Raw genomic sequence first — 115343 nt, forward strand, 5'->3', positions numbered from 1 at the left:
GAGCTGCACCAAGAACAAAGCAGGCAGATTGATAGAGCGAACTGAACATGCAGAGGTCATTGAAGCCAATAAACAACGAATCGAGCTTAACAAAGAAATTTACCGGAAGCGGCAGGCAATAGTAGAGCATCCCTTCGGGATCATCAAAAGGCAGTGGGATTTCTATTATATCATGACAAAGAAAACCATTAACCACGCATCAGCTGATGTAGGGCTTATCTTTACCGCCTTTAACCTGCGAAGGATATTCAATATTATTGATAAAAACCTACTGAAAGAGTACCTCAAAGTACTTGCCTTGATTTTGCTGCTACAGAAGGCTTATTTTAAGCACTTATCAGCAACAATTATTTCTTATAGCATGAAAGCAAAAGTGAAAACTACAGATTTTTTAATGCGCTATAATCGCTTATATTTAACTCCTGATAAGCTCGACTTTAACCTATTTTAGGTTTTTAGACGGACTGACGTTACCACTAATGCTAAAAACAACATTCCTCTTCAAATAACACAATAAAGTAAGAATGAATCTAATAGAATTAATACCCGTCGGGAAAATCATCCTGAATGATAAAACACCTGACAGAAATCCAAGATTTGAACATTATCTAATTCCTTATTATCAAAGGGGCTACAGATGGGATGTAGAACACGTTTCTGCTTTGCTGGAAGACATTCATAATTTTATGCTTACTGACGAAAAAAAGTATTGTTTGCAACCCATTGTATTAGTGCCAACTACCGATGAAAATGGAATAAATATTTGGGAAGTCATTGATGGACAGCAGCGATTGATTACAATGAATATCATTTTTAACTATCTCAAGCGTCCTAGATATTCTATTAAATTCGAGAAAAGGTGTAAAAGCACTACTTTTTTAGAATCACTTTCCCCAGAATCCTATAATGATGAAAGTCCGGATTTTCATTTTATGAGTCAGGCATATAAAATTGTGAAAGAATGGTTTGAAGAAAAAACTAAAAATGATGTTGGTTACATAGATGACTTTAATTCAACCCTGACCAAAAAAGTTGAAATTATTTGGTATCAGATAGAGGAGCTAAAAGGAATTAAAGATAAAGATGAAGTTGAAAGTAAGAAGATTGACATTTTTAATCGTTTAAATATTGGCAAAATTCCATTAACCGATGCAGAACTAATCAGAGCATTACTGCTCTCAAAAATTAAACACGGCTTAAGCGACAGAGAAGCTATACTAAGGCAAGCTGAAATTTCAAACGAGTGGCACAGAATAGAAATGGAATTGAGAAATGATGAGTTTTGGTATTTTCTCAACAGCAAGCAGTTGGAAGAAACATCATCTACAATTGAATTTATTTTTAAACTAATTGCTGTCAATAACGATAAGAAATACTCAACCTACTTATGGTTTGAAAAGGAAATCAAATCAGAAAATCCTGTTGAAGAAAAAAATAATGCTATCAGGTTATGGAATCAAACCAAAGAATATTTTGGAAAACTAAAATACTGGTTTGAAAATGATTATTTGTATCATCATATAGGGTTTGTTCTGGCTTTAGATGACAATCCTATAAAGGCAATACGCACTATCATTGAAAACTCAAATTGCACTAAGACAGCGTTTAAAGAATGGACAATAGGCGAAGTAAAAAAGAAAGTATCCGATATTGATTTAAACAATCTTTCTTATGAAAGAGGCACAGGGGAATTGAAAAAGGTTTTTCTGTTACATAATATCGCCACATCTGTATTGACGCAAAAAGCACAAAAAAACAGATTTCCTTTCAACTTGTATAAAAAAATGGAAAGCGATGGAGGGTGGAGCATAGAGCATATTCACGCCCAAGAATCAAAAGAAATGAAAGAACAGAAAGCAATTAGAAAATGGTTGGAAGATACTTTTGAAGCAATTAAAGACATCAAAAAAATTGATATAGAATCTGACGATGAGCAAAAAACCATATCAGTAAATGAAGATTTTAAAACGAGAATTTTAGATTTACTAAGCCAAGATAAAATTAATGAGGAACTGTTCAATCAAATAAAAAATGACCTGATTCAAATTTTTGATTCTGAATCGGTTCACGTATTAGACAATCTTGCACTGTTGTCAGGTAAGCACAACTCTTCTTTAAACAATGCGATTTTCCCTGTAAAAAGGAGTAAAATCCTTCAATTAGAAAAAGAAGGAAAATACATCCCACTTACAACAAAAAATGTTTTTTTAAAATATTATACCGATTCTGATTTACAACCATACTATTGGAGTAAGGCGGATAAGAAAAAGTATTATGAAGACATTGAGAAATTGTTAAAACCATATTTAAGTCAAATAAGCAAGTAACTATGAGTAATAAATTTACTTTCTGGGAATTATGTAATACGTACAATAAAATTGAAGTGCCAATTATTCAAAGAGACTATGCACAAGGTAGAAATACTGCTGATGTGGAGAAATTGAGAAATAAGTTTGTAAATGATTATTTAATCAAGTCTATAGTGTCTGATGAAAAAATTGAATTGGATTTTGTCTATGGTTCAATTTTAACCGAGTTAAAGGAAGATGAAAAACAAAAAATTTTCATTCCATTAGACGGTCAACAAAGACTTACAACGCTGTTTCTTCTTCATTTTTTTATAGCAATTAAAGAGAATCGTCTTGCTAAAATAAAAGATGTACTATTAAGGTTTACCTATGAAACACGACCTTCTGCTCACGATTTTTGCAAATTACTATTAGGTGTGGAAACAATTGATAATTTATCTGAAATCAAAAATGAAATAGAAGATTCGGTTTGGTTTAATGAAGAATGGAAACACGACCCAACTGTTTCGGGTATGCTGAATATGTTAGATACATTTGCTAACAACGAAGTTCTATTAAAAGCTCCAATAGGGCTTTTAGACCAATTAATTGGGGATAATAGTGATTTAGTAACTTTTTATTTTACCGATTTAGACCAATTCGGGTTAACTGAGAACCTTTACATTAGAATGAACGCAAGGGGTAAGATGCTCACGGAATTTGAAAATTTTAAATCTGAATTTTCAAAGATTATCAGGTACAATCATTCATTATTAGAGGTAGTAAAGGACAAAATTGAATACGAATGGGTGGACAATTTATGGGATTATAGGGCTTCGAATTCTTTTATCATCGATAGTCCTTTTATGGCATATTTAAGTTTTTTGACCGAGATGCTGTATTTTAAGGATGCGAAGTTTAGAGCAGAATCCTACGAAAGCGACTTTTTAGATTTCAGAGTTCTTAGAGAAGTGTACTCAAAGGAAGAAAACTTAAAATTTCTGATATTTTCGTTTGATTATATTAAAGAGGTTAAGGAATTTAACCAAGCCATATTATGGGAAGGTGAGTCTTTGCATAGTATTCTAAAATCCATACTAAGCAACAAACGAGATACAAACGAGCTGTTTATTTATTTCTCAACACTTTTGTACAGTTTTGATAAGAAGCCAAAGGTCAATTTATTAGATTTTATAAGAGTAGTTAGGAACTTAATTGAAAATACTCCAGATAACTCAAGACGTGAATGGCCAAGGCTAATATCATCATTGAAAAATCTTATTGCAGATGAAAATGTTTATTCGGTATTATTTGAGTTGAAAGATGAAAATAAATTGCAAGGATTTAATGTTGACCAGAGAAAAGAAGAAGTTTTTAAAGCAAAGTTGATACAGGAATTTAGTGGTTTTAAAAGCTTGCTATTTGAAATAGAAGACAGCAAAAATTTTAAAGGAAATATTGCGAATATTTTAAAAATACCATTTGTTGATTCAGAGGAAAATTTCAAAGACTATGAACTAGAATCAATTGTTTACGAGGAAAAACAGTTAAAGGTGCTAGGTTTAACTTTTGAAGGTTATAAAGAAATTTCAAAGCAAGATTTTAATCCAATTTGGGGTAATTTTTTAAATACAACGCTTTACACTCAAACTTATGAATCACGTTTGGTCTATTCTGGATTATTTAAAAAACATCCAGCAATTCTATTGTTTGCTAAAAGGTTTGCCAAATCCAAATTATCCTTGCTGGATTACATTAAAAAAATTCAAAAAGAATTTATTTTATCATTAGCGAAAAAATTCAATGACTTCTCAGAGATTAAACGAGTTAAAGACCAGCTCTTTCTTTACTACATCATAAGTGAAAGAATTTATAATCAAACTTATATTCAATTCTTTAAAAACCATAATTTTAATTTCGGATGGCTTGCAAAGGAAACTGGATATAAATCACTTTTCACAAATGGCATAGAAGGTTGTCAATATTTTCAATCAACAAATCCAATTTTTCAAACTTATAACCAACAGTTCAGATATAATCTTGGGCTAAATGAAAACAACACTTTGGATATAGAAGTAATCGGGGGTAATAAAAAAAGAAACCCTTTTGAATTAATTTTGAATTGGGCAAATGGAGAATAAATTGAAAGGAAGCACTAGTGGTAACAGGCGTAACTGTTGCACAACTCACTAAAAAGTTATATAAAATCATTTTATTAAGTAAAGAAACGTTATTTAAAGCTGATATAAGCTAGGCTCATTTTTTTTGGTGTTTTATTGTTTGTAAAAAAAGCGAGTCTCTAAAAGGCTCATTTTAGTTCAGATATAAAGGGTTTAAGAAATTAAGTTTGATATACTAAACTCGAACCAATAAAAACCACGAGATTTATCTAAAACCTCGTGGTTTTTATTTATCTTTAAGTTCTCAAAATATTTTGAATCTAAAATGATTGAACAAGCGCCACAAATTGAAAAAACAGACCAAACTATACCACTCATGGTTAAGTTTCAGATGGATGGAAATCTACAGAAAATACAAGATGAATATTTATATTGGGACATTATAAAATATAAAGCTAAAGACTGTACTCCTATAGAACTGTGGAGTGCAATAAAGCTATTTCGATTTCTGAGAAGAAAAGAACTTAAATTTCATTCGTTTAAGTTTCATTATGTAGTAACAGATTATATTCAAAAATCCTTACATCAATTTGATATGCATATTGGTGGAACATTGGGCAGTAATATCGGTATTGCTGAAACTGATAAGACTAAGTTTATGATGAGCTCTATAATGGAAGAGGCTATTTCTAGTAGCCAAATGGAAGGAGCTAATACTACTAGAAAAAAGGCTAAAGAAATGATTCAGCAAGAGAAAAAGCCTAAAAACAAATCTGAGCAAATGATTTTGAACAATTTCATTACTATGAAACATATTGTTCAACAAAAAAGTGAAGATTTGACAGCAGAGAATTTGTTATACATTCATAAACTAATAACCAGTAATACATTAGATGATAAAGATGATGAAGGAAAATTCAGAGAAAACGATGATGTACATGTAGTAAATCATGTTCATAGTGAGATTGTACACACACCTCCTTTAAAATCTGATCTTAAAAAACTCATAGATGACCTATGTCTGTTTTTCAATACTGACACCGAAGAATTTATCCACCCTATAATTAAAGGATGTATTATTCATTTTATGATTGGCTGGATACATCCTTTTACAGATGGAAATGGGCGTACTGCAAGGGCTGTATTTTATTGGTATATGCTTAAAAAGGGATATTGGCTAACGGAATATTTGTCTATTTCAAGAATTATCAAAGATTCCAAATCACAATATGAAAAAGCATACCTCTATTCGGAAATAGATGAAAATGATTTGACTTACTTCATTACCTATCATATTAGAACGATGGAAAAAGCATTTGATGCATTGAAAGAGTATATCAACCGAAAACAGAAAGAAGTGTTCCAAGCTGCGAAGTTTATGAAAATACCGGGAGTAAATGATAGAATGGCACAAATTTTAAAAATAATACACGATGACCCAGACAGAATTCTAAACGCTAAAGAAATGGAATCAAGATTCAATGTGTCAAACTTTACTGCAAGAACAGATTTAAAATCATTAGTTGAATTAGGTTTTTTAGAAATCATCCAAGTGAACAAGCAAAAACAAAACTTTTTAAAATCTTCAACATTTGAAAACACATTGACAAGATACAAATTATAATTCATTCATCGTAATTAGAATATAATCTAACGAGTAGTTTACGTTTTGCAAAATCTAAGACACCGTTAAAATGGAAGCTGTACGGATTTTATTTGTATATTTGTACGTATGATAAAAATGTTATGGATGCTAAATTAACGTTGAAACTAAATCAAGAAATAATTGAGAAAGCGAAAATTTATGCTTCTCAAAAAAAAGTTAGTTTATCAAGAATCATTGAAAACTACTTAAACTCCTTAACTAATGATGCTAAGAATGATCGTTCAATAGAAATCTCTCCATTTGTAAAAAGTTTGAGTTCGGGTAAAAAAATACCGACCGACTTGGATTATAAAAAAGAGTATTCAGAACATCTTATGAACAAATACAAATGAGTAAAAGGGTTTATTTAGATACTAACGTAATACTTGATCTGCTTGGTGAAAGAGAACCGTTTTATTATTCAATTGCTCAGGTTGCAACATTGGCTGATCAGAAGAAACTACAAATAATTGTTTCTCCTATTTCATTTGCTACTGTAAACTATTTTCTTTCAAAGTTTGAAGGAATTTTAGTTGCTAAAGATAAATTGAGAAAATTTAAAGTTCTTTGTGAAATCTCTAGCATAGATGAAACTATCATTGAAAAAGGGTTAAACTCTAATTTTGAAGATTTTGAGGATGCTTTACAATATTTTTGCGCTGTTGATTCTGGATGTGAAGTTATCATAACTAGAAATGCAAAAGATTTCAAAAACTCTTTACTTCCGGTAATGTCAGCAGAAGAATTTATAAAAAGTATCTCTTAAAAGTAAGACTCCGCACAACAGTCATAACTGTTGTGTAAGCTCCCTCGTTTTTCAGACCTACTAAATTAGAACTATAGCCGCAGCTTAGCGAGGCTATTGTAAACATAGCAAAAAAGCACCTTTTTAGTTTTTAGCAAAAAAATCTAAGATAGCTTTGGCTTGTTTTAAATTTACAACTTCTAGCAGTTCTTGTTCTTGTGCCTCTTTTATCTTTTTAACAGATTTAAATCTTTTTAAAAGCTTTTCAGCAGATGTTTTACCGATGCCATCGATCAATTCAAGCTCGGTTTGCAAAGTACCTTGGTCTCGTTTCTTACGGTGGAAAGTTATTCCAAACCTATGCGCTTCATCTCGTAAATGTTGTATGATTCTTAATGTTTCTGATTTTTTATCTAAGTACAAAGGATATTGGTCTCCGGGATAGTAAAGTTCTTCTAGCCTTTTGGCGATACCAATAACAGCTAGTTTATCCATAATACCTAAAGCTTTTAAGCTTTTTACAGCCGAAGATAATTGTCCTTTACCACCATCAATAATTACTAATTGAGGTAAGGATTCGCCTTCTTCTAGTAATCTTTTGTAGCGCCTAAAAACAGCTTCTTCCATCGTAGCAAAATCATTTGGCCCCTCAACTGTTTTAACGTTAAAATGCCTATAGTCTTTTTTAGAAGGTTTAGCATCTTTAAAAACAACGATAGCAGAAACCGGATATTTCCCTTGAAAGTTAGAGTTATCAAAACATTCTATATGCTTAGGTAGCTCTTTCAGTCTCAAGTCTTTTTGCATTTGTGTAAGCAAACGTTCGGTTCTTAAATCAGGATTTAGCTTTTCATATTGTTCTATTTTATCCTTTTTAAAGAATAAAACATTCTTCATAGATAAGTCTAGCAGTTTCTTTTTTTCACCTTGTTTAGGTACTGTAAAAGTTAGTTTATCATCATCAATATCTATCTCAAAAGGCACCACAATCTCTTTAGATTTACTTTGATATCTGCTTCTAAATTCTGATATCGCTAAACTTAAGAGCTCTTCATCCGTCTCATCAAGCTTCTTTTTCATCTCAATGGTTTGCGTTTGGATAATGGTGCCATGCATTACTTTGAGATAATTTACAAAAGCAATTTTTTCTTCTGATGCGATACTAAAGACATCTACTTCAGTAATGGAAGAGTTTACAACGGTAGATTTGCTCTGGTATTTTTCTAAAAGCTCGTATTTCTTTTGTAAACGATGCGCAAGCTCAAAATTAAGTTGTGATGAAGCTTCTAGTATCTGCTCTTTTAAATTGCGTAATACACCACTTATTTTGCCATTTAAGATATCCTTAATTTCATCAATAGATTGATTATAGTCGGCTTCGTTTTGTAAACCCTCGCAAGGGCCTTTACAATTTCCAATCTGATATTCTAGGCAAACCCTAAACTTACCAGCTACAATATTGGGTTGTGTAAGTGGCAAGCTGCAAGTACGTAGCTGATAAGTTTCTTTAATTAAGCCTAGGATAGAGTGCATCATCCCTACGGATGGGTAAGGACCTAAGTATTTTGAGCCATCTTTTACGATACGGCGTGTCCATTGTATACGTGGAAATTTTTCGTTTTTAATCACAATCCAAGGATAAGTTTTATCATCCTTAAGCATGACATTATAACGCGGCTGATGCTTTTTGATGAGGCTATTTTCTAGTAACCAGGCATCAACTTCAGAGTCTACAATGGTAAAAGTTATATTCCTGATTTTGCTTACCAGTACTCTTGTTTTGGCATTAACTTTATAATTGTCTTTATTAAAATAAGAGCTAACTCTATTTTTTAAATCTTTGGCTTTCCCAATATAAATCAGCTCGTTAGCATCATCATAATACTGATAAACACCAGGCCTATGCGGTATGTTTTTTAACGCTGCTTTGTAATCAAATAGCATGATAAATAGAATTAAAACCCTAAACGTTGGTCTAAATCTTCTTTATTTCCTTTGGTGCTGGTACCTGTATCAGAACCTTGATATTGGCTACAATCTAAAGTTATAGAAGAACCACCTGCTGGGGCTTCAAAATCTCCTTTTCTGATGCCCAAAGACGTATCTGCATAAACTTTTTTGATAAAGAGTGCAAAAACTGGTAATGCAGTATTTGCTCCTTCGCCTAAATTGGTGCTTCTAAAATGTATGGCTCTGTCTTCGCATCCAGTCCAAACTCCGGCTACTAATTGTGGTGTTACAGCCATAAACCAACCGTCAGAGTTATCGTTTGTGGTTCCGGTTTTACCACCTATGGGGTTGCTTAATCCATAGCGGTATCTTAACCTAACTCCGGTACCTTCTTCTACCACACCTTTAAGCATATAAGTCATTACATAAGCGGTTTGTTCATTTAAAGCTTGTACCACTTTAGGTTTCCTATCATACAATACATTGCCGTTTTTATCTTCTACTCTTAACAAATAAGTAGGTTCTGTCCAAACACCATGATTTACAAAAGCACTGTAAGCGCCAGTCATGTCATAAACAGAAGCTTCAAAAGAACCTAATGCGATAGACGGATAGGGAGGTACATCTGTGGTTATACCCATTCTCTTGGCTAAAGCAGCAACTGCTGTAGGGCCTACTTGCTGCATCACCCATGCTGTTATAAAGTTTTGAGAGTTAGCAAGGGCTTTCCTTAAAGTTATATATCCGGGTATAGAACCGTGTCCTCTTGGGGTCCATGGCTCACCGTAACCAGTTACGGTAAAAGGTACATTATTTACCTGATAACATGGAGATAATCCATTATCTATACCTACAGCATAAGTAAAAGGTTTTGCCGTTGAGCCTACTTGGCGGGTTCCCATTTTTACTTGGTCGTATTTAAAATGCTCAAAGCTAATACCACCAACCCAGGCTTTGATTTCGCCACTTTTAGGGTCCATAGCCATCATAGAATTTCTTAATATCATTTTATAATATTTGATAGAATCTATAGGTCTCATCATGGTATCAATATTACCCCTCCAGCTAAAAATTTCCATGGATGTTGGTGTATTGAAATTATCTTTGATTTCTTCATCAGAAAGCCCTTCTTCTTTTAACATCTTATACCTATCAGAGCGTTTCATACCTTGAATAATCAGATTTTCGTTTCCTTTAAAAGGATCTCTGCCTTTCCAATGTGCATTAAATTGCTGTTGCAACGTTTTCATGTACTCTTTCTGCGCCTCTTCTGCATAGCGTTGCATTTTAGAATTGATGGTGGTATATATTCGTAATCCATCTCTATCTAAATCATAACTACTTCCATCAGCTTTTCTGATAGACATTTTTTCAAAAGTTTCCTGAATATCTTTCTTTAAAACAGCTCTAAAATAAGTAGCTAGTCCTTCACTATGGCTGGTTCTGTTAAGCTCTAAATTTAAATCTTGGGCTTTTAACTCATCAGCTTTTGGCTGCTCCAGAAAACCTTCATCTACCATTTTTTGCATGATCAGGTTACGTCTCCCTAAAGCTCTTTCTGGGTTTCTGGTGGGCGAGTATAAAGTGGTACCTTTTAAAATACCTACTAAAGTAGCGGCCTGTGCCGGATTAAGTTTTGCAGGTGTTGTATTAAAGTAAGTACGAGCAGCGGCTTTTATCCCGAAAGAATTATTTCCAAAATCTACCGTATTTAAATACATGGTGATGATTTCTTCTTTGGTATAATTCCTTTCTAATTTAACCGCTACAATAAGCTCTTTAAGTTTTTGAGGAATTCTTTTAATGACTGATCTTTCTCTGGCTTTATCTGAAAATAGGTTTAGGGCTAATTGTTGTGTGATGGTACTTGCGCCTTGCTTTTTCCCGATGAGGTTATAAAAAATAATGGTAAATGTTCTTTTAAAATCTATACCAGAGTGGTCTAAAAATCTTACATCTTCTGTGGCTACCAATGCGTTAATCACATTAGGAGAAATATCTTTAAATCTAATATTTGAACGGTTTTGTACATAGTAATTACCTAATTCAACTTTATCTTCTGATAGTATTGAAGATGCAAGGTTACTTTTAGGGTTTTCTAAATCTCTGAACGAAGGGAGCTCTCCAAACAAGCCTAAACCAGTTGCACTAAGAACTAAAATTAGAAAAATTATAAATCCAGCAATACATTTCCAAAAAATACGGTTATACTTTTTGATATCTTCTAAAGAAAGGCTTTCTTTTCTTTGCATGTTATTTTATATAATTTAAATACTGGTTTAAACTTTCTGTATCCTTTATCAACAGTAAGTTAGGCTCAGAAATTACAAACTTTCTATACGCTGAAGCTGGTAAATTAAGAATTGTAGGCAATTCTTTTTCTAACTCAAGTAAAGCTTTTTCAGCTAAATCTTTATTATTAAGTTGCGCTCGTATAGCTATTAATTTATCCGTGGTGCTCACGGTTCTGATTGTTAAATTAACTGTTGATGGTGCAAATTTAGCATAAAAATACTTGGTAAGTTCTGCAAAAGGTTTGGCTACGTTAGTTTTTGCATCTTTAATGTTAATGATAATGACATGTTGCACCCTAGTATTATTAGAGAATATAATAGCAGCCGGTTTGCTAGGCGTTGGTTTTACAGTTTCTATGTCAGCTGGTTTTTCTTCTTTAACAAGGCTTTCTGCTGGTTTTGTTAACGTTTTAGTTTCTTCTTTTGGTTCTATATTCTTCTCAACAGGTTTTTCTATTACAGGTTTAATGTCTTTCTCGGGCTTTTTTGCGGCAATTTCTATATTTGGTTTTGGCTTGTTTTCTTTTGTTTGATCTATTTTTGTCTCAACAATTGGTTGTACCGCCTTTTTTGAAATGGCAATTTCCTCATCCTCAACTTTAGGTATATCAAGTATAACTACATTTGGTTTAGTAGATGTTTGAGACTGATTTGGGTGATAAGCTAATAAAGCAGTTGGCCTGCTATAAAAGTTTGTTTTATTATTATTGATAAAGGCTAGTTGCGTTTTTATAGTTGGTGTAGTAATGGTGTCTGTAGGATAATCAGTAATAATTTTTTGCAGTTGTTCTACAAAAATATTTGGTTTTTGAGTATAACCCAATGCCATTGTTTTAAGGTATAAAAATTTAGGAGCTAGGTCTGGAAAATTTTCAAATTTAGGACTTAAATTTTCTATTTTTTCAATAGCTTCTTGATATTCTTTTTGTTGATAGAGCTTAAATATAGCCTCGTATTTTGCGTTTAAATCATTTAACACAGCTTGGTCTGCTTTGTTAAAGTTTGGGTTAATGATAGCTTTAGCGTAAATAGATTGAGGGAAATAATCCGTTAATAAAGCTTTATATTTATCAGATTGTTGAGGGTTTATATCTTGATAAATTCTATAAAGTTGGTAATAAATTTCGGCCAGTTTCTCGTCTTGAGGGTTGTAGTCTTTCACAAGCATTTCCAAAGCCTCTATAGATGCTATTTTATCATCCAATACATCTTTGTAAAAAAGGGCAATTTCGTAGCGGGCTGTTTTAATTTTGTTTAAAGATGCAGTTCTTTTTTCGTTGGTTAAAGGCACCGTATTTAAAAAATCAGCTTTTAAAGAGTCGATATTCTCTGCTCTTGTACTTAAATTATTATTGATGCTACCCAAATTATTGGCTAAACCAGCAGCATTATTATTTGCAGAAGAACTTCCACTTATTCTCCAGTTATCTTGTAATTTTCTGTTTCCCCATCTCTTCTTAAAATCACTCATTCCTTGGCTTATTGCTAAAGGATTATTAAAGTAAAAAGAGCCTGCATTTTTATTACTTGCAGATGCCTCGGGTATACTTACAAAAGCCAAATTTGCATTTTCTTGCCTTTTAACAGCTTCTTTTTCTACTTTAACTTGTATTTTTTCATTGATGTATTGTTCTCTGGCCTCACTGGTTAACGTAGAAAGCATCAATAACTCCTGTTCTTTCTCTATTAAGGTTAGGCGTTGGGCTAAATACTGTAAGTTATTGGCTTTTATCACAATGTTTTGGTAACCCGGATACTCTTTAGGTAAACTTTGCAAAGTACTATCATAATAAAGTTGTGCTTGGGTATAATTCTTCAAGGAATCAAAACTCACTTCAGCTAGTTTTAAATAAGATAAACCTCTTTGTTTTTGAGAGCCAGGGATAGTATGTGCAGATAATTGATAATACTCTTGGGCCTGTGCCAAATCTTCCTGTTGTAAAAGGGTATTTCCAATTTGATAATAAATTTGGTCTTTAAATTCTCTGTTTTTATCTTCTTTTAGCAATCTTTTAAGCGTTGCAATTTTATTAAAATCTTTCCCACTAGCATTTTCCTCTAGTTTAATACGAGCTAAATTTGCATTAAAAGACATTTCAAAAGCTGCATTACTTTTAACTACTTTAGAATAATTAGAGTAAGCGTCTTCCAACTGATTATTTTCTTCCTGAAGCTGTGCTAAAATGAATGTCCACCTGGTTTTCTCGTAACGATTTTTAGTGAAATTAACCGCTTTTTGAAGATGAAAGATGGCCGAATCTATATCTTCCTTGTATAGGTAACTTTGTGCTAGTGCGGCATTTAACTGGGCTCTGTGGTACTTAAGATTCTTTGCGTAAGCCTTTTGCAGTATGGTATCTGCCAAAGCATAATTGTTTATAGCAAAGTAAGATTTTCCTTGCCAGATAAGCCCTTCAAGTGTGTTTTTCTTTTCTTCGGGATAATTGCTACCCACATAACCGAAATATTCTAAAGCATTGTAGTAATTTCCTTTTAGATATTCTGATTTTGCTAACAGTAAAAAAGCATCATCTACCCATCTACTTTCAAATTTTTCAAGGGCTATTTTATTAGCCCGGTTCACTACTTCATTTAAATTTTCAGATTCTGATGATGAACCACTCTCTGTAGGTAAGGGATAAATATCAAGAATTTGGTTATAATCATCCTTATGAAGATTTCTAATATTGATTTCTGATTCTCTAAGAATTTCAGACGCATTGTAATAAATGTTGTAATGTGCTGTTATATTCTTCATCATGGAAGTTTTCTTACCTTTCTTTTTGATGAAGCAACCCGAAGAAAAAACTATAATAAATATGATAAATAGTCTAAAAAGACCATTAGTTTTATGAAATTTCAAAATATTGATTTTAAATATTACAACTAAATACGAGCAAATTTATTTTATATTGCCAATATTCACACTATCGTAAAGATATTAATAAGAGCAGAATATTTAGGAAAGGATGAGTAAAAGAAAAAAACTCTCGGCCCGCTTAAAGGAAAAATATAAATTAGTTATTTTAAACGATGATACTTTTGAAGAAAAAGCATCGTTTAGAGCATCCTTATGGTATTTATTAATAGGAACATCTGCTTTTGCTATTGTGTTAGTTTTTTTAACCATCGTAATCATTAAAATAACTCCATTAAGAGAGTACATAACCGGTGTTGCCGATATTGATAATAAAAGAGACATTATTTCTACCTACGCCAAGATAGATTCCTTAGAAAAATTAGTGAAGGCAAATGATGTATACCTCGCCAATCTTAATCAAATCATCAGTGGTAAACCAGATGAAGATAAATTAGCTAAGCCAAAAAATAATAACATCAAATCTGATAGTATAAAATTGAATCAAAAAATTTCTGATGATGAAAAGGAGCTTAGAAAGCTTATAGAGTCTGAAGGCCGATTTGATTTAAGTGAAGGTAGCACCGGAGCAAAGAGTGGTATAGCAACTTTCTCTTTTTTTAGCCCGGTGAAAGGGAAAATATCATCGAAATTTGATAATACTCAACAACATTACGCAGTTGATGTGGTAACCAGGAAGAATGAAAACATCAAGTCTACACTAGATGGTACAGTGGTTTTTTCAAATTTTACGCCAGAAACAGGCTATGTCATTGCCATACAGCATGCAAACAATATGTTATCTTTTTATAAGCATTGTTCTGCATTGTTAAAGAAAGTTGGTAGCTTCGTGAGGGCAGGAGAGGTAATTGCCGTAGTTGGCGATAGCGGAGAATACACAACCGGGCCACATTTGCATTTTGAACTTTGGCTAAACGGTTCGCCAGTTAACCCAGAAAATTATATAACCTTTTAAACACAAGTCATGTTTCGGAAAAAAAAGGAAGATGCCATTAAAGGCGAGCAAAAAGCAGGCGCTATCAATATTGTTGGTGTGGGTACCCAAATTAAAGGTGATTTGGAAACCAGTGGAGATATCAGGATTGATGGAAAAATAACGGGTAACTTACTATCTAAAGCAAAAGTAGTTATTGGGCAAACCGGTGAAGTTAATGGTAATATACATTCAGACTCGGCAGAAGTATCTGGCTTGGTAAATGGTAACATTTCCAGCTCAGAAACATTATATTTAAAAGCTACCGCTCAAGTTAATGGCGATATTGTATCTAATAAATTGGTGGTAGAAAACGGGGCTAATTTTACTGGTCATTGCCAAACAGGTTTATCTCAAACCAAATCTATTTCAGAAAAGAAAAAAATATTTGATGTTAGAGCAGAAAGACAAGAAGCCACCGCTTAAAACTGTAAATAATTACATTAAATATTCTGGATTAGCTTTTCAGATGTTTAGTATCATAGGAGTTTTTACCTTTGTAGGATATAAAATAGACGAGTCTAGAGCTAGTAAAACACCTATCATCACAGGTATATTAAGTTTACTTGGCGTTATCATCGCGATTTATACAGTATTAAAAGGAATTAATAAATCTTCAAATTGAGTCTTTCAAAATTTTTTATCTGGTTTACCATTTTTACGCTTTTCTTAATTGGCTTGGCTAGCTTGCTTCAAGGGCCATTAGGTTTGCAAGCTTTTTTCATTCCTAAATTTTGGGTAATATTTGGCTTCATGGCAGTCATTACCCTTATGGTTTTCTTTGTTTCTTTTATTGGGATACAAAAAGGAGGTGAGGGACAAGTTTTTGTAGTGATGGGCGCTATAGTTATCAGGCTGTTAATCAGCATGATAGTTGTTCTTTTTTACCTCAGTAAGTTTAAAATAGACCCTATTTTATTCGTTATAAATTTTTTTTCTATTTATTTATCCTTTACGACCTTTGAAATTTATTGTTTGTTACTTAACTTGCGCCACCAAATTAAAAAGTAAAAAACACGGAATCAATGGATTTTAGCCACATTTTAAATTATAAAAATTTTGGATTAAAGGCGTTATTCGCACTTTTTTTAGCGTTTTTGTCATTTAATGCCTATTCAAATCAAGAAAATGCAACCATTGAACCGGCAGGAGCAGAAGCAGGACATCATGCCGCAGCAGAAGAAAAATTTGATCCAACGGTAACTATTTTAGAGCACATCAGCGATGCGCATAGCTGGCACTTATGGGGTCACACAAGTTTACCTCTTCCAGTTATTTTATATACTCCTCAAGGTTTAGAAATTTTTTCTTCAGCTAATTTAATGGATGAGCATCATGCAGCAAAACCTTATGCTGGTAAGTATTATACTTATGCAAATGAGCATGAGCATATTAAAGTTTTAAAAGCTGATGGTACTATTGATGAGTCTGTTTCTATTTTAGATTTTTCAATCACTAAAAACGTAGCTGCTATGTTTATATCAGTTATTTTAATTTTAGTGATTTTTATTAGTGTTGCAGGTTCTTATAAAAAACGTGTTGGAAAAGCACCTAAAGGTTTACAATCTTGGTTAGAGCCCTTAATTGTATTTGTTAGAGATGATATTGCTCGTCCTAATATTGGATATAAATACGAGAAATTTATGCCTCTTTTATTAACCATATTCTTTTTTATATGGTTTAATAATTTGTTAGGCTTAGTACCTATTTTCCCAGGTAGTGCAAACGTAACTGGTAATATAGCAGTTACTATGGTATTAGCGTTTATCGTTCTTGTAGTTGTTAATATCAATGGTAATAAATACTACTGGGCGCATATCTTTAAACCAGATGTTCCTTTTTGGTTATTACCAATCATGTGGGTAGTAGAGATTATTGGAGTTTTCTCTAAGCCTTTCGCTCTAATGGTTCGTTTGTTTGCAAACATTACAGCTGGTCACATTATCGTATTAAGTTTAATATCTCTGATTTTCATCTTTAAAACATTAGCTATCGCTCCGGTATCAGTTGCTTTCGTTTTGTTTATGGATGTATTAGAACTTTTAGTTGCTTTCTTGCAAGCCTTTATTTTTACCATGCTTACGGCATTGTTTATAGGTACAGCAGTTGAAGAGCATCATCATTAACGGAGAATAAGGATTTAAAGAGAAAAGAGTAAAGATTTCTTAATAAAAGGAAGTTAAAAACTTTAAAAATAAAATAGAAAGGTTAATAAAGTTTAGATGAATAGTGCTTTATTTCTGAAAAACTATCAACTAACAAACTAACCCAACTCAATAAATAGAAACATTTTGTTTAACAATCATATAATAAATTAAAGTTATGGTAGGTTCAATCGCTGCAATAGGTGCAGGTTTAGCAGTAATCGGTGCTGGTATTGGTATCGGTCAAGTAGGTGGTAAAGCAATGGAAGGTATTGCTCGTCAGCCAGAGGCTGCTTCAAAAATTCAAACTGCTATGATCATCGCTGCGGCACTTGTAGAAGGTGTTGCTTTATTCGGTGTGGTAGTTGCGTTATTAGGTAACAATCCTGCATAAGGATCATTATCATTAACAAAACCGGAAATCTAGCGATTGGCTTTATTTCCGGTTTTTAAAAAGACATTCATTAGTAATAATATATATAAATTTTTATGGAATTAGTAACTCCTAGTATTGGATTGGTTTTCTGGACATTAGTATCCTTTCTAATTTTACTTGTTATTTTAAAGAAATTAGCATGGAAGCCCATGTTAGGCGCTATTCATGAGCGTGAGCGTTCTATTGAGGATGCTTTAAACAAAGCAGAATTAGCTAAGCAAGAAATGGCTCGTTTATCAAATGAAAATGAAGCCCTTTTAAAACAAGCTAAAGCAGAGCGTGATGCTATATTAAAAGAAGCTAAAGAAATTAAAGATCAGATTGTTAATGAGGCTAAAACACAGGCTCAGACAGAAGGTGCTAAATTAATTGAGAAAGCAAAATTAGAGATTAATAACCAAAAGATAGCGGCTTTAGATGAGGTTAAAAACCAAGTTGCTTCTTTATCTTTAGAAATTGCAGAAAAAATTATGCGTCAGCAGTTTAATGATAAGCAAAAGCAAGAAGAACTTGTGGGCGAGTTATTAAAGGATGTTAAGCTGAGCTAAATAAAAAGTAAAAATTTAAAATTCAAAACGATGTTTAAGTTTTGGATTTTGATTTTTGAATTAAACTTTTAAAAAAATGTCAGAAATAAAAGTAGCATCAAGATACGCTAAATCACTTATAGACCTTGCAAAAGAGCAAAATGCTTTAGAACAAGTAAAAGGTGATATGCAATTATTTGTAGATACAGTTAAAGCAAGTACTGAGTTACAAGCTGTACTTAAAAATCCAATTATTCCAATTGGAAAGAAAAATAGCATCTTAGTTGCAATTTTTGGAGATAAAGTGCATGCTACAACTAAAGCTTTTTTAAAAATTGTTATTGATAAAGCAAGAGCTGAAGTGCTATTTGGGACTGCTAAAGAGTTTCTTAACCAATACAACCAATACAAAAATATTGTAACCGCTAAGGTAACATCTGCTACAGTTTTATCAGACGCTGCAAAAGCAGACATTATTGCTAAAGTAAAAGAAGTTACAGGTGGTGAGGTTAGATTAAATGCTACTATAGACGAAAGTTTAATAGGTGGTTTTGTTTTAACCGTTGGTGATAAGCAATTTGATGCTAGTATTTCAAGCAAATTAAATCAGCTTAAAAAGGATTTTGCACAAAGAGTAGTAGCTTAATTAAGTAAAAAAATAAAAATTAATATCTTAAATAAATAAAAGATGGTAGAGGTAAGACCAGATGAAGTTTCGGCGATTTTACGTCAGCAATTGTCGGGATTCAAGTCTGAAACTGAATTAGAAGAGGTTGGTACTGTACTCCAAGTGGGTGACGGTATTGCCCGTGTTTATGGTTTAACTAAAGTACAAGCTGGTGAGCTAGTTGAGTTTGAAACTGGTTTACAAGGTATAGTGCTAAATCTTGAAGAAGATAACGTTGGGGTGGTATTGTTAGGAGCTTCTGATGAGATAAAAGAAGGTGACACCATTAAAAGAACAAAACGTATCGCATCTATTAAAGTAGGTGAAGGTATGTTAGGTCGTGTGGTTAACACGCTTGGTCAGCCAATTGATGGTAAAGGCCCTATTACAGGTACAACTTACGAGATGCCTTTGGAGCGTAAAGCACCGGGTGTAATCTATCGTCAACCAGTTACCGAGCCATTACAAACAGGTATTAAAGCAATTGATGCGATGATTCCTATCGGTCGTGGTCAGCGTGAGTTGGTTATTGGTGACCGTCAGACTGGTAAATCAGCAGTTTGTATTGATACCATCATCAATCAAAAAGAATTTTACGATGCAGGACAACCTGTATTTTGTATATATGTAGCCATTGGCCAAAAAGCAAGTACTGTAGCAAACGTTGTAAAAGCGCTTGACGAAAAAGGTGCTATGGCTTATACCATTGTTGTTGCAGCTTCTGCAGCAGATCCTGCTCCAATGCAATTCTATGCTCCATTTGCTGGTGCAGCAATTGGCGAATTCTTCCGTGACACAGGTAAACCAGCTTTAATTGTTTATGATGATTTATCTAAACAAGCAGTAGCTTACCGCGAGGTATCTTTATTATTAAAACGTCCTCCTGGTCGTGAAGCTTACCCTGGAGACGTATTCTATCTTCACAGTCGTTTGTTAGAAAGAGCTGCAAAAATTAACTCTAACGATTCTATTGCTCAGCAAATGAACGATTTGCCAGAGTCTATCAAAGGTATCGTAAAGGGTGGTGGTTCTTTAACAGCATTACCAATTATCGAAACTCAAGCGGGTGACGTTTCTGCTTATATCCCTACCAACGTAATTTCAATTACTGATGGTCAGATATTCTTAGAGTCTAACTTATTTAATGCGGGTGTTCGTCCGGCTATTAACGTTGGTATTTCTGTATCACGTGTAGGTGGTAACGCTCAAATTAAATCCATGAAGAAAGTTGCGGGTACTTTGAAACTAGACCAAGCACAATATCGTGAGTTAGAGGCATTCTCTAAATTTGGTTCAGATTTAGATGCTTCAACTAAATTGGTTTTAGATAAAGGAGCTCGTAACGTAGAAATCTTAAAGCAAGGTCAGTTCTCTCCGGTAACGGTTGAAAAACAAGTTGCTATTATTTACGCTGGTACTAAAAATTTAATGAGAAATGTACCTGTAAATAAAGTAAGAGAATTTGAATTAGAGTATACTACACAATTAGAGCAACGTCATCCAGAAGTTTTGGCAGCCTTAAAAGCTGGTAAATTTGATGATAGCTTAACAAGTGTTTTAGAAACAGTAGCAAAAGAGGTTTCTGATAAATATTAATTTTAGTATTGAGTAGGGTGTATCGTGTATGGAGTAAATCAATCGCAATACTCACTACTCAATTCTCAATACTAGAAAATGGCAAATTTAAAAGAAGTAAGAATTAGAATTGCATCTGTAAGTTCTACTCAGCAGATTACCAAAGCTATGAAAATGGTTTCGGCTGCTAAGTTAAAGAGAGCTACTAACGCTATTATACAATTACGTCCTTATGCTAATAAACTAAAAGAGATTTTAGCTAATCTTTCTGCTAGTTTAGAAGATGGGGTATCTGTATATACTCAGGAAAGAGAAGTTAAAAATGTACTATTAATTGTAGTAACCTCTAATCGTGGGTTAGCCGGAGCTTTTAATACAAATGCAATAAAAACTGCTAATAATTTAATAGCAGAAAAATATGATTCTTACCACAAAAGTGGTAATCTTCACATCATAGCTATTGGGAAAAAAGCTCAAGATTATTATGAGAAGCGCAATTATAATGTTATTGGCAACAATAACGAGCTTTACTCAAATCTTAATTTTGAGAACGTTTCTGCAATTACAGAAAGCGTTATGGATGCCTTTGTTAAAGGGCAATATGATAAGGTAGAAGTTGTTTACAACCAGTTTAAAAACGCAGCAATGCAGATTTTAACGGTAGAGCAATTATTGCCAGTGCCTAAAGCAGAGCGTTCTGAGAAACAGGTTTCTAATACAGACTATATTCTTGAGCCTTCTAAAGAAGAAATTGTAGAGCAATTGATTCCTAAAAATATTAAAATACAACTTTACAAAGCTGTTTTAGATTCTCACGCTTCTGAGCATGGCGCAAGGATGACTGCTATGGATAAAGCTACTGATAACGCTGGAGATTTGCTTAAGAAATTGAAATTGGCTTATAACCAAGCTCGTCAAGCAGCTATTACTACAGAACTTTCTGAGATTGTAAGTGGTGCAGCTGCATTATCTAACGGATAAGTTCAATTTTAATACAGATATTTTAAAAGAGGGTAGGAAACTATCCTCTTTTTTTGTTTCATCAGTGTTATAAAAAACACCTCTTTACCATTATGGTTAAAGAGGCGTTAAGGTTAATGTATAAATATATATTGTTAAGGTTTTTCCCAGATGATGGTATTATCTGCAGTAAGTGGTAATACTTTATTATTAAAAGATAGCTTGGTAATTTGCAAAGTACCGCAGCAATCCTGATCAATGAATTTGGTTTCTACTTTTAAAGTATCAGATAAAACAGTGCCAACTTTTATAATAAACTCATCTGAAATAGCTGTTTGGAAGCTGATGTATCTGGTTGTGCTTACTGTACTATCAATCTTAAAACTGATGTTTTCTTTTAGTCTAAAACTATAGATGCTTAAATCTGCTTGTTGCTGTTTAGACGAATTGAAAATGAGGCTGTTTAAACTCCTATCAGTAATTTTAAGTCTTAAATTTTGAACAGGAGCAGCGCATAATACTGCCGGACAAATTTTTCCATCATCCTGAGTATTGCAGCTTATGATGAAAAAGCTTAGCTGAAATAAGAGTATAAATAAAAGATATTTAAGTTTCATCATCTTTTGTTTTAAACAACCTTACGTTTTCTAATGTAGAACTGCTACAATTTTATAAAATAAATTAGCTACTATATCCAACTATTTTATATTTTTGCAGGCATAAAGCTTTAATATTTAAGTTATGGTAAACGCAAACAACCCTTCTCATTATAAAGTAATTATCCTTGGAGTTTTTGTAACTCTTTTTGGTGTATACATTAAGCAATTTATAGAGCACTCTACTGTTGTAGACTTAATTGGATGGGCTTTAACTTTCATTGGTGCATTTATCTCTATTGGCGGAGTATTCAAAATTTTAAAAGACTAATGAAATCTTAATCATATTTATAAAAGCTCTGAATATTTCAGGGCTTTTTCTTTTTTAAGCTTAATATAATTTGCGTTAAAGATTCACTCTCGCGTATTTGCTTTAAAGCTTCTTCATGGGCTATCCAAAATATTTCTTCGGCCCGGCTAATATCAAAAAGACCAGTTTCTCCTAAACCATGAGGCTCAATTAAAATATCTACTCCTTTTCTTTTTTCTTCCATATCATGATTGGTGGATAAAGTAGCAGCTCTTTCTATCACATGCTTCATATTCCTGAGCTTTTGTATCACCGGTAAATGGTTGCAAGAAGAACCAATAATGTAATCGCAGTTATTTTGTAAAGGCTCTAAAGGGAAATTGTTAAGCACTCCACCATCAACATAAAAATCTCCTTCTATTTCTATCGGGTTAAAAATACCTGGTATACAACTAGAAGCCATCACCTTATCAATCAAAGTACCCGAACTGAAATAAGTTAACTTACCCGTATTAAAATTAGTAGCGGTAACGGTTAAAGGTATTTTTAACTTTTCAAAGCTGTTATGAGGAAGGTAATCTAGAAAAAGTGGAAAAGTAGATTCTAGTTTTAACAGTGCTGGCCTACCTATGGCTAATCTAAATAAGCGAAGTAGTGGCGTTTTCTTAAAGATATTTAAAGCTTCATAAGGGTCTATTCCATTAGCGAACAAAGCTCCTGCTATAGCGCCTGCACTAGTACCTGTAATTTGGTGGATAGGAATTTTCTTTTCCGTTAGGGCTTTTAAAACACCCAAATGTGCAATTCCTCTTATCCCGCCTCCGCTTAAAACAATACCTATTTTCATTTTTGATTGGGCTTGTATTTAGATGCTTTTAATATTTTTTGATAGTCTTTTTCTAACATCAGTTTTTGTAAAGTTGTTTCAGGATTTTCTTGCATATAGCGCTTTACAATTTGCCAGCCAATAAATAAACCAAGTTTTGGTGCGGAATTATTCTTATCGCCTAAGCCTGGTGTAAATGGGGCTTCTGATAAGTATTTCTGTATTTTTAAATAATCAGTATCATAAAGTAAATCCTCACTCAAGAAATAAGCCCAAATATCAGACTCGAAATTGCTTGCCCATTCGGCTTGTGCTTTGGTGTAGCCAATAAGTATGCTATCAGCAATGGTAGGTTGTACTTTACTTAAAAAATAAAGAATCTTTCCATTGTAAATCATCTTATCCAACAAGCTTTTTTCTGCATCAGATTCTGGAAATAACTCTTCACGAGCCAATACTTCCATTACCCTCGGGGTGATGTTATCCGGTGTAAACCTTCTGCTGATGTATCTTGGAATACTTTCTACCAAAGCGGGGTAAAACTTAGAATCAGGGCCTAAAAACATGTCTAAGCCAATACCAATATAATTTTCTCCAATAGGTGTTTGTACCTGAAAACCAGAAATATAGGTGATTAATGTTGGTATTTTAATTTTGGGATAGTAATATTTTACATGTTTAAAAGCATCTGTAAGTATAGGAATTTGAGCATCTAAATTTGGATAAACTGCTTGTGTTTCTTTTTGTAAATCCTGATAAGGAGCCCCGGATAAAACATCTTTTACAATAGGATAATAAGCGGTATCAGATGTTGGTCCCGTATTTAAGATTTTCTCAAAATAATCTTGATAAAAAGCACCATATTCTTTTTGTAATGGAGGTAATGCTGTAGCAAGCTGGTTTGGGTTTACTTTAGCTAAGTCTTGGTCAAACCTTTTGATAGTAAGCTCTATATTAATATGGCTAACATCAACTTTATTTTCTTGCTTACATGATATACAACAAACTAAGCATATCAGAAAAAAAAAAGTACTTTTGAGACAGATTTTTATTTTAAGAATCATAAAGTTAAATTTTTAATTACCGAAGTTATGAAAAAGATATTATTCCTATTTCCGTTTCTATTTTTAAGTTTTTGCGTTTTGGCACAAGATGAGGAAGAACCAGCCTTTAAATTAGGATTAACGGCACATCCAACTTTAGGATGGATAAAATCTGATATTGATAATGTAGATGGAAAAGGAGTGAGGTTAGGTTTTTCTTATGGTCTTTTGGCTGATATAAACTTTGCAGATAATTATGCTTTTAGTACTGGTTTAAAGTTAACCACTATTAATGGTAGAACAGAAACCGTGGCAGGAAGTACCAACTCTGAACAGGTTTTTAAATTGCAATACATAGAAATACCAGCTAAGCTTAAACTATTAACCAATGATAACAATGGGGTTAAGTTTTTTGGAGAGTTTGGTTTAGGGAATGGTTTAAACATCAAGGCTAAACAAGATAATACATCAACCATAACAGCAGACAATGCTGATAACAGAGATATTTATAACCAAACTGCTTTTTACAGGGGCTCTATCATTATAGGTGCTGGCGCCGAGATTAGCACAACAGGAAGAACCAAAATATTAGCTGGTTTAAGTTTTGATAATGGTTTTACTGATATTAAAAAGGGAGATGGCTCTCTAAAAAATGCTTATTTAGGTATAAATATTGGGGTGTTTTTTTAGAAGGTAAGCATTTTTAAGCGATTACTTATTTATGAAAATAGCATTAGCGCAGTTAAACTATCACATCGGAAATTTTGAGCTCAATACTCAGAAAATTATACAAACCATTACAGCGCAGAAAGCAGCTGGGGCAGATTTAGTTGTCTTTGCAGAGTTGAGTATTTGTGGCTATCCACCCAGAGATTTTCTAGAATATCCGGAGTTTATAGCTTTATGTAAACAATCTGCTTTAAAAATAGCAGAAGCTTGTGAAGGTATAGCTTGCATTGTGGGTGTTCCGGAGTTGAACCCTGTTATAGAAGGCAAAGATTTGTATAATGCAGCCTATTTTATGGCTGATGGGGAAATTAAACAAATTATCAGGAAAGCCTTGTTGCCCACTTATGATGTTTTTGATGAGTATAGGTATTTTGAGCCTGCTCATGAATTTAAATGCGTAGATTATAAGGGCTATAAAATAGCCGTTACCATTTGCGAAGATTTATGGAATTTAGGCGATAATCCTTTGTATAAAGCTTGTCCTATGGATGAGCTGATTAAGGAAGAGCCAGACTTTATGATTAACATTGCGGCTTCGCCTTTTGCTTATCATCATGATGAGCAAAGGATTGTTATACTTTCTCAAAATTGCCATAAATATCAAATCCCATTATTTTATGTAAACCAAGTTGGTGCGCATACCGAGTTGATTTTTGATGGTGGTTCTTTGGTTTTTGACAAAGCAGGCGATATCGTATCAGAACTTAAATATTTTGAAGAGGATGTTCAAATTTTTGATGTTGGACAGGTTAAAAGCTCCATTATTTTAAGTGAAAATCAAGAAAGACCATCAGATACAGTACAAGTACACCAAGCCTTGGTTTTAGGTGTTAGAGACTACTTTCAAAAATCAGGATTTAAAAAAGCTATTCTAGGCTTGTCAGGAGGCATAGATTCTGCTGTGGTTTGTGCATTAGCATGTGAAGCTTTAGGTGCAGAAAATGTGATGGCTGTATTACTACCTTCTAAGTATTCTTCAGATCATTCTGTTAAAGATGCTTTAGACCTCGTTAAAAATATAGGATGTAAACATACCACCCTTCCTATAGCGCAAGTAGCAACAGCTTTTGAAGATACCCTAGCTCAAGAATTTGAAGGCCTTGCACCAAGTTTAGCCGAAGAGAATATACAGGCTCGCTCTCGTGGTGTATTGTTAATGGCCATGTCTAACAAATTTGGCTATGTATTATTAAATACCAGTAATAAAAGTGAGGCTGCTGTAGGTTACGGCACTTTATATGGAGATATGTGTGGCGCCATTTCTGTGATTGGCGATTGCTACAAGACTCAAGTTTTTCAATTAGCCAGATATATCAATAGAAATGGAGAAATTATTCCTGAAAATACAATAGTTAAACCGCCATCTGCGGAATTAAGGCCAGATCAAAAAGATTCTGACTCTTTGCCAGAATACGATATCCTAGATAAAATACTATTTGAGTATATTGAATTGAAGAAAAGCTCAAAAGAAATTATAGAACAGGGCTTTGATACAGATTTGGTTAAAAAAGTTTTAAATCTGGTTAATAATGCCGAATTTAAGCGTTACCAAACGCCTCCCATTTTAAGGGTATCACCTAAAGCTTTTGGAATGGGAAGAAGAATGCCTATAGTAGGCAAGTATTTATTTTAACTAATGATAAATTATGAGAAAGTTACCTCTTTTAATCCTGATTTTTATGACAACAATGACAAGTGCTTTTGCACAAACAAAGGCAGAAAAAGAAGTTAGCATAGCCGTAGAAAAGCTACGTGATGCTATGGTTAGCGGTAACCGAGCCGATTTAGAGAGTATTGCATCAACCCATTTAAGTTATGGGCATTCTGGAGGTAAAGTTGAAGATAAAGCTGCCTTTGTAGAGGCTATTGCCGGAGGCTCATCTGATTTTGTGAAAATAGATTTAGCAGATCAAACTATCCAAGTTACAGGCAATACAGCTATTGTTAGACATAAATTATCTGCCGATACCAATGATGGTGATAAACCAGGACATGTGAATTTACATATCCTTTTGGTATTTGTAAAGAATAGCGGAAATTGGGAACTATTAGCCAGGCAAGCGGTTAAAATCCTTTAGAAAATAAAAAGCTATCCAAAACGGATAGCTTTTTTTATCTTTTTGAAGATAACTTATTTTACCACAAAGTCTATATGAACATCTCCCCATGCTAGAGCTACTTCTCCGTTTTTAGCAATAGTGAAAGTCATTCTTTCCATAAACTCTTTAGCTTTCTCTGCTTTTACAGTAAATCTAAGCGCATCTTCTGCTTCTTTGTATTTGTAATTTCCCCACTGGTCCCAAGTTTTGTTAAAAATAACAACCCATTCTTTTTCACCTGGGATAGTAAACAAAGCATATTTACCAGCAGCTAAACTTTTGCCATTAATTTTAACGTCTTTACTCACTTCAAACTGAGTGGCTGCATTGGCACCAGTTCTCCATACTTTTCCGTAAGGCGCAATTTCTTTACCAATAGTTCTGCCTTTTATACCCGGTTGTGCATAATTGATAGTTACTTTAGTGCCATTGCTTAAGGTTTCTGTAACACTTGCAGGCGGACTAGCAGGTTGTTTTTTAGCTTCCTGAGCTTTAACTACTACATTCCCGATAAGGAAAAATAGCGTAGACAATAATAAGATTGTTTTTTTCATGATGTTATTTTTCTTTAGAAACGTTATTATTTATAAAATGTTGATACACTCATTAAAATATTACCTCCAATTTTTAAACAAATTGATTAAACCATTGGTAGAAGCATCATGAGAAGTAATTTCATCATCGTTTTTAAGCTCAGGTAATATTTTACCTGCTAATTGTTTGCCTAATTCAACTCCCCATTGGTCAAAGCTAAAGATGTTCCAGATAACGCCTTGTACAAAGATTTTATGCTCATACATGGCTATTAAAGCGCCTAAAGTTTTAGGGTTTATTTGTTTAACTAAAATAGAGTTGGTTGGTCTATTACCTTCAAATACTTTAAAAGGAGCTATTTTTGCTATTTGCTCATCGGTTTTACCTTCTTTTTTAAGTTCGGCAATTACTTCTTCTTCTGTTTTACCATTCATTAAAGCTTCTGTTTGTGCAAAGAAGTTAGAAAGCAATAAGGTATGATGCTCGCCTAATGGATTATGAGATTTTGCCGGAGCAATGAAATCACAAGGGATTAATTTGGTGCCCTGATGGATTAACTGATAAAAAGCATGTTGTCCGTTAGTGCCAGGCTCTCCCCAAATTACTGGACCAGTTTGATAATTTACTTGTTCCCCATCTCTAGCCACATATTTTCCATTACTTTCCATATCTCCCTGCTGGAAATAAGCAGCAAAACGATGCATGTATTGGTCATAAGGTAAGATAGCTTGAGTTTCTGCCTCAAAGAAATTATTATACCATACGCCTAATAAAGCTAATATTACAGGGATATTTTGCTCAAACTCTGTTTCTCTGAAATGGATATCCATTTCATGAGCGCCTAGAAGTAAATCTTCAAAATTCTCAAAACCTACAGAAAGTGCAATAGGTAAACCAATAGCACTCCATAAAGAGTAACGTCCGCCAACCCAATCCCAAAACTCAAACATATTTTGGGTATCAATACCAAATTTAGAAACGCCTTCTGCATTGGTAGAAAGCGCAGCAAAATGTTTAGCCACATCACTTTCGGCAGCACCAGTAGCCAAAAACCAATTACGGGCAGAATGGGCATTTGCCATTGTTTCCTGTGTAGTAAAAGTTTTAGATGCAATTAAAAACAGCGTAGTTTCTGGGTTAACCTTTTTTAAAGTTTCTGCTATATGTGTGCCATCAACATTAGATACAAAATGAAGCGTTAAATGATTTTTATAAGCTTTTAAAGCCTCGGTAACCATAACCGGACCTAAATCAGAACCTCCAATGCCAATATTTACAACATCTGTAATGGTTTTTCCGGTATATCCTTTCCAATCTCCGTTGATGATAGCATCAGAAAAGGTTTTCATTTTTTGTAAAACCGCATTTACATCAGGCATTACATCTTTACCTTCAACAATTACAGGTGTATTACTTCTGTTTCTTAAAGCTGTGTGCAGTACGGCTCTATCTTCTGTTTCGTTAATCTTTTCACCATTAAACATGGCTTGTATAGCACCTTCAACTCCGCATTCTTTGGCTAGTTGAGTTAATAAGGCCATGGTTGTTTCGTTTATTCTATTTTTAGAATAATCAACTAAAATATCATTAAACAAAACAGAGAATTTGTTAAACCTTTCAGCGTCTTCAGCAAAAAGACCTCTTAAATGTTTATCTGATATTTCAACGAGATGGTCGGCAAGATATTGATAGCTTTGTGTTTGTGTGAAGTTGATTTTTGGTAACATGCAGTTTAATTTATTGATTTCTAAATTGGCTGCAATATAAGCATTGCAAAATTTTTAAGACAAAACTATTCGCATTCGTTTTTGTAACTTACTATATCTTAAATTGCAACATAACACTAATTGAAAAAATGAGAAAACTGTTTGTTACTTTGCTAGTTGCATTAAGTTTGCAACTTTTTGCACAGAATAAGATAGATGACGTAAAGACATTTACCTTAAGCAACGGAATGAAGTTTCTGGTTCTGGAAGATGCTTCAATCCCTAACGCCAATATGTACCTGTTTTACAAAGTAGGTTCAAGAAATGAACATCCGGGCATAACCGGCTTGTCGCACTTTTTTGAGCACATGATGTTTAACGGAGCTAAAAAATATGGTCCCAAAGAATTTGACCGTACCATGGAGTATAATGGTGGGGCAAATAATGCCTATACCACACAAAATGTAACGGTTTATACCGATTGGTTTCCTGCCCAAGCTTTGGAAGTTATATTCGATTTAGAATCAGACCGTATAGCTAATTTGGCGATAGCCGATAATATGGTAGAATCTGAAAGAGGTGTAGTACTTTCAGAAAGAAGTACGGGTTTAGAAAACTCGCCATGGAGAATGCTAGGCGAGGCTGTTTATGCCACTGCTTTTCAAGAACATCCTTACCATTGGCCTGTAATTGGTTACGAAGAGGATATCAAAAACTGGACAAAACAAGATTTAGAATATTACTTTAAAACTTATTATGCGCCCAACAACTGTACGGTTGTTATCTCGGGTAATGTGAAATTTGATGAGGTAAAAAGACTTGCTGAAAAATATATGCAACCTATACCATCTCAGAAACCAGGTCCTAAAGTTCATTTGGTTGAGCCAAAACAAACCGGAGAGAGAAGAATTGCGGTTCAGAAACAAGTAAGTTCTCCTTATATGATTATTGGTTACCATGCGCCAGAAGCACAGCATGCTGATTATTATGCTTTAGACATCTTAAGTGCTATTTTAAGTAATGGAAACTCATCTCGTTTACACAGTAATTTGGTTGATAAAAACCAATTGGCAACTTCTGTTTTTACAGATTATAGTGCCAGTTTTGATCCCACTTTATTTTCTATTTATGTATCATCTGCAAAAGGAAAATCAACAGATGAGATAGAAAAAATGGTTTATACCGAGCTTGAAAAAATAGCTAAGGAAGGTGTTACAGCTAATGAACTACAAAAAATCAAGAACCAGAAATTGAGTGAGTTTTATGACCAAGTTGAAACCATTAATGGCAAATCTAATAATCTAGGTACTTATGAGGTTTTCTTTGGTGATTATAAAAAGATGTTTACCGCTATGGATGAATATGCTAAAGTAAGTGTAGATGATGTTAAAAGGGTAGCTGCAACTTATTTCAAAAAATCTAATAGAACAGTCGGAGTTTTAAAAAGTAACACAGAAGAATAATCATGAAAAGAAATCAATCAATCATAAAAATAGGCTTTTTCTTGCTAATGGTTTTTCCTTTGGCAGTTTTAGCACAGCAAGCTAAGTTTAAGCTTCCGGCATACGAGAAATTTAAATTAGCTAATGGTTTAACCATATATCTGATGGAGCAACATGAGGTTCCTACGATTAATATAGCAGCGGTAATTCCATCAGGGGCAGTTTTAGATGCTGATCAAAAAGGTTTGGCCTCCTTAACAGCTAAAGCTTTGCAATTTGGAACAAAAAGTTACACTAAAGCTCAAATAGAAGAGCAGATGGACTTTATTGGTGCCTCATACAATACTTATGCTGGTAAAGAATTAGCAGGTTTAAGCGCAAAATTTGCAGCTAAACATCAAGATAAGGTTTTGCCTATTATAAACGAGCTATTAACAGCGCCAAGTTTTAATGAACAAGAATTTACCAAAGAGAAACAAAGAATACTTACACAATTGGAAAGGGCAAAGGAAAGTCCGCGTTCTGTAATTGGTAATTATTGGGATAATTTTATGTATGGCAACCACCCTTATGGCAATCCGGTTTCTGGTAGTGTTAGTTCGGTTCAAAATTTATCTGTTACCGATGTGAAGAACTTTTATAACAAGAACTATGGGCCTAATGGTGCAGCAATAGCTATTGTTGGAGACTTTAAAGCTAAAGAGATGAAAGCTAAAATCTCTAAGCTTTTTGGTAAATGGAATAACTCAGTTAATGCCACAGCTATTTCATCAACTATAGAAAGCCCTAAAGAGGCCAGAGTTTTATTGGTTAATAAAAGTGATGCCCGTGAAACAACCATGTTGATAGGCGGTAAAGGCGTTAGTCGTAACAATCCAGATTTTGTAGCCATAGAAGTGGTAAATACTGTTTTAGGAGGTAGGTTTACCTCGTGGTTAAATGATGAGTTAAGAGTAAACTCGGGCTTAACTTATGGTGCTAACAGTCGTTTCTCTACCTTGAAAAATTCTGGTACATTTTACATCAGTACTTTTACGGCTACAACAACTACCAAAGCTACGGTTGATAAAGCTTTAGAAGTATTGAAAAAGCTTCAGGAGAAAGGCTTAGATGAAGCTACCTTACAATCGGCCAAGAATTATGTAAAAGGGCAGTTTCCGCCAGATTATGAAACGCCTGCTCAATTAGCTTCTTTACTTACCGATATGTTTTGGTATGATTTTAACGAAGACTTCATCAATTCTTTTGAAAATAAGGTAGATGGCCTAACTGTTGAAAAAAGTAAAGAGATTATCCAAAAGTATTTCTCGGCTAATGATTTGCAGTTTTTATTTGTAGGGAATGCAGCAGAAATTAAGAATGTAGTAAGTGCTTATGGTAAACTGACCGAAAAACAAATCAAAGAGGATAGTTTTTAAATAAATACTGTACACTAAGTACTCTTAAAAGTGGATTAACTCTTGTTAATCCACTTTTATTTTTTGGTATAGTAATTGATATCAAAGTTTTAGTTCTATCTAATTATAATTGATTTAATAATTTTTGCTTTTTATTGATAAAAATATATTAAAATATTTGTTTGTTTGCATAATTTATTGGAATTTTGTTTTTGAGTAGTTAATTTTGTAATCTCACCTAATTTAAAATAAAATGTTTGAGAAGTTGTATTCTATAGTAAAAGAGAATTTAGAGCCACATTTAAATGAGGTAGGTCAAATTTCTACTAGTGCACACGAAGCTATCATTAACGAAGCATCAGGTACTATTATTGATGTTTTAAAAGCGCAAATTGATAATGGTAAGTTTAATGATTTGCTAGTTTTCTTTAGTGTATCTAGTATTCAAAACACCGCTTTGGTACGTTCAATAGCATCAAAATATGCTATTAGATTAAACAAGTATTATGGCGTCAATATGAATACGGCTAAAACTTTTGCTGATAAGCAGATGCCTGTTATCATGAACAAGCTTATACAAACGGCTAAAAGTAACCCAAAAAATGCAAACGGAATGTTTGCTTTCTTTAACAAGCTGAGTGGATATTCTATTAATTTTGAGACTTTATTTGGCAAGATGCCTCAATTGCAGTTGGCTTAAATTTTAAAGGTTAAATAAATTAAAATAGTTGAGGGAACCGCTTTTATAGCGGTTTTTTTTATGACTAATTTTTTTTGGGAAATAAAAAGGAGGTTATGTTTAACATAACCTCCTTTAAGTATTTCAGGTAATTTGATACTACCAGAATACGGTATAAAGCGCTAGTAAAATACCAAATATTAATAGTGCACCAACAGTAAAGCCTGTATTGGTTTTAAACATGCTGCTGTCTATCTCTAATCCTTTAGGGTTAACACCTTTTCTGTTTTCTAAAATAGAAATCAAATACATACCAATGATACAAAAGATAAACACAAAGCCCATTCTATCTAAGAAAGGAATTTCGTAAACACCATTTACATTAACGGCGAATCCTGCTGGGTATAAGAAAGAAAGGTCTGTCCATTCTGGAAGGAATTTTAACACTACCGATAAGATAAAACCTCCAATGGTGGCAAACATTGCTGCCGATGAAGTAGTTCTTTTCCAGAAGAATCCTAAGATAAACATCGCAAATATACCCGGAGAGACAAAGCCTGTATACTCTTGAATATATTTAAAACCACCTTTTTCTATTCCTAAGTGAGGTGCAATAACTACTGCCAATAGCATAGTTGCAATGATGGTAATTTTACCTGTTAATACCTGATTAGCTTCAGATGCATTTGGGTTGAATATCTTCTTGTAAACATCTAAAGTAAAGATGGTGGCAATACTATTTGCTTTACCCGCTAAAGAAGCTACTACTGCCGCTGTTAAAGCTGCAAAAGATAAACCTTTCAATCCCGGAGGCAATAAGTTTAACAATACTGGGTAAGCACTATCAGGGTTTACTTCGCCATTAACAAGCATCTCGGTAGTAAAAACTTCTTGTTTGTAGAGTACGTAAGCGGCAATACCTGGCAATACCACAATAATAGGCATTAACAATTTTAAGAAAGCTGCAAATAATAAACCTCCTCTGGCAGTTTTTAAATCGGCACCTAAAGCTCTTTGGGTAATGTACTGGTTACAACCCCAATAGTTTAAGTTTACAATCCACATACCACCTACCAATACGGTTAAGCCTGGTAAATCAACAAAGTTTTTGTTGTCTTTATCAAAAATCATGTGGAAATGATCTTCTGCTTGTGAGGTAATGAGGTTAAAACCATTAAGAACACCGCTAGATCCATTATTTTGAGCTACTAAATCAAGTGCTAAATAAGTGGTTGCTAAACCTCCTAAGATTAAGAAAAACACTTGGATTACATCGGTATAACCAATAACTTTCATCCCGCCAAGGGTAATGATGATGGAGAATATAGCTAAGGCATACATACAAACCGTAAAGTTTATACCAGATATGCTACTAACTGCTAAAGCTCCTAAGAAAAGGATAGAAGTTAAATTTACCACAACGTAAAGCAATAGCCAGAAAACGGCCATAATCATGGCAACGGTCTCGTTATAACGCTGGCTTAAGAACTGAGGCATGGTAAATATCTTGTTTTTAAGATATACCGGGATAAAGAATACAGCAACAATAACTAACGTTGCAGCAGCCATCCATTCATAAGTTGCAATAGCAAGGCCTAAGGTGAAGCCAGCGCCACTCATACCAATAAATTGTTCTGCTGAGATATTGGAAGCGATAAGTGATGCTCCAATTGCCCACCATGTTAATGACCCTTCTGCCAGGAAGTAGTCCTTAGAACTTGCGCTCTCTGCTTTTTTACGGTTGTAAATCCATAGTCCGTATCCAGCAACAATCACAAAGTATATTAGAAATACAATGTAATCAGAAGTTTGAAGTGTGTTCATTCTTTATTTAAGTTTAGTTTGGAGGACGTGAATTTATTAAAAAATATGTTTATTAAGCATATTTTCAAAAAATTCTTGTTTACCACTTATGGTTTGAGGCTCGCCATGCTGAATGGCATAATCTCTTAAATCAGCTAAAGAAAGTTTTCCTTCTTCAAATTCTTTCCCTTTACCAGAGTCAAAAGAAGCGTAACGTTGCGCTCTTAGCTTTTTATAATCTGATTTTTCTAAGATTTCTTCTGCTACTAATAAAGCTTTAGCAAAAGTATCCATACCGCCAATATGCGCATAGAATAAATCTGCAGGGTCTGTAGAATTTCTTCTGATTTTAGCATCAAAATTAATACCTCCACCTTGTAAGCCTCCAGCTTCAACAATCACCAACATAGCTTCTACCAATTCTAAAATGTTATTAGGGAATTGGTCTGTATCCCAGCCATTTTGGTAATCGCCTCTGTTAGCATCAATAGAACCTAACATGCCAGCATCGGCAGCAACTTGTAACTCATGTTGGAATGTATGGCCAGCCAAAGTAGCATGGTTAACTTCTATGTTTAGTTTGAAATCATTTAATAAATCATACTGTCTTAAGAAACCTATAACGGTGGCAGAATCATAATCATACTGATGTTTAGAAGGTTCGCAAGGTTTAGGCTCAATAAAGAAAGTTCCTTTAAAGCCATTGCTTCTTGCGTAATCTTTTACGGTGTGTAAGAAACGAGCAAAATGTTCTTGCTCTCTCTTCATATTGGTGTTTAATAAGGTCATGTAGCCTTCTCTACCACCCCAAAAAACATAGTTTTCTCCGCCTAAAGCAATCGTAGCATCAATAGCAGCCTTTACTTGTGCGGCACCATGTGTCAATACATGAAAATCTGGATTGGTGATAGCACCATTCATATAACGTTTATGAGAAAACAGGTTAGCTGTACCCCAAAGTAATTTAATGCCACTTTCTTTTTGCTTTTGTAAGGCATATTCTACCATAGCGTTCAATCTTCTTTCGTTCTCTACGATATCGTTAGTATAATCAACAACATCAACATCATGAAAGCAATAGTAAGGAAGGTTCATTTTTGTCATGAACTCAAATGCGGCATCCATTTTGTCTTTTGCTCTTTCTACAGCATCTGCTTTAACATCCCAAGCAAATTCATGAGTAGGGCCTCCAAATGGATCGGCACCGTTACCATTGAAAGAGTGCCAGTATGCGCAAGCAAATTTTACATACTCTTTCATGGTTTTTCCTTGAACTATCCTGTTTTCATCATACCATCTAAAAGCTAATGGATTATCTGATTCTCTTCCTTCAAATTTAACTTGGTTTATACCTTTGAAGAATTCTTTTTCACCTGTTACGATTGACATTTTTGATTGATTTATATGTTATTAATTTTTTGATTGAGTAATTGTTTCCATTCTTGGTAGGCAGCATCATAAGCCTCTGTTTCCTGAGGTTCTATGGTAGCTAACACCTCTTGATTTTGAAAGGCTTCCTGAGCGTTTTTAAAATGTTTAATACCAATACCTGCACCTAAGGCAGCGCCTACGCTACCATCATTCTGATAAAGCTCTATAGGTACTTGGGTAGCTCCGGTAAATGCTTTTCTAAATACCTCGCTTAAAAATAAATTTGATTTTCCGGCTCTTATAACTGAGGGGTTTAAGCCATTTTCTCTAATGATATCTAAACCGTATCTGAAAGAAAAAGCAATACCTTCTTGTACAGCATTAAAGATATATGCTGCTTGGTGTTGATTTAAATCTATATTAAAAATGTGGGCCCCAATAAGCTTGTTGTTTAACATTCTTTCTGCACCATTGCCAAAAGGTAAAATTCTGAGGCCTTTACTACCAATTTCTACCTGAGAAGCAAGTTGGTTGATTTCCGGATAGCTTAAATCTTTGGCAAAAAGTTTTCTTGCCCAGCTGTTTAATATCCCTGTACCATTAATACACAATAAAACACCCGTTCTAATCTGGTTTTGCAAATAATTAACGTGTGCAAAAGTGTTGATACGAGATTGCTGATCGTAAACCAATTGGTCGCTTACGCCATAGATAACACCAGAAGTACCTGCTGTGGCAGCAACTTCACCTGGTTCTAACACGTTTAAAGAAAGTGCATTATTGGGTTGGTCGCCAGCTTTATAAGCTACTTGTATACCCGCTTTAAGTTGAAGTATATCTGCAACATCAGTCTTTACCTCGCCATGGTTGGAAAATACAGGTTTCAGTTCTGGAAATATGGAAGTATCAAAGCCAAACTCTTTACATATTTTTTCTGATAGCTTGTTGTTTTTAAAATCCCAGAAAATACCTTCAGATAATGCGCTGATACTGGTTGTAATATGGCCTGTTAACTTCATGGATATAAAATCTCCGGGAAGCATGAGTTTGTATATGTTGGCAAAAATTTCGGGTTCATTTTCTTTTACCCAAGCCAATTTAGAAGCTGTAAAATTTCCGGGCGAGTTAAGATGATGACTTAAACTTTCTGCTTGGCCTATATTTTGAAATGCTTTTTCTCCAATGTCTACAGCTCTGCTATCGCACCAGATGATTGCATTTCTTAGCACTTGCTGGTTTTTATCAACTAATACTAAGCCATGCATTTGATAAGCTATACCAATACCTATGATGTCTTGTGGGTTGTATTTTTTGGTTTGATGATTTTTTAAGATGGCTTTCTGCGTAAACTCCCACCAGTTTTCTGGTGATTGTTCTGCCCAGCCTGGTTTAAGAGCGATGATTTCTGCCTCTGTTTCTGGATATTGTGCAGTTGATACAATTTTTTGCGTAAGCGTTTCAATAACTGAAACTTTTACAGAAGATGTGCCTATGTCTATACCTAATAAATACATAAATGTTTAAGCCAGGTTATAATGGTTAAGTGCAACCGGTTGCATAAAGGTATATTTAATATTTAAATTGTCAAAATATCCTATAATTTTATTTACTTTAAAAAGTGAAAAAGAAGGCAACCATTTATGATATAGCTAAAGAGCTTAATATTACGGTATCTACCGTATCTAGGGCTCTTAATAATTTTTCTACGATAAGTGATGCTACAAAAAAAGCTGTTTTTGAGACTGCTGAAAAGTTAAATTATAGCCCCAATCGTCTCGCATCTTCTTTAAAATCAGGGAAAACACATACCATAGGAGTTATTGTTCCCAGTATGGAAATCCATTTTTTTGCTGTAGTTATTCATAGTATAGAGCAAGTATTAAAAGATAATGATTATCGCATTCTTTTGTACCAGTCTGGAGAATCGGTTGAGAACGAGATTAATGGCGTAAAAACCTTGTTAGAAGCACAGGTGGATGGTATTATCGCTTCTCTTTCTCTTGAGACTGAGGATACTTCACATTTCCAAACACTAATCAAACAAAATAAGCCACTGGTTTTATTTGATCGTGTAGATGAAAAGCTAAATGTTCCGACGGTAACTTTAGATGATTATAAAGCTGGTTATTTGGCAACCGAACATTTAATTAAACAAGGTTATCAAAATATTGCTTTTGTAACTACTGTCCATCAGAATAGTATTTTTGGCAATAGGGTAAAAGGCTATAAGGCCGCTTTAGCTGATTTTAAGTTGAAAGTTAAAGAAGATCATATTATATATGGAGGGTTATCTATAAAAGATGGGCGTTATGGTGCTGATAAACTTATGAGAGCGCAAGACAAACCCGATGCTATTATTGCTGGAGATGATTATACTGCCTTAGGTGTTATCAAAAAGTTAAAAGAATTGCAACTTACCCCGCCACACATTGGAGTTATGGGTTTTGCTAATGAAACATTCTCGGCTTTTATTACACCAAATTTATCTACTATAGATCAACAGGCAGCTAAAATGGGTATAGCATGTGCTGAAAGTTTTGTTAAGATGATTAAAAGTGGCAATCCTTATCAAAATGTAGAACATATCGTGATAGAACCTTTAGTTATTAAAAGGCAATCAACCGCAAAATAATACGAGTGTAATATTGCACTTCTTTTTAAATGTAAAGTTTTATTATATTTATTTTTGTTTTTAAAACTTTGCATCCATGTCTGAAAAAAAAATAGTTGTACTTTATGTAGATGATGAAGAAAATAATCTAATTTCTTTTAAAGCTAATTTCAGAATAAAGTATCAAGTACATACTGCATTAAGTGGCGATGATGCCCTTAAGATTATGGAAACCAAAGCTGTTGATATTATTATTACAGACCAAAGAATGCCCAATATGACTGGTGTTGAGTTTTTAGAAAAAGTATTAGAAAAGTTTCCGGAACCTATGCGTATATTACTAACAGGATATGCTGATATGAGTGCAGTGATAGACGCCGTTAATAAAGGTAAAATTTTCCATTATCTTAATAAACCTTGGGATGAAGCAGAGCTTGATATGACTATTAAAAGAGCTTATGACATCTTGTTAGAACGTAAGCAAATAGAAATCATGAATGAAAAATTGGCTACTTCTAATGATCAATTAGAGTTTTTGTTAAGACAAAAACTTTTATCTTAACTTTCTTGGCTAATATTATTTATCATTTCTTCAAAAGCTTCAAAGCTATAAGGTTTTTTTAATACTCCAAATACAGATTCGTAAGTAGAAATTCTACTGATATCATTTTTATTTAATGATGTTGTAATGGAGATAATACGATAATTGTTTTTGGTTTCTTTCGGCAAGTTTTCAAACTCTTCTATAAACTGAAAGCCATTCATTACAGGCATCATGATATCTAGTAAAAGTACTGTTAAACTTCCTTTTTCTGGTTCTATAGCTTTAATATCCTGTAAAGCTTCTATAGCATTGTCATAAGCTTTAAAGCTATTACATTTGCCTGTGTTTAGAATAAGTTTTTCTGCAATAAAGCAATCTAATTCTCTATCGTCTACAATAATAAAGTTTAGTTTCATGTTTATTTGTTAGGTATTTTGATGGTGAAAGTTGTGCCTTGGTTAAGTTCAGAGTCTACTTCTACTTGTCCGTTTAGTTTTAACAAAGCACTTTTAACATTAAATAATCCAAAGCCCGAGCCAGCTTCTTTAATATGTGCTCTAAAGAATAAATCAAAAATTTGATTCTTATATTTTTCATCAATTCCAGAGCCATTATCAGCTACAATAATGGTTGCAATGCCTTTTTCTACGACGATATTTAAGCTAACAAATTTGTCTTCTTTTTCTAATATCTGATATTTAAAAGCGTTTGATAAAAGGTTGTTGATGATTAAAAAAATAGAAACTCTATCGCTCCAGAAAGATTCTTCTTGTTGTAAATGGATTTTAAAGGCTATGGATAGAGTTTTAGCATAAATTTCATAAACATCTTCCATTTCTTTGATAAGATCTCTAAAATCAATATCTGTAATTTTGAGTTCGCCTCTTTCTAAGCTGTAATAATCATGCATGCTTAAGATGAAATCATCTAGTTTTTGAACAGATTTATTCATCATTTTCAATATTTCTTTTACCTCATCTAAGTTATGGGTATTTAAGGCTAGATTTATTCCTCCTGCAATACCTACTAATGGGCCTCGTATATCATGACTTACAGAGTATGCAAATTTATCAAGTTCCGAATAAGCTTTATGTAATTCCTGATTTTTTAGTGCAAGCATAGAACTTGCCTCGTAAAAATGTACAGCCTCTTCAATAGCACTAATGATATCGGCATCTATCCAAGGTTTTTTTACATATCTAAAAACATGTCCTTTGTTAATGGCGTCAATAACCGATTCTATATCTGTATAAGCAGTTAATAATATTCTGATGGGGTATGGGTGTGTACTTCTAATTTCTGCAAAAAAGTCTACCCCAGTTTTATGGGGCATCCTTTGGTCGCAAAAAATTACTTTTATATCAGGATATTTATTTAAATATTGTAAAGCTTCAGAAGTATTTTGTGCAGTAAAAATCTGATAATCAAATCTTAATGAGGCTTTGAAGCCTATTAAGTTATTCATTTCATCATCTACATACAGTATCTTAATTTTTTCTGACATGATTATATTTTAGCTGATCATGATTTGGTGTATAACGGGTATTTTGATAATAAATTCTGTGCCTTTATCTGGTTCAGTATTGATAAAAATTTGACCGTTGTGTTTTTTTATAGTATTGTAAGCTATAGACATACCTAAACCTGTTCCTTCTCCCACATCTTTTGTGGTAAAGAAAGGGTCAAAAATTTTATTTCTTGTAGTGTCAGACATTCCACAGCCATTATCGGTAATATAAATGTTAACAACATCTTCTGTTGCTGTAGTTTTGATGCTTAATAAACCATCTTTACTATGGGTATGTTTGACATTGATAGCGTGTATGGCATTAGAGATGATATTTAAAAAAACTTGATTAAGTTTCCCTGGATAGCACTCTACCAAAGGTAATGCTGCATAGTTTTTTTCTACTTTAATATTGCTATTATTAAGTAAATTATTCATGATAACTAAAGTAGATTCTATCCCTTCATTTATATCAGCTCTTTTTAAGTCATCTTCATCAACTCTGGAAAAAATTCTTAGACCTTTAACAATTTCTGCGGTTCTGCTAGCCCCTTCATGAATACCTTTTAGTAAATGGTTAATTTCCATTTTTAGGTAATCGTAGTCTAACTCCTCTTTATATTCCTCTATTTCTTGCTGTTTTTCTTGTATAGTTTTATCAGACAAACCTATTTTTTCTATCAAATCTACTGCATCAAATAACATATTTACGTCTCTAAGTAATGGCGAAACGTTGGAAGTTACAAAGTTAATGGGGTTATTAATTTCATGTGCTATACCGGCAGTTAATTGACCTAATGAAGCCATTTTTTCTGCTTCAACCAATTGGGTTTGTGCTTGTTTTAAATCTTCAAGCGTATGGCTAAGTTCGTTATTTGTTTCTATCAATTCAACAGTTCTTTCTTTAACTCTTTGCTCTAATATGGTATTTTGTTCTTTGATAATGCGTTCATTTTCTTTAGCAATTTCTAAAGCTTGTGCTTGCGACTGCTCTTTTTCTTTTTTAAGAATATTAATTCTATCTGCCAATGCTAAAGAAAGTAATGTTACTTCTAGTGCTGTTCCTATTTGTAAAGAATAATTGGTAAAGGTATTATAAGGTAATAAGCCGGAGTTTTTTAATATAAATATGATGAGGCCGATGAAAAAGCCGCTCCAGGCAATTAAAAAAAACTTAGCAGGCCTGTAACCTTGTACTGTGATGGTTATTGCTACGGTATAGATAACAATAATGGTATAAATGGCGACTATATCAATTAAGCGATAACTTAAAAGGTCGAAACCTATGATTCTGGCTACAATGGCACTGGCGTAAACCACCAAAGAGACAATAAATAGTTTGTTGAGTTTAGGCGTTCTGGTTTTTGATTGTAAAAAAAGTCTGATGAATATTACACCCATAATGCCTGCTAGGCCCGGAAAAATTATCAAAGCTTTATTAAACAGGTAAGGGGTATTACTAAACAGGTATTTAAATGAATGTCCGGAAAGGGTTATTTGAGTTAGTAAGGTAAATAAGGTATATAAAACGTAATACACATAGCTTATATCTTTGGTTGAGAGATATAAGAAGCTATTATAAAGAATCATAACCATTAAAATACCAATAAGAACACCCCAAAAAATATCATGGCTATTAAGGTATTCTGATATTTTTTGCTCTTTTCCTATATAAATAGGAAGAAACATTTGCTCATGGCTATTTACTTTGAGATAATAAGTTTGTTCTGCATTTGCGGCAATGTTTAAATCAAATGTAGGATGTTGATGTTTATACTTTCTGGCATTAAATTTTTTTGTGTTACTAATTTTCTGAAAGTATAAAACTCCGTTTCTTTGATAATACAGTTCACTATTGTCTAAATAAGAACTTTCTATCATTAAAAGCAATTTGTTTTGATTACTTTGATTTTTGATGGTGAATTTTAACCAAAAATTAGCATCACTTAAAGGTAAAATGATAGTTTCTGCGCCAGAGGGCTTAAATGATTGGTTATTTAAAATATCATTAAAACTTAATTTTTTTGAATCGTCTTGTAAAATAGCAATATGATGACCTATAATGCTATTATCATTCTTAAAAATAATCTTGTGTTGCCCTAACCCATAAGTGTAAGAACAGCAAAGTATAAGAAAAAGTAAAAGTTTATTCCTCATAAGGTGGATTTAATTTTTAACTAACAAATAGAATTTTTTCTAAAGGTAATCTATGTGATTTTAATTCTATTTGTTCTGCAAAAGAAATTTTTGCTAAAAATACTTCTGCATTATTTTTATCTAATCCTGTTAAAGCTTCAAATTCTTTTCTTAATGCTGTTAATTCATTTATACTACTTACATCTAAGCCCTTGCCATTTCCATGATTGATTCTTGTAAATAAGTATAAAGGTGATATGAGTGGGTGTACTGCTAAACCAATTTTTGTTGCAGCAAGCCAAAAACGCTCCATAGCTTGACCGCCTTTAAAAAAACTTTCTAAGCTGTATTTAGGTACACTTATAAGGCATATTGCCGATGCTGATTCTATTGTTTTTAAGGCCAAAGTATCAAATGCTTTTCCGCCTTTTAATTCCTTTATTGTTTTAACAACTGCAGCATCTTTAATCATACTCAAGGCAGCAAGTTGCGAGTTACTTAATCCTAAAGTTTTAACATCAATCCCATCTTTGCTTTGTTCGGCATCGGCGGTGGTCCAGCGCATCTCTCTATGTACAAAATCATAATGACCCTCTGGGTTTAATAGGCGTATTCTATCGCAAATACCTATCATTTTTCCAAATAATTTAAGGTCTTTTTCTTCTGTAAAGTATTGAAAATTAATAGGATAAATGCTGTTTGTGATTTCTTGCAGATATGCTAATTGCTTTTCTTCTAGCCTATTTTTTTGTAGCGCATGATTTCTGTTCGTACATCTTTGATGAATATAAGTTGATAGGTCTTGTGCTAAGGTATTGGTGTTTATTTCTGATTTTTCAAAATAAATAACTGCAACCAGTTGCTCTTGGCTAGCTATGGGTAAGAAATTTATTTTTGTATTTAAATTAAATGTGAGTGCTTTAAGGTATAAATTTTCAAAAGCTGCACCTAGAGAAATAAAAGAAGCTGTTTTTTGAAAATCTCCAAAGGAATAAGACCTATTTTCTTCATGAAAAAGATAAAGAAGGCCTTCTTGATAAAGCCATTTCCAAGGTTGGTCGTTTCCTGTAGATGGAGCTGCTGCTGCTGCATGTATTAATTCTTTAAGTGTATGTTCATCAATAGTAACAGCATTATTGGTTTTAGTAAATGAAACCTGTTGTGCCAGGTTTATCAAATCTTGTTTGAATAAGGGGTTGTGTGGATTTTTTCTTTCAGAGGCGTTTTCTTGTTTATCAATCTTCGGATTTGCGATGAGTTCTTCTAAATCAATATAATATCTGCCAGAGGCATGAAATTGGTTAAGTAAGATTCTTCGGCTAACATCGGCAGCTACAGCCCCTCCTAAAGTAACAGAACTGGCAAGCTGCGGCCAGGTATTGATGGTTTGTTGTACTTCTACCATTGATGCTTTTCCTCTTAAAGAAATATTTTCTGCACCTAACATTTGCAAGATTAATGGTATTTTATCTTCATTGCTTAGTTCTTTGATTGTATGCGGGTTAATCCCTTTTAAAGTGCCATGAAGCAATTCCCTGTTGGGTTCTAAATCAAATCTTTCTACATCCAGCATTCCTCTATCGCTAGTATCCATCAAAACCGGAATTTGTAATGCTTTGGCTTTGTGTCTGGCAATAATCTTCATGTCGAGGCCATCACATTCATCTACTAAAAGATCAAGCTTGCCATCTTTAAGAAAGAAATCATCCAAATTATCTTCCGTTAAGCCTTCTTTAAAACAGGTTACATTTAAAAAAGGGTCTATTTCCAGGATTTCACGAGCGGCAACTATCACTTTTGATAAGCCTAAATTACTTACACCGCTTCTTATTCTGTTTAAATTACTAAGTTCAAGTGTATCAAAATCTGCTAAGCGTAATTCGCCACAGCCTCTTTCCATCGCTAAAGTAAGCGCAATAGATTGCCCTACAGATAAGCCTACGATACCAATCTTTTTGGTGCTTAATAAATCTCTTTCTTCTCTTGTAATTTTATATTGATTACGGTTTGTTCTTACCTCTACAAAAGCATCTCTATCTAAAAGATGTACCATTTTCTTGCTCCAGGGATAATAAACCCAAACACCGTATTGTTCTAAGCTAAATTCTCCTAGTTCTTCATCAATCAGTTTCTTGTAAACATCTTCTGTAAGCCTTATGGAAGGGTTTTTTGATTTGATAAGCTCCTGCAATTGGCTCCATATTTCGTCGTAAAAGAATACAACCTGTTGTTGGCTAATTAAATCGTTAAAAATTTGTAGGTCTTTTGGTTGATGTATTTTAAGTATTAAAGGTTGATAAATTTCTTTAAGATGGTGGTTTAGTTGTAAAAAATGAGAAGTTGTAGTGTTAGACATCTTTTAAGATTTAGGAGAAAATATCAAATTCATCAAAGTCTTGTGTTTTAAGCTGAGCTGAAGGCAAAGAAGTATTGGCTATTGCAGCCTTTAAATCCCAATTTTCTAGATTTGGTATTTGGATTTCATAATGTATTTCTATTTGTTTTTTTCTGAGCTCTTCTAAACGGGTGATGGTTAAATTTTCTCTCAGTTTGAAAATGGTTTCTCTTTCCTCCTCAACTGCTTTACTTAAAAACTCTGGGTCTTTAAGTATCATGGTGGTAGCAATTAAATCTAATTTTGGGTAGTAAAAAGTACCATTATTACCTATACTGGTTTCTATTTCGTAACCAGAATTTATGCCCATTTGTACGGTATAGGGTGCACATAATGCAAAAATAGATTTTATACCGATTTGTGTAGATATAGCCACACAAGCTCTTGATAGAAAAATGCTACCTACCCCATAACCTGCTATTTCTCTAGAATTCCATAAGCCACAAAATTCGCCTGTACCTTGTTGTGCATAATTGTAAACTAAGGTGGTTATAGCAGGGTCTAGGGCTTTAGTGGCTTCTTCTATGGGTAAGGGTTGACTTCCACCGGCAACATGTATACGTACCCCTCCATAAACTTTCTTTTTATCTAATGATTCAACAATGAGAACAAAGGCTCCTGGGTTGTCTACCCACTCGTTTTTTGAGGAAGTAACTTTGGTAACGCCAATACTCGTAAGCACATTTTTATGTCCTTCTACAAACAGCGCACAGGTTTCTGGATCGTCTATCGCCCTAAACGCTCTTAATCTTACTTCGGGTTTTTCTTTATTTAAATAAGACTCCATCAATTTTGTACAAGTATGGTTTTTAAATTTAACGTATTCTAAGAATCTTATACCAGTTTAATGGCTTAAAAGTTATTAATATTTTTTATTAAGGCTGAAAATAGCAAATAATATAGCTTTTATAAGTTTCTAATAAATTTTATTGTTAAAATAAGTTTATGCTGATAAGTTATAATCTAAAAGATACTAAGTGTTGTTACTTCTAATTTAAGGATTAAAAAATCTCAAAAAGAATAAAAATTAAAAGCATTTACTAAAAAATACACATTTCATAGTGTAAATAAGCAATATTTTTTACAAATTGGCATCGCCGTAGCAACCAATTTAAAATTTTAGAATTAAGTAACAAAAACAACAGAAATTTCCAAATGAAAGAAGGCGCAGTAATACCAGAGGATTTTTTACTTTACAGCAAGCAGGCAAAGGTTTTATATCATGATTATGCTAAGGATTTACCTATCATAGATTATCACAATCATCTTCCTCCACAAGAGATTGCAGAAAATAAGAAATTTAGTACTTTAACTGAAATTTGGTTAAAAGGAGATCATTACAAATGGAGGGCTATGAGGGCTCTTGGTGTAGATGAAAATTATATCACCGGCAGTGCTTCTGATGAGGAAAAGTTTATGGCTTGGGCTAAAGTGGTTCCTGCAACAGTAAGAAATCCACTTTTTCATTGGACACACATGGAACTTAAAAATCCTTTTGACGTTCAAAATTTCTTAAACGAGCAATCGGCATCAAAAATTTACAGTCATGCTAATGAGCTTTTAGCACAAGATAATTTTTCTACACAAGGCTTATTAACCCAGTTTAATGTGGTGATGGTAGGTACTACAGATGATCCTTGTGATGACTTAAAATACCATAAGCAATTACAAGAAAGCGGCTTTGCAGTAAAGGTAAAACCATCTTTTCGTCCGGATAAATCTTTGTTAATTGGCGATGTAAATGCTTACAGAGCTTATATCAAAAAATTATCAGCAGCATCGGGCATACAAATTACAGATGTTGAGTCTTTAATTGCAGCTTTAAGAAATAGGGTTGATTATTTTGAAGCTCATGGTGCAAGTATATCAGACCATGGTTTACAAGCTATCCCATCAAAGTTAACTTTAACAGATGCCCAAAAACAAGAATACAAAAAGCTTTTAGCTGGTGATGTGGATACTTTCTCTGATCCAGATGCTTTTGCTGGATATGTTTTAACAGAGTTAGGTAAAATTTATCATGAAAAAGGTTGGGTACAGCAATTCCATTTAGGTGCTATACGTAATAACAACCACGGGATGATGAGAAAATTAGGTCCGGATACTGGTTACGATTCTATTGCCGATTTTAAACAAGCAGAAAGTCTTTCTAATTTCTTAGGCAATCTTTCTTTAGAAGACCAATTAACCAAAACCATTCTTTATAACCTTAACCCTGCTGATAATGATGTTTTTGCTACCATGATAGGCAATTTTGCCGATGGGAAAACAAAAGGTAAAATGCAATTTGGCTCGGGCTGGTGGTTCTTAGACCAAAAAGATGGGATGGAGAAACAATTAAATTCCTTATCAAATATGGGAGTTCTGAGTACTTTTGTTGGGATGTTAACAGATTCTAGAAGTTTCCTTTCTTACTCCAGACATGAATATTTCAGAAGAATATTATGTAATCTTTTAGGTTCTGAGATGGAGAATGGCCAAATCCCTGATGATGAAAAATGGATTGGACAAATTGTTAAAGATATTTGCTACTATAACGCTAAACAATACTTTAATTTATAATGAGTAAAATATTAACCTTTGGTGAGCTATTACTAAGAATTTCTCCGGACGCAAACGGAGCATGGTTAAAAAATAATGAAATCCCAATTTTTGTTGGCGGAGCCGAGCTAAATGTAGCTACCGGCTTAGCCATTTGGGGTGCTGATGTTTCTTTCTTTACTGCTTTACCAGATCATGACCTAACCAAAGAAATTTTAGGTTATATAGAAAATTTAAATATTGATGCTTCAAGAATCGCTTTACAAGGGGAGCGTATAGGGATTTATTACCTTACCCAAGGTAAAGATTTAAAAAGTGCCGGGGTTATCTATGATAGGGCATATTCATCATTTTATGCTTTAAAGCCAGGTGATGTAAATTGGGATAAAGTATTGGAAGGCGTAAGCCATTTTCAGTTTAGTGCTATTTGTCCTGCTGTTTCGCAAAATGCTGCAAACGTTTGCCTAGAAGCTGTGAAAGCTTGTAAAGCAAAAGGTATACATGTTTCTTTAGACTTGAATTACAGAGCAAAGCTTTGGAAATATGGTAAAAGCCCGGTAGAAATTATGCCAGAAATTGCTTCATATTGTGATTTAATTATGGGTAATTTATGGGCTGCTCATCAAATGTTGGGTACTGCATTAGATGATACCTTGATAGTACAAGATGCTAAGGAAGCTTATCTTAAACATGCCGAAAAAACATCTTTAGAGATAATGAGTAAATTTCCTAACTGTAAAGCAGTAGCCAATACCTTTAGGTTTGAAAACGGCGAGGGCATTAATTATTATACCACATTTTATCAAGAAGGTACACTACATGTATCTCAGCAATATCAGGTTGATAAAATTATCAATAAAGTAGGAAGTGGAGATGCCTTTATGGGTGGTTTACTTTTTGGTATATCATCTGGTTACAGCACACAAGATACCTTAGAATTTGCTACGGCTGCTGCTTTTAAAAAGCTATTTATCCCAACAGATTCAACATCAACAACTAAAGAAGAAATATTACAAACCATAAAAGACTATGCCGCATAAACAAACTGTCTTAGACACCATTATTGGCCAGGGGATGCTACCTCTGTTTTATCATGAAGATAAAGAGCTAAGCTTAGCTATCATTAAAACCTTATACGAAGCGGGTGTAAAAACGCTAGAATATACTAACCGTGGTCCGGCTGCTTTAGAAAATTTTAGATATTTAAAATCACAATTAAAAGATCTTCCTGATTTTTACTTAGGGATAGGAACCATTAAAAACACCAAAGAGGCACAAGATTTTATTGATGCTGGTGCCGATTATATTGTATGCCCTACGGTAAATATTGCGGTGGGCCAATTGGTAAATAGCCTTGATATGCTTTGGATACCTGGCTGTATGACACCTACAGAAATTAGTACTGCACAAGGTGTGGGTGCATTATTGATTAAACTTTTCCCTGCAAATGTTTTAGGGACAGGTTTTGTAAGTGCGATAAGAGAACTTTTTGTTGGGCAACATTTTATGCCAACAGGAGGTGTTGAAATTGAAGAAAAAAATATTCGAGAGTGGTTTAAAGCAGGTGTTTCTGCAGTTGGAATGGGGAGCAAACTCATCAGTAAAGATGTGATGCAAAACAGAGCTTTAGACGAGTTAGCAAAAAACACAGCAGAAGCTTTTAGGCTGATAAAACTTTGTAAATAAATCCAAATTATATAAACCAAAAATAAATATGACGAACGAAAAAATAGGAAAATTTAGGTGGACGGTATGTGCCATGTTATTTTTCGCTACAACAATCAATTATCTGGATAGACAGGTACTTTCACTTACGTGGAAGGATTTTATTTCTCCTGAGTTCCACTGGACAAATAATGATTACGGTAATATTACGGCACTTTTTTCTATTTTTTATGCTGTATCCATGCTATTTGCAGGAAGATTTGTGGATTGGATGGATACTAAAAAGGGATTTTTGTGGGCTATAGGTGTTTGGTCTGTAGGTGCCTGTCTTCACGCTTATTGTGGTATAGCTACATCTGGTATTATTACCGGGAATTGGTTTGTAGGATTTCAAGGGGCTAAAGAATCATTAGAAGTGGTTAACGATACTGCTTTAATCATTTCTGTAAGTGTAACCTTATTTATTTTCGCTCGTCTTGTTCTTGCTGTTGGTGAAGCTGGAAATTTTCCTGCTGCTATAAAAGCAACGGCAGAGTTTTTTCCCAAAAAAGATAGGGCGTTTGCTACTAGTATTTTCAATGCTGGCGCAACGGTAGGTGCTTTGGCAGCTCCGGTTACTATACCTTTCATAGCTGCTGCTTGGGGTTGGGAGATGTCATTTATCATTATAGGTGCGCTAGGTTTTGTTTGGATGGGTTTCTGGATATTTTATTATAAAAAACCAGAGGTGCATCCAAAAGTTAATGCTGCTGAATTGGCTTATATCCAGCAAGATATTATTGCAGACAGGAAATTGGTAGATTATGTTGAAGAAACTAGCACTAAGGCTTCTTTTGCCGATTGTTTCAAGTATAAACAAACTTGGGCATTTGCTTTTGGTAAGTTTATGACGGATGGAGTATGGTGGTTTTTCTTGTTCTGGGCACCTGCTTATTTAAGTTCTGTTTATGGAATGGATTCTACAGAAAGTGCATTACCATTATTTGTATTGTATATTATAACCTTACTTTCAATCATTGGAGGTTGGTTACCTACCTATTTTGTTGATAAAAAAGGTATGAATCCTTATGAGGGACGTATGAGAGCCATGTTAATATTTGCTTTTTTCCCGTTACTGGCATTACTTGCGCAACCTTTAGGTGGTATTTCTTATTGGATACCAGTTATTATTATTGGTATTTCCGGAGCGGCACACCAAGCTTGGTCTGCAAATATTTTCACTACTGTAGGAGATATGTTTCCTAAAAAGGCTATTGCTACTGTAACAGGCATAGGAGGTATGGCTGGGGGTTTAGGCTCGTTTCTTATTAACAAGGGTTCTGGTTTATTATTTGATTTTACGCAAAAGAACTGGAGCACTGTTAATGGAGTAAATGTTACAGAACAATATCCTCAATTGAAAGATGCTGAGCAGGCAAAAGCTTTCTTTACAGAAAAAGGAGTTGCTAATACGGAAGAGTTTCTGAAACAGTTATCTGCTTCTGGTGAGACTGTTGTAAATGGAATTAATTCTGGATATATGATTATATTTTCTATCTGCGCCTTTTGTTATTTGATTGGCTGGGTGGTTATGAAATCACTAGTTCCAAAATATAGCCCTATTAAAGGATTATAACTTATATATTGTTTTTTAAGCAGTTACGTAAAGAGGTTGTTTCAGAAATCATATTTGTCACATTGAGTAGATCTTTGTTGTCATCCTGAGGTCTAATATATTTCATATAAATCAATATGAAATGACGTTTTTTACAAAATACAATAATCCTGATAATCAGTTTATTATAAAAAACGTCAATGGTAGCGAAGTCGAAGGATAAAAAAGGCTTCGACTCCGCTCAGCCTGACATAAAGTGGTGATTTGAGACAGCCTCTTTTTTTTATGGAATCTTTATAATATTTACCAGTATTTAAGCCTATGGTTGTATCGGTCTGAATTTTTGGGTTATCATATTATTAGGCTGATGATGATTTTTTTTGTTATGAGGAGGAGATTTCAAGATTATATTTCAGGGGGGCTTAGTGTATTTTTTTACTGAAAATGCCAAATTTTATACCCCCTCCAGATGCTGGAAACGCACTTTTTAAGATTAGCTTTCTGGTGGGTAGCTGTAAGGTAGCCGTAAGGTTGCTGTAAGCTAACTGTAAGCAAGGGGGCTTAGTGTATTTTTTTAAAAAAAATAGTTGTCCGTTCTGAGGGGTATTTATGGTGTTAAAAAATAGATAATTTCTGAAAGGTTTTTTGGGTTAGACTAGGATTTTATCAGATACACCAGGGTTGTTTTTTCGGTTTAAATATTTTTATTGGGTAAGTATTAACATCAAGCATATATTCTTTAAAATATTGTTCATATAGATTAGTGGGTTTGATTGTCAACAATACTTTGATAAGATGTGGTAAGTTTCACGAGCTTATTTGGGGTAATGGCATAAGTTGTTTGAATGATCATTTACTATTATACTCCATTAGGATGAAGCGTGGTATCTAGCATAATAGATTCAAACTCTTCTATTGGGTATTTACTTTCAATAATACTGATAAGCATTTCTGCAGCTTTTTCGCCCATCTCAAAGGCCGGTTGCCTGATATAGGAAAGGGAAGGATTCAACAACTCTACTAATTCTGAATTACTAAAACCTGCAACAAGAATATCATGATGATGAGTAGCATATTTTTTCATGGTACTTAAACAGCCAGTACTTAATCTGTCGCTGGCAACAAAAATGGCGTCTGGAGGATTGTCATGTGATAGAAATTCTCTCACAGCAATTTCTACTTCTATTTGATCACGGCCACCGTGTTTACAATATTTAATAAGTTCTTTATCTATAGGGATATGATGTTGTCTTAAAGCTTCTTCATAGCCTTTTTGTCTTTCGGCTGTAATAGAAAGCTGCGAAGCATTTGCCAAATGAGCAATACGTTTACATCCTTTACTAATTAAAAATTCTGTAGCTTCAAAAGCACCTTTAAAATTATTGCTAGATACTTTATGGGTATTCATAGAATTTAAAATTCTATCGAAAAAAACTATAGGTAAACCTTGGTCATGTAATTTTTCAAGATGGCTATAATCTTTAGTTTCTGCACTTAAAGATACCAGTAAACCGTCAACAGATCTGTTTGCTAAATGTTCTACGTTAATAACTTCGCGTTCATAACTATCATGAGTTTGGGAGATGATAACATGGTAACCTTTACTATAAGCTACAGATTCTATACCGTCAATAGCTTGAGAAAAAAACTGATTAGCAACCTCGCATACAATCACACCAATAGAATAGCTTCTTCTTTCTTTTAGACTTAATGCAATAGGATTTCTTTTGAAATTAACTTTCTCGGCATATTCTAAAACTATCTTTTTAGTTTCTTCACTAATTTCATATCCACCTCTTAAGGCTCTGGATACAGTTGAAGTAGATAGATTTAAAGCTTTGGCAATATCTTTTATCGTAGTAGGTTTAAACATTAGGCTGGGTGGTTTTAAAAGCTTCAAGATAAATTTAGAAAAAATATATTTAAAAGCGTTTTTTAAGTTAAAAAATGTTGATTTAACACTTACGGCATCGATGCCGGCATCGATTGCGCATTTTTTTTAAACCAGTTACTTCTTTTTTCTTTAAAAACTGATTACCATTGTTTAAGCCAATTAAATAAATAGACCATTTCAATAAAAGACTTCTTGCAACAAATGCTAACCTAGTGAGTGCTTTGTGAAGTGTATTTATTTATTAGCAACCATTAATTATAAATGAATATGATTAGAAAAGCTCTACTATTACTAACGATATCGTTAGTTGTTTTAAATTCGATTTTTGCACAAACCAAACAGTTGAAAGGGATTGTAAAAGACGAGACAGGAGAACCTTTAGTGGGTGTTTCTGTGGGTGTGAAGAATACCTCAACGGGTGCACAAACAAATATTGATGGTAATTTTACTATAAATGTTGCTGAAGGTGCCATTTTAACTTTCAGATATATGGGGTATAAGCCTCAAGAAATTACCGTAAAGGGACAAACAACCCTAAATGTTATACTTCAATCTAATACCTTAGAACTTCAGGAAGTTGTTGCAATAGGCTATGGTACCACTACTAGAGAGTCTTTAACAGGTTCAGTATCTTCCGTTACAGCCAAACAATTACAAGATATGCCGGTGAGTACAGCTGCCGAGGCATTAGCTGGTAGGTTGGCAGGGGTACAGGTGACTACTACAGAGGGGGCTCCAGGTGCTGATATTTTAATAAGAGTTAGGGGAGGAGGATCTATTTCAGGAGATAATACACCTCTTTTTGTTGTAGATGGTATTGTGGTAGAAAATGCGCTGTCTATATTATCTCCACAAGAAATTCAATCCATAGATGTTCTAAAAGATGCTGCATCTACTTCTATCTATGGTGCAAGAGGAGCAAATGGTGTTGTCATTATTACAACAAAAGGAGGAAAAGAAATGCCTACACAAATTACCTATAATGGTTTTGGAGGTGTTAGAAATATCACAAACAAAATTGAAGTGATGAATCCTTATGATTTTGTACAGTATCAATATCAGATTTATAATTATAATACTAATGAACAAACCAGAAATTCTTTCACAGATAGATATGGAAGATATGAAGATTTAGATATTTATAAATCTATGCCATTTGTTAATTGGCAAGATGAAGTATTTGGTAGAGATGCATATAGTCAAACACATGTATTGGGGGTTTCTGGAGGTACAAAAGCAACAACTTATAATTTCACATTAAATAGGGCTGATGAAGATGGAATTATGCTTAATTCTGGCTACAAAAGAACTTTAGCATCATTCCGTTTCGATCATAAAGTAAATAAAAAATTAAAAGTTGGGTTAAACTTTAGATATAGTGACCAAGATGTTACTGGTGTAGGTACTTCAAATACCGGAACACAAAGTAATAATCGTTTAAGAAACGCAGTTAGATTTAGACCTTTTATAGGCCCTGGTTTAGAATCAGAAGTTGATGAATTTGATCCAGAGTATACTAATTTAACAAACTTAGCTAGTCCAGTATTATTGGCTAATAATGAAATTAGAGAAGATGGCAGAATAAATACTAATTTGAATGGATATTTTAATTTAGAATTGGTTAAAAACCTAACTTTTAGAAGTGTTTTGGGGTATGTTACCAATGATAGAGTTCAAAACTTCTTTTATGCACCTCCAAGTGGTGTAACCAGGACAAATAATGCAAATAACCAACCAGTTGTTGATATTCGTAAATCAAATGACTACAGTGTTACAAATTCTAATACTTTAAATTATTCTAAAAAGTTTGGTAAGCATCAAACTGAATTCTTGTTAGGACAAGAAACTTATATTTGGAAAGGTTTTACGGATAACAAAACTATTCGTTGGTTGCCACTAGGAATTACCCCTGAACAAGCTTTTGCAAGTATACAAAGAGCTGTCCCTCCGGCAGACCAATTTCAATCTCCACCATCAACAGGCGTTTCTGAAAATAGAATACTATCTTTTTTTGGTAGGGTAAATTATAATTATCAGGGAAAATATTTAGCTACAGCATCTTTAAGATATGATGGTTCATCAAAATTTAATAGGGATAATGGATTTGCGGCTTTTCCGGCGGTTACGTTAGGATGGAGGATTTCTGAAGAGAAGTTTATGTCTAATATTAAAGGCGATTGGCTAAACAATATGAAAGTAAGATTTAGTTTAGGCTCGGCTGGAAATAATAGAATTGGAGATGACTTATTTAAAACTGTGTATGGTTCAAGTGCTAGCGATGGCTACGCTTTTGGTACATCAATTACACCTAGCTCTTATCCGCTTTCTTTAGCAAATTCTAATCTAAGATGGGAGAAAACAACTTCGCGTAACTTGGGTCTAGATTTAGATTTATTTGGCTCTAGATTGACTGCTAATGTTGATTTTTATCTGAATACTGTTAATGATTTGCTTTTTGATGTTGATATTCCAAAAGAGGCCGGAAACCCTACACAGGTACAAAATGTTGGTGCTACCCAAAATAAAGGTTTTGAAATCCAATTAGCTGGAGCCGTTATAACTAACAAAAAGTTTACTTGGAACGCTAATTTTAATATTGGTGTTAATAGAAATAAAGTAGTAAGCTTAGGCTTAGATGCTTCTGGTAATCCATTAGTATCAAGATTAATAGGTTCTGGCTGGGCTTCAGCTAGTAATCAGTATCAAGATTTCTTATTACAAGTTGGACAACCTATTGGGCAGTTTTATGGATACGTAACTGACGGTTATTATAAAATAGAGGATTTTGATATTACCCAAAATACAAATGGTAGCTTTTCTTATGTTTTAAAAGACGGAATTCCAAATTCTTTTAATTTAATAGGTAATAGAGCCCCTCAGCCAGGAGATTTAAAACTAAAGAAGCTTTCTCCTGTAGATCCTAACTCGGCAAATCCTTATAGGGTTGATGCTAATGATAGAACAGTTTTAGGTAATGCGCAACCAAAATTTACAGGAGGGTTGAATCAACAATTCGCTTATAAGAATTTTGATATGAGTGTTTTTCTTAATTGGTCCGTAGGAGGAAAAGTTTATAATGCTAATAACCTAGAATTCACAAGCCAATATTTATACCGAGATAATAATATGTTGGCAGTTGTGAATAATAGATGGAAATGGTATAATGAAAGTGGTGTTTTGGTAACAGAGCCTACAGCTTTGGCTGCTTTAAATGAGAATACAACGTTTTGGACACCTTCTTCTGGTGCCTATTTTCTTCATTCTTACGCTATTGAAGATGCCTCATTCTTAAGAATAAGCAATTTAACATTAGGCTATACTATGCCACAAGATTTAATTAGAAAGTCAAAGTTTATCTCTAATCTTAGAGTGTATGCAACAGTAAATAATTTATGGACTATCACTGGATATTCTGGGTTTGATCCAGAAGCTAATACAAGAAGAGCTAGTCCATTAACGCCAAGTGTAGATTATGCAGCATACCCAAGAAGTAGATATGTATTGGCAGGTATAAATATGACATTTTAATCAGTAAAAAATAATTACTAGATATAACGTGTGTTTACAAACCTTGTATAAAACGAAAAGTATTATGAATCAATTAATAAAATATAATGTTGTGGCAATGGGTGTAGTAGTATTGTCACTTCTATCTTCTTGTAAAGATTATCTGAAAATTGATAATCCTTCTACTATATCAGAAACAGTGGCTTTTGGATCTTTAAATGAAGCAAACTCAACAGTTGTAGGTGTTTACGCTAAACTGCCAGGGGATAATGGCTATGGAAGTCGTTTATCCTTATCTTTTTCTCAAGGAGCTGACGATTTTAAAGTAGATGGCGCTTACAATCCTTTACAAACCAGAGGTCTTAGTCATTATGGTGCCAGCCCTAATTTACCTGATTTAAAAGCACCTTATGAGCAGTTATATTCAGGAATTGAAAGAGCTAATATGTGTATTAAATATATCCCATTATCTCCTATTTATAATTCTGGGACAGAAACAGAAAAGGTAGGAATGAGGAAATTGTTAGGAGAAGCATTAACATTGAGAGCACAATTTTACCTAGAGTTGCTAAGAAATTGGGGAGATTTACCCGCTCGTTTTGTGCCAGCATCTGATATTACAGACCAGTATATAGGCAAAGAAGACAGAGATGTTATATATGATCGCTTATTGGAAGATTTGAGAGAAGCTGCAACTCTTGTGCCATGGAGGTCACAAACAAGTGATAACACACCAACAAGAATTACAAAGGGTGTAGTTAAAGGATTAAGAGCAAGAATAGCATTAACAAGAGGTGGTTATTCTTTAAGAAGAAATCCACAAGTTATGGCTAGAAAAGATGACTATTTAACTTACTACACCATAGCTAGAGACGAGTGTAAAGAGATTATTGAAAGTGGAGAACATGGCTTAAATCCAAATTTTGAAAACTTATTTAAGTCTTTACATACTTCCAAATCTGTTGAAGTTGGAAGAGAAATGATGTTTACAGTTGGAGCAGCAGGAACTACAGGAGCTACCAATACAAAAATGGCTTACAGTAATGGGATAAGACAAAATGCTAGTTCTTCCTATGGCCAAGCAAACGGTTTAAATGCCGCTATTGCAACTTATTTCTATGAGTTTGACAGAGAAGATTTAAGAAGGGATGTAACATTGGCTTATTACTCAATTTCAGCAACTAATACCAAAGAATTAACAACTTCTTTAGTTATGAGAGAGGGTAAATTTAGAAAATATTGGACAGCCATAAGAGATGCTTCTCAAAACTTAGGTGTTAACTGGGCTATCTTACGTTATGCAGATATTTTATTAATGTATGCTGAAGCCGAAAACGAATTGAGTGGTCCTGAAAATGCTAAAAGTGCGTTAAGACAGGTGAGAGAAAGAGCTTTTCCACAGAGTCAATGGCCAACACAGGTTACCAATTATATTAATACAGTTTCTGCAAATAAAGAAACCTTCTTTAATGCCATTATGCAAGAGCGTTTATTAGAGTTTGGAGGTGAGGGAATCAGAAAATATGATCTAATAAGATGGAATAAATTAGCTTCAAACATAGAAGAGACCAGACAAAAAATGAGAGACTTTAGAGATGGAGTGGGTGTTTATGCTAATTATCCAAGATATGTATATTATATACCATCGCCATTTATTAATGCTGCTACCATACCTGGGGAATTAGCTAATCTTAATTTATTTGGAGGTAATATTAATACCGTCATGTATACCCCAGGATTAGGCACAAGTACAGCACCTGCAGGTTATACCACCGTTAGATGGAGAGATGCTGTGAATGATACAGGTAATAGTGAAAGATTTATAACAGGCGTAGATGGTATTGCACATGCTTTCGTACCCAACTCAAGAGAACTGCTTCCTATTCATAGTGATATCATTGGAGCTAATTTTAGGTTAACTCAAGACTATGGCTATTAATTAATTTTAAAACATTAAAGATGAAAAATAGAGTATTTATAAAACTTAGTTACCTACTTATAGTATTGCTAGTAGCATCAGTTTTGCATTCATGTAAAAAAGATGTATTGTTAGATGACTATTCAGGTTTACGTATGTTTACCCCAACCACTGTGGCAAGAATAATAAGTGGAGAGTCTAATGTTAAAATAGAATGGAAGCCTAGTATTTTTGTTGAAGAAGAAATCATAAATTATAAAATAGAGGTTGCTAGGGATTCATCCTTTTCAGATATAGAATACACTACACAAGTAGATACGGCAGGTGTAACCATCAACTTCCCCGATTTGTTAATTAGGCAACGTTATGTGGCTAGAATAAAATCACTCGGAATTAATGGTAGAGAAGACTCTAAATGGCTAATTACTCAGCCCTTTAGTATAGTAGGGGCGCAAATTTTTACTTCGGCAACTACTACAGGCGATGCAGCCGAATTAAGATGGACTTTTAGGAATGGATTAACTAAATTGACCATTACTCCTGAGGTTGGAGCGGCGTATGATATTAATTTAACAGTTAATGATAAAGACCCACAAAACGCTAATTTGGGCTTTAAATTACTGAGCGGACTACCATCTTTAGCCGGTTTTAGGGCAGAAATTTTTGCTGGAAGCTTAAGCTTAGGTACAATTGAATTTAGAACAAAAGCACCAGTTGGTACAGGAGCTATAATTGACCTAACTGGAATAACCAATAGACCTTCAGTTCTTTCTGATACACTTAGGAGTGCAATACCAGCAGGTAGTACTATTATTCTAAAGAAAGGACAGCAATATACCATAGCAACAACCATTTCTTTGGATAGAACGGTTACCATTGTAAGTGAAGATAACTTCAATCCAGGAAGGGCAGAGATATTCTTTACCAGTAACTTTAATTTTGCCCCAGGTGCAACTATAGATTCAATTAAATTTAAGAATATTACTTTAAGAAGTGATAATCCAACATCAAGGTATGTATTTAATACTACCCAAGCTGCAACTATAGATAAGATGATATTTGATGAGTGTTTAATTACCTCCTTTAGAGGGATATTTAGACAACAATCAGCTGCTTCCGTTGTAAAATTATTTAGTATTAATAATTCTATTGTTACCGATATTGGTAATTACGGATTAATATCTGTAGATAATATAGCTTGTACAACTCAAAATATATCTGTTACCAATAGTACAATATATAAGGCAGATAGGATAATTGTGAGTAGAAGTAATTCAAATTCAGTTGTTATTTCTAATTGTACTTTTAACGAGGCCCCTGTAGCTGCAAGTTATATAGTTGATTACTCTACTTCGCCAACCAATGTTGTGGCTAATGGTATAAAACTAAATAACAATATTTTCGGGATAGGAAGACTAGCCGGTACTAGTACAGAAATACGTGGAATTAGAACTTCTACCACTACTGCTATATTAGATGCTTCCACATCTTTCTTTACATCAGATTTAACTTTTAATGTTGCAAACCCTAATCCAGGATTTACTGGATATAGCAAACCATCTACAGATTTATTTACTAATCCAACAGCAGGAGATTTTAAAATAAAAGATGCCACTTTCGTGGGTAGAAATACATCAGGAGATCCTAGATGGAGGATAAATTAATTTCAAAAAGCTGTTTCACTTTCTAAATAGGAAAGATGAAACAGCTTTATTTATAAAAGGAGAAGATTATGGGAGTGAAAAGTTTCATATTAGCTATTTCATTAGCAGTTGTTTTTTTATTTGCTAGTTGTAAAAAGAATAATGTTTCAACAAAAGAAGATGTAGTCATCAATCCACCACCTGTGGGTAATGATAATGTTCCTGTAAAAGTAACAGAAACAGCTTTTGCTTTCCCTGGTGCAGAAGGTGCAGGTAAAAATACAACTGGCGGTAGAGGAGGAAGAGTTATTAAAGTGACTAATCTTAATGATAGCGGAACAGGAAGTTTAAGAGCTGCTATAGAGACAACAGGGCCGCGGATTGTAGTTTTTGAAGTATCTGGTAATATTAAACTAAGAAGCAGGTTACAAATCAGAAATGGAGACCTTACCATTGCCGGGCAAACAGCTCCTGGAGACGGGATATGCTTACAAGACTATGAAACTAATATAACGGCTAATAATGTAATCATCCGTTACCTAAGATTTAGATTAGGAGACACCAACGTAGCCACTATAGAAAGTGATGCTTTATGGGGCAGAGAAATTGAAAACATTGTTTTAGACCATTGCTCTATGAGTTGGTCTATAGATGAAACTGCATCCTTTTACCATACCAAAAACTTTACCATGCAATGGTGCTTCATTACGGAGAGTATGAACAACTCTGGCCATGTCAAAGGTGCACATGGTTATGGCGGTATTTGGGGGGGTAACCCAGCAACTTTTCATCATAACTTAATAGCGCACCATACAAACAGAAATCCACGCTTTGATGGAGGAAAACGATACAGTAATGGAAGTGGTACGGGTTTAAGTAAATATGGTGCAGATAAAATAGATTATCGGAATAATGTTGTTTATAACTGGAGCGGTAATAGTACTTATGGCGGAGAAAATGGCGAGTATAACATGGTAAATAATTACTATAAATATGGTCCTGCTACCCCAACAAATAGAAGAAATAGAATTATGCAAGTTTCTAAAGATAATGCTACTTCTGCTCCAAATCCCACAGAATATGGCTTAGGTTATGGAACTTTTTATATCGCAGGAAATTTTGTTTTTGGCAACGCAGCGGTTACAGCAGATAATTGGACAGGAGGTGTCGATTTTGATTCGGGTATTACAAGAACAATGGCGCAAAGAACAACACCGTTTCCTGCAACAGATATACCAGTACATAGTGCAGAACAAGCCTTCGAAGCAGTATTAACTTATGGTGGGGCAAGTTTAAAACGTGATGCTATAGATACCCGAATTGTTGGAGAGGTTAGAAATGGTACAGCAACATTTAGCGGTTCTGTATCAAGGCTTTTAGGTATAATAGATAAACAAAGCGATGTAGGTGGTTGGCCATTTTTAACACAAACCAGTGTTTTAACTGATACCGATGGTGATGGGATGCCTGATGATTGGGAAAAAGCTAAGAAGTTAGACCATACCAAAGCCAATGCTAGTAGCAAAGATTTAAGCACAGGATACGATAATATTGAAGTTTATGTCAATAGTTTAGTCGGTACTATCACAGAAAATCAGTATAAATAATATCATTATTGTATGAAATATAAGGGATTACTTTTTGTATTATTCGTGTTTGGTTTTATTGCAATAGCATGTAAGAAAAAAGGTAGTACACCAGAAGAACCTGTAAAACCACCTACTGGTCCAACACCGGTAAATGAGGTAGCACTAGCTTTCCCTGGTGCAGAAGGTTTTGCTAAAAATATTACAGGCGGACGTGGAGGTAGAGTTATTAAAGTAACCAATCTTAACGATGCAGGTACCGGAAGTTTACGAGCAGCAATAGAAGCTACAGGTGCAAGAATTATAGTGTTTGAAGTTTCTGGAACTATTGTTTTAAAAAGCCGACTTCTTATAAGAAATGGTGATGTCACCATAGCTGGACAAACAGCACCTGGAGATGGGATATGTTTAAGAGATTATGAGGTGGGTGTTGATGCTGATAATGTAATTATTAGATTTCTTAGGTTTAGAATGGGCGATGCTGCTCAGCAAGAAGGAGATGCACTAGGTGGCAGATTCAGGAAAAGAATTATGGTAGATCATTGTTCTATGAGTTGGTCTACTGATGAATGCGTGTCTTTTTACGCAAATGAAGATTTTACTTTACAATGGTGTATCATTGCAGAAAGCTTAAGGAACTCTGTACATGGGAAAGGGGCGCATGGTTATGGCGGAATTTGGGGTGGTAGAAGAGCCTCATTTCATCATAACTTAATGGCTAATCATGATAGTAGAAATCCAAGACTTGGAGAAGAAGCAGGTAAAGCTTTTGCCTTAACAGATTTGGTGGATGTTAGAAATAACGTATTCTATAACTGGGGTAATAATAGCATGTATGGCGGCGAAGCCATGAATGTTAACATTGTAAATAATTACTATAAACCCGGACCCGCTACTTCAAAAAACGAGCGCATATTATCTATAGACAAAAATAAAACTACAGGTACCGAAGTATTTGATATATGGGGTAAATTTTATGTAGATGGTAATTTTGTAGATGGAAGCACAAGAGCAACTAATGATAACTGGACTTTTGGAGTTTATAATCAATTTCATAACAGTTACGGTACAATTTCAGAAGCAGATAAAGCCAGTATGCGTTTAGCAAGTGCTTTACAAATCAATAATAACGTAACCACTCACTCTGCTTCAACAGCTTATGAGAGAGTTTTAGAATATGCAGGAGCATCATTTAAAAGAGACGCTGTAGATGCCAGAATTGTACTTCATGTTAAGAATAAAACTTTTACTGCACAAGGTTCTAATGGTAGTACCAATGGTATTATAGATACACAAACAGATGTTGGTGCTTGGCCAATACTCAATCAAACTGCTGTTTTAACTGATACCGATGGTGATGGCATGCCTGATGATTGGGAAAAAGCGAAAAAATTAAATCATACCAAAGCCAATGCTAATGGCAGAGATTTAAGTACTGGTTATGATAATATTGAGGTTTACATCAATAGTATTGTTAGCACCATAACAGAAAATCAGATTAAATAAATGGAAAAAATATATAGCCTAATAAGCATCTTTTTTTTATTTACGATGGCTGCTATTGCACAGCCTATAGCTTTTCCTGATGCAGAAGGGTTTGGTAAATATACCACTGGCGGTAGAGGAGGAAAAGTTTATGTAGTAAGCAACTTAGATGATGATGGCGAAGGGAGTTTAAGAGCAGCAGTAACAGCTAAACACCCCAGAATGGTAGTTTTTGCTATATCCGGAACTATACATCTAAAATCTCGATTAAATATCAGTAAAAATATAACCATAGCAGGCCAAACCGCACCTGGTGATGGTATTTGTATTGCCGATTATCCCGTTAGTTTAGTTGGGGATAATATCATCATCAGATATTTACGCTTTAGATTAGGAGACCGTTACCAAAATAAAGGTAAGGTCCCTGGTTCTGGTAGCGATGATGCTATGAGTATCTCTAAAAGAAAAAATGTAATAATAGATCATTGTAGTTTTAGTTGGAGTACCGATGAAGTTTTATCAGCCTATGGCGGAGATAGCACTACGTTACAATGGAATATTATCTCAGAGCCATTAAACTATTCTTACCATTTTGAAGATGGTGATACCGATTTTGAAAAACATGGTTACGGAGGTATTTGGGGTGGTTCAAATTTATCTGCACATCATAATCTTTTTATCCATTGTAACAGCAGATCACCTAGGTTTAACGGTGCTCGTTTAGGTGCAACAGATGAATTTGTTGATTTTAGAAATAACGTTATCTACAACTGGGGGCATAATAATATTTACGGAGGCGAGGGAGGTCAATATAATATTGTTAATAATTATTACAAGTTTGGGCCATCAACCAATAAAAATGTATTATACAGAATTGTTAATCCTTCGGTAGATAAAAATGGTAAACATGGGCAATTTTATGTGGCCGGAAATGTAGTTTACAAAGCATCAGAAACTACAAAAAATAATCGTAAAGGAGTTCATTTTGATAAAAAAGCTGATAGCTTAAGTAAAGAAAAAGCTATTGTTAAACAGTCTTTTAAAGTTTTGGATGATGTAAATCAATCCGCAAAGAAAGCTTATAAATTAGTTCTAAAAGGCGTAGGTGCAAGTTATAAAAGAGATACTTTAGATAGCAGATTGATAAACGATGTTAAGAAACAAAAAGGTAAAATTATCGATGTACAAGGCGGCTTTAAACATGGTACACCGTATGAGCTAAGTAAAATTGCTTGGCCATTTTTAGCGTCGGGAAATTCAAAAATAGATACAGATAGAGATGGTATGCCTGATGATTGGGAAGTTAGAAATAAACTAAATCCTAAATCGGCTGATGACCATCATTTATATACTTTAAATAAAGATTATACCAACTTAGAAGTATATATCAACAGCTTAATAAAGTAATTTATACAGCGTATGAAGTTCCTCAAACAGATAGGATTTGTTTTTATCATTGCTATTATCTTAGCTTTTAATCAAGCAAAGGATAAAACAACTATTTATTTGATTGGCGATTCTACCATGTCTCAAAAAAGCAAAAAGGCCTATCCAGAAACTGGCTGGGGAATGCCTTTTACCCATTTTTTTGATTCTACCGTAGTGGTAGAAAATCATGCTCAAAATGGAAGAAGTACAAGAACTTTTATAGAAGAGAACAGGTGGCAGCCTATTGTAGAGAAATTAAAAAAAGGAGATTACGTATTTATCCAATTTGGGCATAATGACGAGGTAACAACTAAAAAGAGCTATACGACAGAAAAAGATTTTAAGGCCAATCTCTTAAGATTTGTGAAAGAAACCAGATCAAAAAAAGCTATCCCTGTTTTAATTACGCCGGTTGCCAGAAGAAAATTTAATACTGATGGTAAGATTGTGGATACACATGAAATTTACGCAGCTTTGGTAAAAGAAGTAGCGCAGAAAAATAAAGTTCTTTTGATAGATTTATCTTCAAGTAGTATGAAACTACTTCAAGATTTTGGAGTAGAAAAATCAGCTTATTTATTTAACCATTTAGCACCTGGCCAAAATCCTAATTACCCAAATGGTAAAATAGATGACACACATTTTAACGAGTTAGGAGCTCGTTACATGGCGCAGTTGGTATTGGCAGAAATAAAATTGCTAAACTTAGCTATTAGATCAAAAATCATTAAACCTGAAAAAAAATAGCCATGATAAGAATCTATATTTTAGCTATTGCTTTCATCCTGAGTTCATTTAAAATTGTTGAAAATAAGCCTTTAACAATCTGGTTAATTGGAGATTCTACTATGGCAGAAAAACCTACAAATAAATTTCCTGAACATGGCTGGGGGATGCCTTTTGCCAACTATTTTAACCATGCTGTACAAGTAAAAAATAAAGCTAAAAACGGTAGAAGTACCAGAACATTTTTGCAAGAAAATCTTTGGCAACCCATTGTAGATTCTTTACAAGAAGGAGATTATGTTTTTATACAATTTGGACATAATGATGAAAGTCAGAAACATGCTGATAGATATACTTCTCCGGAAGATTATAGAATTAATCTATTAAAGTTTATTAACGAAACAAGGTCTAAAAAAGCAAATCCAATTTTGGTAACTCCTGTTTCTAGAAGATATTTTGATAAAGAAGGAAAAATAAAACAAACACATTTACCTTATTCTGAAGTAGTAAGAGCATTAGCAAAAGAGCAGCAAGTTAATATGATTGATTTAGATGAGATGAGTAGAGATTTATATCAGCAATTTGGTGATGAAGGGTCTAAATTATTATTTCTTGATTTTCCGGCAGGACAACATCCAAACTACCCAGAAGGGGCTAAAGATGGGACGCATTTTAATGACTATGGCGCCAGAAGAATTGCAGAATTGGTGCTGCAAGAGATAAAAAAACAGCAAATTGGTTTAACAACATATATTGTAAAATAATGCGTAATTTTTTAAAGTATCTTTTCTTTTCGATGATGTTTATATCTCAAATACATCTAGCTAAAGCTAAAGATTACCATTTTATTGTTGATGCAAAAGGTAAAGGAGATTTTAAAACCGTACAAGAGGCTATAAACGCAGTTCCTGATTTCAGAAAGCAAACAACCATTATTTATATTAAAAATGGTGTTTACAAAGAAAAATTAATTTTACCGGGCTCAAAAAAAATGGTAAAATTTATAGGTGAAAGTAAAGAAAAAACGATTTTAACTTTTGATGATTTTGCCGCTAAGCTTAATAAGTTTGGTGAGCCTATAGGTACATCAGGATCTTCTTCTTTTTATATTTACGGAGATGACTTTAGTGCCGAAAACATCACGTTTCAAAATTCATCTGGTCCGGTTGGGCAAGCAGTAGCTGTACAAGTTATAGGTGACCGTATACATTTCAAAAATTGCAGATTTCTAGGCTATCAGGATACACTTTATACCTACGGATATGGCAGCAGGCAATACTATGAAAACTGTTATATAGAGGGTACAACCGATTTTATTTTTGGTGCTGCAACAGCTTTATTTAAATCTTGCGAGATTTACAGTAAAAAAGGAGGTTCGTTTGTTACAGCAGCATCAACTCCGGATAGTATTAAGTTCGGCTATGTGTTTATAAATTGTAAACTCACCGGCGATGCGCCAGAAAAATCTGTTTATTTAGGTAGGCCATGGCGTCCTTACGCTAAAACCGTTTTTATTCATTGCGATTTAGGCAAGCATATCAAACCAGAAGGTTGGGATTTTTGGGGAAAAGAAAGTAATAAACTTACAGCATTTTATGCCGAGTATCAAAACAAAGGCGAAGGTTTTAAACCAGAGCAGCGTGTGAATTGGTCTTTACAATTGACAGAAAATCAGATAGATAGTTATAGTGTGAATTTAATTTTACGAGATTGGATGCCTAAATAATGTAAGATAAACTTGTTCAAGACAAGTGGTTTTTGAATGTTAGCTAAGACGATAGGCCTGAGAATCTATCGTCTTTTTTTATTTTCTTTTTACTACATCGTTCCCGGCAACGATTGCACAGATTTATTTGTCTAAATGCCTGTTTTTCAATAAAAAACTTAGTAGAATTGAATAACCAATTAAATAAATCTAAACTTAAAATCATTTTAGTAAAGCCAATTTACATGATGCTCTAAGAGCTTAGATTTTTAAGATTAACCAATTAATAAATTTTAATTTCTAGATTATGATTAAAAAATTACTTTATTCTTTTGTCGTAGTTGTTTTATTTACGGCTAAGGTTTTCTCTCAATCACCTGCATCAGCTGTATGGCAGCCAGCTAGTGGCAGTAATATTCCAGGTAATGTAGTTACTACAGGTGATATACAAGCTAATGAGCAAGCGGGCACAATGGAAGCTTTTACTTATTCTACCTCAGTGACAGCTGTAAATGATGCTACTGGCTGGCAAAGGACAAGGTCATCTGCAACAGCACCAGGATTACCTTTTGGTAATGTTTATGATCCAAATTTTTATCTAGAATATCGAGTTAAGCCTGCAACAGGCAAGTATCTTAGAGTAACAGATTTAAGTTTATCAGTATTAGGTGGAGGTACCGGGAATTGCCGTGTTTTAGTTAAGTATTCAAAAGATGGTACTAACTTCTCAAATATGCCTGTTTCTGGTTCATATTTCTTGGTTGAGGGTACTGCGGTATCTTACGCTGCCACAGAAACAGAGCCTGTTGTTCTTATTAATACAGGTGGTACAGCATTGCCAGAAAGTAAGCGTAGATTGTCTTTTACTGGGATCAATATCAATTTAGACTTAGATGAAACTTTCTATGTAAGATTATATCCTTATTTAACGGATTTAACTGCCGGGTCTACAAGATATTTAATGAGTAGACAAATGGTTATTTCAGCATTATCAAGTACTACTACTCTACCTTTAGACTTCCTTTCTTTCTCTGCTAAACCATCAACTTTTGGAAGTGTTGATTTAGATTGGAAAACAACCAATGAGGTAAATACCAAAAATTTCGAAGTTCAAAGCAGAACAGCTAACTCGGAATTTAAAACCATAGGTTTTGTGGATAGTAAAAACACTGCTGGAGTTCATAATTATTCTTTTACAGATAGCAAGCCTCTAGCATCTACTGTGTATTACAGAATAAAGCAAGTAGATAAGGATGGCGAATTTGATTATAGTGATGTTAAATCGGTTAATCTTAAACAAGATATTTCATTAGCAGTATATCCTAACCCTGTAAGTGATGTATTAAGTGTTAAACACCCAACTTCTGTAAATCGTGTAACTATAATCAATTTAGAGGGTAAAAAATTGTTAGAAAAAACAGTTGCTAATGATACTATTTCTACGGATATAAATGTGGCAAGTTTACAAGTTGGTACTTATATCGTTGTAGTAGATACTAATGGAGAACAATCTTCGACAAAGTTTATTAAAAAATAGCCTATTACTTCTTAACTAAGAAGGCATGTTTCTTATCTGATGCATGCCTTTATTTAGTCCGTTATTTCTTTCAAATGGAAAAGTTTTACTTGTTCATATTGGTTGTTTTTTGCCTGAATGTTAAGGATTTATATGCCGCTCAATATACGGTTGGTACTGTTACAGAACTTAGAAGTGCTATTTCTGCTGTCCAAGCTGGCGATGTGATTTTATTAAACGGAGGGACTTATACGTTCACGACAAGGTTAGAAATTAAAAATAAAAGTGGCAATGTTACACAAAAAATTACGCTTATGGCTAATCCAAGTAGTGTAACCAGACCAAAATTTGATTTCTCTGCCATGCCAGAAAATAGTAGTAATGTTGGCGTATTGGTAGAAAATTCAAATTATTGGCACATCAAAGGAATAGATATTTTTAAAGCTGGAGATAACGGCCTACAAATAAAGTCGTCAAATAATAATATCATAGAGTTTTGTACTTTTTCAGAATGTGCTGATTCTGGTTTACAGATTGATAATGGTTCGGCATCCAATCTCATTCTAAATTGCGATTCTTTCTTTAATGCCGATTCTAGCCTAGAAAATGCAGACGGATTTGCTTGCAAACTAACCGCTGGTACGGGTAATATTTTTAGAGGATGCAGGGCATGGCAAAATTTAGATGATGGCTGGGATGGTTACTTGAGAGGGGCAGATAATATCAGTACTACTTATGAAAATTGCTGGGCTTTTGATAATGGAAAACTAAAATCCGGAGCTGTTAGCGGAGGCGATGGTAACGGTTTTAAAACCGGTGGTAGTGATCTTAAAGATTTAAAGCACAACGCAGTTTTAAAAAATTGTTTGGCTGTTGGTAATATTAGTAAAGGCTTTGATCATAACAGTAACAGAGGCGAAGTAACCTTATTTAATTGTGCTGCTACAGGTAATGCTAGTAATATGGGCTTTAGTAATACCAATCCTTTAAGTAAACTTACTATCAAAAATAGTTTAGTATTAGGTAGTACAGGTTCTGTAAATGCTACTGTATTAGATGTTACCAATAACAGTTGGAATAGCAGCCCGGCAGTAAGCGTAACAGCGGCAGATTTTGCAAGTGTAGATGCAGCAGATTTAAAATTACCAAGAAAGTCAGATGGCAGTTTACCTGATATTAATTTCTTTAAACTGCTTGCAAATAGTGATTTAGTAGACAGAGGTATAGACGTGGGTTTAACTTTTTCAGGTTCTGCACCAGATATTGGAGCTTTTGAATATGTTGCACCTCTTCCTTTAGATTTATTGAAGTTTGAAGCACAAAGAATGATTAATCAATCAACTGTGAAATTAACATGGTTAACTACGAATGAGGTAAATACAAAAGATTTTGAAGTTCTTAGAAGAGGCGATGATACTCCTTTTGTTAAAATTCATACCCAAACAGCAAAAAATACTTCAGGTATCCATTATTATGAGTTTATAGATAAAAATCCACCGTTAGGAAAAGCGTACTATCAGCTTAAGCAAAATGATAAAGATGGAAAGTTTACTTTAAGTGATGTGGTTTTTGTGGCAGGATTTACATCTGCTAACATCTTTTCAATATATCCGAATCCAGTACAAGAGATAATGAATATAAAAAGTCTTGAGGAGCTAAGAGGAGTCAAAATTATATTTGAAAATCTGCTTGGGCAAAAAATATTTGAGGATACTTTAAACTTTGTAGTTGGAGAAAACCCAATAAATATTCAATACCTACCACAGAGTATTTATACAATGTATGTCGTAAAAAATCATGATGTGCTACTGGTAAAAAAAGTAGTAAAAAAATAACAATCAAGCTTGATTTCATGACTCGCTCTATTACTAGCGGACAAGATAATCAGGAGCAAAATCAATTAAACCTAATTTTATGAAAAGAATAATTTACGCAATTTTTCTATCTATTTTAGTAGTTTCTAGTGCGGCAGCGCAAAGCGTTACTGCTACTTGGTCGCTATTAACCAATACTTCCGGATCAGTTTCAGCGGGAGGATTAACATTAAGTAACCAAAACTTAGGAAGTGCTATATCTGGTGTTCAATATGGCTCTACTTTTGGAACTGTAACAGGATGGCAAAGGGTTGCCTCAACTGTAACTTTACCTACTAGTTATCAAGCAAATTCATATGTTGAATATGCAGTTACAGTACCTGCAGGTAAAAAAATCACGATTAGTAATATTAATTTTAGTGCATTAGGAGGTGGAACAAGCGGTGCAAGAATGGCTGTTTTTTACTCTTTAAATGGTTTTCTAAACTCATCTTCTGCTGGGGCTATAAGTTATAATAATACAAGTTATGCTAATGATACAGGAGCTGGAGCAGTAAGTTTATTAAATACAAGTACAACCCCTCTTACAGGGCAAGAGGTCGCTAACATAAACACAAATATAGAAGTAGGTCAAAACAAAACGTTTACCATAAGAATTTATGTATGGGCAGGTTCAACAGGTAGATATTTTACCTCTAAAGATTTTAAGTTAACAGGAGTTATAGCAGATGACACTACACCTGTTTTACCTCGTTATACCGTTAACACAATAGTTAATAATAATGGTGCGGGTACAGTTATTAAAACTCCCAACAGTACTGATTATGAACAAGGTTCTTCTCTTAGTATACAAGCAGTAGCCAATTTTGGTTATAGATTTGTAAAATGGATTAATACGGATAACAATGCAGATTTATCTACAGCCAATCCGTATGTATTCACAGTTAATGCCTCACAAAATATTACAGCTGTTTTTGAGACTCTCACTACATACAGTTTTACTCTTAATAAAATTGGTTCTAACTGGGGTGAAGTTAATTTATCTCCAGCCCCAACAAATGGAAGATATGTTGAAGGTACAGAAGTAACCATGACAGTTATTCCTAATCGGGTAACTAGTTTTAGCTATTGGGATGATAATTCTACAGCATTACAAAAAATTATAACTATTAATTCTGATAAAACTTTTACAGCAACTTTTGATGAAATTCCTTTTATTGTTGGCTGGGATTTTAAAGCAGAGAACCCTAAAATTAATCGTACTGGAGATTTTTACTCAGAGTCTAGTAATACCGGGTTGATAGCTATATATGAGCCAAATGGTACAGCTGTTAACTGGTTATCAAATACGGGTTCTTTTTCTCCTGCCTATCCTAATCTAAGATTTTGGACAGCTGGCACAAGTTTTAACACAACCAGAAGATATCTCAAAGCTCAATTTGCTACAACTGGTTATAAAAATATTCAGGTAAAATCTATGATTACGGCTAATTACCAAGCCTATTCTGTACAAAAACTACAATATTCTTTAGATGATATTAGCTATACAGATGTTGCAAGTGTCGATATCACAAGCGTTTACAATACAGCTTGGAAAGACTTAAATGTTACTTTACCTGTTGCAGCAGAAGGACAAGCTAGGGTTTATTTAAAATGGATTGCTGATACTTCTAGCCCTATTTTAGGAAATTCAACAGATAATGATGGGACGGCATTTACCAATATTTTTGTTTTTGCAGATAAAGAAATTGTAAACGATACAGATGCGCCTTTATTAATATCAACTGTGCCTGTATCATCTTCAAGCACAGCAACCATCAATGGGTCTATAGTACTTACTTTTAATGAGAAAGTTAAATTAGGTACTGGTAATATTACACTTGGAAGTACTGTATTAACACCGGTTTTTGGGTCTAAAACAGCAACTTTTGCTTACGAAAAACTAAATTATAACACTTCATATACTTTTACAGTTCCAGCTGGAGCTTTAACAGATATGTCTGGTAATCCTTATGCTGGCACAAACATTACTTTTACAACAGCTAGCCGTACACAACCAACAAGAAAATTATTTGATGCCGTTGTTGCAAAAGATGGTTCTGGTGATTATACCTCAGTAATTGATGCTATTGCTGCTGCTCCAACATCCAGAACTACACCTTGGGTAATTTTCATTAAAAATGGTAAATATACTGGTCATCATGATATCCCAACCAATAAACCTTTTATACACTTAATAGGCCAAAGCAGAAATGGAGTTATCATCTCTGATAATAGATTATCTGGCGCAAATAACATCGGTGCAACGGTATATCATGTAAGTCAAGGTGCAACCATGGTTGTAAATTCAAAAGATTGCTATTTCGAGAATATTATTTTTGAAAACAGTTATGGTTTCGAGACGCAAGCAGGGCCACAAGCTTTAGCTTTATATACCACAACAGATAAGTTTGCAATGAATAATTGCTACTTAAGAAGCTATCAAGATACTTATTTAACTGCCTACAGCAGCATTGCTGATAGACATTACATCAAAAACTCTAGAATAGAAGGTGCTGTAGATTTTATTTATGGTGGTGGCGATGTGTTTTTTGATAAAGATACTTTAACCATGACGCGAAAAGACGGCGGATATATTGTAGCACCAAGTCATGGCAATGGTACAGCTTGGGGTTATGTATTTAGTAATTGTGTAATTAATGAATCAGTTGTAACTGGTGCTACATCTTACTTTGGCAGGCCTTGGCAAAATGCCCCTAAAACAGTTTTTATCAATACCAAACTATTAACCGGCATTTATGCAGCAGGTTGGTATTATAAAATGGGTGCTATTCCGGCTGTGTTTGCAGACTATAATACGGTTAACGCCCAAGGTAATCCGGTAGATTTAAGTCAGCGTATTTCTAATTACGAGTACGATGTGAAAGATGCAAATGGTAACGTAACCAGTACAGTAACTGGTGTGGCTAAAAAATCTTTAACTGATACAGAGGCTGCAAGTTATACCTATGAAAATGTGATTCTTAGAAGTGGTGATGTTTGGGATCCTAGGTTAATAGCCGAAGCTCCAGATAAGCCTGCAAATTTGCAACGTAGTGGTAATACCCTGTCATGGAATGATGTACCTTATACGCGTTTGTATGTAATTACTAGAAATAATAATGTGATAGGATTTTCACTAACCAATAGTTTTACAGATAATACGGCTGTTAGTAATACCAATTATACTTATACAGTGCAGGCAGCAAGCGAGTATGGCGCTTTAAGTCTAGCTTCTACGCCATATCAAACTTTACCTCTTAAACTTTTAAGCTTTCAAGCACAAGCTGTAAGACAAGGTAAAGAGGTTGCTTTAAAATGGACTACTACACAAGAAATTAATACCGCAAGTTTTGATATAGAAAGAAGTGTTGATGGACAGGTGTTTAACAAGATTGGTAATATAAAAGCACAAAATAAGAGTGGTAATTTAAATTATCAATTTACTGATTTCTCACCTCTTAAAGGTGTTAGTTATTACCGCTTAAAACAAATAGATTTAGATGCAAAGTTTGAATATAGTCCTATAGAAGCGGTTGATATTACAAATAATCAGATTATTATTTACCCTAATCCAGTAAGTTCTGAGTTAGCTATCTCTCATTTAGGAGCAAAAGCAGTTGGCAAGCTTAGTATCTTTAATAGTTTAGGTAAAGAGGTTTTAAAAATTGATGGACTGAAATCAGAAAATCAAACTAAAGTTGATGTTTCTACACTTCAATCTGGTGTTTATTTCATCCAACTCTATATCGGTAAAGAAATATTTACAAGTAAATTTATCAAACAATAAAGAATAAGCTTTAATCAAGGGTTTAGGTTTATGAACTTAAACCCTTTTTTTCATTTTATGCGTTTAGCATATCCGGTATCGATTGCATAGTTTATCTGGCAGAAGTTCCAACATCTTGAATTTTTTTATGTAGAATTGCAGAAGAAGCCAATTTTATAATCATCATGAATAAACATTTTCTTAAAAGCTTATTACTATCTGTAGCTTACTTTTCTGTTCAAACCATTTCTGCTCAGGAATATGTTTCAAAAGTTTGGGTGGCCGATTTAGGCAATGGGAAATATAAAAATCCCGTTTTAAATGCTGATTATTCAGACCCTGATGCTATCCGCGTAGGCGATGATTTTTATATGATTTCATCAAGCTTTAACCATATACCGGGTTTGCCTTTATTACACTCTAAAGATTTGGTAAACTGGACTATCCTTACGCATGTTCTACCAAAGCAAATTCCGGCAGAAACTTTTAAGAAAGTTCAACATGGTAATGGTGTTTGGGCACCAGCTATACGTTTTCATAAAAACGAGTATTATATTTATTATCCAGACCCAGATTTTGGAATTTATGTAACCAAAGCCAGTAACCCAGCTGGTCCGTGGTCTACACCAGAATTAATTTATGAGGGCAAAGGTTTAATAGATCCTTGTCCGCTTTGGGATGAAGATGGTAAAACTTATCTCGTACATGCTTATGCAGGCAGCAGGGCAGGTATTAAAAGCGTCATAGCCATTGCGCCTATGAACCAAGAAGGTACCAAAGTAACCGGGCAAAGTGTAATTGTTTATGATGGGCATGAGGATGACCCAACCATAGAAGGGCCTAAGTTTTATAAAAGAAACGGTTATTACTACATATTTGCTCCGGCAGGGGGTGTGCCAACAGGTTGGCAATTAATCTTGAGGTCTAAAAATATTTATGGCCCTTATGAACGTAAGAATGTTCTAGACCAAGGCAAAAGCCCAATTAATGGTCCACACCAAGGCGCTTGGGTTGATACCCAAACAGGTGAAGATTGGTTTCTACATTTTCAAGACAAAGAAGCTTATGGCAGGGTAGTACACCTACAACCCATGAAATGGGTAAAAGACTGGCCAGTTATTGGTGAAGATAAAGATGGCGATGGAAAAGGCGAACCTGTTTTGGTTTATAAAAAGCCAAATGTTGGTAAAAATTGGCCTGTGCAAACACCAGCCGAGTCTGATGATTTTAATAGCCCAATTTTAGGTAAGCAATGGCAATGGCAGGCAAATGCAGATGGTACATGGGCTTTTGCAGGTAACAAGGGTAATTTAAGGTTGTATACCAAACAAATACCTGCAGAAGCAAAAAGTTTATGGGATGTACCTAACATTTTAGGGCAGAAATTTCCTGCCGATAATTTTCAAGTAACAACAAAAATCACCTTTACCCCAAATGATAAGTTAGAAAATGAAAAAGTTGGCTTAATCATCCTAGGGCAAGATTACAGCACCCTATTCCTAAAAAGCAAAAAGGATGGTATTTATTTAGGATATGGTTTATGTAAAGGAGCTGTAAAAGGTAAAGAAGAAGTGGAAAGCATCATCAGTAAAATAGATACTAAAACGGTGTATTTCAGAGTTCAAGTGAGTAATGGCGGTATTTGTAAATGGTTTTACAGTACAGATAATAAGAAGTTTTTACCTATTGCAGAGCCTTTTACTGCATTGCCAGGTAAATGGGTAGGTGCTAAAGTTGGACTTTACGCTGTTAGAAACACACAAATTAATGATTCTGGCTATGCCGATGTAGATTGGTTTCATGTAGAGCCTATTAAATAATGAAAAGAATGAGATATTTTTTAAGTGTAGTTTTACTCTTGTTGAGTATCGCCTTAAAGGCACAAATTAAGGTAAATAATGTTGCAGAAATTTTGGCTGCTGTAAAAGTTGCTAAAGCCGGAGATATCATTTTGGTAAAAGGAGGCGAGTATAAATTTGATGTTCGTATCAACTTAAATTCCTCTGGTACGGCAGAAAAACCGATTAAATTAATGGCAGCAGATTTAGCAAATCGGCCGAAATTTGATTTTTCTGCGCAGCTAGAAGCTGATGCAAACCAAGGTATCGCTTTAAGGGGAAGTTATTGGCACCTAAAGGGTATTGATATTTATAATGCTGGCGATAATGGCTTAATCATCAATGGTGGAAGTTATAATGTTATCGAGTTTTGTACCTTCTCAGAATGTGCCGATACGGGTTTACAAATTAGCGGTGGAGCAACTCAAAATCTTATCTTAAACTGCGATTCTTATTTCAATGCTGATGCTAAAGTAGAAAATGCTGATGGTTTTGCATGTAAACTTGATGCCGGAACTGGTAATACTTTTAATGGTTGCAGAGCATGGCAAAATTTAGATGATGGTTGGGATGGTTACCTCAAAAAAACAGATAATATCACCACAACTTATGAAAATTGCTGGGCTTTCCTAAATGGAATGTTAAAAGATGGTACAGCCGGTAAAGGTGATGGAAATGGCTTTAAATCTGGAGGTAGTGATGATAAACTCCTTAAGCATCATGCTGTTTATAAAAATTGTATCGCAGCTGCTAATCTAAAAAAAGGTTTTGACCATAACAGCAATCGTGGCGAGGTAACTTTATTAAACTGTTTAGCTTTTGATAATAAGCAAAGCAATATGGGTTTTGGTAGTAAAAATCCATTAGCAAAATTAACGATAAAAAATACTCAGGTTATAGGTGAGGTGGGCAGCTTAAATGCTGATGTAACGGATATCAGTAATAACAGTTGGCAAAAGCCTACAGCTAAGCAAAAAGTTTTAAATATTCAGGATTTGTTAAAGCCTCGTCAAGCAGATGGTAGTCTACCTCACATTTCATTTTTTGATTAATTGATATGAAGTCTGTATTATCTTTTTTTCTATGTTGCTTAAGCATCACCATTTTACAAGCGCAGCCTAAAGTTTACCCATCAAAATTTACGGTTGCACAAGATGGTAGCGGAGATTTTAAAACCATCCAAGAGGCAGTAAATGCTGTAAGAGACCATTCAGAACAGAAAGTCACCATCACCATTAAGCCAGGTATCTACAAAGAGAAATTGGTTATCCCCACATGGAAAAGAAACATCATCCTTTTAGGAGAAAATAAAGAAAACACCATCATTAGCCATGATGATTATTCTGGCAAACCCTTTCATGGAACTGATATTACCGGAAATCCAAAATTTAGCACTTATACTTCTTATACCGTTTTAATTGCAGGGAGCGATTGCGAATTACAAAATTTAACTATAGAAAACACTGCGGGACCAGTTGGCCAAGCTGTTGCGTTACACATAGAAGGCGATAGAACAGCCGTTAAAAATTGCGATATAAAAGGTCATCAAGATACTTTGTATGTAGCTAAAGATGGCGCAAGAAATTATTTTGAAAATTGTACCATTAGCGGCACTACCGATTTTATTTTTGGTGCAGCCACAGCATGGTTTCAAAATTGTGCAATCATTAGTATCAAAGATTCTTATATTACGGCGGCTTCCACCACCTCTCAAACAAGTTGTGGCTTTATTTTTATGAATTGTAAGTTGCTTGCCGCAGATGATCAAGTCAGAAAAGTTTTCTTAGGCAGACCATGGCGCCCTCATGCTAAAACGGTATTTATCTCCACTTTTATGGATAAACATATCAGACCAGAAGGTTGGGATAATTGGCGAGACCCTGCTAATGAAAGCACCGTTTTTTATGCAGAATATGGAAGTAGTGGACCTGGTGCTTTTGTACAGGAACGTGTGAAATGGGCACATCAAATAAAGAAGAAAGATTTAAAAACCTACACCATTAACCAAGTCTTTAAAGGATGGCAGCCTTTTAAATAAGGATTCTAATGGTTAGTTTTAGAAAAATTATAAACTAACATCATGAAAAAACTACTTTTTACATTTTTGTTTTTTGTAGCCTTAAAGGCCGATGCACAGCACAAGCTAACGCAAATTTGGAAATCTGCAGATAGTATTCCGGTACCAGAATCTGTCTTGTATTCTGCTAAAGAGAAACTTTTATACGTGTCTCAGATAGATGGTGGCGGTAGCGAAAAAGATGGAAAAGGTGCTATTGGTAAGCTAACTTTAGATGGTAAAACCATCAATTTAAACTGGGTAACTGGGCTTAACGCACCAAAAGGAATTGGCGTTTATAAAAACACCATGTACGTGGCAGATTTAACTGAAGTAGTGGTGATAGATATGAAAGCTGCTAAAATTACCAATCGTATTACAGTACCAGAAACCGAGTTTTTAAACGATGTTACTGTAGATGATAAAGGCGTTGTTTATGTGTCTGATACACGTAAAAGAAAGGTTTTTCGTATCGTTAATAACACTCCTGAACTTTATTTAGAAGATGTTAAAAGTGTAAACGGACTAAAAGCTATAGGTACAGATTTATACATTTTAGCGGGTCCAGAATTGTGGAAAGCTAATGCTAAAAAAGAGCTTACTAAACTAGCAGAAGGCTTTGAATTAGGTGGCGATGGACTAGAGCCTGTTAAAGACGGAGAGTTTTTAGTTTCTTGTTGGGGAGGTCTAATTTACTACGTAACTGTAAGCGGTAAAGTAGAAAAATTACTAGATACCAGAGCCGAAAAAATTAATACTGCTGATATTGGTTACGACCCTGTAAAGCGTATCGTTTATGTTCCAACTTTTCTTAAAAATTCTGTTTTAGCTTTCAAGCTAGACTAAAATATTTTAAATATTTCTCCTTTAATCTTATCTAAGATTAAAGGAGAATTTTCTTATCAGAAACACAAAAGAAACTCTTCTTCTGATGAGCTTGTCTGCCCAATGTAAAATATGCTAAAGTACTCGTAATTTTTTACGCAAACCTTCCCGGTAACGATTGCACAAATAAATACCCCCAAATACGCATAGGCTTTACTAAATTTCGTTAAAATTGTTGTTTAAAGGTCTAAAATCAATTATTGAAGCCTTTAAGATTCTTATAAACCTGATCAAATTTTAAATATTAGTACAATATGGAGCCAATAATTTTTGGTTATAAAATTAACGATATGATGATTAAAAGAATTAAAAGAATGATGATTTCGGGCTTAGTATTGTGTACCCTTATTTCATCATCTGTTGCGCAAGAAAATAGGCAAAAGCAAATAACAGATTCACTAGCTTTCATTAAAACTTTTAATGTTAAAATGCCTATTATAAAAACGCCTGTTTTTAAAAAAGATACTTTTGATATTGTAAAATATGGCGCTAAGCCTGATGGTGTAACGCTAAACACTAGCAGTATTAACCAAGCTATAGAGGCTTGTAGCAAAAACGGTGGAGGCATTGTTTTACTCAATGAAGGTGTTTGGCTTACTGGGCCTCTTTACCTGAAAAGCAACGTAAACTTACATTTAAGAAGTGGCGCTCTATTACTTTTTACTACAGATAAAAGCCAATATAAATTAATAGAAGGTAGCTGGGAGGGTAAACCAGCTGTGGTTAATGAAGCGCCAATATCGGGCTACAATTTAGAAAATATAGCTATTACCGGTGCCGGAATAATAGATGGCAATGGTGATGCTTGGAGATTTGTGAAGAAAAGTAAATTAAACGAATCTCAATGGAAAAATTTGGTTGCTTCTGGTGGTGTGGTAGATAAAGATGGTAAAAATTGGTTTCCATCCGTAAGTTATCAGAAAGGCTTCAATACTAAAGATGCTACAGTGATAAAGCCCGGTACCAAACCAGAAGATTATACAGAAATGAAAGATTTCTATCGCCCTAATTTACTGGTTTTAAACAGCTGTAAAAAAGTATTGTTAGAAGGTGTTACTTTTCAAAACTCACCAGCATGGAATCTTCATCCCTTAATGTGTCAAGATTTAACGGTAAGAAATATCCTGGTAAGAAATCCATGGTATGCACAAAATGGAGATGGTATTGATGTAGAATCTTGTAAAAATGTTCTTATAGAAGATTCTGTTTTTGACGTTGGCGATGATGGTATTTGCATTAAATCTGGCAGAGATGAAGCGGGTAGAAAAAGAGGTATGCCAACAGAAGAAGTAATTGTAAGAAATAATGTGGTTTACCATGCTCATGGAGGTTTCGTTATTGGTAGTGAGATGTCTGGTGGGGCAAGAAACCTATTTGTTTACAACAACTCTTTTATAGGTACTGATATTGGCTTACGATTTAAAACCACTCGTGGTCGTGGTGGGGTGGTGGAAAAAATCTACATCGCCAATACCTTTATGAAAAACATCCCGGGCGATGCTATTTTGTTTGATATGTATTATGCCGCAATAGACCCAGTACCTATGGCTGGCGAGCAAAGAGCAGCACCTAAAGTAGAATTTTTACCCGTTACAGAGGCTACACCACAGTTTAAAGATTTTTACATCAAAAATGTGGTTTGTATAGGTGCAGAGAAAGGTATTTTCATGAGGGGGATTCCAGAAATGAATATCCAAAACATCAATTTAGAAGATGTTACCATTAAATCTAAAATTGGTATCGAGTTAATTGAAGCTACTAATATCAACCTAAAAAATATCCATTTGGTAAGTGATGTAACTAATCCTTTGATTTTAGTAGAAAATAGCAAACAAATCAACATCAGCGGTTTAAAATCAGATACAGAAATCCAAAACTTAATAACCCTATCTGGCGATAGAACCGAGGCTGTTTCTCTTGCAGGCCCATCTGTTACCACAGCAAAAGATAAGGTGAAATTTAATTTCGGAGCAAAGCCTAAATCGCTAAAAATTAATAAATAAGAAATGATGAAGCGTTTTATAATAGCATTTTTAGCAGGAAGTATGGGTTTAGCTTCTTGCTCTACCACTCGTCAAATTTCTTATCAGCAGAAGCCACTGGCGCAAGAACTGTCTAAAACAGTGATGCATAAATGGTCTTTTCCTATAGAAAATAATAGCAGACCATTAAAGTGGACTTATGAAACTGGCGTTTTTTTAGAAGGCATCACCAATGTTTGGAAAAGCACTGCCGATGCTACTTATTTCAACTACGTACAACGCTGTATGGATATGTTTGTAGAAGCTGATGGAACCATCAAAACCTATAAACTATTAGATTATAATATTGACAACATCCGTACAGGAAGAGCTTTATTGATGCTTTATCGCGTTACAGGAAAAGAGAAGTATTACAAAGCAGCAGCCCAACTAAGAAAACAATTGCAAGAGCACCCTAGAACCAAAGAGGGTAGCTATTGGCATAAGAAAATATATCCGCACCAAGTTTGGCTAGATGGTTTATACATGGGTATGCCATTTTATGCCGAGTGGGCACAACTTTTTAACGAACCAGAAGCATTTAATGATATCGCTAACCAATTTATACATATAGAGAAAGTTGCTCGCGATCCAAAAACTGGGTTAATTTATCATGGTTGGGATGAGTCTAGAGAACAAAGATGGTCAAATAAAGAAACCGGAAATTCGCCACATTTTTGGGGACGAGCCATGGGTTGGTACGGTATGGCTATGGTTGATGTTTTAGACCATTTTCCAGTAAATCATCCCAAAAGAGAAGAAATTGTAGCTGTTTTAAATCGCTTTGCAGCAGCTATAGAAGCCTCTCAAGATAAAAAAAGCGGCTTATGGTATCAGGTGATGAATATGCCTGATGGTAAAGGAAACTATTTAGAAGCTTCTGCCTCTTGTATGTTTGTTTATACTTTGGCAAAAGGTATTAGACTAGGTGTTTTACCAACAAAATACGAAGCCATTGCTCAAAAAGCTTATACAGGTATCCAAAAACAATTTTTAGAGACTGATGCTGAAGGTTTTTTACACCTAAACGGTACTGTAAGTGTGGCTGGTTTAGGCGGTAAACCTTATCGTGATGGTAGTTATGAGTACTACTTAAGCGAAAAAGTAATTCAGGATGATCCTAAAGGCATGGGCGCTTTCATCTTAGCTGCTAATGAAATGCAAACCAGAAATAATCCTCAAGTAGGCAAGGGTAAAACCGTTTTGTTAGATAATTATTTCAATAACGAGTTCCGTAAAAATATCATTGGCCAACAAGAAAGTTTCCATTACGTATGGGATGAAATGGATAACAATGGCTTCTCTTTACTAGGGGAGCATATTACTTATACCGGAGCTAAACTAGCAACTTTAAAAGCAGCACCAACAGCAGCTAATTTAGCTCAAGCCAACGTCTATATCATTGTAGACCCAGATACTGAGAAAGAAACCACTAATCCTAATTTTATGGATGCTTCATCAATTCAGGAAATTAAAAATTGGGTTGGCCAAGGTGGAACTTTAGTTTTGATGGCTAATGATGAAAAAAATGCCGAGCTGGATAAGTTTAACAAGCTGGCAGAGGTTTTTGGCATTCAGTATAAAAAAGAATTAAAAAACCCGGTAACGGGCAACCAGTATGAAATGGGAGCTATACCTGTTCCTGCCGGAAATGAAATTTTTAAATCGGCCAAGAAACTATACCTAAAAGAAATTAGTACCCTTCAACTTCAATCCCCTGCAAAGGCAGTTTTAACCCATAATAATGATGTGGTTATGGCAACTGCTAAGTATGGTAAGGGTTTGGTATTTGCCGTTGGCGACCCTTGGCTGTACAATGAATATGTAGATGGCAGAAAGCTTCCTTCGGATTTTGATAATCTTACGGCAGCTAAAGAATTATTCCACTGGTTATTAAAGCTAACATCCTCAAAATAAACAATCTCTCAAAAATGCAATTATCACAAAGCAATTTAAAAGACATTAACGCTCAAGTGGTAGGTAAACCAAATACAAATATATTTGATTTACCTGCTAAAGTATTACAATTTGGCACCGGCGTGTTATTACGCGGTTTGCCAGATTATTATATAGATAAGGCCAATAAAGCCGGAATTTTTAATGGTCGAGTTGTAGTCGTAAAATCTACCGATACAGGTTCTACCAAAGAATTTGATGAGCAAGACGCTTTATACACCGTTTGCGTACGTGGTATAGAAAACGGTAAAAAAATAGAAGAAAACATCATTAATGCCTCTATTAGTAAAGTTTTGGTGGCAGGTACACAATGGCAAGAAGTATTAGATTTTGCTGCCTCACCACATCTTCAAGTTATCGTATCAAACACTACAGAAGTAGGAATTCAATTGGTAGAAGACGATGTTCATGCACATCCCCCAGTATCTTTCCCAGGAAAGTTGTTAGCTGTTTTATTTCATCGTTATAAAATATTTAATGGCGCAGAAGACAGAGGTTTAGTTATCGTTCCTACGGAGCTTATTCCTGATAATGCCACCAAGTTAAAAGACATCCTTTTAAAGCAAGCTAAGAAAAACCAATTGCCACAAGATTTCATAAATTGGATGCAAAACAGCAATCAATTTTGTAATTCTTTGGTAGATAGAATTGTACCCGGCAAACCTGATGCTGCTGCTTTAGAAAACCTACAACAAGAATTAGGTTACACCGATAATTTACTTACCATGTCTGAAGTTTATAGTCTTTGGGCTATAGAGGGCGACGAAAAAGTAAAGCAAAAGCTTTCTTTTGCTGAGGCTGATAAAGGTGTAGTCATCACTCCTGATATCAATTTACATCGCGAGCTAAAACTTCGTTTGTTAAACGGTACACATACCCTAAGCTGCGGGGTAGCGTATTTAGCAGGGTTTGAGACTGTAAAATCAGCTATGGATAATGAGGACATGGAAAATTTCATTGCCGATTTGATGAAAGCTGAAATAGCCCTAGCCATACCTTATCAAGTTACAACTGACGTTACGGATGATTTTGCTGACAAAGTTTTAGACAGGTTCAGAAACCCACACATCAAACATCAATGGTTAAGTATCAGTATGAACTATACTTCCAAACTGAAAATGAGGGTAGTACCATTATTGCTAAACCATTACGAGAAATTTACACATGTACCGCAATTAATTGCTTTTGGTTTTGCAGCATACATTCGTTTTGTTGAAGGTAAGCAGGAAGGCGATAAATTTTATGGAGAGCTTAACGGTACAACATATCATATCAATGATGATAAAGCCGCCTATGTGAACGATATTTTAATAAAGCATCAAGATAGTAAAGTAGAAGCTGTTTTAGCAGATAATTTTCTTTGGGGAGATTCTTTAGCCGAGCTTCCGGGCTTTGTAAAAGCAGTTAACAAGTATTACGAAGAAATAAAAAAATCATCTGTAAGTACTTTATTGAAACAATTTAAGAGCAGTAAAGCACAGGCATAACCATGAGACAACGTATTTTAAAAGTTCATCCAAATGATAATGTAATTGTTGCCTTAACTGATATTAAAGCGGGCGAACAATTAAGCTACCAAAATGAAAATTATACCGTTTTAGACGATGTACAGGCTAAACATAAATTTCTTACTACTGATTTAAAAGCAGGAGAAGAGGTTATCATGTATGGTGTTTTGGTTGGTAAAGCACAAACAGATTTGAAAAGAGGAAACGTTATAACCACTTCGAATCTTAAGCATGCTGCTTTAGGTTTTGAAACCGGAGAGCGTAAAACAGATTGGGTTAAACCCGATGTTTCTGCATGGCAAAATCGTACTTTCATGGGTTTCCACCGCGAAGATGGTAGCGTAGGTACAGCAAATTATTGGTTGGTTATCCCGATGGTTTTTTGCGAAAACAGAAATATTGATGTGCTACAAGAAACCTTAACCGGAAGCTTAGGTTACAAAAGGAAAAACAACTATCAATCACAAGCAGAGCAACTGATAGCTCTTTATAAAAATGGCGCAAAAACAGATGAGCTTTTACAGGCCGAAGTTTTTGTAGAAGAAACTCATCAAAAAGCAGAACGTGTTTTTCCTAACGTAGACGGAATTAAATTCTTAAAACACGAAGGCGGTTGTGGTGGTATCAGGCAAGATTCAGAAACTTTATGCGGCCTTTTAGCAGGATACATTACACATCCAAATTGTGCTGGCGCAACTGTTTTAAGTTTGGGATGTCAAAACGCTCAGGTATCTATTTTACAAGCAGAAATTGCTAAAAGAGACCCTAATTTTTCTAAACCTTTATACATTTTAGAACAACAAAAAATTGGAACTGAAGCTGATATGCTTTCATGGGCTATCAAGCAAACTTTAGCAGGTTTAGCTAAAGCCAACGAGTGTACACGTCAACCAGCACCTATAAGTAAAATTACTATAGGTTTAGAATGCGGTGGTTCTGATGGTTTTTCGGGTATTTCTGCAAATCCGGCTATAGGCTATACTTCTGATTTGTTAGTTGCTTTGGGTGGTACGGTAATTTTAGCAGAGTTTCCTGAGCTTTGCGGGGTAGAGCAAAATATCAGTGATAGATGCACTTCTGTAGAACAAGCAGAACGCTTTAACCAATTGATGCGTATTTACGAGAAAAGAGTTGTTGAAGCTGGTTCTGGTTTTGATATGAACCCATCTCCTGGAAATATAAAAGATGGTTTAATTACAGATGCTATAAAATCTGCCGGAGCAGCCAAAAAAGGCGGAACTTCTCCGGTTGTAGAGGTTTTGGATTATCCTGAAAAGGTAACTAAACCCGGTTTAAATTTACTTTGTACACCTGGTAATGATGTAGAAAGCACAACGGCCGAGGTTGGTTCTGGTGCTAATATAGTTTTATTCACTACTGGTTTAGGTACTCCAACCGGAAACCCAATTGTGCCAGTTGTAAAATTATCAAGCAATACCACTTTATATAACCGTATGAGCGATATTATCGATATCAATACAGGTACTGTTATAGAAGGTGAAGAAACTATTGAAGAAGCCGGAGCAAGAATTTTAGATTATGTTATTGCAGTTGCCAGCGGCGAAATTGAAGTTTGCGCAGTAAAACACGGTCAGGATGATTTTATTCCTTGGAAACGCGGTGTTTCTTTATAGAAATTATAATTAAATAGAGAGGGAAGCCGGTTATGCACATGCATTCCGGCTTTTTTGATTATAATTTTGTAGCCCGGTTTAACCTATCATTTATGGTAATGCCTAGGTTAATATCAGGGAATTTCTCTACGATAATGACATCCAGCTCTTGCTGGTCTAAAATATGCATGGCTTTATAAAGATTCTTAGCAGCTTCTTTCATATCTCCATTTATAGATAATACTTCTTGATGCACAATATCTTTACCTATTGCTTTATCCTTAAACATCATTACACCAATTCTTTTACCTTCAAATTCTGTAAGTGATTTAGAAATATCCTCGGTTAAATAAGTTCTTGTTTTAGGGGCATAATGCTTAGAAAGCATGCCAGGTGCTTGTGGGTTAGCATTATTAAGCGTATTGGTTTTAACCCGACCTACTAAAGCCTCTATATCTTCTATCGCCAAAGAACCATGACGATACAAAATGGGCTCATCGTTTTCAAACCCAATAATGGTAGATTCTATTCCTTTTTGACAAGGACCGCCGTCTAAAATTACGGGTAAAGTATCATGAAAATAATTGTAAACATGCTGTGCTGTAGACGGGCTGATACAGCCAAAAGGATTAGCACTTGGCGCTGCTAATGGAAAATCTAATTCTTTTAATAAAGCGATGGTTAAAGTATGGTCTGGCATCCTAACAGCAACGGTATCTTTACCTGCGGTAACCATATCAGGTACGATAGCTTGTTTTTTTAAAACCAGTGTTAATGGGCCAGGCCAAAAATTCTGCGCTAGTGTTAATGCTAAAGGAGGTATATCTCTAGCAACTTTGCTTAAAAAATCTATTGAAGGAATATGAACAATTAAGGGATTATAATGTGGCCTTTGCTTTAAATCAAATATTTTTTTTACAGCAGTATCACTAAAAGCATTTCCGGCCAAACCGTAAACAGTTTCGGTAGGGATAGCAATTAAATCATCATTTTCAAGTGCCTCTTTTGCTTTGCTTATGTCTGTTGTTAGCATCTGCTAGCTCAATTAAAACGCAAAAATGATGATTTAATATGATTTATCCTTATTTAATTTATGATATAGTGTTAAAACAATTTATGGTTGTCCGCCTTCCCACAATCTTACATTTCTCCATTTGGTTTGCATATTGGTAACGCCGTCAAATTCGCCATCTTGCTCTCTACCATACACACCAAATTTCATGTAGTTCATAAATTCTTTACCATCTTTTAAGGTTTCTCCATCCTTAAATCTAAATTTTTCTACGCCATCCACATAAACAATTACGGCATCGCCAACATCTTCCTGTAAATGGATAACATTTATCCTTACTTCTTTATTGTTGATGTTAGTTGCAATTACTTTATTGCCAGATGAAGGCATTTTGGTATCAAACGTAACTTCTAAAGAGCCACCTTTGCGGTTTCCAAAACCTCTGATTTGCATTTGTGTAGCACCTTCTGCACTACCAAAAAGCTGAAAAACTGCTTGCTTGTCTAATTGACCATTCATAGTTAAATAACCCTCAAATTGTCTGGAGCCTGTTCTATAATTATCGTGGATTCTTATCTCAGATCTATTTCCAGGAAATTTAACCAACGTAAAGGTATGTGTATTTAGAGCTGGATTCCAGTGATAATGCGTGGTAACATCGGCAGATAATGAGGGTAGTTCTTTGCCATCTTTATCTGCAAAAGCAGCAGTTCTAGGCCAGCTAAAAGGAGTATTATCTCCTGATGGTTTCTTAAAATTTTCTAATTGTATTTTAAATCGCCCTTCTTCTCTTTTGGTAATTTCCGTCCAATTTTTACCAATTTGAGCATAAGCATATAAATAGCCAAAGCTTAGTGTAACTAAAAATAAAAGTGTTTTTTTCATAATTGTTGTACGATGAACAAAAAGCCCATAAAGGGCTTTTGTACGTTTTATAAGTTAATAATTTGATGTAGGGCACTACTTAGTTTTTTTGCAAAACATTAAAACTGGTTTGGTTAAACTCTTTTTTATAGCTCAATGGACTAAGCCCTGTTATTTGCTTAAAATATTTGTGGAAGCTAGCAAAATTGTTAAATCCACTTTCATAACATAGCTCTTTAATGGAAAGATTGTTTTCCATGAGTAATTTACAAGCCTGTCCAACCTTTACTTCCAATAAAAACTGCGAATAAGTTTTTCTTGTTCTTGATTTAAAATATCGGCAAAAAGAATTTGGACTGATATGAGCTATTTCTGCTATTTCCTCTAATTGTATTTTCTTGCGGAAATTGGCTAGTGTGTACTCATATATTAAAGTCATCCTATCGTTTTCATGCTCTTCAAGCTCATTATGATAACCAATAGAAGATAAAGTGCTAATTTGTTGAGATTGAGCTATAGTCAGCAAGGTTTCCATTAAAATCATGATTCTTTCTGGACCTTCAGTATAGAGTAGTTTTTCTAAACATTCTGCTACTTTAACTCTGGTTTTACCTTTAATTTGGATACCTCTCTTAGCTTTCTCAAATAAAGTTCTGAAGATTTTATTCTCAGGCAGATTTAAAAAAGCTTCGCCCCAAAAATTCTCATTAAAATGTACTACTCTTGACTCTGCCGTTAGTTTTGGGCTTTCATGTGAATACAAATCATCATATCTCCAATAATGTGGTAAATTAGAGCCTACAAGCACTATATCTCCCGGGCCAAACCTTTTAATGCTGTCGCCAATAAACTGAGTTCCTTTACCCGCTCTAAAATGAATAAGTTCTAATTCTGGATGATAATGCCATCTGTTGTTGATGTTTGGGACTAAGTCTTGCCTCACACTAAAAGAATGTACAGGACCAGAGGTCACTTTTAAAAGTTGTGGTTTCATTGGTTTAATTTTTGGTTGACACAATTATAAGTCAACACAAGGCCGCAAACAATGCCTCTAAAACCTGTTATCAGTTTGCATGTTCTTTAAAGTTAATTTAAATTTACTTTTTAATAATTACATTAAAATATTATTTATAAAGGTATTTTTTAGTAAAAATTAATTCTTTTTTAGACATAATTTTTCATTTATATCATCGTAATCGATTTCGTAAAAACTATATAGTTTTACCCATATTTTTAATCGTTTTCTTTTGCTTCACCACGTTTAATGAAGTTATATTGCCAATAGTACTGCATAAATTGCTAATTAGGCATAACCTAATGTTTATATTAAAAGGTAGCTTTGTTATTCATCCTAAATTATATAGAGTTTAAATTTCATCAAAAAGGTACAACAGATGTTTTTTCTGCTTGCCTCAAACAGAGAGTTAAGTTATGAAGCGCCATATATTTTTCATTATCCAGATTACAAGTTTTATAATCTTTTCATCCTTTAAGAGTGAACATCCCAAACCAGTAAAGTCAAGTAAAGTATTGCCAGATCAGAACAACGCGGGCTTAACATTGCCTAAAGGCTTTGGCGCTTTAGTAGTAGCAGAGAATTTAGGTAAAGCCAGACATTTAACCGTTACCCCAAAAGGTGATATTTATGTAAAATTAAGCAAGGTTTTAAACGAAAAAACCATTTATCATTTAAAAGATAATAATGGCGACGGTAAAATTGATGAGCAAATTGGTTTTGGAGATTATATAGGAACTGGAATTTTTTTGAAGAATGATTATTTGTATGCCAGTTCAGACGAAGGGATTTTTAGATACAAGCTCAACCAAAATTATGAAGTTATAGCGCCAGATAAGCCAGAAAAACTGGTAACGGGTTTAATCAATCAGAGGCAGCATAATACCAAATCCATTGTTCTAGATAATGATAACAACATCTATGTAAACATCGGCTCACCATCAAACTCTTGCCAATACCAAAATAGAGCAAGAGGCTCTATGGGGATTCCAAATTGCCCTATCTTGGATTCTGCCGGTGGAATATGGCAATTTAAAGCCGACAAACTAAATCAATCTTACAAAGAAGGTGTAAGGTATGCCACGGGTTTACGTAATGTAATGGGTTTAGATTGGAATCCTGAAAACAATACGCTATTTGTGATGCAGCATGGCAGAGATAACTTAAGCAGTATTTTTCCTGAACTTTATGATGATAAAGCTAATGCCGAGTTACCTGCTGAATGTATGTTTATGATTAAAAAAGGCGATCATGCTGGGTGGCCTTACAGTTATTATGACCCTATCCAAAAAAAGAAAATACTAGCGCCAGAATATGGTGGTGATGGTAAAAAAGAAGCCGATCCTACTTTTATAGATCCTGTAGTGGCTTTTCCTGCGCATCTTGCTCCTAATGCACTGCTGTTTTATACCGGTAATCAGTTTCCAGAGAGATATAAGCATGGAGCTTTTGTAGCTTTTCACGGCTCTTGGAACCGAGCTCCTTTAAAGCAAGAAGGTTTTTTTGTGGCTTTTGTACCTTTTAAAAATGGAAAACCTACCGGCGATTGGGAAATTTTTGCCAATGGTTTTGCCGGAACACCAGAAGTAATGTCCAGCAGTCAGGCAAAATACCGCCCCTGCGGATTGGCACAAGGGCCAGACGGGTCATTATATGTAAGTGAAGACAAAAAAGGAACAATTTTTAGAATTATATATGACGGTAAATAAGTTAATAGCCAGTGTAATACTGGTTTTGGTAATGTCAGTTTCGGTTTTTGCACAAACTAAGCCTAAAGCACCAGTTAAGAAGGTAGTAACTAAAGCAGCTCCGGTAGCAGCTGGTATGCAAAACGCTATCAATAACGGAAAGGTAGTTTACACGCAATATTGTGCGGTTTGCCATCAAGCAGATGGTTTAGGTGTGTCAGGTTTAAACCCACCTTTAAGTAAAACAGTTTATGTTTTAGGAGACCAAACCAGGCTCATAAATATTGTACTAAAAGGTTTAAGCGAAGGTGTAGAGATTGATGGAGAAACTTATGCTAATGTAATGCCTGCTATGGCTTTTTTAACCGATCAACAAGTTGCCGATGTACTCACTTATGTGAGAAACAGCTTTCAAAATAAAGCAAGTGCCATTACTGCAGCTCAGGTAAAAACTGTTAGAGCAGCTAGTAAAAAATAATTTAGTTAAACTATATGAAAACAGTATTATTTGTTAAAATTCTCCGGAATTACAAGCTATGGTTTGTTTTTACGCTTTTTGTTTTAGCATTAGCTTGTAAAAAGAAAGAAGTGGCTAAGAAAGAAGAACCTACTCCACCACCAGTGGAAGAGCCTCCGGTAACTCCGCCTCCCACGCCACCGGCTAACAATACTGCTTTAGTGTATACTGATGTTAGTGGTAAACTAGCATATAATACTTTTGCAAACCAGGGCGAAACCGATAAAATTAATACAGTACCAGATTTTTCTAATGCGGGTTACAAAGGCGGAGGTGTTGCTATTCCTACGGCTCCAGTGGTAAGAACCCTGTCTGCACAACTAGGTGATAATAGAGCCAGAATTCAGCAAGTGATAAATGAAGTTGAAGCTTTACCAGTGGATGCAAATGGTTTTAGAGGGGCTATTTTGCTAAATGCGGGTACTTATGATGTTGGAGATTCTTTAGTTATAAGAGCCAGTGGGGTTGTATTAAGAGGCGTTGGACAAGGCGCATCTGGTACAATTTTAAGAGCAACTAAGAGACTGATTGGTAGTACCCTGATAAGGGTACAGGGAAGTGGTTCTAATTTGGGTGAAGTAACAAGCTCTAGAAGATTAATTTCTGATAATTATGTTCCCACAGGTGCTAAATCATTTAATTTAGAAAACACCAATGGCTTAACGGTTGGTAGTAGAGTTTTGGTTACTAGAACCCCTAACCAAGCATGGATAGATTTGTTAGATATGACACAATACGGATGGACACCAAGTAGATATGTGATGTCTTATGAACGTGTTATAACCGCTATAAGCGGAAATAATATCACCATAAATGCACCCATTGTAGACCCTATACAAAGCCGTTATGGCGGTGGTAGAGTTGGTATACATTCCGTTTCTGGTAAAATTCAAAATTCTGGTGTAGAAAATATGCGTTTAGTTTCTGTCTTTGAAAACGATAACGACGAACAACATGCCTGGTACGGAGTAAAACTTCTTAGAGCAGAAAACTGTTGGGTTAAAGATGTTACAGCACAATTTTTTGGCTATGCTTGTGTATCTATAGAAGAGAGCTCTGTATATAACACTGTTCAAGATTGTGCTATGCTTGATCCTAAATCTCAAACAACAGGAGGGAGAAAATACTCTTTTAACATAGCAGGAACCTCACCTTTTAATCTATTTCAACGTTGTTTTTCAAGAGGTGGAAGGCACTGTTATGTAACAGGTTCTACAGTACCTGGGCCAAACGTATTCTTAGATTGTGTTGCAGTAGAAACTACATCAGACATTGGGCCGCACCATAGATGGAGTACAGGATTATTATTTGATAATGTTTTTGGTGGGCAAATCAGGGTACAAAATAGAGGTGCGAGTGGCTCAGGTCATGGATGGGCAGGTGCTCAAACCATGTTTTGGAATTGCAGGTCAACCCGGGCAGATATCATGGTACAAAGTCCGGCAGCAGCCAGAAATTGGGGTGTTGGTAATATTGCCCTAACTTTTGCAGGTAATGGCTATTTTGAAAGTAACAATATCCATGTACAGCCTAGAAGTTTGTATCTTACCCAGTTAAAAGATAGGTTAGGCGATGCCGCTGTAAATAATGTCACCATTCCAGCACAAAGAATGGGCAGTATATCATCTCAGCTACAAACTTGGGCGGGCGAAGGGCCATTTAACCCATAACTTTTATTAATCATTAATTAAACTAAAATCGTACGCTTTGTTAAAGAAAAATATCATTTGGCTAGTTCTTGTAGTTCTAGGTTTACAAAATTCAGTAATTGCTCAACAAAAAATAAGATTAAATGATAACTGGGAGTTCCTAAAACAAGATTTAGGAGGTATCTGGGAAGCCGTTAGACCAGTGGGGGCTGGTAATCCAGAAAGTGTGCCGCTATGGGAAAAAGTAAATTTGCCACATTGTGTTAATGCAGAAGATGCGGTAGACCCTGATATGAATTATTATCAAGGACCATCTTGGTACAGAACTTTAATAGAGGTGAAAAATCCTTATCAAACAGGAAGAACTTTATTACATTTTGAAGGTGCTGGGCAAAAGACCGATGTTTATATCTATCAAACAAAAGTGGGTTCACATGTTGGTGGATATGATGAATTTACCGTTGATATTACCGATGCTGTATCCGCTTTCCAAAAGACCGATGTTTATCAAAAACAGTTCAAAGGTAAAATACCTTTGTCTATCCGCACAGATAATTCTCGCGATTTAGAGCTTATTCCATCTGATTTATCTGATTTTAACCTTTACGGAGGCATCTATCGTTACTTAAATTTGGTTTATAAGCCATCCCTTTCGGTTGATAAAGTTTTCGCTTTAGCCACGGTAGATAAAGAAGGTAAAAATGCTTCCCTAAACATAAAAGCAAGGTTTTATAACCCTAAAGGTGCTAGCAACGCAGAGGTAGAACTTAAGTTAATATCACCCTCAGGTAAAGTTATCAATACACAAAAAAAGCAAATTCAGTTAACGGGTAATGATGTAGAAATTGCTAATATAAAAGTAGCTAAAGCCGAGCTTTGGTCTACGGATAAACCAACACTTTATACCGTTGAATTAAATGTTAAAACTGCTGATGGTGTAGATAAACATCAAGAAAAAATAGGATTTAGACATTTTGAATTTGTAGAGAAAGGGCCGTTTTTATTAAACGGAAAGCGTTTGCTATTGCAAGGTACACACCGTCATGAAGACCATGCCGGAGTTGCAGCCGCCATGACAGATGAAATGATGCGTACCGAAATGAAAATGATGAAAGATATGGGTGTCAATTTCATCCGTTTAGGTCATTATCAGCAATCTAGAACCATCTTAAACTTATGTGATAGCCTAGGAATGGTGGTTTGGGAAGAAATTCCTTGGTGTCGTGGGGGCTTAGGTGGCGATGTTTATAAACAACAAGCTCGTAGAATGCTCACTAACATGATTGAGCAGCATTATAATCATCCATCTATAATCATTTGGGGTTTAGGTAATGAGAACGATTGGCCTGGAGATTTTCCGGAATTTGATAAAGAGAAAATCAGAGTATTTATGAAAGAGTTGCATGATCTTTCACATGCTTTAGACCCAACCCGTAAAACAGCCATCAGAAGATGCGATTTCTGTAAAGATATTGTTGATGTTTACTCGCCTTCTATCTGGGCCGGCTGGTATCGCGGTATTTATACAGAATATAAGCAAGTTTCTGAAGAAGAATTTAAGAAAGTTAAACACTTTTTACATGTAGAGTGGGGTGGCGATGGTCATGCTCGCCGTCATTCCGAAAACCCAGATAACGCTTTACGTAAAGTTAAAACTGGCGTTGGCGCCGATGAAAGAGCCGGAGATGCTTCTTTAATTGGTGGTGCTAGTAGAGTTTCTAAAGATGGTGATTGGAGCGAATCTTACATCGTAAACTTGGTTGATTGGCATTTAAAAGAACAAGAAACCATGCCTTGGCTAACAGGTACTGCACAATGGCCTTTCAAAGATTTTTCTACCCCGGTAAGGCCCGATAACCCTGTACCTTACATGAACCAAAAAGGAGTTGTAGAAAGAGATTTTACCAAAAAAGAGGTTTTTTATGTTTACCAGTCTTACTGGACGAAAAAGCCTATGGTACATATTTACGGCCACACTTGGCCAGTACGTTGGGGTGCAGCCGGAGAAGAAAAAATGATTAAAGTTTTCTCTAATTGCGATGAAGCAGAATTATTTGTAAACGGTAAAAGCCAAGGGATTAAAAAGCGTAACAGTCAGGATTTTCCAGCGGCAGGTTTACGTTGGAATGTAGTGCCAAATGCAGGTAAAAACATAGTAAAAGTAATTGCCAAGAAAGGTAAAACTGTTTTAGAAGACGAGATTACTTTTGAATACGAAACCAGACAATGGGGAGCTCCAGCAAAATTAGAAGTAAGCAAAATTGCTGAAGAAAATGGTAAAGCTACTATAGAAGTAAAACTTAAAGATGCTAATGGCGTAACTTGTTTAGATGCTAGAAACTGGGTACGTTTTTCTTTAGCCGGAGATGGCGAATTGATAGATAATCAAGGAACTTCTACAGGCTCTAGATATGTGCAGTTCTACAATGGCCGAGCTTTAATAAGTGTTAAAACCAATAGTGGCAAAAATACCATTGCAGTTAAATCAGAAGGTGTACCTTCAGAAATGTTAACTTTATAAGATGAAGAAATACATCTCCTTATTGCTTTTAATGGCTTTTTCTAAATTAAGTTTTAGTCAAACTGGTTTAGATAAAACCTTAAAACTTTGGTATAATAAGCCAGCCGCCAATTGGAATGAAGCTTTACCTATTGGTAATGGACGCTTAGGAGCTATGATTTTTGGCGGTCCTGCTAAAGAGCAATTACAGCTTAATGAAGAAACGGTTTGGTCTGGTGGCCCTAATAACAATGTAACTGCCGAGTCTGGGAAAGCCATTCCTGCTGTAAGAAAACTCTTAGCAGAAGGTAAAATTGTAGAAGCGCAGGCTTTGGCCGATGTTGAACTCATGCCTAAAAAAAATAGCGGCATGATGTATCAACCTGTTGGAGATTTATTTTTAGATTTTCCGGGGCATGAGCAAGTTCAAGACTATTACCGCGATTTGAATATCGAAAAGGCCGTAGCAACTGTTACCTATAAACTAAAAGGTGTGAGCTATAAAAGAGAGATTTTCTCTTCGTTTTTAGACCAAGCCATCATTGTTAGGCTAACCGCTAGCGAGGCAGGTAAAATTACTTTCAATGCTTCTTTAACATCTCCTTTAGAGGGAGAGCAAAAAGTAGCTAATCAAAAACTTATCCTAAGCGGAACATCATCAGACCACGAAGGGGAAAAAGGCCAAGTAAAGTTTGAAACCCAAGTTAAGGTACTTACCAGCGGGGGTACAGTCCAGCTTGCAGAAAACCAATGGAAAGTTAAAAATGCCAACTCAGCTACTATTTATATCTCTATTGCTACCAATTTTATCAATTATAAAGATGTATCAGGTAATGCATCCGCGAAAGCGAGTGCTTATTTAAATAAGGCTGTACAGGTAAGTTATCCTCAAGCATTAGCTAAACATATTCAGTTTTATCAGCAATATTTTAACCGTGTAAAATTAGATTTAGGCGTTAATGATGCTGTTAAGAAGCCAACTAACTTAAGAATTTATGAATTTGCTAAAAGTAACGACCCGCATTTAGCAGCGCTTTATTTCCAGTTTGGTAGGTATTTGTTAATATCAAGTTCGCAACCGGGTACACAGCCAGCTAATTTACAGGGTATCTGGAATGCTCAGGTTAATCCATCTTGGGATAGTAAATATACCATCAACATCAACACAGAAATGAATTATTGGCCTGCCGAGCTTACCAATTTAACCGAACTGCATGAGCCATTGTTTAAATTAATTAAGGATATTTCTGTAACAGGAAAAGAAACTGCCCAATTGATGTATGGCGCTAAAGGTTGGGTAGCGCATCATAACACAGATATTTGGAGAATTACAGGTCCGGTTGATAGGCCTTATGCAGGTTTATGGCCTATGGGAGGCACTTGGCTGAGTCAGCATCTTTGGGATAGATATGAGTTTACCGGAGACGTTAATTTTTTAAAAGAACATTATCCGATATTAAAAAGTGCTTGCGAATTTTACTTAGATGTTTTGCAAGAAGAGCCTAAAAATAAATGGCTGGTAGTATCGCCATCAAACTCGCCAGAAAATACACAAGTGGCTAAGCAAAGAGTTTCTATAACAGCAGGCGCAACTATGGATAATCAACTTTTGTTTGATTTGTTTAGAAAGACCATAAAGGCAGCTGAAATTTTAGGCGTTGATGCTGATTTTGCTAAACAATTGGCCGCTACACAAGCCCGATTAGCACCTATGCAAATTGGTAAACATAGCCAATTACAAGAGTGGATGTGGGATTTAGATCGCCCAGATGATAAACATCGTCATGTATCTCATCTTTACGGTTTGTACCCTAGTAATCAAATATCTCCATACAAAACTCCAGAACTATTTGATGCAGCTAGAACTTCTTTATTGTACCGTGGCGACCCGGCAACAGGCTGGTCTATGGGTTGGAAAGTAAATTTATGGGCTAGGTTTTTAGATGGAAATCATGCTTACAAATTAATAACAGACCAATTACGATTGGTAGATCCAGCTATGCCAATGAGTGTTACCGGAGGGGGTACTTACCCTAATATGTTTGATGCACATCCACCATTCCAAATAGATGGAAATTTTGGTTGTACGGCAGGTATCGCAGAAATGCTTTTGCAATCTCATGATGGAGCGATACACATCTTACCTGCTTTGCCTGATAACTGGCCAAGCGGTAGCGTAAAAGGCTTAAAAGCCAGAGGTGGTTTTGAGGTAGATATTGTTTGGAAAAATAAAAAACTAACCTCTTTAACCGTAAAATCTTCTTTAAACGGTAATTGTAGGTTAAGAATTAATGAAGATTTAATAGCTGTTATCCCGCAAAGCTTAAAACCTGCTCAAGGCTTAAATGCTAATACTTTTTACGAAGTTCCAGAAGTTAAGAAACCAATAATAGCTGCGGAGGCTAAAATAAATCCGGTGGGTATAAAAGCATCAAAAGAATTTGATATAGATGCTAAACCGGGTAAAACTTATGCTTTTAATTTTTAAAATGATGATGTTGAAACGTTTTTTGTTGATAGCTGCAACAGGCTTAACCGCTCATGTGGTTATTGCTCAAGAGAACTCAAATAAATTGTGGTACCAAAGTCCAGCCCGAGTTTGGGAAGAGGCTTTACCCTTAGGCAACGCCAAAACCGGAGCAATGGTGTTTGGTAACATTAGCAAAGAGCGTTTACAACTCAATAATAATACTTTATGGTCTGGTTATCCAAACCCGGGTAATAATCCTAAAGGGGTAGCAGCTTTACCTATGGTAAGGCAAGCTATCGTTACTGAAGATTATGGTAAAGCAACAGATATTTGGAAAAAGAACTTACAAGGACCTTATTCTGCCCGTTATCTCACCATGGCAGATTTATATCTGGATTTTAACTTTAAAGATTCTACAGCTACCACTTACAGAAGAGAGTTAGATATTAGCAAAGCCATCCATAAGGTTACTTATAAAGTAGCGGGAGTTACTTATACCAGAGAAACTTTTATTAGCCATCCCGATAAGGTTTTACTCATACGTATTACTGCCGATAAGCCCAATGCTATTAGTTTCAATACAGAGTTACATAGCAAACTAAAATATGTTACAAAGGCAAATGCTGCCAACTATTTAGTATTAAAAGGTAAAGCGCCTAAGCATGTAGCTCATAGAAGCACAGAACCAGAGCAGATTGTTTATGATGAAAAGGAAGGGATGACTTTTGAAGTTCATCTAAAAATTAAAACAGAAGGTGGTTCGGTTAAATCATTGCAAAATCAATTACAGGTGAGTAAAGCAAATGCAGTAACCATTTACCTTACCGATGCTACTAGTTATAATGGTTTTGATAAATCGCCGGGTTTAGAGGGTAAAAATCCAGTTATACAGGCACAAGCAGACATGAATAAAGCTTTTGTAAAGTCTTATGCTGCCATGAAACAGTTGCATGTAACAGATCATCAAAAACTGTTTAATCGTGTAAGTTTTACTTTAAAAAGCAATCCAGATTTAGATAAATTACCAACTAATATCCGTTTGCAAAGACAAGGTATTAGCGGTAACGACCAAGGCTTACAAGCTTTATATTTTCAGTTCGGAAGGTATTTGATGATAGCCGGCTCGAGACCGGGCTCTTTACCTACCAATTTGCAAGGTATCTGGAATGATTTAGTACAACCACCTTGGGGTAGTAATTATACAGCTAACATCAATACACAAATGAATTATTGGCCAGCAGAAAATGGAAATCTTTCTGAATTACACCATCCTTTATTTGATTTTATGGGGAGATTAGCCATCAATGGAAAAGAAACTCTTAAAACTAATTACGGTATTAATGAAGGTTGGACAGTACATCACAACACAGATATATGGGCTAAAACATCGCCAACAGGCGGGTACGATTGGGACCCTCGAGGTACACCACGTTGGTCTGCCTGGGCAATGGGAAGTCCTTGGTTTTGTATGCACTTATATGACCATTATTTGTATACTGGGGATGTTAATTTCTTAAGAAATAAAGCTTATCCTTTAATGAAAGGGGCAGCACAGTTTTTATTGAATTGGTTACAAGAAGATGCTAACGGACAGTTGGTTACCAATCCATCAACCTCACCGGAGAACGTATTTAAAATTGACGGTAAAGAGTACGAGATGAGCATGGCTACCACCATGGATATGAGTATTACCAAAGAGTTTTTTGCAGCTTTTTTAAATACATCTAAGGTTTTAAATGTTGATGCTGCTTTAAGAGTTCGGGTAGAAAATGCTTATCAAAAATTATATCCTTACAAAATAGGCAAACACGGCCAGTTGCAAGAATGGTTTAAAGATTGGGATGATCCGGAAGATAAACACCGACATATTTCTCATTTATTTGGCTTATTTCCGGGTAACCATATCACCCTACAAAATACACCAGAATTGGCAGCCGCTTCCAAGCAATCTCTTATCCACCGTGGTGATATCAGTACTGGTTGGTCTATGGCTTGGAAAATCAATTGGTGGGCAAGGTTACAAGACGGAAATAAAGCTTTGGAGATATTAAAAGCCGGTTTAACTGAAATAGATCCGGTACAAAAGAAAGAAAACGGGGCAGGGGCTAATGCTCAGTTGAGTAATTTTCAAACGAGTGGTGGCGGTACTTATCCTAATCTTTTTGATGCGCATCCACCTTTTCAGATTGATGGTAATTTTGGGGCAACAGCAGGTGTTATAGAAATGTTAATGCAAAGCCATACCGATGCTATAAGTTTACTGCCAGCATTGCCTAAAGAATGGGCAAAAGGTGCTATCAAAGGGATTAAAGCAAGAGGAAATTTTACTGTAGATATCTCTTGGGATAAAGGTCAGCTAACACAAGCTACTCTAATATCTCATTTAGGAGGCAACTGTCGTTTAACTACCAAAATACCTGTTAAAGTTATTGGGGTAGTTAGTAAAGCAGCATCGGGTAAAAACCCAAATCCTTTATATTATCATTTTGATGATGTTAAATATGATAAAGTAGCACAAGCTAAACTGCCAGATTTAAATACCAATAAAGAATTTACCATAGATTTTAATACCCAAAAGGGTATGAAATATATTATTATGCCTTTATAGCAGACTTTTATGTTTGTGTAACAATCTTATAGGATGTTAATTCAGCTTATTTTTAAGGTAATTGATGTGATTTTTATACCATAAAAATGCTGTTTATTTGGTATAACCATAATAACCAATTTTATTACATGAAATTATATCCTGTAAAGGTCTTGTTGCTGGTAGCAATGACCACCACGCTTCTTTTTGCGTTTTCCAGTGCTACATGGCAGTCTAAGTTTTTAAAAGTTAATGCCGATGGCAGTATTACCTATTTTCCTGATGAACAAGGTAATACCATTCCAGATTTTAGTCGAGTAGGCTATCATCATGGAGATAAAGCTATTCCTGATGTTAAAGTTGTAAAAACACTTACAGCACCAACATCTGGCGATAGCGAAAAACTGATACAACAAGCTATTGATGAAGTGGCAAAACTTAAGCCTAATAGTATGGGACATCGTGGTGTAATTTTGCTCAAAAAAGGAACTTATAAAATACCCGGCGTTATTAAAATTAATGCAAGTGGTATAGTGTTAAGAGGCGAAAAGGGAACTGTATTAGTGGCGTCAGGAAAAGTAAAAAGAAACCTAATTGTGGTTGCTGGTGCTGGTGATGTCAAAGAAGTTAATGGCACAAGGGTAAAAATTGCTGATGATTATGTTCCTGTTGGTGCTAAATCTTTTAAAGTGAAATCTGCTAAAGCTTATCAGGTTGGAGATGATATTATTGTATACAGGCCAGCTACAGAAAAATGGATTGCTGATTTGAAAATGGATAAAATAGTTCCCAAATCAGACACCAGACAGTGGGATACCAAAACTTATAACTTCCCGTTTGAACGTAAAATAACCAAAATAGAAGGCAATACGATATTTATAGATAATCCTATTGTGATGGCTATGGAAGCGCAATATGGTGGTGGCGAAGTTTATAAATATACTTTTACAGGAAGAATTAAAGAAGTAGGTATAGAAAACCTACAGATAGAGTCAGAGTATGCCAATGATACCGATGAAGAGCATGGCTGGATAGCCTTACAATTTAATAAAGTTGAGAATGCTTGGGCTAGAAACATCGTTTCTAAATATTTTGGATACTCTTGCGTGAGCTTAGAAAGAGGGGCCAAGAAAGTTACTGTAATTGATTCTAAATGCTTAGATGGGAAATCGCAAATAACTGGTGGAAGACGTTATTCTTTTAATAATGTAGGGCAGCAAAACCTCTTCATGAATTTGGAAACCACCGAAGGTAGGCATGATTATGTGACAGCAGCACAAGTTTTAGGGCCAAATGTATTTTACAATTGCAAAGCATCTAAAACCCATTCTGATATTGGTCCGCACCACCGTTGGACAATGGGTACTCTTTACGATAACGTTGTAACAGACGGGCAAATAAATGTTCAAGACAGAGGTAACTCGGGTACAGGACATGGTTGGGCAGGTGTAAACCAAGTGTTTTGGAATTGCCGAGCGAAAGAAATAACCTTACAAAACCCTTATGTAAGTGGTAAAAACTATGCTATTGGTGTCATAGCAGAAAAAAGAATCAATACCAAACTTGGCGACCGTCCGGATGGTGAGTGGGAAGGACAAAATAAAGAAGGCTTGCAGCCAAGCTCTTTGTACATAGCGCAATTAAATGCTCGTAAAAATTTAAAGTAATATTTCATCATGAAGAAAATAAGTTTATTAGCTATCTGCCTTTGTTTTATTGTTATACAAGCATTTTCGCAAGCTATACAATGGACAGAAGTTTACCCTGGTGTATGGAAAGGTGTAGCCGGAAAGCCAGAAAATTTTGATTTATTAAAGGCATCAGGCGCAAAGCCAAATTCAACAGCTTTAGCTAAGGTAGGAAGTGCAACTTTTCCGCTTCAACAAGCTGATATTAAATTTGAATTACAAGACGGAAAAACTTTTTTAAGTTTCCCTCTCGAGTTAGAAGAACAGCTTTATGGTTTTGGTTTAAATTTTCAAACCGTACATCAAAGAGCTAAGGTTTTAGAATTGCATGTAGACCACTATGGCGGTAAAGATAACGGACGTACACACGCTCCGGTACCTTTTTATATGTCTTCCAAGGGCTATGGTGTTTTCATCAACTCGGCCAGATATATTAAAGTATGGGCAGGCACAAGTTTAAGAAAAGATAGCCCTATTTTCCCAGCAGAACCTGTAGATAGAACAGCTGGTAAAAACTGGCAATCAAGAAATACGTCTGATGCTGTTGAGATTTTAGTACCAGCCGAAGGAGTAGAATTTTATGTTTTTGCAGGTCCAAAACCGTTGCAAGTGATGCAACGCTACAACTTATTTAATGGTGGAGGTTATTTACCACCAAGATGGGGTTTAGGCTTTACACAACGGGTTAAAACAAGGTTTACTGATAAAGAGGTAAAAGAAGAAGTTCAAGCCTTTCAGGATAAAGGTTATCCATTAGATTTTGTTGGCTTAGAGCCAGGTTGGCAAAGTTGGGCTTATCCAGGAAGTTTTACTTGGGATAAAGGCAGATATCCAAACCCGCAGGCTTTTGTAAAAGAAATGCTTAATAAAGGCATCAGGTTAAACCTATGGATAAATCCTTATGTATCGCCAAAAGCTAGTTTTTATAAAGAAATTAGACCACTAACAGGTTCACACACGGTTTGGCGTGGTGCAGTTCCTGATTTTAATTTGCCAGAAGCCAGAAAAATATTCTTTAACCAGCTTAAACAAGACCAAATAGATATTGGCGTAAGCGGATACAAGATAGATGAGGTTGATGGTTATGATTATCATTTATGGCCAGATATAGCAAAGTTTCCTTCCGGAGTTTCTGCCGAGCAAATGAGACAAACTTATGGTTTAATGGTTCAACGCTACACTTCAGATTTGTTTAAAGAGCGCAACCAAAGAACATTTGGTTTAGTAAGAGCATCAAACGGAGGGGGTACTTCTTTCCCTTATGTTATCTATAACGATTATTACAACCACGAAGACTTTATTACCGCTTTAATTAATAGTGGTTTCTCTGGCGTATTGTGGACACCAGAAGTTAGGGCATCAAAAACTGGCGAAGAGTGGTTAAGAAGATTTCAATCTAATGTATTTTCTCCAATGGCGATGATTAACGCTTGGTCTTCCGGAACAAAACCTTGGACTTACCCAGACGTTGCCGAACAAGTTAAAGAATTCTCATTACTGAGGATGAAAATGATGCCTTACTGGTATACTACTTTTGCTAAATATCATTTTGAAGGAATCCCTCCTTTTAGAGCGATGAATTTAGAAGAAGGTTTCCAGCAAGAAGTGAAAAGGGAAGTTGCTGCGGCAAATGTTAATTTGGAAGAAAACCCTTATGCAGAAGCTACTTCTAAAGAAATTAAAGACCAATACATGGCTGGCGATTATTTATTAGTAGCCCCAATGTTTACTGGCCAAACATCAAGAAAAGTAGTGTTACCAAAAGGTAAATGGTATGATTTCTATACCGGAGATTTTGTTGGTGATGGTAAAGTAATTACCGTTACACCAGGTTTAGATAAGATACCTGTTTTTGTTAAAGATGGTGGTATTATACCAATGATGCCTGCCAAATTACATGCTCCAAAATTAAACGAGAAAGTTGATTTAGAGGTTAGATTTTATGGTGATAAACCAGCCTCTTTTATGCTTTATGATGATGATGGCGAAACCTTTAATTACGAAAAAGGCGCTTACAGCTGGAGAGAAATTAAAATTGAAAAGCTAAAAAACGGAACGTTTAAAGGTTCAATATCAGCCCCAGAAAAAGGTAAACCTAATACCATTGGTAAAGTAAGTTTTACCTACATGACAAAGAAATAATAAAAGCCCCAAATTGAATATAAAATGAAATATTTTAAACTTATTCTTACGTTAGCCTTATTTAGTAATGCTGCTTTTGCACAAAAAGTAAACATTAAAAAGGCTTTTAAACATGCAGAAAAGCAGACAGCCGTCATGCTTACAGAAGTAGAAAAGGCTAAAGCTAAAACAACCAATAAGAAGTTAGTATCGCCGCGTACCATAGAAAATGGAGAGTTAAAATTAGTAGCTTCTAGAGATTGGACTAGCGGTTTCTTCCCTGGTGTATTGTGGTTTTTGCATGAGAATAATAAGAAAAACAATACTTGGTTTACAGAAGCTAAAAAGTTTACTGCAGATATTGAGGAAGAAAAAACAAACGGAACAACCCACGATATGGGTTTTAAAGTTTATTGCAGCTTTGGCACAGGTTATAGGTTAACAAATGATCCTCATTATAAAGATGTGATTATACAGTCTGCTAAAACTTTAATGATCAGGTTTAACCCTAAAACCGGAGTTATTTTATCTTGGGATCATAGTAGAGATAAATGGGTAAACCCCGTAATTATTGATAACATGATGAACCTAGAATTGCTTTTTGCAGCTACCAAATTAACTGGCGATTCTTCTTTTTATAAAGTTGCGGTAACCCATGCCAATACCACTATGAAAAATCATTTTAGACCAGATTACAGCTCGTACCACGTAATAGATTATGACCCAAATACAGGTGCGGTGCTTAAAAAAAATACGCATCAAGGATATTTTCATGAATCAGCATGGTCTAGAGGACAAGCTTGGGCATTATATGGCTATACTTTATGTTACAGAGAAACTAAAAACCCTGCTTATTTAGCTCAGGCAGAAAACATTGCTAAGTTTTACCTTAATCATAAAAACTTACCAGAAGATTTAGTGCCTTATTGTGATTTTGATTCTAAAAAAATACCTAACGAGGCTCGTGATGCATCCGCAGCAGCTATTGTAGCATCAAGCTTGTACGAGTTAAGTACCTATACACTCGATAAGAAGTCGTATTATCAACAAAAAGCAGATAAAATGCTACACAGTTTAAGTACAAAATATATCGCTCCGGTTGGCGAAGCTAAAGGTTTCATCCTGTTGCACAGTACAGGTTCTGCGCCTTCTAACAGCGAGGTTGATGTGCCATTAAACTATGCAGATTACTATTATTTAGAAGCTTTATTAAGAAAAAGACAGTTAAAATAAGTTAGTCATTTACCTATGAAAAACATTGTTTTTTAACTTCAAAAATCTGCCAAAATAACTTACTTATTAGCTAATTGCTCCTACCATTTTAAGCTAAAATTACTGTTTATTTGATATAATCAATTATACAACTAACATAAGTATGCCACCTTAAAGGTTATGCGCATACTTTAAATGCGTAGCTCTTTAAATCATCATGGTTGATATTCAAAAAACAGTTAATAAAACTCTTTGGTGTCTTGTTTCAGGATGCTTCTTAAGTGTAAATAGTTTAATAGCTCAGCCAAAATTTGAATCTAGTTGGTCATCACTGGCTAAGAATTATAAAACACCAGATTGGTTTAGAGATGCCAAGTTTGGCATTTTTATGCATTGGGGAATTATGGCAGCCATTGATGAAAACAGAGATTACGGAGGCTCTCATTACGGCAGGTATATGTATGGGCAAGGAGAATACCCACCAGAACATGAACGCAGTAAACAAGCAGAGAAATTGTTAGCATGGCATACCAAGCGCTATGGTAACCCAAATAAGTTTGGCTACAAAGATTTCATCCCCATGTTTAAAGCAGAGCGATGGAATCCAGATTCTCTAGTAGCTTTCTATAAAGCCTGTGGCGCAAAATATATAGTGCCAGTAGCAGTACATCATGATAATTTTGATATGTACGATTCTCAACATCGTTGGAATGCTGTAGATATGGGACCAAAAAAAGATATCATACAAGGATGGAAAGAAGCTGCTGAACGTCAAGGTGTAAGATTCGGGGTATCAACGCATCTTGATAGAGTGGCTTCTTTCTTTCAAACCTCAAGAAAATTTGACGGTAAAAATCCTAAATATGCCGACTTCTACAATAGCAACTACAGTTTAGATTATATGAATGATGAGGCTTGGATGAAAGTGTGGTATAGTAGAACATTAGAACTCGTAGATAAGTATAAACCCGATTTACTTTATTTTGATGGCTCTTTGCCCGGTACTAACAAAGGCATGACTTATGGCTTAGATTTAGCTTCGCACTTTTATAACAGTAATATCCAAAAGCATAATGGTAAACTAGAAGCCGTTATGAATTTAAAACATGGGCCAGATAAAAGAGCTTTTGTTTGGGATATAGAACGTGGGCAATCTGATGCTTTGCAGCGTTTACCGTGGCAAACAGATACTGACTTATCAGGAGGTTGGTTTTACCGTAAAACCGAGCCGCAATTTACCATTGATGTTTTAGTAGGTAACTTTATTGATATTGTAAGTAAAAATGGTAACCTACTATTAAATGTAGGCTTAAAAAGCGATGGTACCTTGCCAGAAAATCAAGCTCATATCTTAAAACAATTGGGTGCGTGGCTTAACATTAATGGTGAAGGCATTTACGCAAGTCGCCCTTGGTTAGTTTATGGCGAAGGCCCTACCAAAGTAACTTCTGGGGCTTTTCAGGAACAAAGAAAACCTTATACAGAGCAAGATATACGCTTTACAACCAAAGACGGTTATATATATGCTTTTGTACTTAAAATTCCGGAAAAAGAAATCAATATAAAGTCTTTAGCCTCAAGCCTTACATTGGTAAATAAAATAGAAGATGTTCAATTACTTGGCACTACAGAAAAGCTAACATGGAAACAAACTTCTGATGCACTTAACATCCAATTACCAAAAAATTTAAATGCCAACTATGCGCTTGCTTTCAAAATTAAAGCAGATGATAAGAGCAAACAAACCTGGGAACTAATTTTAGAATAATATAAACATGTTAAAAAGCATTATTAAAGTATTAAGCGTAGCGTTTTTACTACTTACAATAAACCAAACAGCTATAAAAGCTTCAGAAATAGTTGTTATTGATGTTACCAAGCATGGTGTAGTTGCCGATACCAATGTGGTTAGTACTAAGGCTATCCAAAAGTTAATTGATGATTATAGTAAAAAAGGGGGAGCTGTTTTATATTTTCCTGCAGGAAAATATGTTTCAGGTACAATTTTATTAAAAGATAATATTACCATTTCTTTATCAGAAAAGACAGAGTTATTAGGTAGTAAAAACATTGCAGATTACCAAATGGTAGATGCTTTTAGAACCGGTAATGGGGCTTTGATGGGCTACTGTTTTATAGGTGCAGTTGATGCTAAAAATGTAGGCATTATTGGTGGCGGAACCATCAATGGTAAAGGTAAAGATGTTTTAGCATCGGGTGGAAGAGGAAGAAGACCTTTTCTGGTAAGATTTGTAAGAAGCACAGGTATTGTGGTTAAGGATGTAAAATTGATCAACTCTACCGCGTGGACTACTCACTTTTTTGCTTGTAAAGGTATAGACATTTCAGGTGTTACCATTAAAAGTCGTGGCTTAGGTAATAATGATGGTTTTGATATTGATTGCTCGCAAGATGTAAAAATTTTCAATTGCGATATTGATACTGGTGATGATGGCCTTTGTTTTAAAACTACCTGGAGCCAAATGGCTTGTAAAAACATAGAAGTTAAAGGCTTAAGGATAACCAGCAACCACGGCGGTATAAAGTTTGGTACCGAGTCTATGGCACCTTTCGAAAACATCAAAATATCTGATGTTTATATTTATGATACTAGAAATGGAGGCATTAAAATTAATAGTGTTGATGGCGCACAAATACGTAATGTAGAAATTTCTAACATCACCATGAATAATGTGCGTACGCCAATGCTCATTAGATTAGGTTCTCGTCTCAACGTTTTTAGAAAAGATAGTGATACCCAACAAAAAACCGGAGTAATAGAAAATGTAACCATCAGAAATGTAAGTGCCAAAGCGGCAAACCCAGCTCAAATAGATCCACCAAGTGGCATTTTAATTACTGGCGTACCGGGTCATGATATTAAAAATCTAACATTAGAAAATATAGACATCAGAATAGCAGGAGGTGGTAATGCTAAACATGCTAGGCAAGTGGTACCAGAAGCAGAAACAGCCTATCCAGAAATCAGCACTTTTAAGCCAACTATTCCGGCTTATGGTATTTGGGCCAGACATGTATCGGGTTTAACCCTAAAAAATATAAGTTTTACGGTTGATAGTACCGATTTAAGACCAGCTTTTATTATTGAAGATGGTAAAAACGTAAATATTTCTAACAGTCAAGTACCAACTTTTGAAGGTGCAGAAGCAGTAATTAGGTTAGAAAATGTACAAGCTGCAAATATCACTCAGGTAAGTACTACTGGTAAAGCAAAAGCATTGGTAAGGGTAGAAGGTAAAAGTGGGGATGTTAAGGCCTCAAAAAACAAATTCGATAAGATAGTTAAAGAAATAGAAATCATTAAACCTTAATCATAACATAACATGAAGTTTTCCTTAAAAGTATTTATCATTTTATTACTTGTAACTTCAAGTAAAGCTACCGTAGCACAAGAACAAGCTTTTGAGAGCATCAAGAATTTTATAAAGCCAGCAAAAAAAGATGGAGGCTTAAAGCTAAGTCAGTATTTTTTATGGTGCCCATCGGTTATTAAAGTTGGGAATACTTACCACATGTTTGCTTCGGCATGGCCTGCAGAAGGTGGTATGGCAAGCTGGACAGCAAAGTCTTTATGTATCAGGGCAACCTCAAAAAATCTTTTAGGCCCTTATGAATTTGCCGAAGTTGTTTTAGAAAAAAGAGAAGGTAAATGGGATAATGATAGGGTACATAATCCTAAAATAGTGAAGGTTGGGAATAAATATGTATTGTATTACATTTCTTCGGCTAACGAAACAGGTTATGCAGAGGCTGATGCTATTACAGGTCCATGGACGAGGTCTGAAAAGATGATGAGTTTTAGCAATCCGGCTCCCTTAGTAAAACCCGATGGTAGTGTATATGTATTTGGTAGATTATCTGTTAAAATTGGTGATAAACAAGTGCGTACAGCCAGAGCCGCAGAAGCAGCAAGCTATAAAGGGCCATATCAAAACTTAGCTCCTGAAAAAGAAAATCTTTTCCCTAACAATTACGAATTAGAAGACCCAACCATTTGGTGGGCAAACAATCAATACAATGTTATCTGTACAGATTTTGCAGGTGTAGCTACTGGAAGAAATAAAGTTGGTGTTCAGTATTATTCTAAAGATGGTATCAATTATCAGTTATTAACCAAAGAACCTATCAGTACCAACGAGATTACTTACGATGATGGTAGTAAAGAAAAATTTAAAAGGGTAGAAAGACCTTTTGCTTATGTAGAAAATGGTGTAGTAAAAGCTTACTTTTTAGGTTGCATGACACCTGATGATAAAGGCGTAATTGTAGCCCATCCTGTTGATGACTATGTGCCTGGAAAATCATCGTCTAAGAAAAAATAATAGAAAGGTTATGAAGATTAAAGCAGCGCTTTTTTTCTTATGCTTGAGTATAGCAAAAGCTTATACGCAAGAGCTCATTACCGAGCCAACAACTCCGGCTGTTTTACCCGGTAAAGGACTTAAACAATATGATTTCTTGTATGCCGGCGAGCAAAAGCATAGAAATATGTATATCGTTAAGAACGGTAAAATTGCTTGGTCTTACATAGATACTTTGGGCAAGGGAGAAATAAGCGATGCTGTTTTAATGTCTAACGGAAACATTGTTTTTGCACATCAACATGGTTTAGCAGTGATAGATAAAAACAAGAATTTCTTATGGAAACTTAATTGCCCTAAAGGGACAGAGATACACACCGCACAGCCCATCGGAAAAGAACATGTCATATTTATTGAAAACTCCAATCAGCCTAAAGTAAGGGTGGTAAATATCCGTACTGGGGATTTTGTAAAGGAATTTGCTATTCCTGTAAAAGATACATCTAGAGCGCACATCCAGTTTAGACATGCCCGTTTAACTAAAAGAGGAACTTATCTAGTTGCACACATGGATTTAAGTAAAATCATAGAATATGACAGCAATGGTAAGCAACTTTTAAATCTTGATTTCCCAACACCTTGGTCTGTAGAAGAGCTCGCTAATGGTAATTTATTAGCAGTTTGTAATAAGAATTTCATCAGAGAGATAACCAGAGAAGGTAAAACGGTTTGGGAATTAAAACCCGAAGATTTAACTGGTTACAGAATTTTTGGGATGCAGATGGCCTATCGTCTGCCTAATGGAAATACTTTAATTAACAATTGGTTTAACCAATGGAAGAAGTATAAAATAGAGCCTCAAAATTTACCTGCTCAATTTCTAGAAGTTACACCAGATAAGAAAGTGGTTTGGGCTTTAAAAGAATGGCTTTCACCTGTGAATTTAGGTCCATCAACCATTATTCAATTTTTAAACGATGATAAAGCTGAGGATGTTAGGTTCGGTAATATTAAATAAGCAAATGATGAGAATTTTAAGCCTTATGGTCATTTTTATTTGTTTTGGTTTTCTATCTCAGGCAACAGCCCAAATAGGGAAAAATTGGCTGCCTTATTATCCAGAAACCAAATTACAACAAGAAAATAGTACTCAACATTCAAGTTATACCAATGAAAATGGGGTAGAAAGTTTTAAGCTGTGGCTAAATCCAGCCACAGATGCAAACGGGAAAGCAGTTAGGCAACGTTGTGAGATTAGGGTGATGGATGATTATACCGCCGGACAAACACAATTTGAAGGCGAATTTTTTATAACTAAAGCCGGCGGACCAGAGCGTAACGATGATGTTTGTATCATGCAGGTTTGGTTAAGTCATATCGTTTCTGTGAGTGATTTAGATAATGGCTCTGTACACTACAAAGGCAAACAAGTAATCCATAACTTAAAGAATAAATGGGTAAAGCTAAATGTTATCCATAACACCAATACCAAAACAGTTGATGTTTACTTTGATGGTAAATTAACTTACACCGCTGAGGCTAAAGACTCTAACCCTTATTATCATAAATACGGTTTGTATAACGAGGCTGATGCCAACCCTGAAATCAAGTGGAGAAATATTAAATATTTCAAGACAGAAGACACTGTGATAAACTCCAAATAAATTCATCAAAAGGAAAATTTAATGAAACGACGTAATTTTTTAAGAAACAGTTTAGGCTTAACCGCTGGCGCATTATTATCAACTAAAATAGCCAAAGGTTTAAGCTTTTTAGCGCAAGAAGAACAGCCTTTTTATGCTTCATTAAGTGGTAAGTTTTCAAGATATTCTCACCGTTTACCAAAAACCGATCAAAACTATAAAAGGTCAAAAAATTATATAGAAGACGATCCTATTCCAGAATATTCTTGGGCATCTGATGAAGCTTATGAAGCATTTCAGGATATGAAATATGGAGTTAGAATACACTGGGGTTTATATTCTATCTTAGAAATGGGTGGCGAGTCGTGGCCGTTTTTAGGTAACAGAGAGCCTGCTTTTGATTTCCAAAAGAGACAAGAATATCAGGAACTCTACAAAACATGGAACCCTAAAGGTTTTGATGCTAACGAGTGGATGGAGTTTTTCAAAGAAAGCGGTATGAAAATGTTCGCTTTTACCACCAAACATCACGAAGGTTTTTCTATGTACGATACTAAAACCAGAGTTAAACGTCGTCCTAATTGGACTGCCCCAGGTGGCCCTAAAATAGAAGAGTGTGATACTACTTACAGTATCATGGACACACCTTTTAAAAGAGATGTTGTAAAAGAACTGTGTGATGCTGCCCGTAAACATGATATCAAAATAGATTTATACTATTCACATTCTGATTGGTACGATGCAGATTTTAGACCTTATGGTTATCATCCACTACAAATCCCAGCTAGCGAAGAGTGGTGCAAAGCCAAGGCAGATGACGAAGAATTTACCGAATTTGAAAGATCTAAGCAAAGGCAAAAAGCATTTTTAACCATTGTACCTAACCCTACTCCGGAAGAAGAAGCCGCTATGATTGCCAGACACCGGGCTCAATTAACAGAGCTGCTTTCCAATTATGGTAAAGTAGACATGGTTTGTCTGGATATTTGGCTTGGTCCAAGAGTGTGGCCTCAACTCAGACAAACCCTGTTAGAGCTTAGAAAAATACAACCTAATGTGATGTTTAGAGCCCGCGGTATAGGTAATTATGGGGATTATTACACGCCAGAAGGTTTTGTGCCAGGCAATAAAGAAAATTCAGATTCGCCATGGTTTGTTATTTATCCTTTAGCAGGTTCTTTCTCCTATGATCCATCATCAAAGAAATATAAAGGTGCCAAATGGGTGGTGAAAAATCTTATAGATTCTGCTTCTAAAGGTGGAAACTTTATGGTAGGTATTGGGCCTGATGGAAATGGGAAATTCTCACCAACGGCTATCAAACAACTGAAAGAAGTAGGTGCATGGTTAAAGAAAAACGGCGATGGAATTTATGCTACCAGAGCCAGAGATGGCGAGCACTGGAAAGAAGGAGACAACATCAGGTTTACCCGTTCTAAAGACCAAAAAACCATTTATGTACATTGTTTAGATTGGCCTGGTGATCAACTGGTTTTAAAAACCGTACAGCCTAAGGCGGGGTCAAAAATTACTTGTTTAGGTAACCAAAAAGCGGTCGACTGGAATTATAATACTTCAACCAAGGAATTAACCCTTCAGACATCAGCAAAAGTAAGAGCAGGTATTCCTAAAAAAGAGCAAATAGCTTACAGTTTTGCTGTACAAGTTTAATTTATGATGATGAGAAATAGCGTTATAAAAATATTTGTCGTAGCATTTACGCTTCCTTTTGTTATTCAGGCACAAACCAGAAGTGTTGAAGAAAATGCTAAACATTATTTGCCTAAGACAGATAGGCAATATAATTATACCAGTGGTTATATAGAAGAAAACCCAGTCGAAGAATATACTTGGGCGTCAAAAGAAGCTTATGAGGCTTTTAATGACATGAAATTTGGCGTACGTATCCATTGGGGTTTATATTCTGTTATCAAACAAGAGAAAGAATCTTGGCCATTATTAAAACTTCCTAACGAGCAAAAGCAAGCTTATTTCGATATGTATAAAACTTGGAATCCTACAGGTTTTAATGCAGATAACTGGATGGAATTATTTAAAGAAAGCGGCATGAAAATGTTTGCTTTCACTACCAAACATCACGAAGGTTTTTCTTTGTTTGATACCAAAACCAGAGTTAAAAAGAGGGTAAATTATACCGCTCCGGGTGGTCCGGTTATAGAAGATTGCGATGTTGCTTATAGCATAATGGAAGGTCCTTTTAAACGAGATATTGTTAAAGAACTAACCGATGCTGCCCGTAAAAGAGATATCAAAATAGATTTATATTACTCTAATCCAGATTGGTACGATGCTGATTTTCGTCCCTACGTTTGGCATCCTTTGCAAACGCCATCTTCTGCAACCTTAGCGGTAAGAGGTAAAGATTATAAACCAGAAGGAGCTATAGAATCTCATTATGGTAAAAATGGGCCTATCATGGCACCAGACCCTACACCAAAAGAAGTTGAGAGAGCCATGTTGCGCCACCGCGAGCAGTTGAAAGAGCTATTAACCAATTACGGCAAAATAGATATGATTTGCTTGGATATGTGGTTTGGTCCGGCGGTATGGCATTACCTCAGAGAAACCATGATAGAACTGCGTAAAATCCAGCCCGATGTGATGTTTAGAGCCCGTGGTATAGGTAATTACGGAGATTATTATACACCAGAAGGTTTTGTGCCTGGTGCAAAAGAAAATACACAAGTGCCTTGGTTTGTGATATATCCTTTGGGTCGTACTTTTTCTTATGAAGCTGAGGCTGATAAGCATAAAGGAGCCAAATGGGTAGTGCAAAATATTGTAGACTGTGCTGCAAAGGGTGGTAATTTTATGGTTGGGGTTGGCCCCGATGGTGATGGTAAATTTCATCCAACAGCAGAAGCACAATTAAAGCAAACAGGTAAATGGCTAAAAACAAACGGAGAAGCTATTTACGGAACCAGAGCCCGTGAAGGCGAGCACTGGAAAGAAGGTGATAGTATCAGATTTACCCGTTCTAAAGATAGTAAAACGCTATATGCTCATAGTTTTAAGTGGCCTAATAAAGTCTTTAATCTAAAAACTGTACAGCCAGTAAAAGGCTCTAAAATCTATTTAATTGGGTCTAATCAACCTTTAAAATGGAAATATTCTACTAAGAAAGGTCTAGCTATTCAAGTTCCTGATGAGTTAAAAAATGCTATTCCTACAGAAGAGCAATTGGTTTATACATTTAAAATAGCACAGTAGAAGTATGAAAAGATATTGTTTAGCGCTAGACTTAGTAGATGATGAGAAGCTTATGGCAGAGTATGAACATTGGCATAAAGCAGAAAACGGTTGGCCCGAGATCAAAAAAAGCATCTTGGATGCACACATAATCGCCATAGAGATTTACAGAACAGGCAATAGGCTCTTCATGATTATGGAAACCAAAGATGATTTTAGTTTTGATGCAAAGGCTAAAGCCGATGCAGAAAATCCTAAAGTACAAGAATGGGAAAAATTGATGTGGAAATTTCAACAACCACTAGCTTGGGCAAAAGAAGGCGAGAAGTGGGTACTCATGAATAAAATATTTGAATTAAAAGCTTAATTATAAAACATATACAATGGAATTAACAAATAAAGTAGCCCTTATTACGGGTGGTACACAAGGTATTGGCGCAGAAACTGCATTGAAACTTGCTCGTGAAGGGGCGCATATCAGTTTAGTAGCCAGAAATACCGATGATCAATCTTTAATAGATGAAATTAAAAGTTTAGGCAGAAACTGTGTATTGCTCAAAGGCGATATGAGTAAGCCCGAAGATTGCGAACGCGTAATAGCAGAAACCATTGCAGCTTTAGGCGATATAGATGTTTTGGTACATTCTGCTGGTGGCGCAGCCCCAGGTAGTTTACTAAATGGTGCTAAAGATGTATGGTACAGCGCTTTTGATATTCATATACATGCCGTTTTTCATTTATGTATGGCAGCAGTGCCTTCTATGAAAAGAAAAGGTTCTGGTGGTATCATTCTCATTTCCTCAGCAGCAGGTTTAAGAGGTGTTAAAGGAGCTTTGGCTTATGCCGTGGTTAAAGGTGCTTTACCGCAGTTTACAAGAGCTTTAGCTTACGAACTATCCGAGTTTGATATTAAAGTTAACTGTGTTTCGCCAGGTGTTATTCGTACGCGTTTCCAAGATTTCTTAAAACCAGAACAAGTAAAAAATAATATAGAAAACCGTATCCCATTAAAAAGAGAAGGTAAACCAGAAGATGTAGCAGATGCTGTGGCTATGTTACTTAAAAACGATTTTATAACTGGTGAAAATGTGGTTATAGATGGTGGTATGAGCATGCGTATTTGCTAAATCTAAAAAGGCTTTCTGATGAAAAAATACTTTCTTTTTATTCTTCTTTACAGTTGTTCCATATCCCTTATAGCGCAAAAC

General features: G+C 35.0%; 87 protein-coding genes (1 of these 87 running past the window's edge). 67 read left to right on the top strand and 20 right to left on the bottom strand.

Translation table 11 applies throughout. From position 1 onward, the window contains the following. The 6 genes from H510_RS19055 to H510_RS0114655 form a co-directional block, all read left to right on the top strand. Positions 1-451: transposase (locus H510_RS19055; RefSeq protein WP_036692408.1), on the top strand; the 451-nt coding region annotated here is incomplete at its 5' end. A 73-nt stretch (positions 452-524) separates the two neighbouring features. After that, positions 525-2327, top strand: coding sequence for a DUF262 domain-containing protein (locus H510_RS0114635; RefSeq protein ID WP_026904993.1), 1803 nt, complete (start codon positions 525-527; stop codon positions 2325-2327). A 2-nt stretch (positions 2328-2329) separates the two neighbouring features. Next, complete coding sequence (locus tag H510_RS19685; RefSeq protein ID WP_051291279.1) at positions 2330-4429, top strand: DUF262 domain-containing protein; 2100 nt, start codon at positions 2330-2332, stop codon at positions 4427-4429. Between the two features lie 304 nt (positions 4430-4733). Further along, entirely contained in the window at positions 4734-6032 is a 1299-nt protein-coding gene (locus H510_RS0114645) for a Fic family protein (RefSeq protein WP_026904994.1), read from the top strand. 122 nt (positions 6033-6154) lie between these two features. Beyond that, entirely contained in the window at positions 6155-6406 is a 252-nt protein-coding gene (locus H510_RS0114650; protein ID WP_026904995.1) for a DUF6364 family protein, read from the top strand. Next, positions 6403-6819: a type II toxin-antitoxin system VapC family toxin gene (locus tag H510_RS0114655; protein ID WP_026904996.1), complete on the top strand. Its 417-nt coding sequence runs from the start codon at positions 6403-6405 to the stop codon at positions 6817-6819. The genes H510_RS0114650 and H510_RS0114655 overlap by 4 nt, the downstream gene beginning before the upstream one ends. 123 nt (positions 6820-6942) lie before the next feature. Here H510_RS0114655 and uvrC read toward each other — a convergent pair whose 3' ends face one another. From uvrC to porW, 3 genes are read right to left on the bottom strand one after another with little or no spacing between them, the layout of a single operon-like run. Further along, entirely contained in the window at positions 6943-8742 is a 1800-nt protein-coding gene (uvrC, locus tag H510_RS0114660; RefSeq protein WP_026904997.1) for an excinuclease ABC subunit UvrC, read from the bottom strand. 11 nt (positions 8743-8753) lie between these two features. After that, positions 8754-11000, bottom strand: a complete 2247-nt coding sequence (locus H510_RS0114665; RefSeq protein WP_026904998.1) for a transglycosylase domain-containing protein — start codon at positions 10998-11000, stop codon at positions 8754-8756. Between the two features lies 1 nt (position 11001). Continuing rightward, complete coding sequence (gene porW, locus H510_RS0114670; RefSeq protein ID WP_026904999.1) at positions 11002-13905, bottom strand: type IX secretion system periplasmic lipoprotein PorW/SprE; 2904 nt, start codon at positions 13903-13905, stop codon at positions 11002-11004. A gap of 106 nt (positions 13906-14011) precedes the next feature. Between porW and H510_RS0114675 the strand changes: the two genes are divergently transcribed. The 9 genes from H510_RS0114675 (at position 14012) to atpG (ending at position 21223) form a co-directional block, all read left to right on the top strand. After that, complete coding sequence (locus H510_RS0114675) at positions 14012-14875, top strand: M23 family metallopeptidase (protein ID WP_026905000.1); 864 nt, start codon at positions 14012-14014, stop codon at positions 14873-14875. A 9-nt stretch (positions 14876-14884) separates the two neighbouring features. Continuing rightward, positions 14885-15319 (top strand): bactofilin family protein, encoded by a 435-nt coding sequence (locus H510_RS0114680; RefSeq protein ID WP_026905001.1) that lies wholly within the window; start codon positions 14885-14887, stop codon positions 15317-15319. Next, positions 15285-15518 (top strand): AtpZ/AtpI family protein, encoded by a 234-nt coding sequence (locus H510_RS0114685; RefSeq protein ID WP_026905002.1) that lies wholly within the window; start codon positions 15285-15287, stop codon positions 15516-15518. The genes H510_RS0114680 and H510_RS0114685 overlap by 35 nt, the downstream gene beginning before the upstream one ends. Positions 15519-15918: 400 nt before the next feature. After that, positions 15919-17019 (top strand): F0F1 ATP synthase subunit A, encoded by a 1101-nt coding sequence (gene atpB / locus H510_RS0114695; protein WP_026905004.1) that lies wholly within the window; start codon positions 15919-15921, stop codon positions 17017-17019. A gap of 196 nt (positions 17020-17215) precedes the next feature. Continuing rightward, a complete protein-coding gene (atpE, locus tag H510_RS0114700; protein WP_026905005.1) occupies positions 17216-17431 on the top strand; it encodes an ATP synthase F0 subunit C in 216 nt (71 codons plus the stop codon). A gap of 95 nt (positions 17432-17526) precedes the next feature. Then, on the top strand, positions 17527-18021 hold the full coding sequence (gene atpF / locus H510_RS0114705) for a F0F1 ATP synthase subunit B (protein ID WP_026905006.1): 495 nt from the start codon (positions 17527-17529) through the stop codon (positions 18019-18021). Positions 18022-18097: 76 nt separating this feature from the next. Continuing rightward, positions 18098-18646, top strand: a complete 549-nt coding sequence (atpH, locus tag H510_RS0114710) for an ATP synthase F1 subunit delta (protein WP_026905007.1) — start codon at positions 18098-18100, stop codon at positions 18644-18646. A gap of 42 nt (positions 18647-18688) precedes the next feature. Then, entirely contained in the window at positions 18689-20263 is a 1575-nt protein-coding gene (atpA, locus tag H510_RS0114715) for a F0F1 ATP synthase subunit alpha (RefSeq protein ID WP_026905008.1), read from the top strand. A gap of 78 nt (positions 20264-20341) precedes the next feature. Then, positions 20342-21223, top strand: a complete 882-nt coding sequence (gene atpG / locus H510_RS0114720; protein WP_026905009.1) for an ATP synthase F1 subunit gamma — start codon at positions 20342-20344, stop codon at positions 21221-21223. A gap of 134 nt (positions 21224-21357) precedes the next feature. Here atpG and H510_RS0114725 read toward each other — a convergent pair whose 3' ends face one another. After that, entirely contained in the window at positions 21358-21822 is a 465-nt protein-coding gene (locus H510_RS0114725) for a hypothetical protein (protein WP_155977996.1), read from the bottom strand. A gap of 121 nt (positions 21823-21943) precedes the next feature. Here H510_RS0114725 and H510_RS0114730 point away from each other — a divergent pair, with 121 nt between their 5' ends. Beyond that, the gene (locus H510_RS0114730; RefSeq protein ID WP_026905011.1) at positions 21944-22129 is read left to right on the top strand and encodes a hypothetical protein; all 186 of its coding nucleotides are present in this window, start codon (positions 21944-21946) and stop codon (positions 22127-22129) included. Positions 22130-22166: 37 nt separating this feature from the next. Here H510_RS0114730 and H510_RS19065 read toward each other — a convergent pair whose 3' ends face one another. Next, positions 22167-22955, bottom strand: a complete 789-nt coding sequence (locus H510_RS19065) for a patatin-like phospholipase family protein (protein WP_036693071.1) — start codon at positions 22953-22955, stop codon at positions 22167-22169. Further along, positions 22952-23998 (bottom strand): gliding motility lipoprotein GldB, encoded by a 1047-nt coding sequence (gene gldB / locus H510_RS0114740; RefSeq protein ID WP_036693073.1) that lies wholly within the window; start codon positions 23996-23998, stop codon positions 22952-22954. The genes H510_RS19065 and gldB overlap by 4 nt, the downstream gene beginning before the upstream one ends. A gap of 27 nt (positions 23999-24025) precedes the next feature. Here gldB and H510_RS0114745 point away from each other — a divergent pair, with 27 nt between their 5' ends. The 3 genes from H510_RS0114745 to H510_RS0114755 are packed head-to-tail and all read left to right on the top strand — an operon-like array spanning position 24026 to position 26784. Then, the gene (locus H510_RS0114745) at positions 24026-24667 is read left to right on the top strand and encodes a porin family protein (protein ID WP_026905013.1); all 642 of its coding nucleotides are present in this window, start codon (positions 24026-24028) and stop codon (positions 24665-24667) included. 31 nt (positions 24668-24698) lie between these two features. Then, positions 24699-26339, top strand: coding sequence for an NAD+ synthase (locus H510_RS0114750; RefSeq protein ID WP_026905014.1), 1641 nt, complete (start codon positions 24699-24701; stop codon positions 26337-26339). A 13-nt stretch (positions 26340-26352) separates the two neighbouring features. Beyond that, a complete protein-coding gene (locus H510_RS0114755) occupies positions 26353-26784 on the top strand; it encodes a nuclear transport factor 2 family protein (RefSeq protein WP_036693075.1) in 432 nt (143 codons plus the stop codon). 53 nt (positions 26785-26837) lie between these two features. Here H510_RS0114755 and H510_RS0114760 read toward each other — a convergent pair whose 3' ends face one another. Further along, the gene (locus H510_RS0114760) at positions 26838-27359 is read right to left on the bottom strand and encodes a DUF2911 domain-containing protein (RefSeq protein WP_026905016.1); all 522 of its coding nucleotides are present in this window, start codon (positions 27357-27359) and stop codon (positions 26838-26840) included. A 60-nt stretch (positions 27360-27419) separates the two neighbouring features. Continuing rightward, entirely contained in the window at positions 27420-29066 is a 1647-nt protein-coding gene (gene pgi, locus H510_RS0114765) for a glucose-6-phosphate isomerase (protein WP_026905017.1), read from the bottom strand. 128 nt (positions 29067-29194) lie between these two features. Between pgi and H510_RS0114770 the strand changes: the two genes are divergently transcribed. From H510_RS0114770 to H510_RS0114780, 3 genes are all read left to right on the top strand, one after another. Further along, a complete protein-coding gene (locus H510_RS0114770; protein WP_026905018.1) occupies positions 29195-30508 on the top strand; it encodes a M16 family metallopeptidase in 1314 nt (437 codons plus the stop codon). Positions 30509-30510: 2 nt separating this feature from the next. Then, positions 30511-31905: a M16 family metallopeptidase gene (locus tag H510_RS0114775; RefSeq protein ID WP_051291281.1), complete on the top strand. Its 1395-nt coding sequence runs from the start codon at positions 30511-30513 to the stop codon at positions 31903-31905. Between the two features lie 232 nt (positions 31906-32137). After that, positions 32138-32584: a hypothetical protein gene (locus H510_RS0114780; RefSeq protein WP_026905020.1), complete on the top strand. Its 447-nt coding sequence runs from the start codon at positions 32138-32140 to the stop codon at positions 32582-32584. A 138-nt stretch (positions 32585-32722) separates the two neighbouring features. Here H510_RS0114780 and H510_RS0114785 read toward each other — a convergent pair whose 3' ends face one another. From H510_RS0114785 to H510_RS0114795, 3 genes are read right to left on the bottom strand one after another with little or no spacing between them, the layout of a single operon-like run. After that, positions 32723-34387: a sodium/sugar symporter gene (locus tag H510_RS0114785; protein WP_026905021.1), complete on the bottom strand. Its 1665-nt coding sequence runs from the start codon at positions 34385-34387 to the stop codon at positions 32723-32725. Positions 34388-34423: 36 nt separating this feature from the next. After that, on the bottom strand, positions 34424-35755 hold the full coding sequence (gene xylA, locus H510_RS0114790; RefSeq protein WP_026905022.1) for a xylose isomerase: 1332 nt from the start codon (positions 35753-35755) through the stop codon (positions 34424-34426). An 11-nt stretch (positions 35756-35766) separates the two neighbouring features. Continuing rightward, positions 35767-37251, bottom strand: a complete 1485-nt coding sequence (locus H510_RS0114795) for a xylulokinase (protein WP_026905023.1) — start codon at positions 37249-37251, stop codon at positions 35767-35769. A 104-nt stretch (positions 37252-37355) separates the two neighbouring features. Here H510_RS0114795 and H510_RS0114800 point away from each other — a divergent pair, with 104 nt between their 5' ends. Further along, positions 37356-38369 carry a LacI family DNA-binding transcriptional regulator gene (locus tag H510_RS0114800; RefSeq protein WP_026905024.1) on the top strand — a complete coding sequence of 338 codons (1014 nt, stop codon included), beginning with the start codon at positions 37356-37358 and terminating at the stop codon, positions 38367-38369. Between the two features lie 76 nt (positions 38370-38445). Beyond that, a complete protein-coding gene (locus H510_RS0114805; protein ID WP_026905025.1) occupies positions 38446-38910 on the top strand; it encodes a response regulator in 465 nt (154 codons plus the stop codon). Here the strand turns inward: H510_RS0114805 and H510_RS0114810 are convergent. Genes H510_RS0114810 through H510_RS0114830 form a run of 5 tightly spaced genes read right to left on the bottom strand, consistent with a single transcriptional unit; the run spans position 38907 to position 45717 of the window. Beyond that, positions 38907-39308: a response regulator gene (locus tag H510_RS0114810; RefSeq protein ID WP_026905026.1), complete on the bottom strand. Its 402-nt coding sequence runs from the start codon at positions 39306-39308 to the stop codon at positions 38907-38909. The two genes, H510_RS0114805 and H510_RS0114810, sit on opposite strands and share 4 nt — an antisense overlap. Positions 39309-39310: 2 nt before the next feature. Continuing rightward, positions 39311-40396: a hybrid sensor histidine kinase/response regulator gene (locus tag H510_RS0114815; protein WP_026905027.1), complete on the bottom strand. Its 1086-nt coding sequence runs from the start codon at positions 40394-40396 to the stop codon at positions 39311-39313. 9 nt (positions 40397-40405) lie between these two features. Beyond that, positions 40406-42556, bottom strand: coding sequence for a sensor histidine kinase (locus tag H510_RS19070; protein WP_036693077.1), 2151 nt, complete (start codon positions 42554-42556; stop codon positions 40406-40408). Positions 42557-42572: 16 nt separating this feature from the next. Continuing rightward, positions 42573-44891, bottom strand: coding sequence for an Rv1355c family protein (locus H510_RS19920; RefSeq protein ID WP_026905028.1), 2319 nt, complete (start codon positions 44889-44891; stop codon positions 42573-42575). A gap of 10 nt (positions 44892-44901) precedes the next feature. Further along, complete coding sequence (locus H510_RS0114830) at positions 44902-45717, bottom strand: hypothetical protein (RefSeq protein WP_026905029.1); 816 nt, start codon at positions 45715-45717, stop codon at positions 44902-44904. A gap of 368 nt (positions 45718-46085) precedes the next feature. Here H510_RS0114830 and uxaC point away from each other — a divergent pair, with 368 nt between their 5' ends. Genes uxaC through H510_RS0114850 form a run of 4 tightly spaced genes read left to right on the top strand, consistent with a single transcriptional unit; the run spans position 46086 to position 50751 of the window. After that, positions 46086-47492: a glucuronate isomerase gene (uxaC, locus tag H510_RS0114835; RefSeq protein ID WP_026905030.1), complete on the top strand. Its 1407-nt coding sequence runs from the start codon at positions 46086-46088 to the stop codon at positions 47490-47492. Beyond that, complete coding sequence (locus H510_RS0114840) at positions 47492-48511, top strand: sugar kinase (RefSeq protein ID WP_026905031.1); 1020 nt, start codon at positions 47492-47494, stop codon at positions 48509-48511. Before uxaC ends, H510_RS0114840 begins: the two co-directional genes overlap by 1 nt. Beyond that, positions 48501-49157 (top strand): bifunctional 4-hydroxy-2-oxoglutarate aldolase/2-dehydro-3-deoxy-phosphogluconate aldolase, encoded by a 657-nt coding sequence (locus H510_RS0114845; RefSeq protein WP_026905032.1) that lies wholly within the window; start codon positions 48501-48503, stop codon positions 49155-49157. Before H510_RS0114840 ends, H510_RS0114845 begins: the two co-directional genes overlap by 11 nt. Positions 49158-49185: 28 nt before the next feature. Then, positions 49186-50751, top strand: coding sequence for an MFS transporter (locus H510_RS0114850; RefSeq protein ID WP_036693081.1), 1566 nt, complete (start codon positions 49186-49188; stop codon positions 50749-50751). A gap of 838 nt (positions 50752-51589) precedes the next feature. Here the strand turns inward: H510_RS0114850 and H510_RS0114855 are convergent. Then, a complete protein-coding gene (locus H510_RS0114855; RefSeq protein ID WP_026905034.1) occupies positions 51590-52603 on the bottom strand; it encodes a LacI family DNA-binding transcriptional regulator in 1014 nt (337 codons plus the stop codon). A 288-nt stretch (positions 52604-52891) separates the two neighbouring features. On the opposite strand from H510_RS0114855, the gene H510_RS0114860 reads away from it, so the two are divergent. The 20 genes from H510_RS0114860 to H510_RS0114955 all read left to right on the top strand — a co-directional run bounded on the left by H510_RS0114860 (position 52892) and on the right by H510_RS0114955 (position 85658). After that, positions 52892-56152: a SusC/RagA family TonB-linked outer membrane protein gene (locus tag H510_RS0114860; protein WP_051291323.1), complete on the top strand. Its 3261-nt coding sequence runs from the start codon at positions 52892-52894 to the stop codon at positions 56150-56152. Between the two features lie 64 nt (positions 56153-56216). Beyond that, the gene (locus H510_RS0114865; protein WP_026905036.1) at positions 56217-58070 is read left to right on the top strand and encodes a RagB/SusD family nutrient uptake outer membrane protein; all 1854 of its coding nucleotides are present in this window, start codon (positions 56217-56219) and stop codon (positions 58068-58070) included. Between the two features lie 20 nt (positions 58071-58090). Next, a complete protein-coding gene (locus H510_RS0114870; RefSeq protein WP_026905037.1) occupies positions 58091-59713 on the top strand; it encodes a DUF5123 domain-containing protein in 1623 nt (540 codons plus the stop codon). 68 nt (positions 59714-59781) lie between these two features. Beyond that, positions 59782-61299 carry a pectate lyase family protein gene (locus H510_RS0114875; RefSeq protein ID WP_026905038.1) on the top strand — a complete coding sequence of 506 codons (1518 nt, stop codon included), beginning with the start codon at positions 59782-59784 and terminating at the stop codon, positions 61297-61299. A 12-nt stretch (positions 61300-61311) separates the two neighbouring features. After that, positions 61312-62784: a pectate lyase family protein gene (locus tag H510_RS0114880; RefSeq protein ID WP_026905039.1), complete on the top strand. Its 1473-nt coding sequence runs from the start codon at positions 61312-61314 to the stop codon at positions 62782-62784. After that, positions 62785-64170 carry a pectate lyase family protein gene (locus H510_RS0114885; protein ID WP_026905040.1) on the top strand — a complete coding sequence of 462 codons (1386 nt, stop codon included), beginning with the start codon at positions 62785-62787 and terminating at the stop codon, positions 64168-64170. Between the two features lie 12 nt (positions 64171-64182). Then, positions 64183-64938: a rhamnogalacturonan acetylesterase gene (locus H510_RS0114890; RefSeq protein WP_026905041.1), complete on the top strand. Its 756-nt coding sequence runs from the start codon at positions 64183-64185 to the stop codon at positions 64936-64938. 2 nt (positions 64939-64940) lie between these two features. After that, positions 64941-65681, top strand: a complete 741-nt coding sequence (locus H510_RS0114895; RefSeq protein ID WP_026905042.1) for a rhamnogalacturonan acetylesterase — start codon at positions 64941-64943, stop codon at positions 65679-65681. A gap of 32 nt (positions 65682-65713) precedes the next feature. Then, positions 65714-66643, top strand: a complete 930-nt coding sequence (locus H510_RS0114900) for a pectinesterase family protein (protein WP_425413808.1) — start codon at positions 65714-65716, stop codon at positions 66641-66643. Positions 66644-66929: 286 nt separating this feature from the next. Next, positions 66930-68159, top strand: a complete 1230-nt coding sequence (locus H510_RS0114905; RefSeq protein WP_026905044.1) for a T9SS type A sorting domain-containing protein — start codon at positions 66930-66932, stop codon at positions 68157-68159. Positions 68160-68233: 74 nt separating this feature from the next. After that, positions 68234-69973, top strand: coding sequence for a right-handed parallel beta-helix repeat-containing protein (locus tag H510_RS19695; protein WP_051291282.1), 1740 nt, complete (start codon positions 68234-68236; stop codon positions 69971-69973). Positions 69974-70052: 79 nt separating this feature from the next. Further along, the gene (locus tag H510_RS19080) at positions 70053-73781 is read left to right on the top strand and encodes a pectinesterase family protein (RefSeq protein WP_051291284.1); all 3729 of its coding nucleotides are present in this window, start codon (positions 70053-70055) and stop codon (positions 73779-73781) included. Positions 73782-73945: 164 nt separating this feature from the next. Then, complete coding sequence (locus tag H510_RS0114920; RefSeq protein WP_026905045.1) at positions 73946-75580, top strand: glycoside hydrolase family 43 protein; 1635 nt, start codon at positions 73946-73948, stop codon at positions 75578-75580. Positions 75581-75588: 8 nt separating this feature from the next. Next, the gene (locus H510_RS19085) at positions 75589-76650 is read left to right on the top strand and encodes a right-handed parallel beta-helix repeat-containing protein (protein WP_162143084.1); all 1062 of its coding nucleotides are present in this window, start codon (positions 75589-75591) and stop codon (positions 76648-76650) included. 5 nt (positions 76651-76655) lie between these two features. Beyond that, a complete protein-coding gene (locus tag H510_RS0114930) occupies positions 76656-77636 on the top strand; it encodes a pectinesterase family protein (RefSeq protein ID WP_036693085.1) in 981 nt (326 codons plus the stop codon). 42 nt (positions 77637-77678) lie between these two features. Beyond that, a complete protein-coding gene (locus H510_RS0114935; protein WP_026905047.1) occupies positions 77679-78500 on the top strand; it encodes an SMP-30/gluconolactonase/LRE family protein in 822 nt (273 codons plus the stop codon). A 293-nt stretch (positions 78501-78793) separates the two neighbouring features. Continuing rightward, on the top strand, positions 78794-80542 hold the full coding sequence (locus H510_RS0114940) for a glycoside hydrolase family 28 protein (RefSeq protein ID WP_245584844.1): 1749 nt from the start codon (positions 78794-78796) through the stop codon (positions 80540-80542). Positions 80543-80545: 3 nt separating this feature from the next. Beyond that, entirely contained in the window at positions 80546-82477 is a 1932-nt protein-coding gene (locus tag H510_RS0114945) for a glycoside hydrolase family 88/105 protein (RefSeq protein ID WP_026905049.1), read from the top strand. A gap of 14 nt (positions 82478-82491) precedes the next feature. Next, a complete protein-coding gene (locus H510_RS0114950) occupies positions 82492-84003 on the top strand; it encodes a tagaturonate reductase (RefSeq protein ID WP_036693090.1) in 1512 nt (503 codons plus the stop codon). 2 nt (positions 84004-84005) lie between these two features. Next, positions 84006-85658 carry a UxaA family hydrolase gene (locus H510_RS0114955; protein ID WP_026905051.1) on the top strand — a complete coding sequence of 551 codons (1653 nt, stop codon included), beginning with the start codon at positions 84006-84008 and terminating at the stop codon, positions 85656-85658. A 58-nt stretch (positions 85659-85716) separates the two neighbouring features. Here the strand turns inward: H510_RS0114955 and H510_RS0114960 are convergent, their stop codons facing one another. The 3 genes from H510_RS0114960 to H510_RS0114970 form a co-directional block, all read right to left on the bottom strand. Next, positions 85717-86670, bottom strand: coding sequence for an L-threonylcarbamoyladenylate synthase (locus tag H510_RS0114960; protein ID WP_026905052.1), 954 nt, complete (start codon positions 86668-86670; stop codon positions 85717-85719). Between the two features lie 81 nt (positions 86671-86751). Beyond that, entirely contained in the window at positions 86752-87534 is a 783-nt protein-coding gene (locus H510_RS0114965) for a polysaccharide lyase family protein (protein WP_026905053.1), read from the bottom strand. 79 nt (positions 87535-87613) lie between these two features. Then, complete coding sequence (locus tag H510_RS0114970) at positions 87614-88507, bottom strand: AraC family transcriptional regulator (RefSeq protein WP_026905054.1); 894 nt, start codon at positions 88505-88507, stop codon at positions 87614-87616. 437 nt (positions 88508-88944) lie between these two features. Between H510_RS0114970 and H510_RS0114975 the strand changes: the two genes are divergently transcribed. The 19 genes from H510_RS0114975 to H510_RS0115065 all read left to right on the top strand — a co-directional run. Beyond that, the gene (locus H510_RS0114975; protein WP_026905055.1) at positions 88945-90237 is read left to right on the top strand and encodes a PQQ-dependent sugar dehydrogenase; all 1293 of its coding nucleotides are present in this window, start codon (positions 88945-88947) and stop codon (positions 90235-90237) included. Next, positions 90224-90694 (top strand): c-type cytochrome, encoded by a 471-nt coding sequence (locus H510_RS0114980; RefSeq protein WP_026905056.1) that lies wholly within the window; start codon positions 90224-90226, stop codon positions 90692-90694. The genes H510_RS0114975 and H510_RS0114980 overlap by 14 nt, the downstream gene beginning before the upstream one ends. A 14-nt stretch (positions 90695-90708) precedes the next feature. Then, positions 90709-92403, top strand: a complete 1695-nt coding sequence (locus H510_RS19090) for a hypothetical protein (protein WP_051291288.1) — start codon at positions 90709-90711, stop codon at positions 92401-92403. A 37-nt stretch (positions 92404-92440) separates the two neighbouring features. Further along, positions 92441-94903, top strand: a complete 2463-nt coding sequence (locus H510_RS0114990; protein ID WP_026905057.1) for a glycoside hydrolase family 2 — start codon at positions 92441-92443, stop codon at positions 94901-94903. A 1-nt stretch (position 94904) separates the two neighbouring features. Next, the gene (locus H510_RS0114995; protein WP_026905058.1) at positions 94905-97370 is read left to right on the top strand and encodes a glycoside hydrolase family 95 protein; all 2466 of its coding nucleotides are present in this window, start codon (positions 94905-94907) and stop codon (positions 97368-97370) included. Then, positions 97354-99960, top strand: coding sequence for a glycoside hydrolase family 95 protein (locus tag H510_RS0115000; protein WP_245584845.1), 2607 nt, complete (start codon positions 97354-97356; stop codon positions 99958-99960). Before H510_RS0114995 ends, H510_RS0115000 begins: the two co-directional genes overlap by 17 nt. A gap of 128 nt (positions 99961-100088) precedes the next feature. Continuing rightward, positions 100089-101606, top strand: coding sequence for a hypothetical protein (locus tag H510_RS0115005; RefSeq protein WP_026905060.1), 1518 nt, complete (start codon positions 100089-100091; stop codon positions 101604-101606). Between the two features lie 9 nt (positions 101607-101615). Then, entirely contained in the window at positions 101616-103769 is a 2154-nt protein-coding gene (locus tag H510_RS0115010) for a glycoside hydrolase family 31 protein (protein WP_026905061.1), read from the top strand. A gap of 24 nt (positions 103770-103793) precedes the next feature. Then, complete coding sequence (locus tag H510_RS0115015) at positions 103794-104981, top strand: glycoside hydrolase family 88 protein (protein ID WP_026905062.1); 1188 nt, start codon at positions 103794-103796, stop codon at positions 104979-104981. A 196-nt stretch (positions 104982-105177) separates the two neighbouring features. Beyond that, the gene (locus tag H510_RS19095; protein WP_051291290.1) at positions 105178-106728 is read left to right on the top strand and encodes an alpha-L-fucosidase; all 1551 of its coding nucleotides are present in this window, start codon (positions 105178-105180) and stop codon (positions 106726-106728) included. Positions 106729-106735: 7 nt separating this feature from the next. Next, the gene (locus H510_RS19100) at positions 106736-108292 is read left to right on the top strand and encodes a glycoside hydrolase family 28 protein (protein WP_051291292.1); all 1557 of its coding nucleotides are present in this window, start codon (positions 106736-106738) and stop codon (positions 108290-108292) included. 12 nt (positions 108293-108304) lie between these two features. Continuing rightward, on the top strand, positions 108305-109303 hold the full coding sequence (locus H510_RS19700; RefSeq protein WP_026905063.1) for a glycoside hydrolase family protein: 999 nt from the start codon (positions 108305-108307) through the stop codon (positions 109301-109303). A 10-nt stretch (positions 109304-109313) separates the two neighbouring features. Continuing rightward, positions 109314-110300 carry a beta-propeller domain-containing protein gene (locus tag H510_RS0115035; RefSeq protein WP_155977998.1) on the top strand — a complete coding sequence of 329 codons (987 nt, stop codon included), beginning with the start codon at positions 109314-109316 and terminating at the stop codon, positions 110298-110300. A gap of 4 nt (positions 110301-110304) precedes the next feature. Then, positions 110305-110946, top strand: a complete 642-nt coding sequence (locus tag H510_RS0115040; protein ID WP_155978000.1) for a hypothetical protein — start codon at positions 110305-110307, stop codon at positions 110944-110946. Positions 110947-110967: 21 nt separating this feature from the next. Continuing rightward, positions 110968-112596 (top strand): alpha-L-fucosidase, encoded by a 1629-nt coding sequence (locus H510_RS0115045; RefSeq protein ID WP_036693097.1) that lies wholly within the window; start codon positions 110968-110970, stop codon positions 112594-112596. Positions 112597-112599: 3 nt separating this feature from the next. Continuing rightward, positions 112600-114156 (top strand): alpha-L-fucosidase, encoded by a 1557-nt coding sequence (locus tag H510_RS19110; protein ID WP_081659298.1) that lies wholly within the window; start codon positions 112600-112602, stop codon positions 114154-114156. A 4-nt stretch (positions 114157-114160) separates the two neighbouring features. Then, on the top strand, positions 114161-114502 hold the full coding sequence (locus H510_RS0115055) for an L-rhamnose mutarotase (protein WP_026905067.1): 342 nt from the start codon (positions 114161-114163) through the stop codon (positions 114500-114502). A gap of 16 nt (positions 114503-114518) precedes the next feature. Next, positions 114519-115262, top strand: a complete 744-nt coding sequence (locus tag H510_RS0115060) for an SDR family NAD(P)-dependent oxidoreductase (RefSeq protein ID WP_026905068.1) — start codon at positions 114519-114521, stop codon at positions 115260-115262. An 18-nt stretch (positions 115263-115280) separates the two neighbouring features. Further along, a protein-coding gene (locus H510_RS0115065) for a glycoside hydrolase family 95 protein (RefSeq protein WP_026905069.1) crosses the window boundary here: on the top strand, positions 115281-115343 show its beginning. It continues 2364 nt past the right edge of the window; 63 of the gene's 2427 nt are visible here — the first part of the coding sequence; it begins with the start codon at positions 115281-115283; its stop codon lies off the right edge, out of view.

Source organism: Pedobacter glucosidilyticus DSM 23534, assembly GCF_000425145.1.
Lineage (GTDB): Bacteria > Bacteroidota > Bacteroidia > Sphingobacteriales > Sphingobacteriaceae > Pseudopedobacter > Pseudopedobacter glucosidilyticus.

Bases quoted from the DNA above. Each gene is read 5' to 3' on its own strand.
- H510_RS0114635 (WP_026904993.1), top strand. From the start codon at position 525: ATGAATCTAATAGAATTAATACCCGTCGGGAAAATCATCCTGAATGAT.
- H510_RS19685 (WP_051291279.1), top strand. From the start codon at position 2,330: ATGAGTAATAAATTTACTTTCTGGGAATTATGTAATACGTACAATAAA.
- H510_RS0114645 (WP_026904994.1), top strand. From the start codon at position 4,734: ATGATTGAACAAGCGCCACAAATTGAAAAAACAGACCAAACTATACCA.
- H510_RS0114650 (WP_026904995.1), top strand. From the start codon at position 6,155: ATGGATGCTAAATTAACGTTGAAACTAAATCAAGAAATAATTGAGAAA.
- H510_RS0114655 (WP_026904996.1), top strand. From the start codon at position 6,403: ATGAGTAAAAGGGTTTATTTAGATACTAACGTAATACTTGATCTGCTT.
- uvrC (WP_026904997.1), bottom strand. From the start codon at position 8,742: ATGCTATTTGATTACAAAGCAGCGTTAAAAAACATACCGCATAGGCCT.
- H510_RS0114665 (WP_026904998.1), bottom strand. From the start codon at position 11,000: ATGCAAAGAAAAGAAAGCCTTTCTTTAGAAGATATCAAAAAGTATAAC.
- H510_RS0114675 (WP_026905000.1), top strand. From the start codon at position 14,012: ATGAGTAAAAGAAAAAAACTCTCGGCCCGCTTAAAGGAAAAATATAAA.
- H510_RS0114680 (WP_026905001.1), top strand. From the start codon at position 14,885: ATGTTTCGGAAAAAAAAGGAAGATGCCATTAAAGGCGAGCAAAAAGCA.
- H510_RS0114685 (WP_026905002.1), top strand. From the start codon at position 15,285: ATGTTAGAGCAGAAAGACAAGAAGCCACCGCTTAAAACTGTAAATAAT.
- atpB (WP_026905004.1), top strand. From the start codon at position 15,919: ATGGATTTTAGCCACATTTTAAATTATAAAAATTTTGGATTAAAGGCG.
- atpE (WP_026905005.1), top strand. From the start codon at position 17,216: ATGGTAGGTTCAATCGCTGCAATAGGTGCAGGTTTAGCAGTAATCGGT.
- atpF (WP_026905006.1), top strand. From the start codon at position 17,527: ATGGAATTAGTAACTCCTAGTATTGGATTGGTTTTCTGGACATTAGTA.
- atpH (WP_026905007.1), top strand. From the start codon at position 18,098: ATGTCAGAAATAAAAGTAGCATCAAGATACGCTAAATCACTTATAGAC.
- atpA (WP_026905008.1), top strand. From the start codon at position 18,689: ATGGTAGAGGTAAGACCAGATGAAGTTTCGGCGATTTTACGTCAGCAA.
- atpG (WP_026905009.1), top strand. From the start codon at position 20,342: ATGGCAAATTTAAAAGAAGTAAGAATTAGAATTGCATCTGTAAGTTCT.
- H510_RS0114725 (WP_155977996.1), bottom strand. From the start codon at position 21,822: ATGATGAAACTTAAATATCTTTTATTTATACTCTTATTTCAGCTAAGC.
- H510_RS0114730 (WP_026905011.1), top strand. From the start codon at position 21,944: ATGGTAAACGCAAACAACCCTTCTCATTATAAAGTAATTATCCTTGGA.
- H510_RS19065 (WP_036693071.1), bottom strand. From the start codon at position 22,955: ATGAAAATAGGTATTGTTTTAAGCGGAGGCGGGATAAGAGGAATTGCA.
- gldB (WP_036693073.1), bottom strand. From the start codon at position 23,998: ATGATTCTTAAAATAAAAATCTGTCTCAAAAGTACTTTTTTTTTTCTG.
- H510_RS0114745 (WP_026905013.1), top strand. From the start codon at position 24,026: ATGAAAAAGATATTATTCCTATTTCCGTTTCTATTTTTAAGTTTTTGC.
- H510_RS0114750 (WP_026905014.1), top strand. From the start codon at position 24,699: ATGAAAATAGCATTAGCGCAGTTAAACTATCACATCGGAAATTTTGAG.
- H510_RS0114755 (WP_036693075.1), top strand. From the start codon at position 26,353: ATGAGAAAGTTACCTCTTTTAATCCTGATTTTTATGACAACAATGACA.
- H510_RS0114760 (WP_026905016.1), bottom strand. From the start codon at position 27,359: ATGAAAAAAACAATCTTATTATTGTCTACGCTATTTTTCCTTATCGGG.
- pgi (WP_026905017.1), bottom strand. From the start codon at position 29,066: ATGTTACCAAAAATCAACTTCACACAAACACAAAGCTATCAATATCTT.
- H510_RS0114770 (WP_026905018.1), top strand. From the start codon at position 29,195: ATGAGAAAACTGTTTGTTACTTTGCTAGTTGCATTAAGTTTGCAACTT.
- H510_RS0114775 (WP_051291281.1), top strand. From the start codon at position 30,511: ATGAAAAGAAATCAATCAATCATAAAAATAGGCTTTTTCTTGCTAATG.
- H510_RS0114780 (WP_026905020.1), top strand. From the start codon at position 32,138: ATGTTTGAGAAGTTGTATTCTATAGTAAAAGAGAATTTAGAGCCACAT.
- H510_RS0114785 (WP_026905021.1), bottom strand. From the start codon at position 34,387: ATGAACACACTTCAAACTTCTGATTACATTGTATTTCTAATATACTTT.
- xylA (WP_026905022.1), bottom strand. From the start codon at position 35,755: ATGTCAATCGTAACAGGTGAAAAAGAATTCTTCAAAGGTATAAACCAA.
- H510_RS0114795 (WP_026905023.1), bottom strand. From the start codon at position 37,251: ATGTATTTATTAGGTATAGACATAGGCACATCTTCTGTAAAAGTTTCA.
- H510_RS0114805 (WP_026905025.1), top strand. From the start codon at position 38,446: ATGTCTGAAAAAAAAATAGTTGTACTTTATGTAGATGATGAAGAAAAT.
- H510_RS0114810 (WP_026905026.1), bottom strand. From the start codon at position 39,308: ATGAAACTAAACTTTATTATTGTAGACGATAGAGAATTAGATTGCTTT.
- H510_RS0114815 (WP_026905027.1), bottom strand. From the start codon at position 40,396: ATGTCAGAAAAAATTAAGATACTGTATGTAGATGATGAAATGAATAAC.
- H510_RS19070 (WP_036693077.1), bottom strand. From the start codon at position 42,556: ATGAGGAATAAACTTTTACTTTTTCTTATACTTTGCTGTTCTTACACT.
- H510_RS19920 (WP_026905028.1), bottom strand. From the start codon at position 44,891: ATGTCTAACACTACAACTTCTCATTTTTTACAACTAAACCACCATCTT.
- H510_RS0114830 (WP_026905029.1), bottom strand. From the start codon at position 45,717: ATGGAGTCTTATTTAAATAAAGAAAAACCCGAAGTAAGATTAAGAGCG.
- uxaC (WP_026905030.1), top strand. From the start codon at position 46,086: ATGAAAGAAGGCGCAGTAATACCAGAGGATTTTTTACTTTACAGCAAG.
- H510_RS0114840 (WP_026905031.1), top strand. From the start codon at position 47,492: ATGAGTAAAATATTAACCTTTGGTGAGCTATTACTAAGAATTTCTCCG.
- H510_RS0114845 (WP_026905032.1), top strand. From the start codon at position 48,501: ATGCCGCATAAACAAACTGTCTTAGACACCATTATTGGCCAGGGGATG.
- H510_RS0114850 (WP_036693081.1), top strand. From the start codon at position 49,186: ATGACGAACGAAAAAATAGGAAAATTTAGGTGGACGGTATGTGCCATG.
- H510_RS0114855 (WP_026905034.1), bottom strand. From the start codon at position 52,603: ATGTTTAAACCTACTACGATAAAAGATATTGCCAAAGCTTTAAATCTA.
- H510_RS0114860 (WP_051291323.1), top strand. From the start codon at position 52,892: ATGATTAGAAAAGCTCTACTATTACTAACGATATCGTTAGTTGTTTTA.
- H510_RS0114865 (WP_026905036.1), top strand. From the start codon at position 56,217: ATGAATCAATTAATAAAATATAATGTTGTGGCAATGGGTGTAGTAGTA.
- H510_RS0114870 (WP_026905037.1), top strand. From the start codon at position 58,091: ATGAAAAATAGAGTATTTATAAAACTTAGTTACCTACTTATAGTATTG.
- H510_RS0114875 (WP_026905038.1), top strand. From the start codon at position 59,782: ATGGGAGTGAAAAGTTTCATATTAGCTATTTCATTAGCAGTTGTTTTT.
- H510_RS0114880 (WP_026905039.1), top strand. From the start codon at position 61,312: ATGAAATATAAGGGATTACTTTTTGTATTATTCGTGTTTGGTTTTATT.
- H510_RS0114885 (WP_026905040.1), top strand. From the start codon at position 62,785: ATGGAAAAAATATATAGCCTAATAAGCATCTTTTTTTTATTTACGATG.
- H510_RS0114890 (WP_026905041.1), top strand. From the start codon at position 64,183: ATGAAGTTCCTCAAACAGATAGGATTTGTTTTTATCATTGCTATTATC.
- H510_RS0114895 (WP_026905042.1), top strand. From the start codon at position 64,941: ATGATAAGAATCTATATTTTAGCTATTGCTTTCATCCTGAGTTCATTT.
- H510_RS0114900 (WP_425413808.1), top strand. From the start codon at position 65,714: ATGATGTTTATATCTCAAATACATCTAGCTAAAGCTAAAGATTACCAT.
- H510_RS0114905 (WP_026905044.1), top strand. From the start codon at position 66,930: ATGATTAAAAAATTACTTTATTCTTTTGTCGTAGTTGTTTTATTTACG.
- H510_RS19695 (WP_051291282.1), top strand. From the start codon at position 68,234: ATGGAAAAGTTTTACTTGTTCATATTGGTTGTTTTTTGCCTGAATGTT.
- H510_RS19080 (WP_051291284.1), top strand. From the start codon at position 70,053: ATGAAAAGAATAATTTACGCAATTTTTCTATCTATTTTAGTAGTTTCT.
- H510_RS0114920 (WP_026905045.1), top strand. From the start codon at position 73,946: ATGAATAAACATTTTCTTAAAAGCTTATTACTATCTGTAGCTTACTTT.
- H510_RS19085 (WP_162143084.1), top strand. From the start codon at position 75,589: ATGAGATATTTTTTAAGTGTAGTTTTACTCTTGTTGAGTATCGCCTTA.
- H510_RS0114930 (WP_036693085.1), top strand. From the start codon at position 76,656: ATGAAGTCTGTATTATCTTTTTTTCTATGTTGCTTAAGCATCACCATT.
- H510_RS0114935 (WP_026905047.1), top strand. From the start codon at position 77,679: ATGAAAAAACTACTTTTTACATTTTTGTTTTTTGTAGCCTTAAAGGCC.
- H510_RS0114940 (WP_245584844.1), top strand. From the start codon at position 78,794: ATGGAGCCAATAATTTTTGGTTATAAAATTAACGATATGATGATTAAA.
- H510_RS0114945 (WP_026905049.1), top strand. From the start codon at position 80,546: ATGATGAAGCGTTTTATAATAGCATTTTTAGCAGGAAGTATGGGTTTA.
- H510_RS0114950 (WP_036693090.1), top strand. From the start codon at position 82,492: ATGCAATTATCACAAAGCAATTTAAAAGACATTAACGCTCAAGTGGTA.
- H510_RS0114955 (WP_026905051.1), top strand. From the start codon at position 84,006: ATGAGACAACGTATTTTAAAAGTTCATCCAAATGATAATGTAATTGTT.
- H510_RS0114960 (WP_026905052.1), bottom strand. From the start codon at position 86,670: ATGCTAACAACAGACATAAGCAAAGCAAAAGAGGCACTTGAAAATGAT.
- H510_RS0114965 (WP_026905053.1), bottom strand. From the start codon at position 87,534: ATGAAAAAAACACTTTTATTTTTAGTTACACTAAGCTTTGGCTATTTA.
- H510_RS0114970 (WP_026905054.1), bottom strand. From the start codon at position 88,507: ATGAAACCACAACTTTTAAAAGTGACCTCTGGTCCTGTACATTCTTTT.
- H510_RS0114975 (WP_026905055.1), top strand. From the start codon at position 88,945: ATGAAGCGCCATATATTTTTCATTATCCAGATTACAAGTTTTATAATC.
- H510_RS0114980 (WP_026905056.1), top strand. From the start codon at position 90,224: ATGACGGTAAATAAGTTAATAGCCAGTGTAATACTGGTTTTGGTAATG.
- H510_RS19090 (WP_051291288.1), top strand. From the start codon at position 90,709: ATGAAAACAGTATTATTTGTTAAAATTCTCCGGAATTACAAGCTATGG.
- H510_RS0114995 (WP_026905058.1), top strand. From the start codon at position 94,905: ATGAAGAAATACATCTCCTTATTGCTTTTAATGGCTTTTTCTAAATTA.
- H510_RS0115000 (WP_245584845.1), top strand. From the start codon at position 97,354: ATGCTTTTAATTTTTAAAATGATGATGTTGAAACGTTTTTTGTTGATA.
- H510_RS0115005 (WP_026905060.1), top strand. From the start codon at position 100,089: ATGAAATTATATCCTGTAAAGGTCTTGTTGCTGGTAGCAATGACCACC.
- H510_RS0115010 (WP_026905061.1), top strand. From the start codon at position 101,616: ATGAAGAAAATAAGTTTATTAGCTATCTGCCTTTGTTTTATTGTTATA.
- H510_RS0115015 (WP_026905062.1), top strand. From the start codon at position 103,794: ATGAAATATTTTAAACTTATTCTTACGTTAGCCTTATTTAGTAATGCT.
- H510_RS19095 (WP_051291290.1), top strand. From the start codon at position 105,178: ATGGTTGATATTCAAAAAACAGTTAATAAAACTCTTTGGTGTCTTGTT.
- H510_RS19100 (WP_051291292.1), top strand. From the start codon at position 106,736: ATGTTAAAAAGCATTATTAAAGTATTAAGCGTAGCGTTTTTACTACTT.
- H510_RS19700 (WP_026905063.1), top strand. From the start codon at position 108,305: ATGAAGTTTTCCTTAAAAGTATTTATCATTTTATTACTTGTAACTTCA.
- H510_RS0115035 (WP_155977998.1), top strand. From the start codon at position 109,314: ATGAAGATTAAAGCAGCGCTTTTTTTCTTATGCTTGAGTATAGCAAAA.
- H510_RS0115040 (WP_155978000.1), top strand. From the start codon at position 110,305: ATGATGAGAATTTTAAGCCTTATGGTCATTTTTATTTGTTTTGGTTTT.
- H510_RS0115045 (WP_036693097.1), top strand. From the start codon at position 110,968: ATGAAACGACGTAATTTTTTAAGAAACAGTTTAGGCTTAACCGCTGGC.
- H510_RS19110 (WP_081659298.1), top strand. From the start codon at position 112,600: ATGATGATGAGAAATAGCGTTATAAAAATATTTGTCGTAGCATTTACG.
- H510_RS0115055 (WP_026905067.1), top strand. From the start codon at position 114,161: ATGAAAAGATATTGTTTAGCGCTAGACTTAGTAGATGATGAGAAGCTT.
- H510_RS0115060 (WP_026905068.1), top strand. From the start codon at position 114,519: ATGGAATTAACAAATAAAGTAGCCCTTATTACGGGTGGTACACAAGGT.